The 113,042-nt window shown below is 72.3% G+C and carries 99 protein-coding genes and 1 riboswitch; of the genes, 53 read left to right on the top strand and 46 right to left on the bottom strand.

The window, feature by feature from the left end; genetic code table 11:
- The first annotated feature begins 117 nt into the window (after positions 1–117).
- Both ACZ5ON_RS21155 and ACZ5ON_RS21150 read left to right on the top strand, forming a co-directional pair.
- Positions 118–621 (top strand): hypothetical protein, encoded by a 504-nt coding sequence (locus ACZ5ON_RS21155; protein ID WP_465594679.1) that lies wholly within the window; start codon positions 118–120, stop codon positions 619–621.
- Positions 622–997: 376 nt separating this feature from the next.
- Positions 998–1,504 (top strand): hypothetical protein, encoded by a 507-nt coding sequence (locus tag ACZ5ON_RS21150; protein ID WP_465594676.1) that lies wholly within the window; start codon positions 998–1,000, stop codon positions 1,502–1,504.
- Positions 1,505–1,894: 390 nt separating this feature from the next.
- On the opposite strand, the gene ACZ5ON_RS21145 is transcribed toward ACZ5ON_RS21150, so the two are convergent.
- A complete protein-coding gene (locus tag ACZ5ON_RS21145) occupies positions 1,895–2,056 on the bottom strand; it encodes a hypothetical protein (protein ID WP_465594673.1) in 162 nt (53 codons plus the stop codon).
- A 150-nt stretch (positions 2,057–2,206) separates the two neighbouring features.
- Here ACZ5ON_RS21145 and ACZ5ON_RS21140 point away from each other — a divergent pair, with 150 nt between their 5' ends.
- The 7 genes from ACZ5ON_RS21140 (at position 2,207) to ACZ5ON_RS21110 (ending at position 10,374) form a co-directional block, all read left to right on the top strand.
- Positions 2,207–3,520, top strand: a complete 1,314-nt coding sequence (locus tag ACZ5ON_RS21140) for a hypothetical protein (RefSeq protein ID WP_465594671.1) — start codon at positions 2,207–2,209, stop codon at positions 3,518–3,520.
- 295 nt (positions 3,521–3,815) lie between these two features.
- Positions 3,816–5,780: an AfsR/SARP family transcriptional regulator gene (locus ACZ5ON_RS21135; RefSeq protein WP_465594668.1), complete on the top strand. Its 1,965-nt coding sequence runs from the start codon at positions 3,816–3,818 to the stop codon at positions 5,778–5,780.
- A gap of 132 nt (positions 5,781–5,912) precedes the next feature.
- Positions 5,913–6,380, top strand: a complete 468-nt coding sequence (locus tag ACZ5ON_RS21130; protein ID WP_465594665.1) for a hypothetical protein — start codon at positions 5,913–5,915, stop codon at positions 6,378–6,380.
- Between the two features lie 281 nt (positions 6,381–6,661).
- Positions 6,662–7,135, top strand: a complete 474-nt coding sequence (locus ACZ5ON_RS21125) for a hypothetical protein (protein WP_465594662.1) — start codon at positions 6,662–6,664, stop codon at positions 7,133–7,135.
- A 201-nt stretch (positions 7,136–7,336) separates the two neighbouring features.
- Positions 7,337–8,359 (top strand): glutamine synthetase, encoded by a 1,023-nt coding sequence (glnII, locus tag ACZ5ON_RS21120; protein WP_465594659.1) that lies wholly within the window; start codon positions 7,337–7,339, stop codon positions 8,357–8,359.
- 134 nt (positions 8,360–8,493) lie between these two features.
- Positions 8,494–9,144, top strand: coding sequence for an HAD family hydrolase (locus ACZ5ON_RS21115; RefSeq protein WP_465594657.1), 651 nt, complete (start codon positions 8,494–8,496; stop codon positions 9,142–9,144).
- A 96-nt stretch (positions 9,145–9,240) separates the two neighbouring features.
- A complete protein-coding gene (locus ACZ5ON_RS21110) occupies positions 9,241–10,374 on the top strand; it encodes a M48 family metallopeptidase (protein ID WP_465594654.1) in 1,134 nt (377 codons plus the stop codon).
- A 100-nt stretch (positions 10,375–10,474) separates the two neighbouring features.
- On the opposite strand, the gene cobC is transcribed toward ACZ5ON_RS21110, so the two are convergent.
- The 3 genes from cobC to ACZ5ON_RS21095 form a co-directional block, all read right to left on the bottom strand.
- Complete coding sequence (gene cobC, locus ACZ5ON_RS21105; RefSeq protein WP_465594651.1) at positions 10,475–11,941, bottom strand: Rv2231c family pyridoxal phosphate-dependent protein CobC; 1,467 nt, start codon at positions 11,939–11,941, stop codon at positions 10,475–10,477.
- Positions 11,942–12,126: 185 nt separating this feature from the next.
- A complete protein-coding gene (locus tag ACZ5ON_RS21100) occupies positions 12,127–12,339 on the bottom strand; it encodes a hypothetical protein (protein WP_465594648.1) in 213 nt (70 codons plus the stop codon).
- A 111-nt stretch (positions 12,340–12,450) separates the two neighbouring features.
- Positions 12,451–13,674, bottom strand: coding sequence for a serine hydrolase domain-containing protein (locus ACZ5ON_RS21095; RefSeq protein ID WP_465594645.1), 1,224 nt, complete (start codon positions 13,672–13,674; stop codon positions 12,451–12,453).
- 113 nt (positions 13,675–13,787) lie between these two features.
- Between ACZ5ON_RS21095 and ACZ5ON_RS21090 the strand changes: the two genes are divergently transcribed.
- A complete protein-coding gene (locus tag ACZ5ON_RS21090) occupies positions 13,788–14,942 on the top strand; it encodes a sensor histidine kinase (RefSeq protein WP_465594642.1) in 1,155 nt (384 codons plus the stop codon).
- Positions 14,930–15,574, top strand: a complete 645-nt coding sequence (locus ACZ5ON_RS21085) for a LuxR C-terminal-related transcriptional regulator (RefSeq protein WP_465594639.1) — start codon at positions 14,930–14,932, stop codon at positions 15,572–15,574. Before ACZ5ON_RS21090 ends, ACZ5ON_RS21085 begins: the two co-directional genes overlap by 13 nt.
- A gap of 443 nt (positions 15,575–16,017) precedes the next feature.
- On the opposite strand, the gene ACZ5ON_RS21080 is transcribed toward ACZ5ON_RS21085, so the two are convergent.
- Complete coding sequence (locus tag ACZ5ON_RS21080) at positions 16,018–16,506, bottom strand: hypothetical protein (protein WP_465594636.1); 489 nt, start codon at positions 16,504–16,506, stop codon at positions 16,018–16,020.
- A 140-nt stretch (positions 16,507–16,646) separates the two neighbouring features.
- Here ACZ5ON_RS21080 and ACZ5ON_RS21075 point away from each other — a divergent pair, with 140 nt between their 5' ends.
- Complete coding sequence (locus ACZ5ON_RS21075) at positions 16,647–17,729, top strand: Scr1 family TA system antitoxin-like transcriptional regulator (RefSeq protein ID WP_465594633.1); 1,083 nt, start codon at positions 16,647–16,649, stop codon at positions 17,727–17,729.
- 37 nt (positions 17,730–17,766) lie between these two features.
- On the opposite strand, the gene ACZ5ON_RS21070 is transcribed toward ACZ5ON_RS21075, so the two are convergent.
- Together ACZ5ON_RS21070 and ACZ5ON_RS21065 are read right to left on the bottom strand one after the other, a co-directional pair.
- The gene (locus tag ACZ5ON_RS21070) at positions 17,767–17,985 is read right to left on the bottom strand and encodes a hypothetical protein (RefSeq protein WP_465594631.1); all 219 of its coding nucleotides are present in this window, start codon (positions 17,983–17,985) and stop codon (positions 17,767–17,769) included.
- Between the two features lie 49 nt (positions 17,986–18,034).
- Positions 18,035–18,754: a GbsR/MarR family transcriptional regulator gene (locus tag ACZ5ON_RS21065; RefSeq protein ID WP_465594628.1), complete on the bottom strand. Its 720-nt coding sequence runs from the start codon at positions 18,752–18,754 to the stop codon at positions 18,035–18,037.
- 221 nt (positions 18,755–18,975) lie between these two features.
- On the opposite strand from ACZ5ON_RS21065, the gene ACZ5ON_RS21060 reads away from it, so the two are divergent.
- Entirely contained in the window at positions 18,976–20,160 is a 1,185-nt protein-coding gene (locus ACZ5ON_RS21060; protein ID WP_465594625.1) for a serine hydrolase domain-containing protein, read from the top strand.
- Positions 20,161–20,245: 85 nt separating this feature from the next.
- Here ACZ5ON_RS21060 and ACZ5ON_RS21055 read toward each other — a convergent pair whose 3' ends face one another.
- The 8 genes from ACZ5ON_RS21055 to ACZ5ON_RS21020 form a co-directional block, all read right to left on the bottom strand.
- Positions 20,246–21,490 carry a hypothetical protein gene (locus tag ACZ5ON_RS21055; RefSeq protein ID WP_465594622.1) on the bottom strand — a complete coding sequence of 415 codons (1,245 nt, stop codon included), beginning with the start codon at positions 21,488–21,490 and terminating at the stop codon, positions 20,246–20,248.
- Between the two features lie 44 nt (positions 21,491–21,534).
- The gene (locus ACZ5ON_RS21050; RefSeq protein ID WP_465594619.1) at positions 21,535–22,023 is read right to left on the bottom strand and encodes a hypothetical protein; all 489 of its coding nucleotides are present in this window, start codon (positions 22,021–22,023) and stop codon (positions 21,535–21,537) included.
- Positions 22,010–22,516 (bottom strand): SigE family RNA polymerase sigma factor, encoded by a 507-nt coding sequence (locus ACZ5ON_RS21045; RefSeq protein WP_465594616.1) that lies wholly within the window; start codon positions 22,514–22,516, stop codon positions 22,010–22,012. The genes ACZ5ON_RS21050 and ACZ5ON_RS21045 overlap by 14 nt, the downstream gene beginning before the upstream one ends.
- Positions 22,517–22,596: 80 nt before the next feature.
- The gene (locus ACZ5ON_RS21040; RefSeq protein ID WP_465594613.1) at positions 22,597–22,875 is read right to left on the bottom strand and encodes a hypothetical protein; all 279 of its coding nucleotides are present in this window, start codon (positions 22,873–22,875) and stop codon (positions 22,597–22,599) included.
- Positions 22,876–23,002: 127 nt separating this feature from the next.
- A complete protein-coding gene (locus tag ACZ5ON_RS21035; protein ID WP_465594610.1) occupies positions 23,003–24,145 on the bottom strand; it encodes a serine hydrolase domain-containing protein in 1,143 nt (380 codons plus the stop codon).
- 170 nt (positions 24,146–24,315) lie between these two features.
- Entirely contained in the window at positions 24,316–25,431 is a 1,116-nt protein-coding gene (locus ACZ5ON_RS21030) for an NlpC/P60 family protein (RefSeq protein WP_465594608.1), read from the bottom strand.
- Positions 25,432–25,475: 44 nt separating this feature from the next.
- Complete coding sequence (locus ACZ5ON_RS21025) at positions 25,476–25,820, bottom strand: WXG100 family type VII secretion target (protein ID WP_465594605.1); 345 nt, start codon at positions 25,818–25,820, stop codon at positions 25,476–25,478.
- 87 nt (positions 25,821–25,907) lie between these two features.
- Positions 25,908–26,669, bottom strand: coding sequence for an MBL fold metallo-hydrolase (locus ACZ5ON_RS21020; protein ID WP_465594602.1), 762 nt, complete (start codon positions 26,667–26,669; stop codon positions 25,908–25,910).
- Between the two features lie 103 nt (positions 26,670–26,772).
- Here ACZ5ON_RS21020 and ACZ5ON_RS21015 point away from each other — a divergent pair, with 103 nt between their 5' ends.
- Together ACZ5ON_RS21015 and ACZ5ON_RS21010 are read left to right on the top strand one after the other, a co-directional pair.
- The gene (locus tag ACZ5ON_RS21015; RefSeq protein ID WP_465594599.1) at positions 26,773–27,222 is read left to right on the top strand and encodes a GNAT family N-acetyltransferase; all 450 of its coding nucleotides are present in this window, start codon (positions 26,773–26,775) and stop codon (positions 27,220–27,222) included.
- A gap of 304 nt (positions 27,223–27,526) precedes the next feature.
- Positions 27,527–29,170: an APC family permease gene (locus ACZ5ON_RS21010; protein WP_465594596.1), complete on the top strand. Its 1,644-nt coding sequence runs from the start codon at positions 27,527–27,529 to the stop codon at positions 29,168–29,170.
- Between the two features lie 125 nt (positions 29,171–29,295).
- Here the strand turns inward: ACZ5ON_RS21010 and ACZ5ON_RS21005 are convergent, their stop codons facing one another.
- Genes ACZ5ON_RS21005 through ACZ5ON_RS20985 form a run of 5 tightly spaced genes read right to left on the bottom strand, consistent with a single transcriptional unit; the run spans position 29,296 to position 35,891 of the window.
- Positions 29,296–30,660: a cobyrinate a,c-diamide synthase gene (locus ACZ5ON_RS21005; RefSeq protein WP_465594594.1), complete on the bottom strand. Its 1,365-nt coding sequence runs from the start codon at positions 30,658–30,660 to the stop codon at positions 29,296–29,298.
- 10 nt (positions 30,661–30,670) lie between these two features.
- Positions 30,671–31,276 (bottom strand): cob(I)yrinic acid a,c-diamide adenosyltransferase, encoded by a 606-nt coding sequence (gene cobO / locus ACZ5ON_RS21000; protein WP_465594591.1) that lies wholly within the window; start codon positions 31,274–31,276, stop codon positions 30,671–30,673.
- Between the two features lie 3 nt (positions 31,277–31,279).
- Positions 31,280–33,337, bottom strand: a complete 2,058-nt coding sequence (locus ACZ5ON_RS20995; protein WP_465594588.1) for a putative cobaltochelatase — start codon at positions 33,335–33,337, stop codon at positions 31,280–31,282.
- A 6-nt stretch (positions 33,338–33,343) separates the two neighbouring features.
- Positions 33,344–34,879, bottom strand: coding sequence for a cobyric acid synthase (locus ACZ5ON_RS20990; protein WP_465594585.1), 1,536 nt, complete (start codon positions 34,877–34,879; stop codon positions 33,344–33,346).
- Positions 34,880–34,934: 55 nt separating this feature from the next.
- Entirely contained in the window at positions 34,935–35,891 is a 957-nt protein-coding gene (locus ACZ5ON_RS20985) for a cobalamin biosynthesis protein (RefSeq protein WP_465594582.1), read from the bottom strand.
- A gap of 120 nt (positions 35,892–36,011) precedes the next feature.
- A riboswitch (cobalamin riboswitch) is annotated at positions 36,012–36,211 on the bottom strand.
- Between the two features lie 229 nt (positions 36,212–36,440).
- On the opposite strand from ACZ5ON_RS20985, the gene ACZ5ON_RS20980 reads away from it, so the two are divergent.
- Together ACZ5ON_RS20980 and ACZ5ON_RS20975 are read left to right on the top strand one after the other, a co-directional pair.
- Positions 36,441–37,556 carry an alpha/beta hydrolase family protein gene (locus ACZ5ON_RS20980; protein ID WP_465594579.1) on the top strand — a complete coding sequence of 372 codons (1,116 nt, stop codon included), beginning with the start codon at positions 36,441–36,443 and terminating at the stop codon, positions 37,554–37,556.
- Between the two features lie 249 nt (positions 37,557–37,805).
- Positions 37,806–39,311, top strand: a complete 1,506-nt coding sequence (locus ACZ5ON_RS20975; protein WP_465594576.1) for a hypothetical protein — start codon at positions 37,806–37,808, stop codon at positions 39,309–39,311.
- A gap of 175 nt (positions 39,312–39,486) precedes the next feature.
- On the opposite strand, the gene ACZ5ON_RS20970 is transcribed toward ACZ5ON_RS20975, so the two are convergent.
- From ACZ5ON_RS20970 to ACZ5ON_RS20920, 11 genes are all read right to left on the bottom strand, one after another.
- On the bottom strand, positions 39,487–40,365 hold the full coding sequence (locus ACZ5ON_RS20970; protein WP_425557550.1) for a CDP-alcohol phosphatidyltransferase family protein: 879 nt from the start codon (positions 40,363–40,365) through the stop codon (positions 39,487–39,489).
- A complete protein-coding gene (locus ACZ5ON_RS20965; RefSeq protein WP_465594573.1) occupies positions 40,352–41,041 on the bottom strand; it encodes a phosphatidylserine decarboxylase in 690 nt (229 codons plus the stop codon). The genes ACZ5ON_RS20970 and ACZ5ON_RS20965 overlap by 14 nt, the downstream gene beginning before the upstream one ends.
- 613 nt (positions 41,042–41,654) lie before the next feature.
- Positions 41,655–42,857, bottom strand: a complete 1,203-nt coding sequence (locus ACZ5ON_RS20960; RefSeq protein WP_465594570.1) for an acyl-CoA dehydrogenase family protein — start codon at positions 42,855–42,857, stop codon at positions 41,655–41,657.
- 202 nt (positions 42,858–43,059) lie between these two features.
- Positions 43,060–43,563, bottom strand: coding sequence for a MaoC family dehydratase (locus ACZ5ON_RS20955; protein WP_465594567.1), 504 nt, complete (start codon positions 43,561–43,563; stop codon positions 43,060–43,062).
- 147 nt (positions 43,564–43,710) lie between these two features.
- Complete coding sequence (locus ACZ5ON_RS20950) at positions 43,711–44,691, bottom strand: HpcH/HpaI aldolase/citrate lyase family protein (RefSeq protein WP_465594564.1); 981 nt, start codon at positions 44,689–44,691, stop codon at positions 43,711–43,713.
- A 22-nt stretch (positions 44,692–44,713) separates the two neighbouring features.
- Complete coding sequence (locus ACZ5ON_RS20945; RefSeq protein WP_465594561.1) at positions 44,714–46,792, bottom strand: protein meaA; 2,079 nt, start codon at positions 46,790–46,792, stop codon at positions 44,714–44,716.
- Positions 46,792–48,162, bottom strand: a complete 1,371-nt coding sequence (gene ccrA / locus ACZ5ON_RS20940; protein ID WP_465594558.1) for a crotonyl-CoA carboxylase/reductase — start codon at positions 48,160–48,162, stop codon at positions 46,792–46,794. Before ccrA ends, ACZ5ON_RS20945 begins: the two co-directional genes overlap by 1 nt.
- Before the next feature lie 328 nt (positions 48,163–48,490).
- On the bottom strand, positions 48,491–49,417 hold the full coding sequence (locus ACZ5ON_RS20935) for a TetR family transcriptional regulator (protein ID WP_465594555.1): 927 nt from the start codon (positions 49,415–49,417) through the stop codon (positions 48,491–48,493).
- Between the two features lie 185 nt (positions 49,418–49,602).
- Entirely contained in the window at positions 49,603–51,381 is a 1,779-nt protein-coding gene (locus ACZ5ON_RS20930; protein ID WP_465594552.1) for a 3-hydroxyacyl-CoA dehydrogenase family protein, read from the bottom strand.
- A 468-nt stretch (positions 51,382–51,849) separates the two neighbouring features.
- Complete coding sequence (locus ACZ5ON_RS20925) at positions 51,850–53,340, bottom strand: MFS transporter (protein WP_465594549.1); 1,491 nt, start codon at positions 53,338–53,340, stop codon at positions 51,850–51,852.
- A 67-nt stretch (positions 53,341–53,407) separates the two neighbouring features.
- Positions 53,408–54,052: a TetR/AcrR family transcriptional regulator gene (locus ACZ5ON_RS20920; RefSeq protein ID WP_465594546.1), complete on the bottom strand. Its 645-nt coding sequence runs from the start codon at positions 54,050–54,052 to the stop codon at positions 53,408–53,410.
- 373 nt (positions 54,053–54,425) lie between these two features.
- Between ACZ5ON_RS20920 and ACZ5ON_RS20915 the strand changes: the two genes are divergently transcribed.
- From ACZ5ON_RS20915 to ACZ5ON_RS20905, 3 genes are all read left to right on the top strand, one after another.
- The gene (locus ACZ5ON_RS20915) at positions 54,426–55,766 is read left to right on the top strand and encodes a type I glutamate--ammonia ligase (protein WP_465594543.1); all 1,341 of its coding nucleotides are present in this window, start codon (positions 54,426–54,428) and stop codon (positions 55,764–55,766) included.
- Positions 55,754–56,869: an amidohydrolase family protein gene (locus tag ACZ5ON_RS20910; protein WP_465594540.1), complete on the top strand. Its 1,116-nt coding sequence runs from the start codon at positions 55,754–55,756 to the stop codon at positions 56,867–56,869. Before ACZ5ON_RS20915 ends, ACZ5ON_RS20910 begins: the two co-directional genes overlap by 13 nt.
- A 198-nt stretch (positions 56,870–57,067) precedes the next feature.
- On the top strand, positions 57,068–58,570 hold the full coding sequence (locus tag ACZ5ON_RS20905) for a S8 family peptidase (protein WP_465594537.1): 1,503 nt from the start codon (positions 57,068–57,070) through the stop codon (positions 58,568–58,570).
- 40 nt (positions 58,571–58,610) lie between these two features.
- Here the strand turns inward: ACZ5ON_RS20905 and ACZ5ON_RS20900 are convergent, their stop codons facing one another.
- Positions 58,611–59,528, bottom strand: coding sequence for a HipA family kinase (locus tag ACZ5ON_RS20900; protein ID WP_465594534.1), 918 nt, complete (start codon positions 59,526–59,528; stop codon positions 58,611–58,613).
- A 131-nt stretch (positions 59,529–59,659) separates the two neighbouring features.
- On the opposite strand from ACZ5ON_RS20900, the gene ACZ5ON_RS20895 reads away from it, so the two are divergent.
- The 9 genes from ACZ5ON_RS20895 (at position 59,660) to ACZ5ON_RS20855 (ending at position 70,785) form a co-directional block, all read left to right on the top strand.
- Positions 59,660–60,100 (top strand): SRPBCC family protein, encoded by a 441-nt coding sequence (locus ACZ5ON_RS20895; RefSeq protein ID WP_344635366.1) that lies wholly within the window; start codon positions 59,660–59,662, stop codon positions 60,098–60,100.
- A 208-nt stretch (positions 60,101–60,308) separates the two neighbouring features.
- Positions 60,309–61,493 (top strand): glycosyltransferase, encoded by a 1,185-nt coding sequence (locus tag ACZ5ON_RS20890; protein ID WP_465594531.1) that lies wholly within the window; start codon positions 60,309–60,311, stop codon positions 61,491–61,493.
- Positions 61,494–61,862: 369 nt separating this feature from the next.
- Positions 61,863–63,356 carry a sugar transferase gene (locus tag ACZ5ON_RS20885; RefSeq protein ID WP_465594528.1) on the top strand — a complete coding sequence of 498 codons (1,494 nt, stop codon included), beginning with the start codon at positions 61,863–61,865 and terminating at the stop codon, positions 63,354–63,356.
- 2 nt (positions 63,357–63,358) lie between these two features.
- Positions 63,359–64,810, top strand: coding sequence for an O-antigen ligase family protein (locus ACZ5ON_RS20880; protein WP_465594525.1), 1,452 nt, complete (start codon positions 63,359–63,361; stop codon positions 64,808–64,810).
- Positions 64,807–66,771: a lipid II flippase MurJ gene (locus tag ACZ5ON_RS20875; RefSeq protein WP_465594522.1), complete on the top strand. Its 1,965-nt coding sequence runs from the start codon at positions 64,807–64,809 to the stop codon at positions 66,769–66,771. Before ACZ5ON_RS20880 ends, ACZ5ON_RS20875 begins: the two co-directional genes overlap by 4 nt.
- Positions 66,761–67,558 carry a polysaccharide deacetylase family protein gene (locus ACZ5ON_RS20870; protein WP_465594519.1) on the top strand — a complete coding sequence of 266 codons (798 nt, stop codon included), beginning with the start codon at positions 66,761–66,763 and terminating at the stop codon, positions 67,556–67,558. The genes ACZ5ON_RS20875 and ACZ5ON_RS20870 overlap by 11 nt, the downstream gene beginning before the upstream one ends.
- Complete coding sequence (locus tag ACZ5ON_RS20865) at positions 67,555–68,745, top strand: glycosyltransferase (RefSeq protein ID WP_465594516.1); 1,191 nt, start codon at positions 67,555–67,557, stop codon at positions 68,743–68,745. The genes ACZ5ON_RS20870 and ACZ5ON_RS20865 overlap by 4 nt, the downstream gene beginning before the upstream one ends.
- A 125-nt stretch (positions 68,746–68,870) precedes the next feature.
- Positions 68,871–69,578, top strand: coding sequence for a YveK family protein (locus ACZ5ON_RS20860; protein WP_465594513.1), 708 nt, complete (start codon positions 68,871–68,873; stop codon positions 69,576–69,578).
- A gap of 46 nt (positions 69,579–69,624) precedes the next feature.
- Positions 69,625–70,785, top strand: a complete 1,161-nt coding sequence (locus ACZ5ON_RS20855) for a GNAT family N-acetyltransferase (RefSeq protein ID WP_465594510.1) — start codon at positions 69,625–69,627, stop codon at positions 70,783–70,785.
- Positions 70,786–70,908: 123 nt separating this feature from the next.
- Here ACZ5ON_RS20855 and ACZ5ON_RS20850 read toward each other — a convergent pair whose 3' ends face one another.
- Complete coding sequence (locus tag ACZ5ON_RS20850; RefSeq protein WP_465594507.1) at positions 70,909–72,027, bottom strand: glycoside hydrolase family 26 protein; 1,119 nt, start codon at positions 72,025–72,027, stop codon at positions 70,909–70,911.
- A gap of 434 nt (positions 72,028–72,461) precedes the next feature.
- Here ACZ5ON_RS20850 and ACZ5ON_RS20845 point away from each other — a divergent pair, with 434 nt between their 5' ends.
- The 4 genes from ACZ5ON_RS20845 to ACZ5ON_RS20830 all read left to right on the top strand — a co-directional run bounded on the left by ACZ5ON_RS20845 (position 72,462) and on the right by ACZ5ON_RS20830 (position 76,937).
- Entirely contained in the window at positions 72,462–73,379 is a 918-nt protein-coding gene (locus ACZ5ON_RS20845; RefSeq protein ID WP_465594504.1) for a hypothetical protein, read from the top strand.
- Between the two features lie 324 nt (positions 73,380–73,703).
- A complete protein-coding gene (locus ACZ5ON_RS20840) occupies positions 73,704–75,302 on the top strand; it encodes an ABC-F family ATP-binding cassette domain-containing protein (protein WP_465594502.1) in 1,599 nt (532 codons plus the stop codon).
- Between the two features lie 329 nt (positions 75,303–75,631).
- Positions 75,632–75,865: a helix-turn-helix domain-containing protein gene (locus tag ACZ5ON_RS20835; protein ID WP_465594818.1), complete on the top strand. Its 234-nt coding sequence runs from the start codon at positions 75,632–75,634 to the stop codon at positions 75,863–75,865.
- A gap of 268 nt (positions 75,866–76,133) precedes the next feature.
- On the top strand, positions 76,134–76,937 hold the full coding sequence (locus ACZ5ON_RS20830) for an enoyl-CoA hydratase/isomerase family protein (protein ID WP_465594499.1): 804 nt from the start codon (positions 76,134–76,136) through the stop codon (positions 76,935–76,937).
- A 180-nt stretch (positions 76,938–77,117) separates the two neighbouring features.
- Here the strand turns inward: ACZ5ON_RS20830 and ACZ5ON_RS20825 are convergent, their stop codons facing one another.
- Positions 77,118–77,879: an SDR family oxidoreductase gene (locus ACZ5ON_RS20825; RefSeq protein ID WP_465594496.1), complete on the bottom strand. Its 762-nt coding sequence runs from the start codon at positions 77,877–77,879 to the stop codon at positions 77,118–77,120.
- 104 nt (positions 77,880–77,983) lie between these two features.
- On the opposite strand from ACZ5ON_RS20825, the gene ACZ5ON_RS20820 reads away from it, so the two are divergent.
- On the top strand, positions 77,984–78,940 hold the full coding sequence (locus tag ACZ5ON_RS20820; protein WP_465594492.1) for an alpha/beta fold hydrolase: 957 nt from the start codon (positions 77,984–77,986) through the stop codon (positions 78,938–78,940).
- A 48-nt stretch (positions 78,941–78,988) separates the two neighbouring features.
- Here ACZ5ON_RS20820 and ACZ5ON_RS20815 read toward each other — a convergent pair whose 3' ends face one another.
- Together ACZ5ON_RS20815 and ACZ5ON_RS20810 are read right to left on the bottom strand one after the other, a co-directional pair.
- Entirely contained in the window at positions 78,989–79,795 is an 807-nt protein-coding gene (locus ACZ5ON_RS20815) for an SURF1 family cytochrome oxidase biogenesis protein (RefSeq protein ID WP_465594489.1), read from the bottom strand.
- 31 nt (positions 79,796–79,826) lie between these two features.
- Positions 79,827–80,831, bottom strand: coding sequence for a DEDDh family exonuclease (locus ACZ5ON_RS20810; RefSeq protein WP_465594486.1), 1,005 nt, complete (start codon positions 80,829–80,831; stop codon positions 79,827–79,829).
- 186 nt (positions 80,832–81,017) lie between these two features.
- Here ACZ5ON_RS20810 and ACZ5ON_RS20805 point away from each other — a divergent pair, with 186 nt between their 5' ends.
- The 4 genes from ACZ5ON_RS20805 (at position 81,018) to moaA (ending at position 85,393) form a co-directional block, all read left to right on the top strand.
- Positions 81,018–82,061 carry a zinc-dependent alcohol dehydrogenase family protein gene (locus ACZ5ON_RS20805; protein WP_465594483.1) on the top strand — a complete coding sequence of 348 codons (1,044 nt, stop codon included), beginning with the start codon at positions 81,018–81,020 and terminating at the stop codon, positions 82,059–82,061.
- A 216-nt stretch (positions 82,062–82,277) separates the two neighbouring features.
- Entirely contained in the window at positions 82,278–82,658 is a 381-nt protein-coding gene (locus ACZ5ON_RS20800; protein ID WP_465594480.1) for a DUF485 domain-containing protein, read from the top strand.
- On the top strand, positions 82,655–84,283 hold the full coding sequence (locus ACZ5ON_RS20795) for a solute symporter family protein (RefSeq protein WP_465594477.1): 1,629 nt from the start codon (positions 82,655–82,657) through the stop codon (positions 84,281–84,283). The genes ACZ5ON_RS20800 and ACZ5ON_RS20795 overlap by 4 nt, the downstream gene beginning before the upstream one ends.
- 120 nt (positions 84,284–84,403) lie before the next feature.
- Positions 84,404–85,393, top strand: a complete 990-nt coding sequence (moaA, locus tag ACZ5ON_RS20790; RefSeq protein ID WP_465594474.1) for a GTP 3',8-cyclase MoaA — start codon at positions 84,404–84,406, stop codon at positions 85,391–85,393.
- 306 nt (positions 85,394–85,699) lie between these two features.
- Here moaA and ACZ5ON_RS20785 read toward each other — a convergent pair whose 3' ends face one another.
- From ACZ5ON_RS20785 to ACZ5ON_RS20760, 6 genes are all read right to left on the bottom strand, one after another.
- Positions 85,700–85,945, bottom strand: a complete 246-nt coding sequence (locus tag ACZ5ON_RS20785) for a hypothetical protein (RefSeq protein WP_344635387.1) — start codon at positions 85,943–85,945, stop codon at positions 85,700–85,702.
- Between the two features lie 282 nt (positions 85,946–86,227).
- On the bottom strand, positions 86,228–86,557 hold the full coding sequence (locus tag ACZ5ON_RS20780; RefSeq protein WP_465594472.1) for a DUF3099 domain-containing protein: 330 nt from the start codon (positions 86,555–86,557) through the stop codon (positions 86,228–86,230).
- A 119-nt stretch (positions 86,558–86,676) separates the two neighbouring features.
- Entirely contained in the window at positions 86,677–87,225 is a 549-nt protein-coding gene (locus ACZ5ON_RS20775) for an RNA 2'-phosphotransferase (RefSeq protein ID WP_465594469.1), read from the bottom strand.
- A gap of 26 nt (positions 87,226–87,251) precedes the next feature.
- On the bottom strand, positions 87,252–88,652 hold the full coding sequence (locus tag ACZ5ON_RS20770; RefSeq protein ID WP_465594466.1) for a metallopeptidase TldD-related protein: 1,401 nt from the start codon (positions 88,650–88,652) through the stop codon (positions 87,252–87,254).
- Positions 88,652–90,244, bottom strand: coding sequence for a TldD/PmbA family protein (locus ACZ5ON_RS20765; protein WP_465594463.1), 1,593 nt, complete (start codon positions 90,242–90,244; stop codon positions 88,652–88,654). Before ACZ5ON_RS20765 ends, ACZ5ON_RS20770 begins: the two co-directional genes overlap by 1 nt.
- Positions 90,245–90,504: 260 nt before the next feature.
- Positions 90,505–91,650 carry an MBL fold metallo-hydrolase gene (locus tag ACZ5ON_RS20760; protein ID WP_465594460.1) on the bottom strand — a complete coding sequence of 382 codons (1,146 nt, stop codon included), beginning with the start codon at positions 91,648–91,650 and terminating at the stop codon, positions 90,505–90,507.
- 498 nt (positions 91,651–92,148) lie between these two features.
- On the opposite strand from ACZ5ON_RS20760, the gene fabG reads away from it, so the two are divergent.
- Together fabG and fabI are read left to right on the top strand one after the other, a co-directional pair.
- Entirely contained in the window at positions 92,149–92,868 is a 720-nt protein-coding gene (fabG, locus tag ACZ5ON_RS20755; protein WP_344635393.1) for a 3-oxoacyl-[acyl-carrier-protein] reductase, read from the top strand.
- A 3-nt stretch (positions 92,869–92,871) separates the two neighbouring features.
- Positions 92,872–93,639 carry an enoyl-ACP reductase FabI gene (gene fabI, locus ACZ5ON_RS20750; RefSeq protein ID WP_344635394.1) on the top strand — a complete coding sequence of 256 codons (768 nt, stop codon included), beginning with the start codon at positions 92,872–92,874 and terminating at the stop codon, positions 93,637–93,639.
- 128 nt (positions 93,640–93,767) lie between these two features.
- Here fabI and ACZ5ON_RS20745 read toward each other — a convergent pair whose 3' ends face one another.
- Complete coding sequence (locus ACZ5ON_RS20745; RefSeq protein ID WP_465594456.1) at positions 93,768–94,442, bottom strand: FadR/GntR family transcriptional regulator; 675 nt, start codon at positions 94,440–94,442, stop codon at positions 93,768–93,770.
- A gap of 147 nt (positions 94,443–94,589) precedes the next feature.
- Here ACZ5ON_RS20745 and ACZ5ON_RS20740 point away from each other — a divergent pair, with 147 nt between their 5' ends.
- The 3 genes from ACZ5ON_RS20740 to ACZ5ON_RS20730 all read left to right on the top strand — a co-directional run bounded on the left by ACZ5ON_RS20740 (position 94,590) and on the right by ACZ5ON_RS20730 (position 96,757).
- Positions 94,590–95,900 carry a CynX/NimT family MFS transporter gene (locus tag ACZ5ON_RS20740; protein ID WP_465594453.1) on the top strand — a complete coding sequence of 437 codons (1,311 nt, stop codon included), beginning with the start codon at positions 94,590–94,592 and terminating at the stop codon, positions 95,898–95,900.
- Between the two features lie 114 nt (positions 95,901–96,014).
- On the top strand, positions 96,015–96,137 hold the full coding sequence (locus ACZ5ON_RS20735) for an SGM_5486 family transporter-associated protein (RefSeq protein WP_344635397.1): 123 nt from the start codon (positions 96,015–96,017) through the stop codon (positions 96,135–96,137).
- Positions 96,138–96,229: 92 nt separating this feature from the next.
- A complete protein-coding gene (locus ACZ5ON_RS20730; protein ID WP_465594449.1) occupies positions 96,230–96,757 on the top strand; it encodes a SixA phosphatase family protein in 528 nt (175 codons plus the stop codon).
- A 124-nt stretch (positions 96,758–96,881) separates the two neighbouring features.
- On the opposite strand, the gene serB is transcribed toward ACZ5ON_RS20730, so the two are convergent.
- Positions 96,882–98,144, bottom strand: a complete 1,263-nt coding sequence (serB, locus tag ACZ5ON_RS20725; RefSeq protein ID WP_465594446.1) for a phosphoserine phosphatase SerB — start codon at positions 98,142–98,144, stop codon at positions 96,882–96,884.
- A 391-nt stretch (positions 98,145–98,535) separates the two neighbouring features.
- On the opposite strand from serB, the gene ACZ5ON_RS20720 reads away from it, so the two are divergent.
- The 3 genes from ACZ5ON_RS20720 (at position 98,536) to ACZ5ON_RS20710 (ending at position 103,146) form a co-directional block, all read left to right on the top strand.
- Positions 98,536–101,178 carry an ABC transporter ATP-binding protein/permease gene (locus ACZ5ON_RS20720; RefSeq protein WP_465594443.1) on the top strand — a complete coding sequence of 881 codons (2,643 nt, stop codon included), beginning with the start codon at positions 98,536–98,538 and terminating at the stop codon, positions 101,176–101,178.
- A 158-nt stretch (positions 101,179–101,336) separates the two neighbouring features.
- Complete coding sequence (locus tag ACZ5ON_RS20715; protein ID WP_465594439.1) at positions 101,337–102,506, top strand: GAF domain-containing sensor histidine kinase; 1,170 nt, start codon at positions 101,337–101,339, stop codon at positions 102,504–102,506.
- On the top strand, positions 102,499–103,146 hold the full coding sequence (locus ACZ5ON_RS20710) for a response regulator (RefSeq protein WP_465594435.1): 648 nt from the start codon (positions 102,499–102,501) through the stop codon (positions 103,144–103,146). Before ACZ5ON_RS20715 ends, ACZ5ON_RS20710 begins: the two co-directional genes overlap by 8 nt.
- Before the next feature lie 56 nt (positions 103,147–103,202).
- On the opposite strand, the gene ACZ5ON_RS20705 is transcribed toward ACZ5ON_RS20710, so the two are convergent.
- On the bottom strand, positions 103,203–104,003 hold the full coding sequence (locus ACZ5ON_RS20705; protein ID WP_465594432.1) for a hypothetical protein: 801 nt from the start codon (positions 104,001–104,003) through the stop codon (positions 103,203–103,205).
- A gap of 202 nt (positions 104,004–104,205) precedes the next feature.
- Here ACZ5ON_RS20705 and ACZ5ON_RS20700 point away from each other — a divergent pair, with 202 nt between their 5' ends.
- The 6 genes from ACZ5ON_RS20700 to ACZ5ON_RS20675 all read left to right on the top strand — a co-directional run bounded on the left by ACZ5ON_RS20700 (position 104,206) and on the right by ACZ5ON_RS20675 (position 110,370).
- Positions 104,206–104,997, top strand: a complete 792-nt coding sequence (locus ACZ5ON_RS20700) for an ABC transporter ATP-binding protein (RefSeq protein ID WP_465594429.1) — start codon at positions 104,206–104,208, stop codon at positions 104,995–104,997.
- Between the two features lie 116 nt (positions 104,998–105,113).
- Entirely contained in the window at positions 105,114–105,536 is a 423-nt protein-coding gene (locus ACZ5ON_RS20695) for an NfeD family protein (protein WP_465594426.1), read from the top strand.
- A gap of 10 nt (positions 105,537–105,546) precedes the next feature.
- Entirely contained in the window at positions 105,547–106,602 is a 1,056-nt protein-coding gene (locus ACZ5ON_RS20690; protein WP_465594423.1) for an SPFH domain-containing protein, read from the top strand.
- A gap of 176 nt (positions 106,603–106,778) precedes the next feature.
- Positions 106,779–107,537 carry a sulfite exporter TauE/SafE family protein gene (locus ACZ5ON_RS20685; protein WP_465594421.1) on the top strand — a complete coding sequence of 253 codons (759 nt, stop codon included), beginning with the start codon at positions 106,779–106,781 and terminating at the stop codon, positions 107,535–107,537.
- Positions 107,538–107,788: 251 nt separating this feature from the next.
- Entirely contained in the window at positions 107,789–108,091 is a 303-nt protein-coding gene (locus tag ACZ5ON_RS20680; RefSeq protein WP_465594417.1) for a 4a-hydroxytetrahydrobiopterin dehydratase, read from the top strand.
- Between the two features lie 98 nt (positions 108,092–108,189).
- Positions 108,190–110,370, top strand: coding sequence for an outer membrane protein assembly factor BamB family protein (locus tag ACZ5ON_RS20675; RefSeq protein WP_465594414.1), 2,181 nt, complete (start codon positions 108,190–108,192; stop codon positions 110,368–110,370).
- A gap of 115 nt (positions 110,371–110,485) precedes the next feature.
- Here the strand turns inward: ACZ5ON_RS20675 and ACZ5ON_RS20670 are convergent, their stop codons facing one another.
- Positions 110,486–110,995, bottom strand: coding sequence for an HNH endonuclease (locus ACZ5ON_RS20670; protein WP_465594411.1), 510 nt, complete (start codon positions 110,993–110,995; stop codon positions 110,486–110,488).
- A 293-nt stretch (positions 110,996–111,288) separates the two neighbouring features.
- On the opposite strand from ACZ5ON_RS20670, the gene tyrS reads away from it, so the two are divergent.
- A complete protein-coding gene (gene tyrS / locus ACZ5ON_RS20665; protein WP_465594815.1) occupies positions 111,289–112,554 on the top strand; it encodes a tyrosine--tRNA ligase in 1,266 nt (421 codons plus the stop codon).
- Positions 112,555–113,042: the final 488 nt, after the last annotated feature.

The following is a 113,042-nucleotide window of genomic DNA, read 5'->3' as shown; positions in this document are numbered from 1 at the left end:
GCACGGTGTCATGCCGTTGATCTGCCCACCGCCTTGGCGGTACAGCGTCCGCCCACCATCCAGCCGTACTGCCGCGGGCCAGCGCGAGCAGCGAAGCGGCATGTCGAAGGGACACTCGTGATACTCAGCAAGCCCGGTAGCTCCAAGGCGCGCAGGCGCCTGGGGCGCGCCGCCCTGGTGTGTGCCGCGGCCGTCGGTGCGCTCGGAATGACCGCCACCACCGCGACCGCCGACACGTCCGTCGCGACCTTCACGCTCGCCCAGCCCGACTGGCAGCTCGGCCAGTCGAGTGGGTACGAGAACATAAGGCGTCTGATGCTTCAGGACGACGGCAATCTGGTTCTCCTCAGCTCCGACGGGGAGAACGAATATCCGATATGGGCCTCGGGCACGAGCGGGAAGGGCGTGACCCACGTGGACTGGTCGCAGTCCGGATATGTCAAACTGCTGAACTCCTCCGGCCACATCGTCTGCACCATGGGAGCCCTGAACCCGGCACCGGGTGGCCACGCGACGCTCCTGGCCAATGGCAACTTCGTGTTCTACGACGTCAACGGCAACGCCACCTGGTCCACCGACACCGCCAACACGCATGGCAACCTCAACTACTGCTACACCTGATCCGTCGGCCGGCCGCAGAAGTCATGCGGTGCGCGACGCGGACGCCGCATCGCGCCGAGTGCCGACGAGATCGGCTGCCATCCTGCCGATAACACCTGGCTGGATTCCGGGAACCGGCTGAGGCCTGCCGCCTGTCGGGCGGCGCCGCCGGTCCCATCAACTCGACCTGCTCCATCCGGACTCCAGTCTTCGGCTGGCGTGCCGCTTCCAGCAGGAAGACTCCGGCGACCGTTCCCTCGAACCGTCCGCGCCGGATCACACACGTGGATGCCCCCGAGGACGTCTTCCATCCGGGGGCATCCCCAGTCGGTGGCGCAACCCGCGCGCTGCCGTTCATCACCACCGCACGATTCTCCAGGGAAGAGGAACACCCATGATGAGCGCGAACCGAACCGCCGGATCGCGGCTTCGCAAGACGCTGACCCGGGCCGCGATGATCTGCACGGCGACCGCCGCCGTGATCGGCCTGACCGGGACCGACGCGATGGCCGCCGGCGACTTCGACTCTACGGCCGCGTACTTCACCGCCAACCAGGGCGACTGGTACGCGGGCTACAACACCAACTCGTCCAGCGTGAACCTGGTCTTCCAGGGCGATGGCAACCTGGTGCTGTACACCAACGACGGCTCCAGGGCGCTGTGGGCCAGCGGCACCTACGGCGTGGGCGTGAACCATGTGGACTGGTCGCAGTCCGGTTACATCGCGCTGAAGCACGACAACGACACCATCTGCACCATCGGCAAGCTGAACCCCGCCCCGGGTGGCCACGCGGTCGTCCAGGCCGACGGCAACCTCGTCTTCTACCGGGCCGACGGCTCTGCCGCCTGGTCCAGCGGCACCAACGGCCTCTCCCAGGGCACCGCGAACTACTGCGCGTCCTGACGGGCCCTCGGGTCCTCTCCTAGGCCCAGGAAGGTGGGACCGCCGCAGCGATGCGGCGGTCCCACCCGATGGTTCAACGTCCGGCAAAGCCCCCACGGGCAACTCTGGCCACTGCCGACTCAAGCCTGCTGACAGGCAGACAGGCACGGCAGTACGGGCACAGCACCGCTGGAACCGCTCCGTCGATCCGTGCGGCCGGTCGTCGCCTCGCGCCGATGCCGGAGGTTACGGCCCGGTCCCCGATGTTCTGTCACAAGCCCTGTGCCCGGAGGTCCCGGAGTGATTGGAGACGGTGGTGTGGCACCCGGCGCGGCCGGACTACGGCGGGCAGCTGGGCAAGCCGCGGTCCCGGCAGAGCATCGGAATGAACTGACGGTTGGTCGGGATGCTCTACGGGCGGATCACCGTCAGGCGGAACGGGCCGCCGTTGGCCGCGGCGAAGGCGATGGCGTCGTTGGCGTCGTCTAGGGCGAACTCGGTGACGTCGAAGGCGCTCAGGTCCCGGGGAGAGGCGGTAAGTGATGAGAAGCTCCCCGGTAACTTATGTAACAATCTGACCGCCCATCATCACACGCGCGAAACAAGCTGTCGTCGGTCGAGGGGGTTGCGGCGGCTTCGGGTAGCCGGCGTTACCGGGGCGGCGGAGTACAGGGGGGCCGGAGATGTTCGGATCGCACATTGTCGGTGGCGGCGAGGTGACCCTTGTCCCGTAGGCCACGACCTCTCGACCCCGGCGATGGCCCGCTGCAGGCGTTCGCGTACGAGCTGAGGTGTCTGCGGCAGAAGGCCGGGAATCCGACCTACCGGGCACTCGCGGCCGTGGCGGGTTTCAGTGCCACGACGCTGAACGACGCTGCCGGTGGCGTGCGCAGGCCCACGCTCGAGGTGACGCTGGCGTACGTCGGCGCCTGCCGCGGCGACGTCGAGCTCTGGGAGAAGCGCTGGTACGCGCTCGACCGCCAGCTCGCCGGCAGCACCGGAGTCGATGCGCGGGTCCAGCCCGGTGCGCCGGTCCGGCCCGGTACGACTGCCGAGCCGGATACGCGGGTCCAGCCGTCGCGGGTCCAGGCCCCCCGGATGGTTTCGGCGGTGATCGCGCCGACCGAGGCGGACGCCGAGGAGTGCGACCCGGTGGCGGACGTGCCGCGCACGCAGGACTTCGGACCCGAACCGGTTGGCAACGAGGGGTCGAGCGCACCTGGCCGGCCCTGGTGGTGGTCACGGGCGCGGCTGCCCGCCGCGGGCGTCGCCCTGGTGTTGGTGTTGACCAGCCTGCTCGTGGTCTGGCAGCGCGTGGCGGGCGAGACGAACACGGCTGCCGAATCGGACTGTCCGGCCATGCCGGCCGACGGGACGATGTTCCATGGCACGACCTACACAGGGTCCACCCGGGTCCGCAGTGGCGCCAGCCGCAACGCGGCGGTGATCGGTGAGATCTCGCCCGGCTGCAAACTCCACTTCGTCGGCTTCTGCGTCGGTGACGTGGTGATGGACTACACGGGCGGAACACCCGACGCGCGCTGGTTCGAACTGAGCGGTGGCGGGATGGTCGCGTCGGCGACAGTGCACGGCAATCCGCCCGCGGAGTCGAAACCGGACCTCTGCCCCGGTGGGCTCCCCGTTCCCTCGTCGATCGCTCTGGCGGTCGCTCAGCACCCGGGCGATCCCGAAGCCGTGGACCTGCACGCCACCGGGTCCTACCTGGGCATCGTGGGGTTCGCCGCGTACTTCTCCGATGTCGGTCAGGCAGTGCCTGTACCGCGCTGGCACCAGCTCGGCCTGACCGATGTCGGCCCTGGCGGCTTCACTGTGCCCTGGCGACTCGCGAGTCCGACGGTCGATCGGAGTCCGATCCGGCTGGTCGCAGTCGCCTGTCTGGGCGGTGACGGTCCGACCGATGTGGTGGACGCGCTGGCACTGCCACCCGCCGCCCCCACGCAGCCGCAACCGGTGACGCTGGGCGAGGGCGAGCGGAGCCTGGCCGCGCGGACCGCCTGCGGCTACCCCGCCAAGTAACGGTGCCGCACGGCGTGGCCGGGTGCGGCCGCGCCACTCTGCCACTCTGCCCAGGGTGTGCCCGTTCGTCCGGTTGTCCGGACGTCGCCGGACAACCGGACGATGTCCGGGAAAGCCGGTAGCGGGCCCAGCTGCCCGCGTGTTCGCGTCGGCCGCTGTCCGGAGTTGACCGCCCATCACCAGAATCTGCGGGACTGACTGCCTCCCGGCGCCTTAGAAAGGGGATTGATCATCATCAGTGCGTCGCGAAGCGCGTCAGCGCCTTCCACCACCCACCGCAGAGGAGAACAGCCGAGTGGAGTTCGGGATCCTGGGGCCCCTGCTGGTCCGCGACGGTGGGCAGGACCGCGTCGTCCCCGGCGGCAGGCAACGTGCGCTTCTCGCGGCACTGCTGGTCCGGCACGGTCAGCCGACATCCGCGCAGTTCCTGGCCGAGGCGATCTGGGACGGACAGCCGCCCAGGAGCTCCGCCGCCGCCCTGCGCAACTACGTGATGCGGCTGCGCAACGCCCTGGGCGGGGCGGGCGAGCGGATCCGAAGCACCCGCGGCGGCTACCTGATCGACCTCGACGAGCGGGAGCTCGACGTCCGGCAGTTCACCCTCCTCCGGGACCAGGGCGTCTCGGCACTGCGGCAGCAGGACTTCGAACGCGCGGCCACCCTGCTGGACGAGGCCCTCGGGTTGTGGCGGGGATCGGCACTCGAGGACATCCCCTCGGACGTCCTGCGCCACAACGTGGCCTGCTGGCTGGCCGAGGCCCGACTGGACGCCATGGAGGCGCTGAGCGAGGCGCGGCTGCGCCTGGGCGGCGACGCCCGTGCCCTCATCGCCGAACTGCGCGCGTGGACCTCGGAGCACCCGGAACGGGAGCGGCTCTGGGGCCAGCTCATGACGGCGCTGTACCGCGGCGGGCGGCAGTCCGAGGCGTTGACCGTCTACCAGCAGATGCGGCAGACGCTGGTCGAGGAGATCGGTGTCGAGCCGGGCCGCGAACTACGCGAGATCCACCAGCGCGTCCTGCGCGGGGAGCCCGATCCGTACGGGCCGGCTCGGGCGCGCCCCGAGCCGATCAGCGCGGGATCCGGGCCTGCGACCGAACCGGCCGGCGGGTCCGCGACCGGGAACCCCACCACCGCGAAGCCCACGGCCGTGCAGCCGAACGCCGACCCGGGAGTGGCTGTCGTGACGCCATGCCAGCTCCCGCCGCCCCCAACCGACTTCACCGGACGCGCCGAGCAGGCATCCCTGCTCATTGACCGGCTGACCACCCCGAACCGCCCGGCACCGTTCGTCGCGGTGATCTCCGGCCAGCCCGGAGTCGGCAAGCGGGCGCTGGCCGGCCACGCCGCGCACGCCGCCCGGTCCGAGTTCCCGGACGGCATCCTCCACGCCGACCTGCGCGCCACGGCCGACCGGCCGGCCGAACCCGCCGCCGTGCTCCGCGCCTTCCTGCTCGCCCTGGGAGTTCCCGCCGAGCGGGTGCCGGCCGGCCTGGACGAGCGCGTCTCGCTCTACCGCTCGCTGCTGACCGGCCGCCGGGTGCTGGTGGTGCTGGACGACGCCCGCGACAGCGCGCAGCTGCGCCCGCTGCTGCCGAGCGAGCCCAGTTGCGCGGCCCTGGCCACCAGTCGTCACCGGCTGCCCGACCTGTTGGAGGCGCTGCCGCTCGAACTGGACGTGCTGACCGTGCCAGAGGCCGAGCTGCTCCTCCGCCGGCTGGTCGGGTCGCCGAGGGTCGCGGCCGAACCACAGGCCGCGGCCCGGGTCGTCGACGCATGCGACCGGCTCCCGCTGGCATTGCGGATCTGCGCCGCCCGGCTCGGCGCGCGGCCCGCGTGGAGCATCGGGTACCTCGCCGACCGGCTGACCGGCGAACTGCTGCTCGATGAACTGCGGGTCGGAAGCCTGGACCTCAGGGCCCGGGTGGCGGCCGGCTACCGGGCACTCGATCCGGCCGCCGCCTGGGCCTTCAGCCTGGTGGCCACGGTCGCCGACCGCCGGTTCTCGAGCGCGCAGGCCGCCCGGGCCATGGACCTGCCGCTGCCGGCCGCCGAGGAACTGCTCGAACGGCTCGTGGACGCCCACCTGCTGGTCACCGACGGACCCGGCAGCTACTCCTGCCCCACCCTGCTGCGCGCCTTCGCCCGTGAGCAGGGCCGTTCGCCGGCGCGGATGCTGCAGATACCCGCACCCAGGCGGGGCCCCGAGCGCCCGGTCGTGGTCGCCGCCGGCCTCGGGCGGGTGTCCTCGGGCCGGTGACGGTCCCTCCGGCCTGGCGGTACCCGCAGACCCGACCGCCGCCGGCCACGGGATGGACCCGTGTCCGGCGGCGACGAAGGAAAGTCAGCTCAGGATGACGACCGCTCAGCTGAACATGCGGACCGCGTAGCCGTGGCTCTCGGGGGCGGACTGACGTTCGCCGCCGCCGCCGCCGCCGGCCCGGCCTCGGCCGGCGGCTGGGGCTGCTCCGGCAGCGAGGTGAGCGGCTCGCCGTACGCGGTGAAGGACGACAACGGCAACGTGTTCAGCTGGGCGCACCTGTACTACGACTCGTCGAGCGGCCAGAACTGCGCCGTCAACGTGAAGGTTCCCGCGCTCTCCGGCACGCCGAGCTGGACCTACGTCCACCTGGACGCCTGCGCCGAGACGTCCCCGGGCGATTGCACGAGGACCCAGTCCGACGACGACCCGACCGACTTCAGCAAGCGCTACAGCCAGTACGCCGGGCCGGTCCGCGTGAACGCCCAGGACCACTGCATCAGGCTGTGGGCGGAGACCTACGACAACGACACCTGCAATCGCATCCACGCCTGGTACTGGAGCGGCCGGTTCGCCCCCGAGGCCTTCCACTGCGGCTGACACCGCCCTCCGGTCGCGTTCGAACCGCAGTGGCCGGCGCCGCCGCCGAGCCGGGCCCGCAGCGGCCTGGCACTGCCGGTGCGTGAGCGTGCCACTGCGGACGGTTGGTTCACATGGGCGTTACACAGGAATAACAACGTGGTGAGACGACGCTGTTGCGCCGGTCCGCCACGCTGACCGGATGATCGGGCGCGCCACGAGGGCGCGGCGCCGCAGACAAACCCGTGAAGGGACGCCAGAAGATGCGTGGCATAGGTGGAACGGTTCGTCGGCTTGCCGTCATGGCGATGACCATGCTCACTCTCGGGGGCGGACTGACGTTCGCCGCCGCCGGCCCGGCCTCGGCCGGCGGCTGGGGCTGCTCCGGCAGCGAGGTGAGCGGCTCGCCGTACGCGGTGAAGGACGACAACGGCAACGTGTTCAGCTGGGCGCACCTGTACTACGACTCGTCGAGCGGCCAGAACTGCGCCGTCAACGTGAAGGTTCCCGCGCTCTCCGGCACGCCGAGCTGGACCTACGTCAACCTGGAGGCCTGCGCCGAGACGTCAACGGCAAGCAACTGCACGAGGACCCAGCTCGACCAGGACCCGACCGACAGCAGGCGCTACAGCCAGTTCGCCGGGCCGGTCCGCGTGAACGCCCAGGGCCACTGCATCAGCCTGTGGGCGGAGACCTTCGACAACGACACCCCCGACCGCAACCACGCCTGGTACTGGAGCGGCCGGTTCGGCCCCGCGGCCTTCCACTGCGGCTGACACCGCCCTCCGGTCGCGTTCGAACCGCAGTGGCCGGCGCCGCCGCCGAGCCGGGTCCGCAGCGGCCTGGCACTGCCGGTGTGTGAGCGTGCCACTGCGGACGGTTGGTTCACATGGGCGTTACATAGGAAAAACAACCGGGAAACGGCGGCTTGCAACAGTACGCAGGCACCCACCACCCAAGCAGTGAGGTACCCCGCGATGGCGATCAAGGCCGAGTACATCTGGATCGACGGCACCAAGCCGACGGCCAAGCTCCGTTCCAAGACTCGTGTTCTGGCCAACGCGGACAAGATCCCCACCTGGGGCTTCGACGGTTCCTCCACCAACCAGGCCGAGGGCCACGCCTCGGACCGCGTGCTGGAGCCGGTCAAGGTCGTCAAGGACCCGATCCGCGGCGGTGACAACATCCTGGTCCTGTGCGAGGTCTTCGAGACCGACGGCACCCCGCACGAGTCCAACACCCGTGCGCTGCTCCGCGAGGTGGCCGAGAAGTTCGCCGCGCAGGAGGCGATCTTCGGCATCGAGCAGGAGTACACCTTCTTCAAGGGCTCCCGCCCGCTCGGCTTCCCGGAGGGCGGTTTCCCGGCCCCGCAGGGCGGTTACTACTGCGGTGTCGGCGCCGAGGAGGTCTTCGGCCGCGAGATCGTCGAGCTGCACCTGGACCGCTGCATCGAGGCCGGCCTGGCCATCTGCGGCATCAACGCCGAGGTCATGCCCGGCCAGTGGGAGTTCCAGATCGGCCCGGTCGACGCGCTGACCGTCTCCGACGACCTGTGGATCGGCCGCTACCTGCTGTACCGCACCGCCGAGGAGTTCGGCATCGACGCCACCCTGGACGCGAAGCCGGCCCGCGGTGACTGGAACGGTGCGGGTGCCCACACCAACTTCTCCACCAAGGCGATGCGCGAGGGCTACGACGCGATCATCACCGCCTGCGAGTCGCTCGGCGAGAGCCAGGAGAAGGTCCTGGAGCACGTCACCCAGTACGGTGCCGACATCGAGTCCCGCCTCACCGGCAAGCACGAGACCGCCCCGTGGAACGTCTACAGCTACGGCGTCTCCGACCGCGGCGCCTCGGTCCGCATCCCGTGGCAGGTCGAGGTCGAGAAGAAGGGCTACATCGAGGACCGCCGTCCGAACGCCAACGTCGACCCGTACGTGGTGACCCGCCTGCTGGTCAACACCTGCTGCTCCGCCCTGGAGAAGGCCGGCCAGGTCTGATCCGGCCCCAGCCGACACCGCCCGCCGGGCGTCTCCCCCACGAGGGAGACGCCCGGCGGGCGCTTTCCTTCCCGGCTTCCCCTCAGCCGGACACGACGGTGACTCCGCAGTCCCAACCCGCTTATCCTGCAAGGATGATCAAGCCGATCGAACTCGTGATCTTCGACTGCGACGGGGTGCTGGTCGACAGCGAGCGCATCGCCGTGCGCGTGCACGTCACCCTGGGCGCGGAGCTGGGCTGGGCGCTGACCGAAGCCGAGGTGATCAGCCGGTTCGTCGGGCGCTCCAGCCGGTCCATCGGCGAGCAGATCGCCGACCGGCTCGGCCGGGAGACGGCCGACACCTGGGAGGAGCGGTTCGCGCAACTGCACCGGGAGGCGGTGGACGCCGGGCTCTCCCCGGTCGAGGGACTGCCCGAGGCGCTCGAGGAGATCACTCTGCCGGTGTGCGTCGCCTCCAGCGGCTCCCACGAGAAGATGCGTCACACCCTCGGCCACACCGGCCTCTACGAGCACTTCGCGGGCCGCGTCTTCAGCGCCACCGAGGTCTCCCGCGGCAAGCCGGCCCCGGACCTGTTCCTGCACGCCGCCCTGCAGTCCGGCGTCGACCCCGAGGCGTGCGTCGTGGTCGAGGACAGCCGGTACGGCGTCGAGGCGGCCCGCGCCGCCGGCATGCGCTCGCTCGGCTACGCCGGAGGGCTCACCCCCGCCGAGTGGCTCGAAGGCCCCGGCACCGTCGTCTTCCACGACATGCGCGAACTCCCGCTGCTCCTCGCCGGGCTGTAACCCGCCACCAGGCCCACCGGACCGCCGCAACGGGCCCGGGGCACCCGGCGGCCTGACGGCCGCCGGTACGGCACCCGGCGCTTCTAGGCTTGCGCCATGGACGACTTCACTCCGGAGCAGGTGGCCCGAGGCCGGGCACTGCGCCGCGCCCAGCTGCCGTGGGCCCTCGGCGGCCGGATCGCCGGGCTGCTCTGCACCCTCGCCCTCGGCCTCACCCCGGCCGGAGCCGGACTGGTCACGGCGGCGGGCGGAGTCCTCGGCGGTTCGCGCACCGCGCGGGTGCTGGCCGGCGCCGCCGCCCTGGTGCTGATCGGGCAGCTGCTGCAACTCCCTTTCGGCGCCGGGGTCCGAGTGGTACGGCGCCGCTACGGCCTGGTCACCCAGGGCTGGGCCGGCTGGGCCGTGGACGCGCTGCGCGGGCTCGGGCTCACCCTGCTGCTCGGACTGCCGGTGGTGTACGGCCTGTACGCGCTCACCGAGCGCTCCCCGCACGGCTGGTGGCTGCCCGCCGCCGGGTTCGCCGCGCTGCTCACCACCGCCCTGTCCTTCCTGTATCCGCTGCTGATCGAACCGGTCTTCAACCGCTTCACCCCGATGCCCGAGGGCCCGCTCCGCACCGCTCTGCTCGACCTGGCCGCACGCGACGAGATCCGGGTCAAGGAGGTGCTGGTCGCCGACGCCTCCCGCCGCACCACCGCCCTCAACGCGTACGTCTCCGGCTTCGGCGCCACCCGGCGGATCGTCGCCTACGACACGCTCCTGTCCACCGCCGAGCCGCGCGAGGTCGAGCTGGTGGTGGCCCATGAGCTGGGGCACGTCAAACACCGGGACGTGCTCACCGGGACGGTCCTGGGCGCGCTCGGCGCGGCCGTCGCGGTCGCCCTGGTGGGGCTGCTCGCCGACCGGTCCGCGCTGCTCACGGCCGCCGGCGCCACAGACGCGGCCGACCCGCGTTCGCTGCCGCTGCTCGCCGCCTGTGCCGCGCTGATCGGTGCCGCAGCCGGGCCGCTGCAGTGCGCGGTGAGCCGCCGGGTCGAGACCCGGGCCGACCGGCACGCGCTCGAACTCACCTCGGATCCCGAGCAGTTCATCGCCATGCAGCGCCGCCTCGCGGTAACCAACGTCTCCGACGTCGACCCGCCCCGGCTGCTGGAACTCCTCTTCGCCACCCACCCCAGCGCCACCCGGCGGATCGCCGCCGCCCGCGCCTGGCGGCCCGCTTCGGCGTGACGCTTCGGCGTGACGTCGCGGCTGCCCGGGGCGCGGCGCCCGCCGAAGTGGCCGAGAGGTGACGGCGGTTGACGTCAGTCGGCGATCCGCTGCACGGCCCTCAGCCCTCGATGGCGGTGGCGAGCGCGGCGAGGAAGCGGTCGGTGGTGGCCTCGTCCCGTACTGCGATCCGCAGCCAGTTGGGACCGAGGCCGGGGAAGGTGTCGCCGCGCCGCACCGCGAAGGAGGCCGCGCGCAGCCGTTCGCGGACCGCCGCCGCGCCGGGCAGCTCGATCAGGACGAAGGAGGCGGCCGGCTCGCCGTGCACCCGGATGCCGGGGAGCGCGGCAAGGCCGCCCAGCAGGTGGGTGCGCTGCTCGGCGGTGGTGCGCGCGGCCTGTTCGGCCTCGGCGAGCGCGGCGGGCGCGCTGCACACCTCGGCGGCGACCAGCGCGGGGGTGGAGACCGGCCAGAGCGGCTGGGCGGCGGCGAGTTCGGCGACCAGGCCGGCCGGACCGAGGACGTAGCCGATCCGCAGCCCCGCCAGCCCCCAGGTCTTGGTCAGACTGCGCAGCACCACCACGCGGCCGGGCAGTTCGCGGAACCGGGGCCCGGCCAGCGACTCGGTCTCACCCGGGACGGTGTCCATGAACGCCTCGTCGACCACCAGCGTCCGTCCGGGCCTGGCGAGCGCGGCGACCGCGTCGGCCGGGTGGAGCACGGACGTCGGATTGGTCGGATTGCCGAGCACCACCAGGTCGGCCTCCTCCGGCACCGCACCCGGCGTGAGCCGGAACCCCTCGGTGGAGGAGAGCACGGCCCGGTGGACGGTGATCCCGGCGTCGCGCAGGGCGGCCTCCGGCTCAGTGAACTGAGGGTGCACGACCACGGCATGGCGCGGCTTCAGAACGCGGGCGAGCAGGACGAAAGCCTCGGCCGCACCCGAGGTCAGCAGCACCTCGTCCACCGGCCGCCGGTGCCGGGCGGCGACGGCGGCCCGGGCGACGCTCTGCTCGGGGTAGGCCGCGAGATCGCCGAGAGTGTCGGCCAGGCGCTCGCGGAGCCAGGACGGCGGCGTGCCGGTACGGACGTTGACGGCCAGGTCGACCAGTCCGGCGCTGCGCACCTCGGCGTCGCCGTGGTGGCGGAGATCGGGCTCGGTGGTCGTCACGTCGTGGCTCCTGGTGGAAGGGGGCGGTGGGGTGGCTCGTGGCGAGCACTGCCGGACGATCGCCGCGGTGGCCCGGGCGGACTTGCGCTTGGGGACGAGCAGTTCGCCGCCGGGCGCGGAGAGCAGGGCGGCCGCCTCCGCGACGCTCGGCGTACCGGCCACGGCCAGCACGGAGGAGGACGGATGCGGAACGGGGACGGCGGCCAGCGCCTCGGCCTCGTGACCGACCAGCGGCACCCGCAACTCCCGGGCCGCCGCCAGCAGACCGGGCTCCTCGGCCTTGCCGCGTACGGTGGCCAGCCGGGCGACCCGGTCGCGTCCGAGCCCGGTCTCGGCCAGGGCGGCGTCGATCAGGCCGAGCACCTCGCCGGCCGCCACCCCCCGGCTCGCCCCCACCCCCACGACCAGGTCCCGCACTCGAACACCCCCGGTGGTCCCGTCCGCTCCATCAGCCCCGGAATCCCACCACGGCCCCGATGAGCAGGTCAATCGTGTGATCGGCGGGCGGGGGTGGCGGGTGGGGGCGGCGGGCCGTCCGCGTGCCCGCCGGATCGGGATGGGAGCTGGGCGCCCCGGCCGCATCGCCGGCTACAGGCCGTCGGTCAGAGGTCGAGTCGGTATCCGAGCGACCGGTGGGTCGGCCGGTGGCCGAGGGCATCGTTGACGGCCCGCATGTGGTGGTTGCTGTCGGCGATGTCCGTCAGCAGACCGGCCAGCCGAGGGTGGCGGTCGACGGTCCGCCGGATCGCCTCCGCCTTCATCCGGCGACCGAGGCCGTGGCCGTGGCCACGGTGCGGCCGGGGGAGCGCGACCATGCCCGGAGGCGGGTGCCACAGGCTTTCCGCACCTTCGCCTGGCGAGTGCCCCGCCCGCGTACGTCGGGACGGCGCACGGACCTCAACTCCGTACGGAGGACCTCAACGCTGCTACTGGTCGGCGTCCGGAGTCGTGCACAGGGCGTCGTCGACCAGCTTGCTCTCGGCCTGTTCCACGCGCAGGACGTCGTCGGCGGAATCGGCGAGGACGCCCGACAGCGAGACCGCGACGCTGCGCCGGCCGTCAGCGGTGACGCCGGCGGCGCTGATCCAGCCGGAATCACCGCCCTCGTGGCCCCAGTACACCCCACCGCAGGACAGCGGGCGCGAGATGAGGCCCAGCCCCTCACGGGCGCCCGGCATGAGCTGTTCGAACTCCTTGCCGACCGGGACGGTCTGCTCCATCTGCGCCAGCTGCGCAGGTGGCAGGAGCCGGCCGCCGAGCAGGGCGCGGAAGAACCGGTCGAGATCGGCGGTGGTGGAGACGAGCCCGGCCTCTCCATTGGTGCCCGAGCCGACCTGCTCGGTGACGTCCACGAGCGGCTCGCCGGACTTGAAGCTCCGGTAGGTCTCGGCATGCGGCTGGGGCAGCGTGGGTGAGGTACCCGGCCAGAAGGTGTGGTCGAGGCCGAGCGGTCGGAGGATCCTATCCCTCACCTCCTCATGCCAGGGGCTCCCGGTGACCCGCTCGATGATCATGCCGAGCAGGACGTAACCGGTGTTGGAGTAACCCCAGTCCGCGCCGGGCTGGAAGTCCGGTCGGTGGCGCATCGCCCGGGCGACGGTCTGCTCGGGTGTGTAGCTGTCGTACCGGTGCTGGTGGAAGTCCTCCGCCGAGGTGTAGTCCGGGTAGTCGTCGTGGATGCCGCTGGTGTGCTGGAGCAGTTGGCGAATGGTGATCGCTCGACCGTCATTGCCGTTTTTGGACACCACGCCGGGCAGCCATCGCTCGACCGGGTCGTCCAGGGAGAGCTTGCGGTCGCCGGCGAGTTGCAGGATCACGGTAGCCGTGAACGTCTTGGTGACGCTGGCTATCCGGAAGTAGCCATTCGGTTGGACCTGCTGTCGACTCGTCAGATCCGCCACGCCGCTGGTGGCGGTCAGGGTCCGGCCGCCGGAGGTGACCAGGCGGGCCTGTGCTCCCGTCACGCGGAGTGCGGTGATCGCATCGACGTCGCGCTGGAGCTGGAGCTGGATTCGGTTGTCGTGCGGTCGGGCGGCCATCGCGCCGGGCACGTGGGTGGAGAGGGTTCCGGCCACGATGGCGGCCAGCGTCAGGGTCCGTCCGACGGAGCGGGCGCGCCGCCGCGGTGAGCGAATCCGTGTAGTCGTCATGGACGTTGACACTAGGTCCGGCCGAGGTGAGCAGTCGGTACCGCTCACTGGTGGGAAGAAGGTGGAGTGGGCTGTAGTGCCGGGTCCGGTCGCCATGGCTCAGACTTGTGCGAATGAACCATCATGGGGCTGAACGGCTTTCTGCGATGTGGCGCGGTCTGGGGTATCTACTGGGAACTCTGTTCACCGCTGCGGTCGCCCTGTTCGCGCTGCCCGTGCTCGTCGTCCCGACGACGGCTCGCGCCTGGGCGTCCTTGCATCGCCGCCGCGCCGACCGGCTGCTGATCTCTCCGCGATCCGGTCCCGTCCGGGTCGGTACCTGGCGTGTTCTCGGGTGGCTGTGCACATCCATCGTGACCGGCCTGGCGTTCGGGCTCGTCGCACTGCTGTGCGCGGGCAACGCGGTCGCCACGGCCGTCACGGTGCCCTTGTGGTGGGCGCTGCCCGCCGGCACCCGCGCGGGCGGCTTCGCCGCAGGCGTCCACCTGTCCGGGTGGGGAACGGCGTTGACCCTGGGGACCGCACAGGTCGTCGTCTTCGCGGCCCTGACCTACTGGCTGGTTCCACCGCTGGCGCAGCTGCACGCCCGGATCTGTGTCGCGTCGCTGTCCTCCTCAGCCGCCGAGCGGCTGGCGCAGCGCGTGGAGACTCTGACCGAGACGCGGGCCGGCGCCATGAACGCGCACGGCGCGGAACTCCGCCGGATCGAACGTGACCTGCACGACGGCACCCAGGCCCGGCTGGTGGCCATCGCGATGCGGCTGGGCGTGGCCCGTGAGTCGCTGAGCGGAGATCCCGAGCTGGTGGCCAGACTCTTGGCGGAAGCGCATGAGAGCACGGAGGAGGCCATGGCGGAGCTTCGTGCGGTGATCCGGACGATCTACCCGCCGATCCTGGCCGATCGCGGCCTGGCCGGCGCACTGGCCGCGCTGGGGACCCGATCGGCGATCGACACCACCCTCGATCTCGGCGACCTCGGCACGATTCCCGCCGCGGTCGAGGCCGTGGCCTACTTCACGATCGCCGAGGCGCTCACCAACGCCGCCAAGCACAGCCGGGCCACCCGGACCACCGTGCGGGTCGCACGCGACGGTGACCGGCTGTCGATCGAGGTCACCGACGACGGAGTCGGCGGCGCCGACGAGACGCTGGGTACCGGCATCGCCGGAATCCGACACCGTGTCCGGGCGCTCGACGGCACCGTCCACGTCCACAGCCCCGGCGGTGGCCCGACCACGATCAGTGTGAGCCTGGCGTGCGGGTCGTGATCGCCGAGGACAACGTCCTGCTGTCCAACGGGCTGGAACTCCTGCTGAACGCCAAGGGCTTCCACATCGCCGCGATCACCCAGGACGCCCCCGGTTTCGCCGCCGCCGTCACCGAACACCGGCCGGACGTCACCATCGTCGACGTACGGCTACCGCCGACCTTCCGCGACGAGGGCATCCACGCCGCCATCCACGCCCGCCGCCGGCACCCCGGCCTGCCCGTGCTCGTCCTCTCCCAGTACGTCGAGCAGCAGTACGCCGGCGAGCTGATCTCCGATGGACGTGGCGGCGTCGGCTACCTTCTCAAGGACCGGGTGAGCCGGGTGAGCGAGTTCATCGACGCGCTGCGGCGGGTCGCCGCCGGCGGTACCGTCATGGATCCCGAGGTGATCGGGCAGCTCCTCACCCGTCACGCCCACGACCCGATTGCCGCCCTCACGCCACGCGAACGCGAAGTTCTCGCCCTGATGGCCGAAGGAGAGGACAACGCCACGATCGCGGCCCGGCTCGTCATCACGGATAACGCCGTCCACAAGCACATCGGCAACATCTTCGCCAAGCTCGGCCTCTCGCCGGCCGACAACGGCCACCGCCGTGTCCTCGCAGTCCTCACCTATCTCAGCCGCCGCTGACCTTCAGGCGGAGGCGGCTCTGAGGAGGGTTTCGGCGGCAGCGGTGTCGACTTACGCACTGCCCACACTGCGATCGCCTGGCTGTGCCGGCTCCCGAACCTGCCGGTGGCCTGGTGGTTCACTCGCCCGCGTCACTATTGAACGCGGGATTCACGCGGCCGGCACTCGGCCTCGGCACCCCGGCGCCGGCCACGAGGGCGACCTTGGCGCTGGTCACCCGGGAAGATGTGCCCCCAACGTAGCCTGACCCCCGCTTTCTGCTTGCCCGTCCAGGTCCGGTTCGCTGTCGGGCTGTTCGTTGTCGGACAGTTCGGTTGCGGGCTCGGCTGGTTCGGGGGGGATCCGACCATGCACCGTAGTCGGTGTTCATGAACGTTGTAGGGCGGTATGGCATGGCAGGGGCTCCGTGGCGGGGTTGCGCGGACAGGTTCGCCGGGGTTGGTTCAACTTCCGTGCGGATACGTTCCTCCGGTCTTTCTCGGGCCGCCGGTGCGCTGCAGAACGGCCTCCTGGGGGTGCGCCGCCGCGTACTCGGACGGGAGTACCCAGCCGTACGATCCGCAGCCGGGGCAGCGCCACTCCAGTGCCCCGCTGCTCGAGTCGGCGGTCAACTCGACCTGGGCGGAGCAGAATTCGTCCGGACAGACGGACAGGACGTCGACCCGGACGCCCCGGCGGATCACCGCCGCCAGCCGTACGGCCACATCGGGCCGTGCCGAACCGAGTTCCACCAGGGCGACCCCGGAGAGCCGGACGGCCTGCCAGTCCACGCCCAACGACGGCAGTACGATCCCCGCGAGGTCCAGCGCGCCCGCCAGATCGTCCAGCGCGCTCGCCGACTCCCGCCGGGCCGGGGCGGTATGACGCTCCAGCGGGGACGGTCGGCGCCGCTTCGGGTGGCTGGCGGGTGGGGGAGTGCTGAAACGCTGCATGGGAGACCTCCGGGCGCGCGGAAGCGCCGTGAGAACAGGGGAACGGCTTGTTTTGTCCGCTCACCTAGTGTCACTCTGTGCCCAGGTGATCACCAACGGTTGTCGAGTGACGGATCGCGGCTGTCATTTGGGGGTGTGTGATGGTGGTGCGCAAGCAGCGGCAGAAGTCGGACGGCGTGCCGACACCGGCGGAACTCTGGGGCCGGGAGCTCCAGCACTGGCGTATGGAGGTCCGGGGGCTCAAGCAGGCTGAGTTGGCCGCGCGGGTGCACTGCGACCCGTCGTTCCTGAGCCAGTTGGAGAACGGCAAGCGCGTGCCGAAAGCGCCGTTTGTCGAGCAGTTGGACAAGGAGTTGGCGACAGGAGGCGTTCTGACGCGTCAGCTTGCCTATTTTCGGCTCGATGTCAGTGACTACCACCCGAACTGGCTTCGGGATTACGTCGAAATCGAGCGCAAGGCGGTGGCCCTGCGGGAGTGGCAGCCCTACTACCTGTCCGGCCTGCTCCAGACCGAGGCGTACGCTCGCTCTCTCTTTACTGAGGCCGGCCACAGTCCTGACAAGATCGACGAGCTGACAGAGGCGCGCCTCAGTCGCCAGGAACGTCTGTACGGAACGGACCCGCTGGGTCTGACGGTCGTGATGGACGAGGGTGTGCTCCATCGCCAGGTCGGCGGCTTGAGCGTTGCTGTCGGCCAGCTGAGGCATCTGCTCGCGGTCTCGCGGCTCCCGAATGTGCGCTTGCACGTGGTGCCGCGTGACGCGGGAGCGATCGGGCCTGGCGCCCTGATGACCTTTCTCGATCTGTCGGGCCCGTCCTGGTGGTTCTATACGGAGAGTATTGATCGGGCATATCTCACCAATGATCAGGCTGAGATCAGGGTGCGCGAAGCTCGTTACGATCGGATTCGGGCCCGTGCCCTGCCAGTTCAGCAGTCCCGCTTGCTGATTCGCCGTGCGATGGAAGAGTTGATCAACGTGCCGCGTCGCCGACCCGTGGACCCGTCGTCCGTCTCCTGGTTCAAGGCCAGCTACTCCGCTGACGAGGATGGCGGCTGCATCGAGGTCAGCACCGATCTCCTCCCTGCCGGACAAATCCCCATCCGCGACAGCAAGGATCCGAACGGCCCGAATCTCCTGTTCTCCCGGGAGGCCTTCGCCGCCTTCCGAAAGGCCGCCGTCGCGGGCGAGTTCGCGTTCGGCGAGCAGTACGTCACTGCCTGACGCCAGCGCTCATTCCGCCGCCTTGATAGGCGGGCCGTCAGCGGGCGGCGATCAGACCGTCCACCAAGGCCCGGAGACCTTCCAGATAGGTGTCCTCGGCGGTTAGCGCGGCCCAGTCGTTCGCGACCTGCGCCAGGCGGGGAAGCTCGTTCGGGTCGAGCTCGGTGAACACCCGCTCCGCGACGGCACCCGCCTCGAGAAGCGCACCGACGCCCGGTGAGCGGAAGGTGGCCCGGCAGACCCGCTGCCGGGCCACCGCAGCCCCGCAAGTTCTCACTCGGCGCCAACCGCCCACTGATTCTCCTTCAGGGCGAGGCCGAGCCGCTCTCCTCGTGCCACTGCCGGACGGCCCGCACGATGTCCTGGCCGATCCGGTCCAGCAACGCGGCCGCGCCGTCCATCCGGGCGCCGGCGGGCGTGGCGGGGCCGAGCAGTTCGGCGCCGTGGCGGGCGATCCCGGCGAGCATCGCGTTCCGTTCGGCGCTGGCCAGCAGCGCGCGGTACCAGACGTCGTCGTCGATGACGTACCGCTCGCGGCGCTGCCGTTCGCCGCGCTCCCGGCGGACCAGCGCCTGGCCCTCCAGGTAGCCGATCGCCTTCGAGACGGAGGCCGGGCTGACCCGCAGCCGTTGCACCAGTTCGCCGGCTGTCAGGCTGCCGTCGTCGGTGACGTGGAGGTAGGCGAGCACCCGAGCCACCATCCGGGGCATGCCGCTGTGCACCAGCAACTCGGCCAGTTGGTCAGCGAATTCGCGTACGGCGGCAGGGTCTCGGTCTGCGGCGCCGGGGGCTGCGGCGGCCGTGCGCGAGGCCGCCGTGGTACGGCTGCGGCGGGAGCGCCGGACGGTCGCACGCTGGGCGTGGTCGGCGCGGTAGCCGGACGGGCCGCCGTTGCGGGCGATCTCGCGGGTGACGGTCGACGTCGGCCGCCCGAGGCCGCGGGCGATCTCGCCGTAGCCGAGTCCCTCGGCCAGGCCGGTGGCGATCCGGCGGCGGTCCTGCTGGGTCAGTCTGGCTCCGGGCATCCGTCCTCGTTTCCTCGCGATCGCCAGGACAGTATCCGTCCGGCATGGAGCTGTTGCAATGGAATGGGCTGGTGTTGCATTCATTGGCAAGCCCATTGCAAGGAAATCTATGCTGCTACCTGCAAATCTGCGGTGCAAGTGGAGAGTTGATGTTGACGGACCTGTGAATCAACGGGACAGTTCTTTCCGGAACGCGAAACACAACCAAGGGGGAACGCGCCATGAGGATCACCACCCGCGCCACCGTCACCGCCCTGCTCGCCGGGGCCGTGCTCACCGCCACCGCCGCCACGCCGGCGTTCGCCGATCAGGCCGAGCAGGGCGGTCACCCGGGCGTGCAGAAGGTGCTCGACCAGGCCGTCACCGAGGGCGGAGTGCCCGGCGTCGTCGCCGAGGTCCGGGACGGCCACCGCCGGTGGTTCGGCGGCGCGGGCGTCGCCGACACCACCACCGGGCGGGCCCGCCACGCACACGACCGGTTCCGGATCGGCAGCACCACCAAGACCTTCGTGGCCACTGTCGTGCTCCAGCTCGCCGCCGAGGGCCGGCTGAGCCTCGACGACAGCGTCGAGCACTGGCTGCCCGGCACCGTCGACGGCCCCGGCTACGAACCGAACCGGATCACCGTCCGGCAGCTGCTCAACCACACCAGCGGCATCTACAACTACGCGATGGACGAGAAGGTCCTCGAAGAGAACGAGGGTACCGCCTTCCTGCAGCACCGCTTCGACCGCTACACCCCCGAGCAGCTCGTCCGGATCGCCATGGCCCACCGGCGCGACTTCGCCCCCGGCACCGGCTGGACGTACTCCGACACCAACTACGTCCTCGCCGGGATGATCGTCGAACGGGCCACCGGCAGCACCCTCGCCGAGCAGATCGAGCAGCGGATCGTCACTCCGCTCGGTCTGACCGGCACCTACACGCCCGCCCCCGACGACGTCACCATCCACGGGCCGCACGGACGCGCGTACTCCCACCTCTGGGACCTCGACCCGAACGCCCCCGCCTACGACGTCACCGAGCTGAGCCCGTCCTGGGGCTGGGCGTCCGGCGACATGATCTCCACCGCCCCCGACCTCACCACCTTCTTCGCCGCCCTGCTGGGCGGACGGTTGTTGCCGCCCGCCCAGCAGGGGGAGATGTTCACGATGATCCCGACGCCCAAGGACAAGTGGATCGACAACACGACCTACGGCCTGGGCGTCAGCTCGATCAAGCTGGACTGCGGCGCCACCGTCTGGGGCATGGGCGGCGCCATCAACGGCTCGTGGAGCTACACCTACGGCACCCGGGACGGCCGGCACCTGCTCGCCACCAGCGTCAACGGCGACTGGGTGAAGGGCACTGGGCCGATCGCGGTGTTCACCTCCGAGCTGGAGGCGGAGTTCTGCCCCGCCTCGTGACGCGCCGGACAGCAGCTACGAGGCGTCCGGACGCGGTCCGCAACACGCGGTCGTACGCCTGCAGCGCGAGGAAGCCCCCGCCCGCTCAGATCGCGTAGTGCCAAGTGGTGAGCATGTAGGCGCCGTACCAGCAGCCGAACAGCGCCGAGGCGGCCAGGACGAGGGTGCGGGTGGCGGGCCGGGCCTTGGCGAGCGCGGTGGCGGCGGGGATGAGGAAGATCAGGGTGGGGGTGAGCAGGCGGAGCTTGCAGTGGTAGTAGTTGCTCTGCCCGAGGGTGAGCACGATGATCATCGCGCCGTGGACGAGCAGGGGCGGCCAGGTGGTGCGCCGGCAGGCGAGCAGTGCGGCGAGGAGATGGGCGAGCAGGAGCACGGCGACGCTGACCGGTACCCAGCCGTCGCCGGCGCGCAGGGTCTCGGTGAGGAACTGCCACAGTGAGCTGCCCCGGTCCCAGTGGGTTCCCCAGCCGGCTTCCTGGACGGTGAACCAGGCGTCGATCGGGCCGACGCGCTCCGCGACCCACCACAGATAGCCCGGGGTGCTGGTGCAGGCCAGTAGGGTGGCGGCGATGGGGCGCCAGGCGAGCCGCCGCTCGCGGCGCAGCTGGATGAGGGCGGCCAGGGCGAGGGCGGCGATGACGGCGACGCCGACGGGCCGGGTCAGGCCGGTCAGGAAGGCGCAGCAGCCGGCGGTGAGCCAGGCCCGCCGGTGGGCGGCGAGGAGGGTGGCCGCGGCGAGGGCGAGGAACAGGGACTCGCTGTAGGCCATGAAGAACGTGATCGACATGGGCTGGGCGGCGGCGAGCAGAACGATGCCCGCGGTGGCGGTGCGCCGGGTGTACAGCCGGGTCAGGAGTCGGTGCACGATCAACAGTGCGGCGATGGTGGCCAGTTGGGCGGCGACGATCGCCGCGGTGCCCCAGCCGAGGCCGGTCACGGCGTGAACGGCGCGGATCGCCAGCGGGTAGAGCGGGAAGAACGCCAGGTTGTTGCCGGTGAGTTCGCCGTCCGGGGTGTAGGTGAAGCCGTGCGGATAACCCTCGGTGGCTATCTGGGTGTAGAGCCGTCCGTCCCACGCCTGGAGCCGGTCGCTGACCGCGGGCCCGTCCGCGGGGATCATGGCGGACAGCAGTACCAGGTGGAGCACGAGCGCACCCGTGTACACGGTGAGGGCGGGCCAGGCCGCGTACCAGGCCCGCCGCAGCGCGGCGGGTCCCAACGGGGTACGGGCCGGGTCGGCCCTGCGCGGTGCGGCTGGCGGTGCGGCGATGGTCGGTGCCGGGAACCGGCCGGTCAGGCGGACACGGTCGTGCAGGGCCGGACTGGGCATGAACGTCCTGGTTCGTCGGAGGGGTTCGGGGTTGCCGGGGCGGGTCAGCGCGGTGGGATGCCGGCGGTGGGGCTGGTGGTCGGGGGCGGGACGGAGATCGGGGGCAGGCTGGCGGTCGGGGGCGGGCTGGTGGTCGGGGGCGGGATGGAGATCGAGGGCTCATGGGAGGGCGTCGATCCGCCCGGCTGCGTCGGTGTGGCGGAGTGGGACGGAGCGGGAGGACTCGGGCGGGCGCTTGCCTGTGCCGTCGGGGTGGGGCTGGGGAAGGCGGTCCCGGTGGAGGGGGAAGTCCCGGCCGGAGCAGCGGGGTTGACGGTGCGGACGGGATTGCCGCTGGGGGCGAGGGGGAGCGCCAGGGCCGCGGCGGCGGTGCACAGGCAGGCCGCGCCGGCCATGGCGGCGGCCACCCGCCGCCGGTGACGCCTTCTGCCGAAGGCGGCGATCCGCGCCGCGGGGGCGACCTCGGTCCGCGCCGCGGCCTCCGCCGCGGCAGCGCGCAGCAGGGCGGCGACGTGCTCATCACTGGGAGTCATCGGCGTTCTCCTCGGTGTGGGAGGGTTCGCCCAGGTGCTGGGCCAGGGCGGCCCGTGCTCGGGACAGGTGGGCCTTGACGGTGCCGGCGGCCATCCCGGTCTCGGTGGCGATCTGCGCCACGGGCAGGTCGCAGACGTAGAACAGGGCGGCGCACAGGCGTTGCCTTGGCGGGAGCCGCTGCAGGGCGGCGGTCAGGTCGACGGTGTCCGGGGCGGGGCCGGTGACCTGCGGGGCGTCGCCGTGGCGCAGCCAGGCCTGGGCCGCGGTCCGCGCGCGCCGCCAGCGACTGACCGCCAGTCGCCAGGCCACCGTACGGACCCAGGCCTCCGGTGCCGCCTCGCGGTCCAGCCGCCCGCGCCGGCTCCACGCCCGCATGAACGCTTCCTGCACGACGTCCTGGGCCTCGTGCAGGTCACCGGTCATCAGGTACAGCTGGCCGGTGAGCCGGCGGACCGAGTGCGTGTAGAACTCGGTGAACTCCTCCTCGGTCAACGGTCGGCTCCTTGAAAGATCGGCTACTCGAACTCCCTACGTTCGGCAGCGCGGGCCTGGTTGACATGGAGAGACGCAGATCACACCGGGCACGGTGGATGCGGTCGGCTGGGCGCCGCGCGGACCGTCTGAACAGCGGTTGTGTGGCTGCCGTCGAGAGCGGCGACCGGCAGTGGCGGCCGGCGGCTCAGGCCAGGAGGGTGGTCGTGGGTGACCGCGTCGGGCAGGACGGTGGCCATCGGTGTGCACTGGACGGTCTCGGTGAGGGCCTGGATGGAGTTGGCCTCGACGGCGATACGGGGGTTGGGCCGGTGCCGGTCGAAGTGGGCGTCGATGTGGCCGCCGGTGAACGAAGTCACCGTTCAATAAGGAAAGTTGATGGCAAGTCAGCGTGTTCTGGCTCGGGCCCGTCCGGGACGTATCGGATCGACAGGCTCAACAGGCGGTCCCTCGCCGGTCCTCGGGGTCCGGCGAGGGTCGTACGCCTCAGCCCAGGCACTCCCGTACGGCCGCGACGAGCTGCTTTGCCCGGGCGTCACCGTAGCCGATCATCCGGTTGGCGACGTAGCCGAAGCCCACCCCGAACTCGTCGTCCCCGAAGGCGAACTGGCCGCCCGCGCCGTCGTTGCCGAAGCTGCGCGGGCCGAGCATGGGCCGGAACCGGGGTGCGTCCAGCAGGAAGCCCGCACCCCAGCGGGCACCCAGGTCGGGGAAGCCCGACCAGGAGGGGCCGGCCGACAGTTCCCGCAACGCGCCCGTGACGGTGTCCTCCGTGAGCAGCCGGGCCGAGCCGTCGACTCCGGTCGCGGCGGCGGCGTAGAGCGCGGCCAGGCCGTTCGCGGAGGAGACCGCGCCCGCCCCGGGGAACTCGGCGGTGAGCAGCGCGGGGTCGTTCCAGCCGTGGGGCTGGTCGAGGCCGGGGAAGGCGAGTGCGCCGTTCATGGTCACGATGCGCATGACCAGCGTCTCGGGGCCGGGCATCGGTGGACGCCCCTCGGCCTCGGCCAGCCGGGCCAGCCGTCCGAGTTCGTCCTGCGGCAGGCCGATCCAGCTCCGCAGCCCCAGCTCGTCACCGACGGCCTTGCGGAAGTAGGCACCCGGGGTGAGTCCGGTGATCCGCCGGATGAGCTCGCCGATCAGGAAGCCGAAGACGTGCCCGTGGTACTCGTGGGCGGCACCCGGCTCCCACAGCGGCTGCTGCTCCTCTATCGCGTGGACCACCGGGGTCCACTCGGTGATCTCCTCGAAGCTCAGCACGCGGTCCAGTGCGGGGAGGCCGGCGCGGTGCCCGAGCACCATTCGTGGCGTGATCGCCTCCTTGCCGCTCTGCGCGAACTCGGGCCAGTAGCGGGCCACCGGGGCGTCGAGGTCCAGCCGCCCCTGCTGCGCGAGCAGGTGGGCGCAGATGCTGACGAGGCCCTTGGCGCAGGAGAAGACCGGCACGACCGTGTCCTCGGTCCAGGGCCGGCCGTCGCGCTCGTCCGCGATCCCGCCCCACAGGTCGACGACCTTGCGTCCACCGGCGAACACGGTTACGGCCGCGCCGAGTTCACCTTGCTCGGCGAAGTTCCGGGCGAACGCGTCCGCGACCGCCCCGAACCGCTCGTCGGCCCATCCGCTGTACTCCACTGTTCTCTTCCCTCTCCATCGCGCGGTCGCCCGCGCGGGCGACCGCGCGTCAGCTGTGGACCGGGCCACGGTATGCGGCCCGGTCCGCAGGCTCCAGCGAATTTGCGCAGGCAGGGCCCCTCGCGGAACACCGCGAGGGGCCCTGTGTCCGGCTGGGGCCGGTCCGGCGATCAGGACACGCCGTTGCGGCGGTAGGGCAGGTACCGCTGGTCGTTGTGGTAGTAGGGGTACGGGATCACGTGCGAGACGCAGCCCTGGCTGCCGCTGTCCTCGATCGCGATGTACTGGGTGTGGGACGCGTCGGCCCAGCCGCCGAAGATGACGGTGTGGTCGCCCATGATCATCGCGTCGCCCGGCTGCAGGTCGTCCTTGCCGATGCGGTGCGAGATGCTTGACGACATCAGGCCGTAGGTGTCCAGGCCGGGACCGGGCAGGCCCCAGGCACAGGAGACCAGACCCGAGCAGTCCACCCGGTAGCCGTTGGTCTCGGCGCCCTGGCTGTAGCCGAGCTTGTGCTCGGCGCGCTCCAGAGCGCGCTCCACGATGCCGCGGCGGTCGGCGGACAGACCGTCGAGGTTGGGCCGGTCGACGACGCCGGCGCCCTCGCCGTTCTTCGGGTGCAGGTGCGAGTGGCTGTTCGCCGGCCAGTCCTCCCAGCTGCTGGAGCCGTTGATGAAGTGGGTGCTCCAGTCGCCGCGGCTGTGGTCCTTGATCTCACCGCCGTCGTGCAGGCCGCCGGGGCCGCCCGCGTCGCCGGTGCCGCCACCACCGTCGCCGATGTGGCCGCCACCGCCACCGCCACCGCCACCGCCGCCACCGGTGTGGCCGCCACCGCCACCGCCACCGCCGCCACCGGTGTGGCCGCCACCGCCGCCACCGACCCCGTCGGTCCCGGTGTGCGGGGACTTCGGCTTCTCGTGGCTCTCCTGCTTCTTCTTCAGCTCATCCGCGATCTTCTGCTCGGCCTGCTGGTACTGGGAGATCACCTGCTTGATCTTCTGCTCGTCCTCGGCGAGGTCCGAGGTGAGCTTCTTCTTGGCCGCCTCCAGCTGCTCGGCCTTGTCGCTGATGGCCTTGACGCGGTGTGCGACGTCGGCCGCGACCACGATGAAGTTGCCGACGCCGAACGGCGCGCCGGCTGCGACGTCCATCGAGGCCGCCTTCTCGACGGCCGCCTTGATGGCCGCGACCTGCTGGCTCATCTCGGTCATCCGCTGGGTGATCTTCTGGAAGTCACTCTGGATCTTGGCCAGCTCCTGCAGCTGGTATCCGAACTGGTCGCCCACGGGGCGGTACTCCTTCGTGCGGTGTGGATGTGGACGCGGGCGGATCAGAACGCGTCGGCGAGGCCCTTGATCTCCTTGCCCAGATCTCCGAGTTCGTCGGCGACGGTGTTCAGCTCCTTGACCCGACCCTGGGCGTGCGCGACGAAGGCGTCAGCCGCCGCTCCGTGCCAGGTGAGGTGGCCCAGCGCGGTGTTGATCTCCTTGCCGAGCGCCTCCACCTCGTGGCTCATCTCCTCGAGCTGGGCGGCGTACTTGTTCAGTTCGGCGTCAGGGTCGCCGAACATCTTGGTCAGCACCCAGTGCGCGATCTTGGTGGGGGCCCAGAGGACGTCCTCGGCGACGTGCACCGCCGAGCTGCCCAGATCCTTGACGTCGTCCCACAATCCCACAGCCGCTCCCCCATGAGTTCTTCTTACAGGCTGATAGTCGGTCAAAAGGCTAGCCGACCTGGACCGAGCCGGGGATACCGAGGCCACTCAGTTTCCGTGCTGCCCGGCGCTGCGGCGCAGGTAGCCGCCGGCCAGTTCGCGTAGCCGGGCACGGTCGAAGCTGCGCCCGTGGCCCGGGTGGACGACGGACACGTCCAGCTGCCCGAGGAACTCCATGGTGCGCCGGTAGGAGGGCACGTCGGACTCGGGCAGGTCGTCGATGAGGTGTCCGCTGTACACCACGTCTCCGGAGTACAGCACCCCGGTGCGCTCCTCCAGCAGGGCGATGCAGCCGGGCGTGTGACCGGGCAGGTGGAGCACGGTCAGGGTGCGGCGGCCCAGGTCGATCCGGTCGCCGTGCTGGAGCCTGCGGGTCGGGGCTACCGGCTCGACCCGGTACGTCCGGGGGTCGTAGCCGGGGTGCGGCAGGGTCTTGACCAGCAGCTCGGGGATGGTCTCTCCCGCTGCGTCGATGCCGAGCAGCCGGTAGAGCTCGGCGCCGTACAGGCTCGCCGGGACACCCTCCGCCAGCAACGGGGCCGCCGCGGTGTGCGCGGCCCGCTCGCGGAACTCGTGCGCTCCGCCGACGTGGTCCAGGTGTGCGTGGGTGAGGACCGCCAGCGGATCCCGCTCGAACAGTTGCGGGATCTCCCGGCGCAGGGGGACCACGCCGAGGCCGGTGTCCACGACGATGTCACGGTCCGATCCGCGCAACCACCACAGATTCGCGGACAGCAGCGGGTCGACGTGCGGCTCGGTGATGCGGACGACTCCATCGGCTGTCTCGTACCGCTCGTACCAGTTGTCCATGCCGATCGAGTCTGCCGGACGCCGGGAGCCGGCCGGAGGGCCGGTCCGGGGCCGGCCGGAAGTCGCAGGTCGGGCAGCCGGGCCGGCTGGCATACTCCGCGCCATGAACAGTGATCATGGAAGCGGCCCGACCCTGACCGTCGGCGAGCGCGACACCGACCTCAACCAGCGGCTGAGCGAGGGGCTCGACGCCTTCAACGCGGCGGCCACGGGTGTGGCCGAGCAGGGCACGCTCTCGGTCAAGGTCACCGACGAGGCGGGCGAACTGGTCGGCGGGCTGGCCGCGTGGACCTGGGGCGGCCTGTGCGGGGTCTCGTTGCTCTGGGTTCGCGAGGACAGCCGCAAGGACGGCTGGGGTAGCCGGATCCTGCGGGCCGCCGAGGAGGAGGCGCTGCGGCGCGGCTGCGACCGCATGGTGGTGTCCTCCTTCACCTTCCAGGCGCCCGGGTTCTACCAGCGCCACGGCTATGCGGAGACCGGCCGGACCCTGGGCATCCCGGGCGGGCACGAGGACGTGCACTTCTTCAAGTCGCTGAGCAGCCGGCAGGGTTAGCCGGCCGGCTGCGGGAACCGATCGTGCGCCCGGTACCGGCCCGGCGCACGACGGACTCCGCCGGGAGTCGCCTCCGGGGCTGGGGATGGGGGCCGGGGTGCGGCCCGGAACGTCGCACCAAGCCTGACATACCATCCGACGACTCGGCCGAGGGGCGGCTGTGCCCGCGCGTGTCCGGGCCGCCGGGACTCCTCCGTGCCGGATCTGCGACACCGTCGGCGTCAGCGCACCGCGCGACACCCCGACCCGACACCGCCGCACGGTCCCCGCGCACCCTCCGCCAGAGTCCCGAGAGGCCGAACGCATGGCATCGACCGACCAGATCACTCCGTCCGGCGCGGAGGGGAACGGCAGGCTGCGTCGCGAGGTGGGCCTGATCGGTCTGCTGTGGGCCTCGGTCGGCGCGATCATCGGCTCGGGCTGGCTGTTCGGGGCGAAGAACGCCGTGGTGACCGCCGGACCGGCCGCGCTGCTCTCCTGGGGCATCGGCGCGGTGGCCATCGTGCTGCTCGCCCTGGTGCACGCCGAACTCGGCGGGCTGTTCCCGGTGGCCGGCGGCACCGCCCGCTACCCGCACTACGCCTTCGGCGGCTTCGCCGGGATGTCCTTCGGCTGGTTCTCCTGGCTGCAGGCCGCGACGACCGCGCCGATCGAAGTCCAGGCAATGATCAACTATGCCGGGCACTGGAGCTGGGCCCGCGGTTTCCTGCACCCCGACCACACCCTCACCGGTTCGGGCGTCGCGGTCGCGGCGGGCCTGATGGCCCTCTTCGTCGTGATCAACTTCCTCGGCGTCAGGGTCCTCGCCCACACCAACAGCGCGGCCACCTGGTGGAAGGTGGCGATCCCGCTGCTCACCGTCCTGACGCTGGCGCTGACCGGGTTCCACGGTGGAAACCTCGCCATGAGCGGCTTCGCGCCGTACGGGGCCAAGGGCGTACTGGCGGCGATCAGCACCAGCGGGGTGATCTTCGCACTGCTCGGCTTCGAGCAGGCGATCCAGTGGGCCGGGGAGAGCCTGAACCCCCGGCGCGACATCCCGCGGGCCGTGATCGGTTCGGTCGTCCTCGGGACGGTGATCTACATCCTGCTCCAGGTCGTCTTCATCACCTCGCTGCCGCCCGAGACCTTCGCCGGCGGCTGGGCCGGGCTCAACTACCCCGGTATCGTCGGCCCGTTCGCTGGACTCGCCACCCTGCTCGGTCTCGGCTGGCTGACCGTGCTGCTCTACGCCGACGCGATCATCTCCCCCGGCGGCACCGGCCTGATCTACATCACCTCCAGTTCCCGGATCTCCTACGGGCTGAGCCGCAACGGCTACGCCCCGCGGGCACTCCAGCGGACGGACCGGCGCTCGGTGCCCTGGGTCGGCCTGATCGTCGCCTTCGTGGCGGGGGCGCTCTGCTTCCTGCCGTTCCCGAGCTGGCAGCGGCTGGTCAGCTTCATCACCTCGGCGGTGGTGCTGATGTATGCGGGAGCGCCGCTGGCCTTCGGGGTACTGCGCAGGCGGCTGCCGGAGGTCGAGCGCCCGTACCGCCTGCCGGGCGGCGCGGTCGTCTCGCCGTTCGCCTTCGCGGTCGCCGGCCTGGTGATCTACTGGTCCGGCTGGGACACCCTGTGGCGGCTCGGCGTGGCGATCCTGATCGGTTACCTGCTGATGGGCTCGTACGCCTGGTACGCCAACGCCAAGGGCCTGCCGGACGCCCCGCGGATGGACTTCGCCGCGGGCCGCTGGCTGCCGGTCTACCTGGTCGGGATGGGCCTGATCTCCTGGCAGGGCACCTTCGGCGCCGGGGCCGCCGGCAACCTGCCGCTGTGGTGGGACATCCTGGTGGTGGTCCTCTTCTCGCTGGCCGTCTACTACTGGGCGCTGCGGTGCGCGCTGTCCGCCGAGGCGATCGAGCGCAACATCCACGGCGTCCCGGTGACGGACGAGGGCGGGCGCTGAACCGCCGTCAGCGTGCAGCCGGCTCGGGCCGACGTGGTCGTCACCGCCTACGTCGACGACCCGTGCAGAGCCGACTCGGCTGCCTTCCGGACGAGTTGGGGCACCGGATCCGCACGGCCCGCAGATCAGGCTGGGCGGTACCCGGCCGCCGCGCGGACCAGCCGTTCGGCCAACTCCGGTGCGCCCGCCCAGTGCAGATGCAGGTACGAGGCGTGCACCGAGCCGGCGGTGAAGCCCTCCGTGCGCGGCCCGTCCGGACCGCGCCAGCCCCAGGCGGGCTGCGGGCCCGAGCCGGGCTCGCAGACGGTGCGGTGGAACTCGTGCCCGCGGACCCGCAGGCCCGCCGGGGCGAGCACGCTCTCGCGGACGGCCACCGCCTCGCGGTAGCCGAGGGTGAGCCGTTCGGTCATCCGGGCGGTGGTGTCGAGCACGCCGCACATCGGCTTCCCGTCCAACTCCCGGCCCAGGTACAGCAGTCCGGCGCACTCGGCGGCCACCGGCGCACCGGAGGCGGCCAACGCGGCGATCGAGGTGCGCAGCGCCGCGTTCTCGCTGAGCTCGGTGACATACAGCTCCGGGAACCCGCCGCCGATCACCAGGCCGGCCGTGCCGTCCGGCAGTCCGGCATCGTGCAGCGGGTCGAACGGGACGACCTCCGCCCCGGCGGCCGCCAGCAGCTCCGCGTTCTCCGCGTACGAGAAGGAGAACGCCGCACCCGAGGCGAGCGCGATCCTCGGCCGCCCGGGGACCACCGAGACCTCCTCGGAGGCCGACCACGGGTCGGCGTCCAGCGGCGGCGCGCTGCGCGCGAGCGCCACCAGTGCGTCCAGATCGACCGAGGCGGCGACCAGTTCACCCATGTCGCCGACCGCCCGCAGGGCCTCCGCGGAGCGTTCGACCGCCGGGATCAGGCCCAGGTGCCGTGACGGCGTCGCCACGCCGGCCGTCCGCCGCACCGAGCCCAGCACCGGGACGCCCGAACCCTCCTCCAGAGCCTCGCGGAGCAGCAGTTCGTGCCGGTCGGAGGCGACCCGGTTGAGGATCACCCCGGCCAGCCGGACCTCCGGGTCCCAGGAGGCGAAGCCGTGCACCAGCGCGGCCACCGACCGGGACTGCGAGGAGGCGTCCACCACCAGCACCACCGGAGCCCGCAGCAGCTTGGCCACGTGCGCGGTGGACGCCAGCTCCCCACGGCCGGCCGCCCCGTCGAACAGCCCCATCACGCCCTCGACCACCGCGATGTCCGCCCCGGCCGCGCCGTGCAGGAACAGCGGCGCGATCCGCTCCGGGCCGCACAGGTACGCGTCCAGATTGCGCCCGGGCCGCCCGGCGGCCAGCGAGTGGTACCCGGGGTCGATGTAGTCCGGGCCGACCTTGTGCGGGGAGACCGTGAGCCCCCGGGCGGAGAGCGCGGCCATCAGCCCGGTGGCGACGGTGGTCTTGCCCGCGCCCGAGGACGGCGCGGCGATGACGAGACGGGGGATGTTCACGTGCCTACGACTACCACTCGATCCCGCGCTGGCCCTTGCGGCCGGCGTCCATGGGGTGCTTCACCTTGGTCATCTCGGTCACCAGGTCGGCGAAGGAGGTCAGCTCCTCGGGCGCGTAGCGGCCGGTGATCACCACGTGCTGGCTGCCGGGGCGCTCCCTCAGCGCCTCCAGCACCTCGGCCACGTCGATCCAGCCCCAGTGCATGGGGTAGGTGAACTCGTCCAGCACGTAGAAGCGGTAGCGCTCGGCGGCCAGGTCGCGCTTGACCTGCTCCCAGCCCTCCTTGGCCGCCTCCTCGCTGGACATCGTCATCTCGGTGGACCGCTGCAGCCAGGACCAGCCCTCGCCCATCTTGTGCCAGTCCACCGTGCCGCCCTGGCCGGAGGCGCCGAGCACGCGCAGCGCGTTCTCCTCGCCGACCTTCCACTTGGCGGACTTCACGAACTGGAACACCCCGATGGACCAGCCCTGGTTCCAGGCCCGCAGCGCCATCCCGAAGGCGGCGGTGGACTTGCCCTTGCCGGGGCCGGTGTGCACGGCGGTGATCGGCAGGGTGCGACGCTGACGGGTCGTCAGGCCGTCGTCGGGAACGGACTCGGGAGTGCCCTTCGGCATGGCTCAGGCTGCCTTTCGATCGTAGGAGGCGGTGCGGTGTGCGTGGACCAGTGCGGCGACGCCGTCGGCCCGCAGCTCGTCCAAGGTCACCGCGGAGGCGCACAGTTGGGCGGCGAGGGTACGGGCGAGCCCCAGGCGCACCGGGCCGGACTCGCAGTCCAGCACCACGCTCGCCACGCCCTGCCCGGCCAGCAGTCCGGCCGCCCGCCCGGCCTGGGCCAGCGCGTCCCGCCCGCCGGTGGCCCGGCCGTCGGTGACCACCATCAGCAGCGGACGGCGGTGCGGGTCGCGCATCCGCTCCACCCGCAGCACCTCGTGCGCGCGCAGCAGCCCGGCCGCGAGCGGCGTACGGCCGCCGGTCGGCAGCTGCTCCAGCCGGGCGGCGCCGACCTCCACCGAGGAGGTGGGTGGCAGTGCCAACTCGGCGGCCGAACCCCGGAAGGTGATCATGCCGATCTTGTCGCGGCGCTGGTAGGCGTCCATCAGCAGCGACATCACCGCGCCCTTGACCGCCGTCATCCGCTGCCGCGCGGCCATCGACCCGGAGGCGTCCACCACGAACAGCACCAGGTTGGACTCCCGGCCCTGGCGCACCTGTTCGCGGAAGTCGTCCCGGTGCAGCACCAGGGCGCGCGAGTCGCGGCCCCGCGCCAGCTGGTGCGGGGCGGCGGCGCGCAGCGTGGCGCTCAGGTGCAGCCGGTGCAGCGCGCCCTGCGGGCGGCGCGCCCGGACGGTGTGCCCGCCGTCGGTCTCGGCGGGGGAGCGGCGGCCCTGGGCGCCCTTCCCGGTGCCGGGCACCTTGAACAGCCTGGTCCGGTACGGGTCCCCGGCGGCGGCCACCGGCGCCTTGGCGCCGCCGCCCGTGTCCTGCGGCGGGACGCCCGCCTTCGGGGCGGGTTCGCTCTGCGCGGCGGCGGCGCCGTCGGGGGCGTCACCCGGTGCGGGAGCTCCACCGCCGCCGCCGGGGCCGCCGTCGCCCGGCCCGTCGCCGTCGCCGTCGGGGTCCTGGTCGGAGGCCTGGCCGGGGTCCTCGTCGGGGCCGGACGGCTCCGAGTGCTCCGCGAGCGTCCGGTCCAACTGCTCCTCGTCCAGCCCGGGCGCGTCGAAGGGGTTGCGCCGGCGCCGGTGCGGCAGGGCCAGCCGCGCGGCCCGGCGGACGTCCTCCTCCGCCACCTCGGTGCGCCCGTCCCAGGCCGCCAGTGCGACCGCCGTCCGGGCCATCACGATGTCCGCCCGCAGGCCGTCCACCTCGAACGCCGCGCACACGGCGGTGATTTGACGTAGTGCCAGATCAGTGAGCACCACCTTCGGCAGCAACTCCCGTGCCGCGGTGATCCGTTCGGCCAGCGCCCGCTCGTCGTCCGCGTACCGCGTGGCGAAGCCCGCCGGGTCGGCGTCGTACGCGAGTCGCCGCCGGACCACCTCGGCCCGCTCGTCCGGGTCGCGGGTGGCGGCGATCTCGACCGTGAGGCCGAAGCGGTCGAGCAGCTGTGGACGCAGCTCGCCCTCCTCCGGGTTCATCGTCCCGACCAGCAGGAACCGGGCCGCGTGCCGCACCGATACGCCCTCGCGCTCCACGTAGGAGCGGCCCATCGCGGCGGCGTCCAGCAGCAGGTCGACCACGTGGTCCTGCAGCAGGTTGACCTCGTCGATGTAGAGCACGCCCCGGTGCGCCTTGGCCAGCAGTCCCGGCTCGTACGCCTTGACGCCCTCGGCCAGCGCCCGTTCCAGGTCGAGCGAGCCGACGATCCGGTCCTCGGAGACGCCGACCGGCAGCTCGACGAGGTGCGCCGGGCGCTGCTCGGCGGGCTGCGGGGCGTGCGGGCCGTCCGGGCACTGCGGATCGGCCGCCGCGGGGTCGCAGGCGAACCGGCAGTCGGGCACGGTCGCGATCGACGGCAGCAGGCCGGCCAGCGCGCGCACCATGGTCGACTTGGCGGTCCCCTTCTCGCCGCGCACCAGCACCCCGCCCACCGCCGGGGAGACGGCGTTGAGCAGCAGCCCGAGCCGCAGGTCGGCCATGCCGACGATCGCGGTGAACGGGTACGGGAGGTCACTCATCAGCTCTCAGCTCTCCATCAGTCGCGGTGCACCGGGCGGAAGGAACGGCAGTCCGTCCGGTACCCCGCCCTCGATCAGCTTCCACAGCGCATCGGTGTCGGCGTGCTCCTCGATCAGGTCGCCGAGCCGGTCGAGCCTGGCCTCCCGGGCCGCCGCGAACGAGGTGTCCGGCGCGGGGACGAACTCCCGCCCGGACAACTCGGCGATCCGGTGCAGCAGTCGGCGGCGGAAGGCGTCGTTCTCCAGCACGCCGTGCCAGGTGGTGCCCCAGACCGGGCCGAGGCGGCAGCCGTCCAGGCCGTGTCCGCGGCCGTCGGTGACGAAGGCCTCGCCGCCCTCGACCGACACCACACCGTGGTGGATCTCGTAGCCCTCGACCCGCTCGCCGAGCGCCTCGCCGACCGGCCGGGCCAGCACCTTCTCGGCACCGAAGACCACCCGGGTCGGCAGCAGGCCGAGCCCGGCGACCTCGCCGGCCCTGGACTCCACCCCGTCCACGATCACTTGCCCGAGCATCTGGTAGCCGCCGCAGATCCCGAGCACCGGCAGCCCGGCGGCCACCCGCGCCTTCAGCGCGGGCTCCAGGCCGCGCTCGCGCAGCCAGGCCAGGTCGGCGACGGTGGCCCGGGTGCCGGGCAGCACCACCAGGTCGGCGTCGGCGAGCTCCTCGGGCCGGGTCGCCCAGCGGACCAGCACGCCGGGCTCCTGCGCCAGCGCGTCCACGTCGGTGAAGTTGGAGAGCCTCGGGAAGCGCACCACCGCCACCCGCAGGACGTCCCGGCCGACCGGCCCGCTCGCCTCCGCCCGGTCCACCACCGTGGTCAGGTCGAGCGAGTCCTCGGCGTCCAGCCACAGCCCGGAGAGCATCGGCAGGGTGCCGAGCACCGGGCGGCCCGTCAGCTGGCGCAGCATCTCCAGACCGGGTGCCAGCAGCCGGGCGTCGCCCCGGAACTTGTTGACGAACCAGCCCGCGACATGCCGTTGGTCCTCGGCCGAGAGCAGCGCCAGCGTGCCGTACATCGCGGCGAAGACCCCGCCCCGGTCGATGTCCCCGACCACCACCACCGGCAGTCCGGCGGCCGTGGCCAGCCCCATGTTGGCGATGTCCCGGTCCCGCAGATTGATCTCGGCCGGCGAGCCCGCGCCCTCGCAGACCACCACCTCGTACCGGCTGCGCAGATCGGCCAGGCACTCCAGGGCCCGCTCCAGCAGTACGGGCTTGCGCTCGCGGTAGTCCAGCGCGCCCACCTCGGCGACCGGCCTGCCGAGCAGCACCACCTGACTACGGCCGTCGCCGCCGGGCTTCAGCAGCACGGGGTTCATCGCCGCCTCCGGCTCGATGCGGGCGGCCTGCGCCTGCATCGCCTGGGCGCGGCCGATCTCGGCACCGTCGGCGGTGACGAAGGAGTTGAGCGACATGTTCTGCGCCTTGAACGGCGCCACCCGCACGCCCTGCCGGGCCAGCCAGCGGCAGATGCCCGCCGTGACCACGCTCTTGCCCGCGTCCGAGGTCGTCCCGGCGACCAGCAGTGCCCCGCTCATGCTCCTCCACTCCGCTCAACAGTCTCATCCGGGCCGGTCGTTCCCACTCCGCCGCTCACGACCGACCCCGCCGCCAGGTCCACAGCGCCCGCCCGGTCACGGTGACCGCCAGCGCCAACGCCCCGACCCGTCGGGAGAGCTGACACGCGCGCTCGATGTCCGCCACTTCAACCGGCCGCAACTCCCCACCGAGCACCGGCCGGTGCTCCACCCGCTCGCCGTAGCGCAGCGTCCCGCCCAGCCGCACCCCGAGCGCCCCGGCGAAGGCCGACTCGGCCTGCCCGGCATTGGGGCTCGGGTGCGCGGAGCCGTCCCGGCGCCAGACCCGCCAGGCGGTCCGCGGCTCGGGCGCGGCGGCCACCGCGAGCAGGGCGGTCAGCCGGGCACCGGGCCAGCCGGCCACGTCGTCCAGCCGGGCCGAGGCCCAGCCGAAGCGCAGATGGCGCGGCGAGCGGTGACCGACCATCGCGTCCAGCGTGTTGACGGCCCGGAAGGCGAGCAGCCCCGGCGTACCGGCCAGCGCACCCCAGGCCAGCGCGTTGACCACGGCGTCGGCGGTGTTCTCGGCCACCGACTCGACGACGGCGCGGGCGATCTGCTGCTCGTCCAGCGTGCTGGGGTCGCGGCCGCACAGGTGCGGCAGCCGCTCCCGGGCGGCGGCCAGATCGCCGGCCCGCAGCGAGTGGCCGATGGTCCTGGCCTCCCGGGTGAGCGAGGTACCGCCGAGCACCGTCCAGGTCGCGGCGGCGGCCAGCGCCGCCCGCCCGTACCGGCTGCGCCCGAGCGCCCGCTCGGCGAGGTGCGCCCCGGCCGCGACCGAACCGACGCACACGGCGGTGTACCCGGCGCCCGCCGCCCGCCGGTCGCGCCAGAGCGCGCGCTCCAGCCGCCCGGCGGCGGCACCGAAGACGGCTACCGGATGCCCGCGGCGGGGGTCGGCGAGGACGGCGTCGGCCAGGTAGCCGGCGACACTGCCCAGGGCGAAGGCGGCGGCGCGGTTCAGGCGGGGCACGGTGCGGACACGGCGGCGGAGGCGGACCGGAGGGCGGGCACGGCCCGGTCGAACGGCGGCCGAACAGCGGCCAGGGCAGCCTGCATCGCGTGCGTGTCCTCACTCAGGGTCCGCGCCCTGGATCGACGTACCGGGGGAGAGAGTCTCCTGGCTCCCGGGTCGGACACGCCCTCGGGCCTCCCAGCAGCCGGACGACCGGACCGCCGTGACCATGAGTCGAGCGTGCTCCCCGGTGACAGTGGCGGGACCGCGCCGGATTCGCACCGGCTTCCTCTGCATGCCTCCGTTTGGCTGAAAGATCCCACCACGGTCCGCGACCGGGAGTCAACAGACCGCGCGGAGGGCTTGATCACAGCCGCCTCGGCCGTCCAGCGCCCACCGCGCGGCACGCCGCACGGGGTGGCGTCGGCTCCGCGGAGCGCCCGGCTGCCCGCCCCCGCGAAGGCCCGGCCCGCCGTCCGCACGGACGGACTACGCCCCGGTGGCAGGCCAGCCGTGCGGAGAGTGGACTGGAAGGTACCGTCCACGAAGCTCACACCGGGGAGCGCCATGCGTTGGGGAACCGCCGCCGCCGTGGCGGCCACCGCAGTAGGAGCCGGAGCGGCCGTCATCCTGATCGGCCGAAGGGTGTCCGAGCGCACGGTCCGTCCGCAGCCCGGGAAGCCGGGCCAGGCGGCCACACTGCGGGTGCACGAGATCGCCGCCGGACACGTCACCCTCACCCGGGCCCCTCAGACCGTACGCGCGGGCCGGTACGCGTTGGAGTGGGCCGGCGGCGGCCACGCGGTGGTCGGCGGGGTGCTGCGCACCGACATCCAGACCGTCACCCGCCGGCTGGAGCGTGCCGACAGCGGCACCCTCGACGTCGGCACCGAGGTCGAGCTGACCCCCCGGGTCTACCTCGGTGACCCGGCCACCGCCCTCGGCCTCGACTTCACCGAGACCGCCGCCCAGGGCGACCTCGGAATGCTGCCCGCCTGGTACGTCCACGCCATGCGCGGCACCTGGGTGATCCTGGTGCACGGCCCGGGCGCCGACCGCACCCAGGCGCTCCCGGTGCTCCCGGTGCTGAACTCGCTGAAACTGCCGACGCTGACCGTGACCTACCGGGGCGACGCCGGCACCCCGCACTCACCGGACGGACTCGGCCACTTCGGCGAGACCGAGTGGCGGGACGTCGAGGCGGCCGTAAGGCTCGCCCTGGAGAGCGGCGCGGGACGGGTCGTGCTGTACGGCTGGTCGTTGGGCGCCACGATGTGCCTGCTGACCGCCGCCAGGTCCACCCGGCGGGAGTCGGTCGCCGGGCTGGTGCTGGACTCCCCGATCCTCGACTGGCAGGAGAGCGTCCGCCGGGAGAGCGTCCGCGCCGGCATCCCGGGTGCCCTCGCCGAGCTCGGCGCCCTGGCCGCCGAAGGCCGCACCAAGGTGGATCCGGCGGCCCTCGCCCGCCTCGCGGACGGTACCGACCTGTACCTCCCGACCCTGCTGCTGGGCAGCCAGGTTGACGGCATCGCACCGATCGAGGCCGCCCGCCGGCTGGCGCACCGCCGCCGGGACCTGGTGAGCCTGCACGAGGTGCCGGACGCGGAGCACGCCCAGCTCTGGAACGCCGACTCGGACGGCTACGCCGAGGTGCTGAGGCGCTGGCTCACTCCGCTACTCTGATAATCCGGTGACTCTCCGTAGATATTCAATCACACTGGCTGGAAGTATCGGGGTCCGTTTCCGGCTCGGATCTGACGGATGATCGATCGATTTGTTGGGTGCACGACAGTCAGAACAAGCCAACCATTCGAATGTCAAGCCCGGTTTGCGGGTTGTTGCCCGATCTCTTCCACCTCTTCACACCGGGCGGCCGAAGACGCGCCGAACCCGATGTGACAGAAGGCCGGTGCACGGGGAAGACTGCACGGCGTGACGTCTCGGAACCCGCGCGACCGTGATGCCCCGCTCCAGCCGACGATCGGTGCCGGTGCGACGGTGACCCGTCTGCCCGGTACGGCCCGCCGCGCCGACGGCGCGTTCCCCGGCCACCCCGCCGGAGCTCGCCGCCGCGCCCCGGCACCCAAGCCGGGGCGCGGGAGAGTCCCGGTGCCCGACGGTTTCCCCGCTCCGGCCGAGCTCGCCCCGCTGGCCCGCCGGATGCTCGCGGACGCCGTACGGATCGCGCGCTGGGCCGGTGAGCTCGACAAGGTCGACCGCCGGGGCGAGCTGCTCCCCGAGGACGCCCGGGACGCCGGACGCGCCCTGGCGATGACGGTCGGCGCCGCGGCCAAGGCCTGGGGCCAGGCCCTGCTGGTGGGCCTGGTCGAGCCGCGCGAGGGCGGCGCCGGGCCGGGCTGGCGGCTGCACGCCTGGGAGCACGACGACGAGGCCGTGATCCGGGGCTGGTCCGCACTGTTCGACTCCTGGACGCTGGTCGCGCCCGTTCCGCCCGCCGCGATGCGCGGGGTCTTCGCCGTGCTCGCCGGGCAGGCCGTCGACCACGCGCCGCAGCTGCTGTCCTTCCTGCACCTGGTGGACGGCCCGGTCTCCGACAGCGAGCTGCTGGAGCTGCTCCGCCGGGGCCTGGACGAGCGCCGCCACGGCGCCGGGACGGGCACCCTGGCGCTCTCCCCGGTCCCGCACGCGGCCTCGGCCGTCTCCGCCGTCCGCGGCACCTGCCGCGAGCCGCAGGTGGACTCCCCGCCGGCCGCCCCCTCCGACGTCGCCGCCGTCCTCGACTGGATGCTGGACGGCCTCGCCGCCGTCGGCGCCCTGGTCCGCCGGGACGAGGCCGCGGAGCTCTCGCCGCTCGGGCACTGGGCCGTGCGCGCCAAGCTGGAGGAGATCTGCACGGTCGCCCAGACGGCCGCCGGGCACATCGAGCAGAGCGCCCTGGAGCTGCTGGACGCCTGCGCCAACTACTCCCCGGGCCCGGCCCGCGCCGAGTACCGGGCCTGGGTCGCCGCCCGTCCGGTGGACCGCGCGGTCGCCGAGCTGCTGGACGCCGCCCGGGGCGAGGACGCGCTGCTGCGCGGGCTCGCCTTCGAGGCGCTCCGGGTCGCCGGGGGCACCGCCGAGCAGGGCGTCCGGGCCGCCGTGGACGAGCCGGTGCTGCGGCCCTACGCGCTGCTCTGGCTGGCCGAGCAGTCGGACGAGGGGGTCTCCCCGGCCGATGTGCTCGGGGCGGTGGACGCCGCCTGGCTCTGGGTGGACACGGCCGCCGCCGTACTGGACCACGGGGAGACCGAGCTGCTGGTCGGCCATGTGGAGGGCGCTTCGGCGGGCGAGCCGGTGCGACTGTTCAACCGGGCCCGCCAGTCCGGCCACCCCCGCGCGGCCTCGGTCCTCACGGCCGTCGCGGGTGTCCATCCCGACCCCGCCGTCGTCCGCGCGGCCCGCCGCTCCGCCTTCAGCGTGCACCGCGGCGGCGCCTAGCCGTTCCGGGCGGCAGAGCGCCGGGTCCCGGGGTGGGACGGCCCGGCCCTCCGGGCAGCGGACGCTCGCGCCCCGGATTCCGTGGGAGGGCCCTCTGACCGGTCCCCCGAGAACACCGGAAGGGGCCCGGATCCTGTTCAAGGATCCGGGCCCCTTCCGGTGTTCAGGGTGGGCCTCAGCAGCCCCGCGACTCCGCGCGGCGGGCACGCACGTCGCCCACCTTCTGCCCCACCTTGCGGCGGATGACCAGCAGCGGAGCCATCGCCGCCAGCGTGATCTGCGCGATCGCCCCGATGTGCATCAGCGTGTCACCGCCGGGCAGACCGGCCGCCCAGGCCGCCAGGCAGCCGATGGAGACCACGATCCAGCAGAGCGTCGCGGTGGCGAGCAGCCCCTGCGGCTTCGGGTACTCGATCCGGCTCACCATCAGGTACGCCACACCGAGGATCATCAGCAGCCCGAGCAGCAGCGGCGGCTCAAGCAGCACGATGGCGATCACCGTCATCGCGCCCATCGGGCAGGGCATGCCCTGGAAGATCCCGGGCCGCATCTTGACGGCCGAGAACCGGGCCAGCCGAAGCACCACCGCGAGCAGTACGGTCACCGCGATGAACGCCGAGAGCTGCTGGTTGCTGTCCGGCGAGACGATGCCCCAGACCGCGACGAAGTAGGCCGGCGCGATGCCGAAGCTGATCAGGTCGGCCAGGTTGTCGAGCTCCGCGCCGAGTGCCGAGGAGCGCAGTTTGCGGGCGACCAGGCCGTCGAACAGGTCGCACATCGAGCCGATCAACAGCAGCGTCACCGCGGTGGCGGCGCTGTGCCGGTTCGGCATCGAGTCGCCCATCAGGTGCGGCATCAGCACCCCGGTGGTGATCGAGTAGATCGCCATGAAGCCGCAGACGGCGTTGCCGAGGGTCAGGAAGTCGGCGGTGGAGAGGTGCTGCGGCGAGCGGGGGGCGCGCAGCTCGCGGTCGCGCGCCCAGCGGCGGCGGTGCAGGCTGGTCTCCTCCTCGTCACTCAGGCCGACGAGAGTCTCAGGATCAGTCACGGTCAAGGCGCGTCACCCCGGCAGTGGTCTTCTGGCCGACTTCTACGCCGACCTCGACGCCGGCCGGCAGGTAGGTGTCTACGCGAGAGCCGAAGCGGATCAGGCCGACCCGCTCGCCCTGCTCGACCTTGGTACCGGCGTCCACGTACGGCACGATGCGGCGGGCCACGGCCCCCGCGATCTGCACCATCTCGATGTCGCCGAGCTCGGTGTCGAAGTGCCAGACGACCCGCTCGTTGCGGTCGCTGTCCTTGTTGAACGCCGGGACGAAGCCGCCGGCGACGTGCTCCACCGACGTCACCGTGCCGGGCATCGGGGCGCGGTTGACGTGGACATTGAGCGGGCTCATGAAGATCGCGACCCGGGTGCGGCCGTCCGGCCAGGCGTCGATGCTCTGCACCACACCGTCGGCCGGGGAGATCACTCTGCCGGTGCCGATCTCGCGCTCCGGGTCGCGGAAGAACCACAGCATGCCCGCGCCGAGCGCGCAGGCCGGTACCGCTGCCAGGGCCCACTTGCCGTTCCGCCGGGTGAGGGCGGTGGTGAGGGCGGCAGTGGCCAGGGTCGGGACGAACCAGGGGGTGGCACCGCGCGCGATCGTCACGCAGGGACGCCGACCGTCCGCCGGGGCGTCGAAGGCGCCGGTCGGAGCGGAGGTGTGAGGGGACGGGCTGATGGGCATCGAAGACCTTAGTCGCGGGGGATCATGGCCGCTGGACGGGGGCCACCGCGGGGATCGGTTGAGATGGGGACGGCTACTGTCCCGGTGGATGCTATCGGGACCAGGCGGTAGGTGGGCAAGCCGCCTGCGTGTTCAGGAGTCCGGTGCGGCGCCGATCTGTGCCTGCTATGTGTACGACCGTAGCTCGGTACGACGCGGTTCCCCAAGGGGCTGAACGCGGCGCGTGACCCATGTCTCAGTTCGGGTGAGAGCGGTGGAGCGGGTCCTCGGCTGACTGCCGGTCAGGCCGCGTCCCCGCCCCTCGGGTGGGGCTCGACGGGGCGCTGGGCGCGCCCTGGGAGCCTTCCTGGGTGTCTTGAGGCGTGCAGATGTGCCGTAGGGCGCGCACTTGTGGGTGCGCGCCCTACGGCCTTCCCCGGACCGCCGTACCGCCCCGATGGCTGACCAGGCCCGGGGACCACGCGGTACGGCGGAGCCCGGAGGCGGGCCCGCACGCCCGCCTCCCGGCCTTCGAATGGCTCTGTTGCCCGGTGCTCCCCGTGCCCGGGATCGGCGCGGCCGACTCCGGCGTGGCCGGAAATCGGCCGGTGGGGTCACCGGCGTGCCGCTCGGCTCACTCCGCGATGCGGTACTCCTCGAGCAGGCGGCGCCCCACGATCATCTTCTGGATCTCCGCAGTACCTTCACCGATCAGCAGCATCGGGGCCTCGCGGTAGAGGCGCTCGATCTCGTACTCCTTGGAGAATCCGTAGCCGCCGTGGATCCGGAAGGCGTCCTCGACGACCTCCTTGCAGTACTCGGAGGCGAGGTACTTCGCCATGCCGGCTTCCAGGTCGTTGCGCTCGCCGCTGTCCTTCTTGCGGGCGGCCATCACCATCATCTGGTGCGCGGCCTCGACCTTGGTGGCCATCTCGGCCAGCTTGAACTGGATCGCCTGGTGCTCGGCGATCTTCTTGCCGAAGGTGGAGCGCTGCTGGGCGTAGGAGATGCCCAGCTCGAAGGCGCGGCGGGCGACGCCGCAGCCACGGGCCGCGACGTTGACCCGGCCGACCTCGACGCCGTCCATCATCTGGTAGAAGCCCTTGCCCGGGACCCCGCCGAGGATCCGGTCGGCGGGGATCCGGACGTCCTGGAGCACCAGCTCGGTGGTGTCGACGCCCTTGTAGCCCATCTTCTCGATCTTCCCAGGCACGGTGAGGCCGGGGACCGTCGGGTTGGGCCCGAAGCCGGGCGTCTTCTCGATCAGGAAGGTGGTCATGTTCTTGTACGGCGTCGAGCCGCCCTCGTCCGTCCGGCACAGGACCGCGACCAGGGTGGAGGTGCCGCCGTTGGTCAGCCACATCTTCTGGCCGTTGAGGACGTAGAAGTCTCCGTCCTTGACGCCCTTGGTGGTGATCGCCGCCACGTCGGAGCCGAGGCCGGGCTCGGACATCGAGAAGGCGCCGCGGATCTCGCCGGCCGCCATCCTGGGCAGGAAGTACTCCTTCTGCTCCTGGGTGCCGTGCGCGTTGATCATGTGCGCGACGATGAAGTGCGTGTTGACGATGCCGGAGACCGACATCCAGCCGCGGGCGATCTCCTCGACCACCAGGGCGTAGGTCAGCAGCGACTCGCCGAGGCCGCCGAACTCTTCGGGGATGGTCAGGCCGAACAGGCCGAGCTGCTTCATCCCCTCCACGATCGCGGTCGGGTACTCGTCCTTGTGCTCCAGGTCGGTGGCGACCGGGATGATCTCCTTGTCGACAAAGTCCCGCACGGTGGCGAGGATGTCCCGCTGGATCTCGGTGAGGCCGTCGGTCTGTGCGAGGCGTCCCATCGTGCGACTCCGTATATAGAGAGAGGAAGAGAGAGGTGTCAGAGGTCTCGCCGCGCGCAGTGCGTCCCGAGCGGCGGTGTGGGTGAGGGGGTGTACGGGGACCCTGCCGGCGTGGCTGCGGCAGCAGGGCCCCCGTGTCCGGGTGGGGGTCGGCCGATGACGGCGGCCTCCCCGACCGGGGCCTTGGGAGGTCCGGGGGACCTCAGGAGAGCGGAGTGGGACGGCCGGGCTGCTCCCCGCCGCGCTCCTTGGTGTACGTCTCGGTCGGCACCATCACCTTGCGGCGGAAGATGCAGACGACCGTGCCGTCCTGCTTGTAGCCCTTGGTCTCGACGTGGACGATGCCCCGGTCGTCCTTGGACTTGGACGGCCACTTGTCGAGCACCGTCGTCTCGCCGTAGATCGTGTCGCCGTGGAAGGTCGGCGCGATGTGGCGCAGCGACTCGATCTCCAGGTTGGCGATGGCCTTGCCGGAGACGTCCGGGACGGACATGCCGAGCAGCAGGGAGTAGATGTAGTTGCCCACCACGACGTTCTTGCCGAAGTCCGTCGTCTTCTCCGCATAGTTGGCGTCCATGTGGAGCGGGTGGTGGTTCATGGTGAGCAGGCAGAAGAGGTGGTCGTCGTACTCGGTGACCGTCTTGCCGGGCCAGTGCTTGTAGACCGCGCCGACCTCGAACTCTTCGTAGGTGCGTCCGAACTGCATGAGGTGTGTCCTAGGTGAGATGACGGGGGTTGCGAGCGAGCCGAAGGGCGCGCCGGTGCCGGAGCGGGGCCCCTCGTGCGAGGGTGGGCAAGGAGGGCGAGTGTCGGCGCCGGCTCAGAGCGCCCGGAGGCGAGCCGAGCCTGAAAATCAGGACTGCGGGGGCTCGAACTTGGAGGTGCGCTGGAGCCCGGCGGCGCGGCCCTTGCCCGCGATGACCAGGGCCATCTTGCGGCTGGCCTCGTCGATCATCTCGTCGCCGAGCATCGCGGAGCCCTTGGCGCCGCCGGCCTCCGAGGTGCACCACTCGTAGGCGTCCAGGATCAGCTCGGCGTGGTCGTAGTCCTCCTGGCTGGGGGAGAAGACCTCGTTGGCGATGGCGACCTGGTCCGGGTGGAGCACCCACTTGCCGTCGAAGCCCAGCGCGGCGGCGCGGCCGGCCACCTCGCGGTAGCCGTCGGGGTTGCGGATCTGCAGGAAGGGACCGTCGATGGCCTGCAGGTCGTTGGCGCGGGCGGCCATCAGGATGCGCATCAGGATGTAGTGGTAGGCGTCCGCCGGGTAGCCGGGGGGCTGCTGGCCGACCACCAGGGTCTTCATGTTGATCGAGGCCATGAAGTCGGCCGGGCCGAAGATGATGGTCTCCAGGCGCGGCGAGGCGGCAGCGATCTCGTCGACGTTGACCAGGCCCTTGGCGTTCTCGATCTGCGCCTCGATGCCGATCCGGCCGACCTCGAAGCCCATGGTCTTCTCGATCTGGGTGAGCAGCAGGTCGAGCGCCTTGACCTGGGTGGCGTCCTGGACCTTGGGCAGCATGATGCAGTCGAGGTTCGGGCCGGCGCCCTCGACGACCGTGATGACGTCCCGGTACGTCCAGTGGGTGGTCCAGTCGTTGACCCGGACGACGCGGGTCTTGCCGCCCCAGTCGCCGTTGTTGAGGGCGTCCACGATGTTGTGGCGGGCGCTCTCCTTGACGAGCGGGGCGCAGGCGTCCTCCAGGTCGAGGAAGACCTGGTCGGCGGCCAGACCCTGAGCCTTCTCCAGGAAGCGCGGGTTGCTGCCGGGAACGGCCAGGCAGGAGCGGCGGGGCCGCAGGCGGTTGACGGCGGCGGGCGACGGCTGTGCGGTCATGTGCGGGTGGTTCCTTCCGGGGTCAGCTGGTCGCGGCGTGCTGGTCGGTGGGCAGCGTCGCGGCCCAAGGCTGGAGCCTGTTGGCCAGCCGGATCTCGTCCACGATCCGGCCGATGATGGTGGTGATGCCGAAGTCCTTCGGGGTGAAGACTGCTGCGACCCCCGCGGCCTTGAGGGCCTCGGCGTCCGCAGCCGGGATGATGCCACCCACGACGACGGGCACATCCTCCACCCCTGCCCGGCGCAGCCGCTGCAGCACGTCGGGAACCAGCTCCGGGTGGGCTCCGGAGAGGATCGACAGGCCGACGCAGTGCACGTCCTCGGCGACGGCGGCGGAGACTATCTGCTCGGGCGTCAGCCGGATGCCCTGGTAGACGACCTCGAAACCGGCGTCGCGGGCGCGGACCGCGATCTGCTCGGCGCCGTTGGAGTGGCCGTCCAGACCGGGCTTGCCGACCAGCAGCCGCAGCTTGCCCGCGCCCAGCTCGGCGGCGGTGGCGGCCACCGCCTCGCGTACGGTGGCGAGTTCGCCGCCGGGCTCGGCCGCCACCGCGACCGGTGCACCGCCGACCCCGGTGGGGGCGCGGTACTCGCCGAAGACCTCGCGCAGGGCGAAGGACCACTCGCCGGTGGTGACGCCGGCGCGGGCGCAGGCCAGGGTGGCGGGCATCAGGTTGTCGCTGGTCGCGGCGGTGGCCTTGAGCTGTTCCAGTGCGGCCTGGGCGGCGGCCTCGTCGCGGCCGGCCCGCCACTGCTCGAGCGCGGTGAGGACGGACTGCTCGGAGGCCGGGTCGACCACCATGATGGCGGTGTCCAGGTCGGCGGTGAGCGGGCTCTCCTCGGTGGTGTCGAAGCAGTTGACCCCGACGATCTTGTCCTCGCCGGACTCGATCCTGGCCCGGCGTGCGGCGTGCGAGGCCACCAGGTTGGACTTCAGGTAGCCGGACTCGACGGCCGGGATGATGCCTCGATTGCCGTCCTGGGCACCCATCTCCAGCACCTTGGCGATCTCGGCCTCGGCCCCGGCGAGCAGTTCGGCGGTCTTGGCCTCGACGACCGTGGAGCCGTTGAAGATGTCGCCGTACTCCAGCAGGTCGGACTCGTAGGCGAGCACCTGCTGGATCCGCAGCGACCACTGCTGGTCCCACGGCCGGGGCAGGCCCAACGCCTCGTTCCAGGCGGGAAGTTGGACGGCACGGGCGCGGGCGTCCTTGGACAGCGTGACGGCGAGCATCTCCAGCACGATGCGCTGGACGTTGTTCTCCGGCTGCGCCTCGGTCAGGCCGAGGGAGTTGACCTGGACGCCGTAGCGGAAGCGGCGCTGCTTCGGGTCCTCGATGCCGTACCGCTCGCGGGTCACCTTCTCCCACAGCTGGGCGAAGGCGCGCATCTTGCACATCTCCTCGATGAAGCGGACGCCCGCGTTCACGAAGAAGGAGATCCGGCCGACCACTTCGCCCATCCGCATCTCCGGCACCTGGCCGGAGTCGCGGACGGCGTCCAGGACGGAGATCGCGGTGCACATCGCGTACGCGATCTCCTGGACCGGGGTGGCCCCGGCCTCCTGCAGGTGGTAGCTGCAGATGTTGATCGGGTTCCACTTGGGGATGTTGGCGACCGTGTACGCGATCATGTCGGTGATCAGGCGCACGGACGGGCCGGGCGGGAAGACGTGCGTCCCGCGCGAGAGGTACTCCTTGACGATGTCGTTCTGGGTGGTGCCGGTGAGCTTCGCGATGTCGGCGCCCTGCTCCTCGGCGACCACCTGGTAGAGCGCCAGCAGCCACATCGCGGTGGCGTTGATCGTCATCGAGGTGTTGGTCTGTTCGAGCGGGATGCCGTCGAACAGGGTGCGCATGTCGCCGACATGGCCCACCGGCACGCCGACCCGGCCGACCTCGCCGCGCGCGAGCACGTGGTCGGAGTCGTAACCCGTCTGGGTCGGCAGGTCGAAGGCGACGGACAGACCCGTCTGGCCCTTGGCGAGGTTGCGGCGGTAGAGCGCGTTGGAGTCGCTCGCCGTGGAGTGGCCGGCGTAGGTGCGCATCAGCCAGGGGCGGTCCCTTTTCTCGGGCCCGCTCGCACGCGTCTGACCAGTCATCAGATATCCCCGCCGGGCGTGATGTTCCGCTCGTCAAGCCCGCGGAAGAGGTTGATCGCGTCGATGTGCTTGGCGCGGAACTCCTCGTCGCGCACGCCCAGGCCCTCCTGCGGGGCCAGGCAGAGCACGCCGACCTTGCCCTGGTGTTTGTTGTGGTGGACGTCGAGCGCGGCCTGGCCGGTCTGCTCCAGGGGGTAGACCTTGGAGACCGTCGGGTGGATCTTGCCCTTGGCGATCAGGCGGTTGGCCTCGAACGCCTCGCGGTAGTTGGCGAAGTGCGAGCCCACGATGCGCTTGAGCGACATCCACAGGTAGCGGTTGTCGTACTGGTGCATGTACCCGGAGGTGGAGGCGCAGGTGACGATGGTGCCGCCCTTGCGGGTGACGTACACGGAGGCGCCGAAGGTCTCCCGGCCCGGGTGCTCGAAGACGATGTCCACGTCCTCGCCGCCGGTGAACTCGCGGATCCTGGAGCCGAACCGCTTCCACTCGCGCGGGTCCTGGGTGTGCTCGTCCTTCCAGAACCTGTAGCCCTCGGCGGAGCGGTCGATGATCGCCTCGGCGCCCATGGCGCGGCAGATCTCCGCCTTCTGCTCGCTGGAGACCACGCAGATCGGGGTGGCGCCGCCGGCCAGCGCGTACTGGGTGGCGTACGAGCCGAGCCCGCCGCTGGCGCCCCAGATCAGCACGTTGTCGCCCTGCTTCATCCCCGCGCCGTTGCGCGAGACCAGCTGGCGGTAGGCGGTGGAGTTGACCAGGCCGGGGGAGGCGGCCTCCTCCCAGGTGAGGTGCTTGGGCTTGGGCAGCAGCTGGTTGGTCTTCACCAGCGCCAGCTGGGCCAGGCCGCCGAAGTTGGTCTCGAAGCCCCAGATGCGCTGCTCCGGGTCCATCATCGTGTCGTTGTGGCCGTCCGGGGACTCCAGCTCGACCGAGAGGCAGTGCGCGACCACCTCGTCACCGGGCTTCCAGGCGTTGACCCCGGCGCCGGTGCGCAGCACCACGCCCGCGAGGTCGGAGCCGACGACGTGGTACGGCAGGTCGTGGCGCTTGGTGAGCGGGGAGAGCTTTCCGTACCGCTCGAGGAAGCCGAAGGTGGAGACCGGCTCGAAGATCGAGCTCCAGACGGTGTTGTAGTTCACCGCGCTGGCCATCACGGCCACCAGGGCCTCGCCCGGGCCGAGTTCGGGGAGGGGCACCTCGTCGAGGTGGAGGGACTTGCGCGGATCCTTGTCGCGGCTGTCGAGGCCGGCGAACATCTGCTCCTCGTCCTTGTGGAGCGTCACCGCTCGGTAGGACTCCGGCAGCTTGAGCGCGGCGAAGTCCGCCGGGGTGCTGTCGGGGCTGAGGATCGCGTCGAGGATTTCCTTCATGGCTGCCTCCGAAGGCGTACCTGTGTGAGGGGCTGCACAGGGCGTCTGGGGGAGCCGGGAGCGGACACCGGCTTCACTGTCGGTCTGAGGGTGGGTGGTGCCTGCGACGGGTGGTGGTGTCGCACCGGACGAGGCGCGCCGAGGTGGGGAGCCGCGGCGCCGCGACTGGCGAGTAACAAGGTAGTGGCACCCTGTGCCACTCGTAAAGACACTGGGTGTCATCAATTCAGGTGAATGCGACGGCCGTTCGAAAGCCGTGGAACGGGCATGGGAAGGGCCCGTCCCGCTGCTGCGGAACGGGCCCTGAAAACCCGTCTGACCTGCGTGATCAGCTTGCCGGGGTGCCGTTCAGCGCGGCCCTGATCCGGTCCACCACCAGGTCCAGCGGAGCGTCGGTGCGCGCCACTGTGATGAGCACCTCACCGCCGGGGCTGGCACTCAGTGCGCTCACCGCCGCGCCCCCGAGAGTCGACAGCGTGTCATCACTGGCACCGGGTGCCACAGGAGTGCCACGCCGTCGCATCCGGTGCGGAGCGGTCGCCCAGAACGTCCCCCTGATGACCTCGAAGGAGTGGTCCAGCTGCGCCTCGACGTCGCCGTGGCCGCCCGCGCGCAGCCAGCGCCGCAGCACGTGGTTGTGCGCCGCGACCACGGCCGCCGCCGACACCTCGGCCAGCATCGAGTCGTCGTCCCCGCCGCGCCGCCAGCCGGGTGGGATCTCCTCGGCCGCGTCGAACCGGCCGAGCAGGTACCTGGTGAACAGCCGCTCGTACCGGGAGACCACCGCGATCTCCCGCTCGCGCAGCGCCGGGACCTGACGGATCAGCTGGTACCGGGCCACCGACACCCCGGGCGTGGAGGCGTACATCCGCAGCACCTCCTTGATGCCGCGGCAGACCACGTCCAGCGGGTGCTCCTCGGGCCCGGCGCTGGCCAGCAGGTCGGCCACCCGGACCAGGGTGTCGTCGTGGTCCGGGAAGATCGCCTCCTCCTTGGAGCGGAAGTACCGGAAGAAGGTCCGCCGAGCCACCCCGGCCTCGGCCGCGATCTGATCGACCGTCGTCTCCTCGTACCCCTGCGAGGCGAACAGCTCCATGGCGGCCTTGGCCAGGTCCTGGCGCATCTGCTGCCGTTGGGCCGCCGCCCGCCGGTGACCGGCGGAGGAGACCCCCGCCGCCGACTGCGCCGCCAGCGCCTGTACCGCCAGTGCCTCTTCGAGGGCCGACTGCTCCGCGGATGACTGATCCCGATCCATGTCAGGCACGCTACACGCCCCGGCGGCCGGGCCCGCGGCCTTGGGGCGGCGCACCGGTGCCACCGGCCCGGTCGAGGCCGGCCGGGGCCACCGGGAGGAGACCGTCCCCGGGCCCCAGGCCGGGCGCGGAGGAATCCCGCCGACCGGGCGGGAGCCGGGCGCCGGGCCCGGCGCCGGCCGGCCGGTCACCGGCGTTCGTGGTCGCGGAAACCGCGGCCGGTCTTGCGGCCCAGGCACCCCGCCGCCACCAGGTGCTCCAGCAGCGGCGCCGCCGCCAGACCCGGCTCGCGGAACTCCTGGTGCAGCACCTTCTCGATGGCCAGCGACACGTCCAGCCCGACCACGTCCAGCAGCTCGAACGGGCCCATCGGGTAGCCGCAGCCCAGCTTCATCGCGGTGTCGATGTCGTCCACCGTGGCGTAGTGCTCCTGCAGCATCCGCACCGCGTCGTTGAGGTACGGGAACAGCAGGGCGTTGACGATGAACCCGGCCCGGTCCCCGCACTCCACCGGGTGCTTGCGCACCGCGGTGCACAACTCCATTACCGTCGCGGTGACATCGGCCGAGGTCAGCACGGTGGAGACCACCTCGACCAGCTTCATCGCCGGGGCCGGGTTGAAGAAGTGCATCCCGATCACGTCCTGCGGCCGCGAGGTCGCGGTCGCACAACCGATCACCGGCAGGCTGGAGGTGGTGGTGGCCAGCACCGCGCCCGGCTTGCAGATCTTGTCCAGGGTCGCGAACAGCTCGCGCTTGACCGCCAGATCCTCGGCCACCGCCTCCACCACCAGGTCCACGTCGGCGAGTTCGGCGTACGAACCGGTCGGGACCACCAGCTCCAGCGCCGCCCGGCACTGCTCCTCGGTCAGCCGGCCCTTGGCCACCGACCGCTCCAGCGACCTGGCCAACTGCGCCTGGGCCCGGTCGGCCTTGTCCTGGCTGCGGGCGGCGAGCAGCACCCGGTACCCGGCCTTGGCGAAGACCTCGGCGATCCCGGTCGCCATGGTGCCCGAGCCGCAGACGCCGACGGCGCGCACCTGGCGCCCGGCGGCCGCGGGCGCGCCGGTGCGGGCGGCCCGGTCGGCGACCACCTGCGACGAACCCGGCGCCTCGTAGGTGTAGAAGCCGCGGCCCGACTTGCGGCCGAGCAGCCCGGCCGCGACCAGCTGGCCGAGGATCGGCGCGGGGGCGTGCAGCCGGTCCCTGGACTGCTCGTACATCGCCTCCAGCACGGTCCGGGCGGTGTCCACGCCGATCAGGTCCAGCAGCGCCAGCGGGCCCATCGGCAGGCCGCAGCCGAGCCGCATCGCGGCGTCGATGTCCTCCCGGGTGGCGTACTTGGACTCGTACATCGCGGCGGCCTGGTTGAGGTACGCGAACAGCAGGCCGTTGACCACGAACCCGGCCCGGTCGCCGGCCGCGACCGGCTCCTTGCCCAGCTCGCGGGCGAACTCGGCGGCCTGCTCGGCGGTCTGCGGCGAGGTCAGCACGGTGCGGACCACCTCGACCAGCTTCATGCTGTGCACCGGGTTGAAGAAGTGCAGGCCCAGCACCCGCTCGGGGCGGGCGGTGGCGGCGGCGATCCGGGTGACCGACAGCGCGGTCGTGCCGGTGGCCAGCACGGTCTCCGGCGGGCAGATCCGGTCCAGCTCGGCGAAGACCTCCCGCTTGAGCTCCAGCTGCTCGGGGACCTCCTCGATCACCAGGTCGGCGTCGGCCGCCGCGTCCAGCCGGTCGCCGACCGAGATCAGCGCGAGCAGCGCCGTGCGCTCCTCGGCGGTGAACCGCTCGCGCTGGACGGCGTGCGCGGTGGCCTCCTCGATCCGGGCCAGCGCCCGCGCGGCGGCGTCCGGGCCGGCCTCGATGCCGATCACCCGGCGGCCGCTGCGCGCGACGGCCACGGCGATGCCGGCGCCCATGGTGCCGAGGCCGACCACGGCGACGGTGGGGAAGGGACGCTTCATGAGTCCTGACTCCTTGTCATGGTCCCCGCGCCGCGCTCCGGTACTGCGCCGGGGCAGCACTGCGCCGCGGGCGTACCGGAGGAGGGCACGACGGCGCGGGGGAGTGGTGATGACGGTTGCGGCACCGCAGGACGGGCCGGTCCGCTCCGGCCGTGCTGCGGAAGTGCCGTGGTGCTCAGGCGCGCTGGATGAACTGAAGCGACGCTGACGCTGGTGGAGTGCCGGCCGTCGCCCGAGTCGGGGCTTGGCCGGGAGATGGGCATCCGCGCCGGGCCCGTGGAACGCGCGATGGCACGTCGGGCGCCGGCCCCGCCGGTGCGGCTCCCGAAGCCCGGCGGTGGTGCGTGCGGTCACTGTAGCGAAGTTACCGCCGCGTAGGAAGAGTTGCGGGCGGAGTCCGGGCATGACGAAGCCCCCGCCGCGCCTCCCTTGACAAGGGCGGGCGGCGGGGGCTTCGGGGCCGTAGCGTCAGTGCGCCAGGACCGGAACGGCGTCCTCCTGCTCGACGGCCTGCTCCTGGGTGCTCGGGCGGCCGACGTTGATGAAGACGAAGGCGATCGCCGCCGCCAGCAGCAGGATGCCGAAGGAGCACCAGATCGCGGTCGAGAAGCTGTGCACCATGCCCACCAGCTTGCCCTGCGGGGTCTGGGCCAGGGCCAGGTGCGACTTGATCCACGAGGTCATCGCGCTGGTGGCGATGGTGTTCAGCAGCGCCGTGCCGATCGCGCCGCCGACCTGCTGCGAGGTGTTGACCATGGCGGAGGCGACACCGGCGTCGCGCGGCTCGACCCCGTAGGTGGCCAGGCTCATCGCGGGCATGAACGCGGTACCCATGCCGAGGCCCATCAGGATCAGGCCGGGCAGGATGTGCACCGGGTAGGAGCTGTCCACCTTGATCTGGGTGAGGATCAGCATGCCGAGCGAGGCGACCGTGAAGCCGGGCACGATCAGCAGGCGCGGGGCGACCCTGGTCATCAGCCGGGCGCCGATCTGGGTGGAACCGGTGATCATGCCGGCGACCATCGGCAGGAAGGCCAGGCCGGTGACGACCGGGGAGTACCGCAGCACGACCTGCAGGTAGTAGGTCAGGAACAGGAAGAGCCCGAACATGCCGATCACGGCCAGGCCCAGCGAGAGGTAGACGCCGGCGCGGTTGCGGTTGGTGATCACGCGCAGCGGCAGCAGCGGGGCCTTGACCGAGCGCTCGACCAGCACGAAGGCGAACAGCAGCACCACCGCGGCGGCGAACAGGCCCAGCGTGGTGCCCGCGGTCCAGCCGTCCGACTCGGCCCGGGTGAAGCCGTAGACCAGCGAGACCAGACCGGTGGTCACCAGCAGCACGCCGGGGATGTCCAGCTTGCTGGGGTTGCGGCCCTGGGCGGGCTCGCGGATCACCAGCACGGCGCCGGTGATGGCGACCGCGGCGAACGGGATGTTGACGAAGAAGGTCCAGCGCCAGTTCAGGTACTCGGTGAGCAGACCGCCGAGGGTCAGACCGATGGCGCTGCCGCCACCGGCGATCGCGCCGTAGATGCCGAAGGCCTTGGCCCGCTCCTGGGCCTCGGTGAACATCACCGCGAGCAGCGAGAGCGCGGCGGGGGCGAGCAGCGCGCCGAACATGCCCTGCAGGGCGCGGGCGCCCAGCAGCATGCCGGTGTTGGCGGCGGCGCCGCCGAGCGCGGAGGCGAGCGCGAAGCCGCTCAGGCCGACTATGAAGGTCCGCCGCCGTCCCCACAGGTCGGCGATCCGGCCGCCGAACAGCAGCAGGCCGCCGAAGGCCAGGGCGTAGGCGGTGATCACCCACTGGCGGTTGGCGTCCGAGATGTGGAGGTCGGCCTGGGCGGTCGGGAGGGCGATGTTCACGATGGTCGCGTCGAGCACGACCATCAGCTGGGCGAGGGCGATGAAGGCGAGGGCCTTCCACCGCCGGGGATCCGGCTGCAGAGCGGATTCAGACATGGGGGTACCCATCTACGTACAAGAGAGTGCAGAAGTGCGAGAAGTCGGAGCGCAGATCAGATGCAGGTCAGTTGTGCCGTTTGAGGTCCTCCAGGGTCACGGCGCGGCCGTCCAGGGTGGAGCGGGCCGGGGCCTCCAGGCCGTCCAGGAAGATCTGGAGATGGCGCTGGACGAAGCCGTCCATGGCCAGGCATCCGCTGCCCGGCAGTGGACGGGTGAGCTGGGTGAGCACGACCACGAAGTCGCCGACGGCGACGTCGGGACGGAGCCGGCCGGCCCGCTGGGCGCGGGCCACCAGCTCGGTCACCACCTGTGTCAGCCGCAGGCGGCTGGCCGCGAGTTCGGGGTCGCATCGGTCGACGTGGTCGGAGAGCAGCGGGCACAGGGCGCCGATCCGCTCGTGGGCGGCCGCGAGCGCGAAGCGGCGTACGGCCTGGAAGGCGTCCGCCTCCTCGGCCATGGCCGCCTCGGCGTGCCCGACGACGTTGGTGAGCACCGAGAGCGTCACATGGAGGATCAGCTCGCGCCGGTCCGGGAAGTTGCGGTACAGCGTCGCGTTCCCGACCCCGGCCCGGCGGGCGATCTCGTCCAGCGGCACGTCCGCGCCGAACTCGACGAAGGCCTCGCGGGCGGCGACGATGATCCGCTCCCGGTTGCGGGAGGCGTCGGCCCTGAGTCGGGGGCCGGCCGGCTTGGCGGCGGTCACGGTCATGGTCGGGTGCTCCCTTCGAGGTGGGTCCGTCGGCATGGGTGCATCCGGGGAACACGTCCCCGGATCGTGCGGACAGAGAGGTAAACGGGGAATCTCTCCCCGGATATTTCGGGCCAGCCGGTGACCTGTGTCACAGGCGTCGGGATGTGCCCGCGCGGTCTTCGCCCCCTTCACCGCAGACGACGCCCAGACTGACCACTCTCCGCGATGCCGGCGCCCGCTTCAACCGAATTTCCGTACGGGCGCCGCAGACCTCCGAGACACCCATGGTCGCAGAACCGGCCGGCCCGCGCCGGGCCCGGCCGTCAGCCGGACGGGTGACGGATCCGCCCGGTTGGCCCCCGAACGAGTGCGGGAACGGCAGCATGGACGTATGACCACCATGCAGCCCCGTGCGGAACGCGCAGCCCAGGCCCGGCTGGCCGCCGCCAAGCTCACCGACGAGGCCATCGACGGCGTGGTGCTCGGCTGGGTCGACAACGCCGGGATCGGCCGGGTCAAGGCCATCCCGGTCCGCCAGCTGGTGCACGCCGCCGAGTGGGGCGTCGGCGCCTCGCCGAGCTTCGACGTCTTCCTGCTGGACGACTCGATGACCAGCAGCCCGTTCACCACCGGCCCGGAGGGCGACCTGCGGCTGGTCCCCGACCTGGCCAGGCTCTCCCGGCTGGCCGCGCAGCCCGGCTGGGCCTGGGCCCCGGTCGACCGCTACACCCAGGACGGCACCCCGCACCCCGGCTGCCAGCGGCGCTTCGCACGCAGGATGGTGGACGCCCTCGAACGGCGCGGCCTCTCGCTGCGCGCCGGGTTCGAGGTCGAGTGGGTGGTCACCGACGCCGACGGCAGGCCCGCCACCGAGGGCCCGGCGTACGGGATGAACCGGATGATCGAGCATTCCGACTACCTCCGGGACGTGCTGCGGGCGCTCACCGCACAGGAGCTGACGGTCCTGCAGATCCATCCCGAGTACGCCCCGGGCCAGTTCGAGGTCTCGGTCGCCGCCGAGGGCCCGATCGAGGCGGCCGACACCGCGCTGCTGGTGCGGCACACGGTGCGCGCCGTCTCGCACCGCTACGGGCTGCGCGCCTCGTTCGCGCCCGCGGTCACGGCGGACGGCGTCGGCAACGGCGGCCATCTGCACTTCAGCCTGTGGCGCGGCGAGCAGAGCCTGGGCCACGGCGGCTCGGGGCCCTACGGACTGCACGACGAGGCGGAGACCTTCTTCGCCGGGGTGCTGGCCGAGCTGCCCGCGCTGCTGGCCCTGGGCGCCCCCAGCGTGGCCAGCTACCTGCGGCTGCAGCCCTCCCGCTGGGCCGGGCCGTTCCGCTGCTGGGGCCTGGAGAACCGGGAGGCCGCGCTCCGGCTGATCACCGGCTCCACCGGCTCCCAGGCCAACGCCGAGATCAAGTGCTTCGACGCGGCCGCCAGCCCCTACCTGGTGATCGGGTCGCTGCTCGCCGCCGGGCTCGCCGGGCTGGACGCCGGCCGCTCGCTGCCGCCCGAGGTGCACGGCGACCCGGCCGGACAGAGCGGCGTCGAGCGCCTCCCCGCCGAGCTGTCGGTGGCCGTGGACGCGTACGAGAAGTCCGTCCTGCTGCGCGAGGCGCTCGGTGCCCAGCTGCACGCCGCGGTGCTCGCGGTCCGCCGGGCGGAGGTGGAACTCCTCGGCAGCCTCGGCGCGGAGGAGCTGATCGCCGCGACCCGTTGGCGGTACTGACCGTGCGGCTGGTCGACCAGCACTGTCACAGCGTGGTCCGCGCCGATCTGGACCCGGCCGCCTTCGCTGCCCTGATCACCGAGTCCGACCGGCCGCCCGCGGCCGGGACCACGCCCTTCGACAGTGCGACCGGCCTGGCCGTCCGCCGCTGGTGCCCGCCCGCGCTCGGGCTGCCCGCGTACGCCCCGGCCGCCGACTACCTGGCCCGGCGGCGCGAGCTGGGCCCCACCGAGGCGACCGCCCGACTGCTGGCCGCGGCCGGCCTGGACTGCTGCCTGGTGGACACCGGACTGACCGGCGCCGCCGGGCGGCCCCTGCTCCCGCTGGCCGAGCTGGCCGCCGCCACCGGTGCGGAGGTCCGCGAGGTGGTCCGGATGGAGAGCGTCGCCGAGCGGGTCGACAGCACCGCGGCGGGGTGGTCCCGGGCCGTGCGGGCGGCGCTGGAGAGCGCCTGCGCCGAAGCCGCCGCGCTGAAGTCCATAGTCGGCTACCGGCACGGGCTGGCCGTACCCCCCGAGCCGCCGGAGGAGGCCGAGGTGGTCCGGGCGGCCGGCGCTTGGCTGAGCGGCCCCCGGACCAGGCTGGCCGACCCGGTACTGCTCACCCGGCTGTTGTGGACGGCCGTCGAGGTCTGCGAACCGCTCGGCCTGCCGATCCAGCTGCACACCGGCTTCGGTGACCCCGACCTGCGGCTGCACCTGGCCGACCCGGCGCTGCTGGTCGACTTCGTCCGCGCCGTCGAGCCCAGCGGCGTCCCGCTGGTGCTGCTGCACGGCTACCCGTACCACCGGCAGGCCGCCTGGCTGGCCGCCTCCTTCCCGCACGTGTACGCGGACATCGGCCTCACCGTCACGCACACCGGAGCGCGGGCCGCCGAGGTGCTCGGCGAGGTGCTCGAACTCGCCCCGTTCGGCAAGGTGCTGTTCTCCACCGACGCCTACGGGCTGCCCGAACTCTTCCTGGTCGGCGCCGCCCAGTACCGGCACAGCCTCGGGCGGCTGCTCGCCGGCTGGCAGGCGGACGGCGGTTGTCCGGCGGCCGACGCGGCCGGGATCGAGCGGATGATCTCGGCCGGCAACGCCCGCCGCCTGTACCGCCTCTGAGTAAGACCGACCGGCACGCGACGCCGCGGGCCCTATCCCCGGTCGGTCTACCTCTCGACCGCCATGCGGCGGCTGTCCCGAACCGGCCTCAAGTCATGTCGGCGGTACGGCAGTTCCGTGTGGACCTCTTGCCGATGGCGACGCGTGTTCACTAGCGTCCCCGACATTCATCCGGATGCCTCGGGAGGGTCAAACGCTGTGAAAATTCCTCGGATACGCCGGATCACCTCGTTGGCGGGCGCCTTCGCGCTGGCCGCCGGTGCACTGGCACTGCCGGCCGGCACCGCGTTCGCGGCCGGCGCCGCCGCTTCGGCGGCCCCGTCCGCGGCCACCGGGCCGCTGCTCAGCTATGTGGTCAACACCAAGGCCAGCCACGGCCAGGTCAAGAAGGCCGAACGGGAGATCGCCGCGCTCGGCGGCACCGTGGTCCACTCGTACGAGCAGATCGGCGTGGTCATAGCCCGCTCCGCCGATCCCGGCTTCGCGGCCGCACTGCGGCAGTCGAAGACCGTCGATTCGGTCGGGGCCAGCCGCACCAAGGGCATCGTGCAGAGCGACGTGGAGACCACCGTCGAGGCCGCCGTCCCGGCCTCGGCCCCGGCCGACGGTGCCGAGCCGCTGGAGGCCGACCAGTGGGACCTGCGCCAGATCGGCGCCGACCGGGCCCACCGGACCGAACTCGGCAGCCGTGACGTGGTGGTCGGGGTCCTCGACTCCGGCATAGACGCCACCCACGAGGATCTCGCGCCCAATGTGGACCCCGCGCTCTCGGTCTCCTGCGTCGACGGCGGCAGGCCGAACACCGACTGGAAGGCCTGGCAGCCCACCACCAGCGGCCACGGCACCCACGTCGCGGGCACCATAGCCGCCGCCAAGAACGGCAAGGGCGTCGTCGGAATAGCCCCGAACGTCCGGCTGGCCGCGGTCAAGGTGGTCGACGACAGCGGTTCCATCTACCCCGAGTACGCCATCTGCGGCTTCGTCTGGGCCGGGCAGCACCACTTCCGGGTGACCAACAACAGCTACTTCGTCGACCCCTGGATGTTCAACTGCAAGGCCGACCCGGATCAGGCCGCCATCACCGAGGGCGTCCGGCGCGCGGTGCTCTTCTCGCAGCGCAACGGCGTGCTCAGCGTCGCCTCGGCGGGCAACGCCAACATCGACCTGGCCCACAAGGCCACGGACGCTTCCAGCCCCGACGACACCACCCCGGCACCCCGTCCGATCGACGGCAGCTGCCTCTCGCTGCCCGTCGAACTCCCCGGTGTGGTCGTGGTCGGCGCGGTCGGCAGCAACGCCGACAAGTCCTACTACTCCAGCTACGGCCTGAACAAGGTCACCGTGGCCGCGCCCGGCGGTGACGCCCGCTACCAGATCCCCGACACGCCGGACAGGAACGGCCGGATCCTCTCCACCATCCCGGGCAACAAGTACGGCTACATGCAGGGCACTTCGATGGCCGCCCCGCACGTCACCGGCGTCCTCGCGCTGCTCGCGAGCAGCCACCCGTGGGCCGGTCCCGACGAGCTCCGCCACCTGCTGACCACCCAGGCCGACCCGCGCGCCTGCCCGAGCTCGACCTACGACCCGGGCGGTACCGGCGACTTCAAGGCCACCTGCGAGGGCGACGAGCAGAACAACGGCTTCTACGGCCGCGGGATCGTCAACGCCGCCAGGGCCGCCGACTGGTGGCGCTGGTAGCCGTCCGGGTGGCGCGGGCCCCCGGGGCGCGGCAAGCCCGTCAGTCGATGTGCCGGCTCCAGTCCGGTGCGGCCGACGGCTTGCCGTGCAGGTCGGGCACGTGCCTGAGCCAGGCAGGGCGCCCCGCCCGGGTCGCGGCGGCGCGCTCCGCCTCGGTCCGCCGCAGCTGCTCGGGGGTGGCGAACCCCTCCGGCAGCCAGGCCGCCGACTCCCGGGCCCGCGCGGCCAAATGGCGGACGTAGGCCTCCCTGACCTCGTCGACCGACCCGAACCCCGGCTCGTCGGCCAGCCACTGCCCGGGGACCGACGCGACCACTTCGCGCAGCAGTTCCGGGGTCACCAGCGGGGCGAGCCGGGCGTCGGCGGCGGGTACGTCCGGGGCGAAGCCGGCGAGCGCGTGGTTGCTCAGGTCGTACCGCTTGAGCAGCGAGGCGTGCGCGCCGGACCAGCGGTGATGGAAGATCAGCCCGGCGCCGTTGTCGATCAGCCAGAGCCGGCCGTGCCAGACCATCAGATTGGGGTTGTGGACGCTGCGGTCGACGTTTCCGGTCAGCGCGTCCAGCCAGACCACCTGCCCGGCCTCGACGGGGTGGACGTCCACCATCGGCGGTTTGCCCCCGACGCCGCCCTCCGGATCGAAGTCGCGGGCGCCCGGCAGGTAGTCCATGCCGAGGTTGTAGCCGGCGCTGGCGCGCAGCATGTCCTGGATCTCGGCGTCCGGCTCCTCGGCGGCGACCGCCGGGTCGAAGTCCACCAGGACCAGCTCGGGCACCCGCAGGCCGAGCCGCCTGGCCAGTTCGCCGACGATCACCTCGGCGACCAGGGCCTTGCGGCCCTGCGCGGCACCCGTGAACTTGACCACGTACGTCCCGAGGTCGTCGGCCTCGACGATCCCCGGCACGGAGCCGCCGGCCCGCAGGGGGTTCAGGTAGCGGATCGCGGTCACCTCGGTAAGCACATCGGCCACCCTAACCCGGCGGCCGGCGGACGCGGTCCCGGTTTTGGTGCCGGAGGTGAGCGGTGGTTGGCTTGGGCCCGATATCAAAGCTAGCCGCAGAGCGTTGCCACACAGTCGGAGGAGAGCAGGTCATGGGTCAGGTGTACGCCGCCACCGAGCGGGTCTACCAGGCGTCCCCGGAGCGGGTGTACGAGGCGCTGGCCGACTACGCCGTCACCCGGCCGAAGCTGCTGCCCGCGCAGTACAGCGAGTACGAGGTCAGGGCGGGCGGCCGGGGCGCGGGCACCCAGGTGCACTGGAAGCTCCAGGCCACCGAGAAGCGGGTCCGGGACTGCCTGTTCAACGTCACCGAGCCGGCGCCGCTCAAGCTGGTCGAGTCCGACGCCAACTCCTCGATGGTGACCACCTGGACCGTCACGGCGGCCGGCGCGGGCCAGGCCAAGGTGCTGGTCGAGACGGTTTGGCAGGGCGCGGGCGGCATCGGCGGCTTCTTCGAGCGGACCTTCGCCCCCAAGGGCCTCAACCGCATCCACGACGAGGTCCTCGCCCGCCTCGCCACCGAAGTCGCCTGAACCCGGCGTTTCCCGGGCGCCACGGGCAGGGCTTCGGGCGCCACCGGGTACGCCGCTGCCGGAAGCCCTCGACGGCCGGCCGCGGTGTTTCCGGAGGACGATCGCATGCCCGTACGGCCGCTGAGCCGTACGGGTGATTGCGTTCCCCGTCCCGGGTGATACCGCCCCGAGCGCGGCTTGGTGTCAACCTAGGCTCACCGCCGTGCATATGACGATCCTTCACATCTCCCAGCCGGTGGACGGCGGCGTCGCCCGGGTGGTGGTGGACCTGGTCCGCGGGCAGCGCGAGGCGGGCTGCCGGGTGCTGGTGGCCTGCCCGCGGGTCGGCCGGCTGGCCGCCGAGGCGACGGCGGCGGGGGCGCTGGTGCTGGACTGGCCGGCCACGCGCTCGCCCGGTCCGGGGGTGCCGGCGGAGGCGTGGCGGCTGCGCCGGATCGTCCAGGCCGTGGCACCCGACGTGGTCCATCTGCACAGCGCCAAGGCCGGGCTGGCGGGCCGGCTGGCGATCCGGGGGGCGGTGCCGACGGTCTTCCAGCCGCACGCCTGGTCCTTCGCGGCCGTCGAGGGCGTGCTCGCCGCGGCCACCCTGCGCTGGGAGCGGTACGCGACCCGCTGGGCCGACGCGGTGCTCTGCGTGAGCGAGCGGGAGCGGCTGGACGGCGAGGCGGCCGGGCTGCGGGCGCGCTGGCGGGTGGTCCCGAACGGGGTGGACGTCCGGCACCACGCCTTCGCCGACCGGGCGGCCCGCCGCGCCGCCCGGATGTCGCTCGGCCTGGACCTGGACGCCCCGCTCGCGGTCTGCCTCGGCCGGCTCTGCCGCCAGAAGGGCCAGGACGTGCTGCTGGCGGCCTGGCCGGGCGTGGCCGAGCGGCTGCCGGAGGCGAGGCTGGCCCTGGTCGGCGGCGGCCCGGACGCCACCGCGCTGGCCGACCTGGTCCGCACCCTGCCGGACCCGTCCCGGGTGCGGCTGGCGGGGGACGTGACCGACCCCAGGCCCTGGCTGGCCGCTGCCGATCTGGTGGTGCTGCCGTCGCGCTGGGAGGGCATGGCGCTGGCACCGCTGGAGGCGATGGCGACGGGCCGCCCGGTGCTGCTGACGGACGTGCCGGGGGCCCGGGAGTCGCTGCCGCCGGCGCAGTCGGCGCGCGGACTGGTTCCACCGGAGAATCCGACGGAACTCGCCCGGCGGTTGTCCGAGTCGCTAGATGACCTGATCGAATGCGAACGGCTTGGTGTGGTGGCCAGGGAACATGTGATCGGCCGCCATGACGTGCGATCGGTGGTGGAGCGAGTGGCGGAGCTCTATCGAACAATTTCGGCTGCGGAATTCCCGGATGCGTCCAGCCGGTCGCTCTTGCCGTGCCCAACTGCCCGTGTCCCGGACGGCGCCTGATCGTTTCTCAGGCCGTGGACACTCGCCGTGGCGGTGTCGCCGTGTTCGCTTCTTGACCATGCGAACGAGGGTTCAAATGCGAAAGTCCGATTAATGGGCGGGTGGAATGAAATGGCAAGCCAACCCTCTGCAACCAAGCTGCTGTTCGGCATTGTCTGATTTTGCCTGTCTCATCGCCTTTTTCAGTCGTCGGTCTTCCGGGAGGCAGTCCGGGAATGGGTCGAAATCCACTCTCGGTGGCAGGTGTCATCCAGGCCGAATCCATCGAGCCGGGATGTCCGCGTCGATGCGGCTGCCGGTCCGGCCGTCCTGCCCGAGCGGCCGTACAGCCTGCCAAAGGCGGTCCCACAGCAGGGAGTTCGTGCGCTGATGACCATTGACCACGAGAGCGTGCCGCGACCGGGGCGCCCGCTGCCGAACTCCCGGCGGACCGGCGCCGCCATCCTCGACCGCCCCGCCCGGACCGCCCAGGCCCGCTCCTCCGCGGCGGTCGGACGCCACCGCAGAGCACTCCGCTCCCGGGCCGTGGTGCCCAGTGCGCTGCTGGCCGTCGACACCCTCGCGGTCTGCGCGGCCACCGGCTTCACCGCCGACCGCACCGGCCGCCCCCTGCTCGGCGCGGTCGCCGTGCTGCCCCTGCTGCTTCCGCTCAACCTCGCCGCCGGCCTCTACCGCACCAGGCTCACCCTCTCCGCACTCGACGAACTCCCCGCGCTGGCCGCCCGGGCCACCGTCGCGCTGGCCTTCGCGGTCACCCTCTCCGCCTGCCTGGAGGGCCTGCCCGACGTCGCCGCCGCGCACCCGCTGCGCCTGCTCGCCACCCTGACCGCCCTGGTCCTGTTCGCCTCCGGCGGCCGGGCGCTGGTCTACCGCCAGCTGCGCCGCGCCCGCTGCCGCCGCCCCAGCCCCACCCTGGTACTCGGCGCGGGCCAGCTCGGCCAGCGGGTCGCCGCCGCCCTGATCGAGCGCCGCGAGTACGGACTTCGCCCGGTCGGCTTCCTCGACGCCGCACCCGTCCTGCTCGCCCCGGACGCCAAACTGCCCGTCCTCGGCGGTCGCGAGGTGCTCGAACGCGAGATCCGGCGCCACCGCATCCACCACGTGGTCGCGACCGAGGGCGCCGACGAGGCCGAGACCACCGCCGCGCTCCGCGAGGCCGCCCGGCTCGGCTGCCAGATCTGGCTGGTCCCCGCGCTGCGCGAGTACGGCTCGGTGGCCGGGGCCGACCGCGACCAGCTCTGGGGCTTCCCCTGCCTCAAGCTCGGCCGCCCGGCACTGCGCCGCCGGGGCTGGCCGGTCAAGCGGGGGCTGGACATCCTCGCCGCCGGCCTCGGCCTGATCGCACTCACCCCCGTACTGGCCGCCTGCGCGCTGGCCGTCCGCTTCGACACCGGACCCGGGGTCCTGTTCCGCCAGCAGCGCACCGGACTCGACGGAAGGTCCTTCGCCCTGCTCAAGTTCCGCACCCTGCGCCCCAGCAGTGAGCACGAGTCGGCCACCCGCTGGAACATCTCCCAGGACCACCGGATGGGCACCGTCGGCCGCCTGCTGCGCCGCACCTCGCTGGACGAACTGCCGCAGCTGTGGAACGTGCTGCGCGGCGACATGAGCCTGGTCGGACCGCGCCCCGAACGCCCGTACTTCGTCATGCGGTTCGGCCAGGCCTACCCCGAGTACGCCGACCGCCACCGCGTCCCGGCCGGGCTCACCGGCCTCGCCCAGGTCAACGGCCTGCGCGGGGACACCTCGATCGAGGACCGGGCCCGCTTCGACAACCGGTACATCGAGGGCTGGAGCCTCTGGCAGGACACCAAGATCCTGCTCCGCACCGCGGTCCTGCTGCTCCACCCGGACGGGAGCTGACCATGGCCCTCGCGCTGACCCGGGCGTCCGGGGGGCCGGTGCGGCCGGCCTTACGGACCGCCCGGGGTGCCCTGCTCACCCGGCCCAGCCTGGTGGCCGCCGCCACCGTGCTGCTGGTCTGCGTACCCAGCGGGGAGAAGGACGTCGCCGCCGCCGTCCACGTCACCGCAGCCGATGTGGCCTCGCTCGCCCTGGTCGGCTGGCTCGCCGTCGAGCTGCTGCGCGGCCGCACCCCCGTGCTCAGCCGTACCGCCTGCGCACTGTTCGGCGCGGTGGTCTGCGCGGCCGCCGTCGCCACCGTCGCCTCGATCGACCCGGCCGCCAGCCTCACCGGCTTCGTCCGGCTGGTCCAGGTCTTCGTGCTGGTGCCGGCCTGCGCACTCGGCGCCCTGCGCGACCGCTTCGACCAGCGGCTGATCCTCGGTTCCCTCGTGCTGGCCGCGCTGGTCGAGGGAGCGGTCGGCGCGAACCAGTACCTGACCAGGACCGGCGCCTCCTACACCGGCCTGCCGATCCGTGCGGTCGGCACCTTCGGCGCCCTCGACGTCATGGCGATGTCCACCGTGGTCAGCTTCGGTCTGCTCGCCGCCATCGCCCTGGGCCTCGCCGAACGCGGGCCCGGCGGAAACCGCCCGCTGCGGCTGGCCATGTTCGCCGCCGCCGCCTTCCTCGCCTTCCCGCTGGCCGTCTCCTTCAGCCGGGGCAGCTGGATCGCCTGCGCCGCCGCCACCGCCGTGCTGGTGCTGCGGGCCGACGCCCGACTGGCCGTCCGCACCGCCCTGTTGGGGCTGGCCGCCGGCACCGTCCTGGTCTGCGGGGTCGGCATCGGCTCCGACGGCGTGACCCAGCGGCTCTCCAGCATCGGCTCGGTCTCCGCCGCGCCCGACCAGTCCGTCAGCGACCGCTACGACCTCTGGGCCACCGCCGGGCGGATCTGGCAGGACCGCCCCGTCACCGGCGCCGGGCCCAAGGCCTTCCAGCAACTGCGCGACAGCCACGCCCCGTTGAGGCTGTCATCCGGAAGCGACGCCGCCGACGCCACCATCGGCTTCCAGCGCGAACCCCTGCTCTCCCCGCACAACATGTACCTGCTGGTCCTCAGCGAGCAGGGCCTGATCGGCATGCTCGCGTACGCCGCCCTCTTCCTGGCCCTGCTGATCGGCTGCCTCCGCCACGCCTGCGGCGGCCGGCATCCGGAGCCGGACGGGGGAGCGGGTCTGGCCGCGCTCGCCCTGCTGGTCTGGGTCCTGGTCGACTTCCTGTACGGCGACATCGGCGGGGCGACCACCGTGCTCACCTCGGTCGTCCTCGGTCTCGCCGCCCGGACCGCCCTCCCCGGCCCCGACGAGAGCGGCACGGCGCGGAGCAGCACGCGGCCGCCGCTGCCAAGTCCAGCGCCGCAGCCGGCCATTGACGATGCGCCCGCGGCCGCCTCCTCGGGGGCCCGCCCATGACGAGGGAACAGCCGAGCGCCCTGGCCGCCCCGCCGGCCCCCGCGCTGCCGGCCGCCCGCAAGGGCGGTAGCGCCACCCCGCACCCCCCTGCCCGGGCCGGCTTTCTGGCCCGGGCCTTCGGGGTCACCGCCCTGCTCAGCGCCGCCGGTTCCGCCCTCGGGCTGCTGCGCGACCTGCTGCTGGCCCGCTACTTCGGGGCCAACCAGGGCACTGACGCCTTCCTGGTCGCCTGGACGGTCCCCGAGACGGCGGCGCCGCTGCTGATCGAGGACGCCATGGCCTTCCTGATGGTGCCCGCCTTCAGCCTCGCCCTGGTGCTGCGCGAGGAGCAGCCGGACCAGGCCGACCCGGTCCGCCGGCTGGTCCGGTCCACCCTGCCCTGGCTGCTGCTGGCACTGTGCACCCTGACAGCCGTCATCGCCCTGGGCGCCCCCTGGCTGGTCGAGCTGCTCGCCCCGGGCCTCGCCGACCCGGGCCTCGCCGTCACCTGCACCCGGATCACCGCCTGCACCGTCCTGCCCTTCGGCCTCGCCGGGTACCTGGGCTCCGCCCTGCGCGCCCACCACCGCTTCACCGCACCCGCCGCCATCTACGTCGCGTACAACCTGGGCATCCTCACCGTGCTGCTCACCTGCCACGCGATGCTCGGGGTCCGCTCGGCCGCCGCCGGGGTGGCGCTCGGCAGCCTGCTGATGGCCGCGGTGCTGATCGGGCCGTTCTGCCGCCGGCTGCGCCAGGGCCGCAGGCCGGGGCGCCACCGGGGCCCGGCCCCGCTGGTGCTGATCCCGCTCGCGCTGCTGCCGGTCGCCGCCTTCACGCTCACCCGGCAGGCCCAGGTCTTCATCGAGCGCTACCTCGGCTCCGGCCTGCCGCCGGGCACCATCTCGCACCTCAACTACGCGGCCAAGGTCTCCCAACTCGCCATGACCGCTGCTGTGTTGATCTGCACCGTGACCTTCCCGCTGGTTGCGAGGGCGCTCGCGGCCGGCGACCTGACAGCGGCCAGGGACCGGGTGGAGAAGGACCTGGGCCAGGCCGCCGCGGTCGTTCTGGCCGGCACCGCCTGCCTGATGGCCTGTGCCCCCTCGGTGGTCTCGCTGCTGTTCGAGCGCGGCGCCTTCGACCCGCACGACACCGCCGCCACGGCCGCCGTGATGCGGGTCTACGGCCTCGGACTGCCCGCCCAGGCGCTGGTCGGCGTGATGGTCCGGCCGTACTTCTCGGTGCGTCCGGTGGTCCGGCGCGCCGACGAGCCGTACAGCGGCGACGCCGGGAACCGCCGGTGGCTGCCGCACCGCTCGGCCGTGATGCAGGCGGGCCGGGAGCCCGGCGTCAGGGGCCTCGTCCTTCGGGGCCTGCGGACCCTCGGACCCGGAGCCAACGTTCCTCGGCTCCGGCGCTCGCCCTCCTCGCCCCCCATCGGCCTGGGGTCCCCCCGGCCGAAGGCTGGGGGCGAGGGGCCCTCGTCGCTCGTCGCTCGTCGCTCTCGGCGCCGGCGGACCCTCCCGGCCCCCGGCTCGGTCACCCTGCTCGACTGGTACCCGGTCGCCGCGATGGCCTTCGGACTGCTGGTCACCATCGGCGTCGGACTCGTCGCCACTCCCCGCATCGGCGCCCCGGGCATCGCCGCGGGCAACGCCGCCGGGATCACCGCCACCGCCGTGCTGCTGCTGCGCGGGCTACTGCCGCGCGGTATCGCCCTGCGGCTGCCCAGGGTGCTCGGCGGCCAGGCCAGGCTGCTGGCCGCCGCCGTCGGCGCCGCCGCCGCGGGTACCGCGGCCGGCGCGCTGACCGCCGACCCGCTGCTGTCCACCCTGCTCGGCGGCGGCTGCGTGCTCCTCGTCTTCGCGGTGCTCGGCACCGCGTTCGGCGCCGCCGAGGTCCGCGGCCCCGTCCTCGCCCTCGTCCGGGCGCTCCGCCCGAACCCGGCCGCTGAAGGGAAGCTGCCCCATGGACGCTGACACCCGGCTACCGCATCTCCCGGTGCAGACCGAGAGGCCCAGGGCAGCGCCCTGGATCCTGATGTACCACTCGGTGGCCGACGAGGAGGAGGACCCCTACCGGCTCACCGTCAGCCCCGACCGGTTCGCCGCCCAGATGGAGTGGCTGGCCCGCACCGGCAGGCGGGGCGTCAGCGTCCGGGAACTGTTGCGGGCCCGGGCCGCCGGCCGGGCGGCGCGGCTGGTCGGCCTGACCTTCGACGACGGCTACGCCGACTTCGCCGGGCAGGCCGTCCCCATCCTGCGCGCGCACGGGTTCACCGCGACCGCCTACGTCGTCCCCGACCTGCTCGGCACCGAGAACGGCTGGGACGTGCGGGGCCCCCGCAAACAGCTGCTGACGGTCGATGAGGTCGCCGAACTCGCCGCCGCGGGCTGGGAGATCGGTTCGCACGGCCTCAGCCACCGGGCGCTGCCCGGACTGCCCGCCGACGTACTGGCCGAGCAGACCAGGGAGAGCCGGCGCGCCCTGGAGGGGCTGGTCGGGGGTCCGGTCACCGGGTTCTGCTACCCGTACGGCGCGGTCGACCCGCCCGCCGTCCTGGCCGTCCGCGACGCGGGCTACCACTACGCCTGCGCCATCCAGCACGGCGCGCTCACCAGCCGGTTCGCATTGCCGCGCTCGTACGTCGGGGAACGGGACGGCGCCCTGCGGCTGCTCGCCAAGCAGGGCCGCCACCGGCTGCGCGACGCGGCGTGCGCACTGCGCCGAGGCCCGCTGGGCGGGCCGCGGAGGACCGCCCCATGAGGGTGCTGCACGTCGTCACCGGCCTGGCGTCCGGCGGTGCCGAACGCCAGCTCCTGCTGCTGCTGCGCCACCTGCCCGAGCGGTACCGCTGCGAGGTGGCCACCCTGACCGAGCCCGGGGCCGTCGCCGAGGCGCTGCGCGCCGAGGGCGTGGTGGTGCACGACCTGGCGATGCGCGGCAACCGCGACCTCACCGTGCTGCCCCGGCTCACCCGGTTGATCCGCTCCGGCGACTACCGGCTGGTGCACACCCACCTCTACCGGGCGAGCCTCTACGGACGGCTGGCCGCGCGGCTGGCCGGGGTCCGCACGGTGGTCGCCACCGAGCACTCGCTGCACGCCGGGGTGATCGAGGGTCGCCGGGCCACCCTCGGGGTCAGGGCGCTCTACCTGCTCGCCGAACGGTTCGGCAGCACCACCGTCGCGGTCTCCCGCCAGGTGGCCGGCACGCTCGAGGCCTGGGGTGTCCCGCCGCACCGGGTGCACCTGCTGCCGAACGGTGTCGAGGCCGCCCGCTACAGTCTGCCGACCGCCTCCAGGGCCGCCGTCCGGCAGATCGTCAGGACGGAGCTCGGCCTGCCGCAGCAGGCCTGGGTGGTCGGCGGGGTGGGACGGCTGGTGCCCGGCAAGCGCTTCGAGGTCCTGGTCGACACGCTCGCCGAACTCGTCGCGCTGGCCGGGGAGCACCCGGCACTGCGCGAGCCCTGGCTGCTGCTGGTCGGTGCCGGGCCGGAGCGCGAGGCACTGGTGCGGCGGGCCGAGCGGCTCGGGGTGCGAGGTCGGCTGCTCTGCCCGGGGGAGCGCGACGACGTCCCCGAACTCCTGACCGCCATGGACGTCCTGGCCGCACCCTCGACCGAGGAAACCTTCGGGCTGGCCGTCCTCGAGGGCCTCGCGGCCGGACTGCCCGTCCGCTACAGCGCCTGCCCGGCCCTCGAGGAACTCGACCCCGAGGCCGCCCCCGAGGCCGCCCGCGTCCCCTCGGACGCGGCCGCCTACACCGCCGCCCTGTGCGAACTGTGGAGCCGCCGCAGCATCCCCCTGCCGCAACCCCCGGCCGTCGCGCACTACGACATCGCCCGTGTCGCCGACGGGTTGGGCCGCCTCTACGACAGTCTCACCGCCGACGCGGACCCGGGGGTGCGCCCGGAACTGCCCGAGCGGCCCCCGACCGCCGTCCCGTCATGACACCCGATCAGCCGGGCGGCGGCAGTTCCTCGGGGGCGCGGCGGGCGGTCCGGGGCCGGCCGCCGTCCGGTCCCGCACACCATCCCCGGCTCTTCGGGGCCGCTTCACACCTCACGGAGTCACCGATGTCCGAACTGGGCCGCAACGCACGTGCGCTGACCCGCCGCTGGTGGCCGGTGGTACTCGCCGTACCGCTGGGTGGCCTGGCCGGGGCCGGTTACGGCCTCCTGGCTCACCCCAGCTACGCAGCCAACTCCTATGTGGTGGTGGTCCCGCAGGGTCCGGGGGAGAGCTCCACCGCGGTCAACTTCGCCCAGGCCTACGGGAGGCTGGCCGGACAGCCGCAGGTGCTGGCCGGCGCGGCAGCCCAACTCGACGAGACCATCGCGGAGTTGGCCGAGCAGGTTCGGGGCACCACCTCGCCGGACGCGCCGGTGATCGAGATCACCGGGACCGGCGAGCGCCCGAAGGAGGCCGTCCGGGCCGCCGACGCGGTCGCCAGGTCCCTGGTGGCGTTCGCCGACACGAGCAGCAAGGAGACCGGCGTCCGGCTGGTCCCGCTCGCCCCGGCGGCCGCACCGGAGGGACCGTCCTCGCCCTCCGTTCAGCTGGACACCGCGGTCGGCGCCGCCGCCGGCGTCCTGGTCGGTGCCCTCGTCATGATGACCCGCCGCCGTCCCGCCACCGTTCCGGCCGCCGCGGTCCCCCTCCCCGCCCCGGCCTCCGGGCCCGGCACCAGGGCCGGGGCCGCCGCCGGGGCCGTCGGGGCCGTCGGGGCCGTCGGGGCCGCCGGGGCCGTCGAGGACTCGCGGAAGGCAGGAACCCCGGCGTGATCGAGAACCCCGGCGGCGGCCGTACCCCGCAGGCAGGGGACGGCCGATGAGCACCGAACAGCTGAGCGGGGTGGCGCTCCCCGTACGGAGCGGCGCGCCCACCTGGCGGGCCGAGGTCCTGCGGACCGACGACGCACTCGACCGGGTGGCCGAGGAGTGGGACGACCTGGCCCGGCGGTGCGCCGCCGCGACCTCGTTCCAGGCCGCCGCCTGGCTGCGCTCCTGGTGGCGCCAGTACGGCCGCCCGGGCCGCCTGGTCGTGGTGCTGGTGCGCCGGGACGAACGGCTGGTCGGGGCCGCGGCCCTGCGGCGCCGCGGCCCCTTCGGCGGCCTGACCAACCTCGGCGGCGGCCTGGTCGACTTCACCGACGTGCTGTTGGACGACGCCGTCGCCGACCTGGCGGCCGCCGAACTCGCCCGCGCCCTTCCGCTGCGCCGCCCCTGGCACAGCCTGGAGCTGTGCGAGGTGCACCCCCAGGCGGCCGTCCAGCAGGTCTTCGAGCACTGGCGCGGCCGCCGCCACCGGCTGCCCGACTCGCTCTGCCAGTACCTCCCTGCGGTGCCGATGGAGGAGCTGCTCAAGCGGCTGCCCGGAAAGACCGCCCAGCGCAGCCGGGTCAAGCAGCGCAAGATCGCGGAGGCGGGCGTCGAGGTCGGCTCGGTCACCCCCGACGAGGTGCCGCAGGCGATCGAGGAACTGCTGCGGCTGCACTTCCTGCAGTGGCAGGAGCGCGGGGTCACCCCGGAGCACCGGACCGAGCGCTTCGCCGCCCATCTGGCCGAGTCCACCACCGGACTGGTCGCCACCGGCCGCGCCGCCCTGCACCGCTTCCACCTGGACGGCGAGGTGGTCGCGGTCAACCTGCTGCTGCTCTGCCCGTCCTTCGGCGGCCTGTACATGTACGGTGCCCATCCGAAGCTGCGCGAGCGCCTGGACATCGCCGGACTGCTGTTCGGCGCCGCCCTGGACGAGGTGCGGGCGGCCGAGACCCCGGTGCTGAGCCTGCTGCGCGGCCAGGAGCCGTACAAGCAGCGTTGGCGCCCGGACCAGCTGTCCAACCAGCGGTTGGTGCTCGGGCCCGGGCGCCTCGCGCCGTTCGCAGCGGCCCGTGCGCTGCGGGTGACCGTGCACCGGGCGGTGGTGCGGCAGCTGGGGACCAGGCTGCCCCGGCTGAAGGAGGCGTTAGCGGCCCGACGGCGCAGCTGACGGCCCGGGGCCGCCGAGCCCGGGGGTCGAGCCGCGTCAGGGCACCCCGCGGCCGCTGCCCGGCCAGCCGCTCGGCCAGCCAGGCAGCCACCCGGAGGGGCGCGCCCCCGGCCGCTCGCCGGGCTACGCGGTGGGCTTGGGCGACGGCTCGGGCGCCGCTCGGGCACCGGCGGTCGCGCCGCCGGCGCCGGTCAGCGGGCCCGCGCCCCTCGAGCCCGACATCAGCTGCTTGAAGACCGCGCTGGCGCGCGGGTTGCGGTTGCACTCCCAGAAGCCGTGCGGACAGTAGTCGGTGACGGTCTGGTAGGCGGTGTCATGGGTGCGCATCCACTCCACCATCCGCCGGACGAACTCGGGGTTGTCCCCGTTGCGGAACAGCCCCCACTCCGGGTACGAGACCTGCTTCCCGCGCTCGGCGGCGAACTCGACCTGGTCCTGCAGCCCGTACGGCTCGGAGACGTAGTCGTCGAAGGTGGCGCCGGCGGGCTGGTCGTAGCTGTCCATGCCGATGATGTCGACCACGTCGTCACCGGGGTAGCAGCGGGTCCACGGGATGGCGTCCAGGCCGCGGGTGGGCGCGAAGTCGAACTCGAAGTGCTGGCCCGGGACCGAGCGCATCACGGTGACGATCCGCCGCCAGTACGCCTTCCAGGCGGCCGGGTCGGGCTTGCAGCGGTGGGTGTAGGTGGTGCCGTTCATCTCCCATCCGAGGGTCAGGACGGTGTCACCGCCGCCGAGCGCCACCAGCCGCCTGGCCAGCCGGAGGAAGTGCGCGTCGAACTCGCCCCGGTTCGCCCGCGCGAGCAGTCGGGTCACCTCGCGGTCCGAGAGGTTGCCCTCGCTGGGCGCCAGCATGGGCACGCCGAGGACGAGCTTGCGCTGGGGGTCGGCCTGGCGCCACTGCGTCCAGAGGCCGAGCACCGCCGGCTCACCCTCGACGTCCTCCCAGTTGTTCCCGGCCAGATAGGTGTGGCCGACCTGCATGTCGGCGCCGTTCAGCCAGCGCGCCATCTTGGCGATCCGCGGGATGTAGCTGTCCCAGGAGCCGACGAACGCGCCGAACGGCACCTCGTGCGCGGCCCGCCCGACGTCGGGCCCGGACGCGGTGCGGTGTGGCTGGGCCGAGCCCGAGGAGGGCGCGACGTGCCGCTCGGCCCGGCTCAGCGGCGCGCCGGTGGGAACGCTCGCGGTGGTCGCCAGCAGCAGTGCGGAGGCGGCCAGGGTGAGGCGGCCGAGTCGCATGGGTCTTCTCCTCTGGAACGGCGCCGGTGCGGCAGGTGTAGGGCGGTACCGGCTGCGGTACGGGGATGAGTACCGCGATTCAGAAGTTAAGCCCACGGTCCGTCAGGAGATGCCCATGTCACTCAAAAGTGGCATCCATGGGGATCGCGGTCCGACCGCGCCGCCCCCGACGGCGACCTTCCCGCCGGACGTCCCGCACCGGTCCTGCACCTGCGAGGCGTCCAGCTCCGTCCGGCCATCGGACTGCATCCCGTCTCACCTCTATAACGGTCCGGCCGGCCGCCGCAGTCGCACGACAACGGCCGCCCTGCCCGGCTGCCCGGCGAGATGCGCAGGTCGGCGCGGTGTGTCGGCCCGGCCGGGCCGCGGCCGCCCGCAGGAGTGGAGGGCCGCATTCAGCTGACGGACACGCGCACGGAGGGTACGCTCCGGCCGTGTCCTGGAAGCCGGTTCGTCCCCTCAGCCCTCGATCGGTCCTCCCAGCCCTGGCCGTCCTGCTGGTGCTCGGGGCCGGGGCAGCCGCGCACGCCAACAGGCCGGTGCCCTTCGGGGACCGGGTGGACGCGCCCGGCATCGCCGACGCCAGCCCGGTGAGCGCCCAGTCGCTGGCCACCGGCAGCCTGGAGCTCAAGGTCGGCCCCGGCCTGGAGGCGTACGACCAGACCACCGACGAGCACCTGTGGTCCTACCGCCGGGAGGGCGCCACCGCCCTGCACATGGCGATGGCCGGGGAGAACGCCGTGGTGGTCTGGGACGACGGCATGATCACCTCGGTACGGCCGAGCGACCACTCGGTGCGCTGGCACCGGGCCGTACCCGGTCTCGCCGAGTGGCTGCACGCCGCCGGCGAACCCGGCGCCGAAGCCACGACCGACTCCGAGCGCCGTGACACCGAGGTGGAGCGCGCGGCCGCCGCGCTGCAGACCGTCACCGAGCCCGAGCCCTGGGTCGCCGTGGTGACGCCGACGCTGGCCATGGGCTTCCGGGACCGCGACGGCGACCTGCGGTTCAACTCGCGACCGCAGACCGGGTGCCTCTACGACCCGTTGCGCACCGTGCACACCGACAACGCGGTGCTGGTACCGCGCAGTTGCACCGGCACCGGCGGCGCGGGCCATCCGTTGCCCGGCCTGGTCACCGGGTTCCGCCTGGACGCCCCCAACTGGCAGTTGGACACCGGCCCCGGCGTCCTGCTGCACCGGCTGGACGGGCGCCGTGCCGCCGTCGACGACGGGCCGGTCGTCGGCACCCGGGTCTTCGACACCGTCCAGGGCGCCCTGGAGCCGGTCTGTGGCACCCCGGAGGTCCCCTTCGCCGCGGTCAAGCCCGAGGGCACCTGCTCCAAGCCCTGACCGGGGCTCCGGACACCCGCCGCCGGGCGGTGCGCCGCCGTGCGACCGGACGGTGGCCCGCGCACCTCGCGGGTCCTCGCCGCGGGCCCGCGCGCCCTCGGGCCAGGGCCGGCGCGACGGCGGGCGTGCATTATTCCAGCAAGGCTCTCCGGCGGGCCCGGTAGACTGGCCCGCATGGCTGTTTCCCCCGGGCATTAGCGGGCAGCCGGCGCGCCCCTCCGGGTGGTACGCCGACCTCCGCGCGCCGCCCAGTCCCAAGCGCTCCGGCCCTGTGTCACGTCCAGGTCCAGGTGCCCGCCCACGTCCCAGGAGTTCCTCCCAGCCATGATTTCCGCCAACGCCCTCGAACTGCGCGCCGGTGCCCGGATCCTGATCGAGTCCGCCAACTTCCGGGTCGCCCCGGGTGACCGGATCGGCCTGGTCGGCCGCAACGGCGCGGGCAAGACCACGCTCACCAAGGTGCTGGCCGGCGAGGGCCTCCCGGCCGCCGGTACGGTGACCCGCACCGGCGAGGTCGGTTACCTGCCGCAGGACCCGCGCACCGGTGACCTCGACGTCCTCGCCCGCGACCGCATCCTCTCCGCCCGCGGCCTGGACACCGTGCTGAAGAAGATGCGCGAGAACGAGGAGCGGATGGCCAACGGCAAGGGCGCCACCCGCGACAACGCGATGAAGAAGTACGCGCGCCTGGAGACCGAGTTCCTCACCAAGGGCGGGTACGCCGCCGAGGCCGAGGCCGCCACCATCGCGGCCGCGCTCGGCCTGCCGGACCGCATCCTCGGCCAGCCGCTGCACACCCTCTCCGGTGGTCAGCGCCGCCGCGTCGAGCTGGCCCGGATCCTCTTCTCGGACGCCGACGTCCTGCTGCTGGACGAGCCGACCAACCACCTCGACGCCGACTCGATCGCCTGGCTGCGCGACTTCCTGAAGACCTACAAGGGCGGCTTCATCGTCATCTCGCACGATGTCGACCTGGTCGAGACGGTCGTCAACAAGGTGTTCTACCTGGACGCCAACCGCTCCTGCATCGACGTCTACAACATGGGCTGGAAGCAGTACCAGCAGCAGCGCGAGGACGACGAGAAGCGCCGCAAGCGCGAGCGCGCGAACGCGGAGAAGAAGGCCGCGACCCTCAACGCGCAGGCCGACAAGATGCGCGCCAAGGCCACCAAGACCGTCGCCGCGCAGAACATGGCCCGCCGCGCCGAGAAGCTGCTCGCCGGCCTGGACGAGGTGCGGCAGTCCGACAAGGTCGCCAAGCTGCGCTTCCCGGACCCGGCCCCCTGCGGCAAGACCCCGCTGACGGCCAGCGACCTCTCCAAGTCCTACGGCTCGCTGGAGATCTTCACCGGCGTCGACCTGGCGATCGACCGGGGCTCCCGGGTGGTCGTGCTCGGTCTCAACGGTGCCGGCAAGACCACGCTGCTGCGGATGCTCGCGGGCGTCGAGGAGCCGGACACCGGCGAGGTGCTCCCGGGACACGGTCTGAAGATCGGCTACTACGCCCAGGAGCACGAGACCCTGGACCCGGACCGTACGGTGCTGGAGAACATGCGCTCCGCCGCGCCGGACACCGACCTGGTGCAGATCCGTAAGATCCTCGGTTCCTTCCTGTTCTCCGGGGACGACGTGGACAAGCCGGCCGGGGTGCTCTCCGGCGGTGAGAAGACCAGGCTCGCGCTGGCTTCGCTGGTGGTCTCCAGCGCCAACGTCCTGCTGCTGGACGAGCCCACCAACAACCTGGATCCGGCCAGCCGCGAGGAGATCCTGGGCGCACTGCGCTCCTTCACCGGCGCGGTCGTCCTGGTCACCCACGACGAGGGCGCGGTCGACGCGCTCCAGCCGGAGCGGATCATCCTGCTTCCGGACGGCGTCGAAGACCTGTGGAGCCCCGCCTATGCGGATCTGGTCTCGCTGGCCTGACCCTGGAGTAGACGCCTAATCAGCGATCCGACGTAGAAGCTCTCGTCCTTCGGCAACTCGGGGAATGAGAGAGCGGAGGATTCCGTTTACCTTTGCCACCATCGGCCCGCCGCTGCTCAAGCGGCGGGCCGATGGTGCTGATCAGCTCTTTCGCCCCGGATGGCTGGATCTGATGGGGGCGCGTGCACCCACGGTGAGCGCCCTTGTGCGCTGTGAGCACCACCGGCAGACTGCGCTTTCCCGGTATCGACCTTGTCGAATGGGTGGCCAGGAGCCTGGCTATGGGTGATCATGGGAATCTGACCGAGCACAGCTACGAGGAGGCACGGGTGGCCGAGACTCTGAAAAAGGGCAGCCGGGTGACCGGTGCCGCGCGTGAGAAGCTCGCGGCCGATCTTAAGAAGAAATACGACTCCGGGGCGAGCATTCGCGCCCTGGCGGAGGAGACCGGTCGCTCCTACGGCTTCGTGCACCGCATGTTGAGCGAATCCGGAGTGATCCTCCGGGGCCGCGGCGGTGCGACGCGCGGCAAGAACAAGGCTGCTGCGGCAGCGGGTTCCTGACGCTCCATCACCGAGTGAGCCGGTGCCGCACGCTCACCCTTACGGCGCGCCGAGGCGGCAGGGCGCGCGAGTGCGCAGCATCAGATCCGACAGCTTCAGACGATTCGGCGGCCGGTGCCATCCGGACCGCCGATCGTCATTTCCGCGTGGTATTTCCCGGTTGCGTGAACAAGGCCCTGTCCGGTGGGGGCTTTGATTTGTTACTCTCCAGTAGCTCTGCTGTTCGTCCGCATGTTCATGCACTTGTACGTCTGCTGGAGGTATCGCCATGACCGCTCCCGCCATCGAGTCGGATCCGCAGTGGGAAGAAGCCGGAGTCCGGCTGGAAATCGACGGCGAGACCGCCGTGGTGACTCTCTGCAACCCCAAGCGGCTGAACGCCCAGTCGCCCGCGATGTGGCGGGCGCTCGCCGCCGTCGGCCGTGCGCTGCCGGGGACCGTCCGGGTGGTGGTGCTCAGGGCCGAGGGAACGTCCTTCTCGGCCGGTCTGGACCGGGCGATGTTCACCCCGGAGGGCATCCCCGGTGAGCCCAGCTTCCTCCAGCTGGCGGCCGCCGAGGACAAGGAGCTGGACGCGGCCATCGCCGGGTACCAGGAGGCCTTCACCTGGTGGCGCCGTCCCGACCTGATCAGCATCGCCGCCGTCCAGGGCCATGCGATCGGGGCCGGGTTCCAGCTCGCGCTCGGCTGCGACCTTCGGGTGGTCGCCGAGGACGTCAAGTTCGCCATGAAGGAGACCTCGCTCGGCCTGGTCCCCGACCTGGCCGGCACCAAGCCACTGACCGAACTGGTCGGTTACGCAAGGGCTTTGGAGATCTGTGCGACCGGGCGCCAGGTCGGCGCCGAGGAGGCCGTGGCCACCGGCCTGGCCAGCCTCGCCGTACCGGCCGCGGAGCTGGATGACGCGGTGAAGGACCTGGCCGCCGCGCTGTTGGCCGCCCCGCGCAGTGCGGTGATCGAGACCAAGGCCCTGCTGCAGGGTGCCGCCGGACGTTCGTACGAGGAGCAGCGTGCGGCCGAACGGGCGGCCCAGGCCCGTCGACTGCGCGACCTGGCCGGTATCGGCGACTAGGACCGACCGGCAGTAGGGCCCGCGGCGAGCGGCCTGGGCCGGGAGCGGGTCTCCCGGGCCGGGCCGCTCGGCTTCTCCCGTCCGTGGCGCGGCGGTTCGGGGCGGGACCGTCCGGGGTCGGGGGAAAGCGGATCCGGCGGTGCCGGGCCGCTCCCGCGGTTCCCCGCACCCCGGCGGCCGTCACAGGTTCCGCAGGGCGCCGCCGTCGACGGCGATCATCGAGCCGGTGAGGTAGGAGGCGGCGGGGGAGAGCAGGAAGGCGGCGACCTTGCCGAACTCCTCGGGCGTGCCGTAGCGGCCGAGCGGGATCGCGGCCTCGAACCGCCTGCGGTCGCCTTCCGGGTCGCCGCCGGCGGCGTCGAGTTCGCGGACCCGGTCGGTGTCGATCCGGGCGGGCAGCAGGCCCAGCACCCGGATGCCGCGCGGCCCCAGCTCGTCGGCGAGTGACTTGGCGGCCATCGCCAGACCGGGCCGCAGGCCGTTGGAGATGCCGAGGCCCGGGATCGGCTGGCGCACCGAGCTGGAGAGGACGAACCCGATCACGCCGCCGGCATCCAGCTCGCCGGCCGCGGTCCGGGCGATCCGCAGCGCGCCGAGGAAGACCGACTCGAAGGCGTCGCGCCAGGACTCGTCCTCGGCGGTCAGGACGGGCCCGGCGGCCGGGCCGCCGACGCTGATCAGTACACCGTCGAACCGTCCGAAGCGCTCCTTGGCCGCCGCGATCAGCCGTCCGGGGGCGGTGGGATCGGCGTTGTCGGCGACCACGCCGTGCGCGTGCCCGGGGCCGCCCAGTCCGGCGACCGCGGCGTCCAGCGTCTCCTTGCTCCGGCCGCCGAGCACCACCCGGGCGCCGTCGGCGACCAGTTCCCGTGCGGCGGCCAGGCCGAGCCCCCGACTGGCACCGGTCAGTACGTACACCCTCTGCTGAAGTCCGAGATCCATGGGGGACATCCTGCCTGGTCGGGGCACCGGGTGGGGAGAGAGCTTGACCGGGCGCGGACGAGAGCTGACAGTGAGTCAGTTGAGGTGAACCGGAGGGATCCCGAATGACCGAGATTTCGCACCGCTTCGTGGAGTCCGCCAGCGGTCTTCGAATGCACGTCGCCGAGGCGGGCACCGGCCCGCTGGTCCTGCTGCTGCACGGCTTCCCGGAGAGCTGGTACTCCTGGCGGCACCAGCTCACCGCCCTCGCCGAGGCCGGGTACCACGCGGTCGCGCCGGACCAGCGCGGGTACGGGCGCACCGGCGGGCCCGAGGAGGTCGAGAAGTACACCATCCCGCACCTGGTCGGGGACGCGCTCGGGCTGATCCCGGCGCTCGGCGCGGAGAACGCGGTGGTGGTGGGCCATGACTGGGGCGCGCCGGTCGCCTGGACCTCGGCGCAGTTCCGTCCCGACCTGGTGCGGGGTGTGGTCGGGCTCTCCGTGCCGCCCGGTCCACGCAGTACCGCCGCGCCGACGGCCGTGCTGCGGCACCTGTTCGGGGAGGCGTACTACATGCTGTACTTCCAGCAACGGGGCGTTCCCGAGGCGGAGTTGCGGCGTGATGTGCGGGCCGGCCTGCGCAGACTCCTGGGCGGTAGGGGCGAATTCGGTGCGGCGGGTGTGCCGTTGGTGCCGGAGGGCGGCGGGTTCCTGGACATCTTCCGGGATCCGGAGGTGCTGCCGCACTGGCTCACCGAGGAGGACCTCGACTTCTACGCGGCCGAGTTCGAGGAGCACGGATTCGCCGGGCCGCTGAACTGGTACCGCAACCTGGACCGTTCCTGGGAGCTCACCGCGGCATGGCAGGGGGCCCGGATCACGCCGCCCGCCCTGCTCGTCGCGGGGGAGCGGGACGTCGTGGTCGCCAACCAGGCGGCCCAGGACGGAATCGGCAGGCTCGCCGAGTTCGTGCCCGACCTGCGGGACGTCGTCTGGCTGCCGGACACCGGGCACTGGACCCAGCAGGAGCGTCCCAAGGAGGTCAACGAGGCGCTGATCGCCTTCCTGGCCGGCCTCTGACCGTAGCGCGGGCGCCGGTTCCCGTGCCCCCGGGGACCGGCGGCGGGCTCAGGCTCCCGCGGTGACGGGCTCGGCGGGCGTCTCGGCGGCCTGGCGTTCCTGGCGCTCCTTGGCCTCGCGGCGGGCGAGGACGACCAGGCCGACCGGGATCAGGGTGGTGAAGAGCCACCACTGGATCGCGTAGGCCATGTGCGGGCCGATGTCCGAGTGCTCGGGGTCGGGCAGCAGCTCGGGGGCGCCGCCGCCGGGGGCGGGTACGGTGGAGATCAGCTCCAGGTAGCCGCCGAGGACGGTGGTGCCGTTCTCCTTGGCCTGCTGGGCGCTGTTGATCAGCTTGAACTGCCGCGGCGGCAGCCCGCCGCGGTCCTTGATCCCGCTGCTCGCGGTGGTCTCGTCGGCCCGCAGCCGGCCGGTCACCGTGACCTCGCCGGCCGGCGGCTTCGGCACGGTGGGGTAGCTGGTGGCGTCGCCGGGGGAGTCCACCCAGCCTCGGTTCACCAGGACCTCGCCCTTGCCGTCGGCCAGCTTCAGCGGGGTGATCACGAAGAAGCCGACGCTGGTCCCGCCGGGTTCCAACCGGTTGCGGATGACGAACTCGTGCTCGGCGTCGTACTGACCCCTGGCCGTGACAGCCCGCCAGGTCTCGTCCGTCGGCACGTTGAAGCCGGGGGCGGTCGAGATCGAGTCGAAGGCGACGGGCTCGTCCTTGAGGTTCGTCGCGATGAGCTCGTTGCGGGCCACCCGGGCCTCGTGGCGGTGCAACTGCCAGAAACCCAGCCGGATCATGGTGGGGATCAGCAGCAGGGCGACCAGGAAAATGATCGCCCAACGCCGGGAGAGCAGGAATCGGTACACAATGGCACGCTACGCCCACTTATCCGTCCGGTCAGACACCGGGGTGCGGGGCCACCTCCCGCAGCAGGTGCAGGAAGGCGTCCTCGCCGACCACCGGTGTGCCGTATTCACGGGCCTTGCGGGCCTTCCCGCTCCAGCTGTCCGGCTCGTTGGTGACCAGCAGGCTGGTGAGGCGACTCACAGAGGCGGCGATGTGCAGGCCGGCCTCGACGGCGCGGTCCTCCAGCAGTTCGCGGTCGGTGGCGGTGTCGCCGGTGATGGCGACCCGCATGCCCTGCATCAGCGGGCTGCCGTCCTGCCAGCGTCCGGGGTTCGGGTAGGGGCACGGCGGCCGCTTCCGGCTCGCCCGGTACGAGGAGGACCAGGAACCCCGGGTGGGGGCCGGGCTGTCCTCGCCGAGGTCGGTGACGGCGACGCAGGTGGTCAGCGGCAGGGGGATGCCGGCCTGCCGGGCGAGGTGCAGGCTGGGCCGGAACGCCTCGGCGAGCACCCGGGCGTCGTCCAGCGCGTTGTGCGCCTGGCGCTGCTGCACCCCGAAGTACTGGGCCAGGGTGGCGAGCTTGCCGTTGGGCAGCGGCAGACCGAGGTCGCGGGAGAGCACCATGGTGCACAGCCGCTGCTCGACGGGGGCGCGCAACCCGGCGCGCGAGTACTCGCGCGAGATCATGTTCCAGTCGAAGAGCGCGTTGTGCGCCACCATCACGCGCCCGCACAGCCGGTCGGCCAGCTCGTCCGCGATCTCCCGGAAGACGGGTGCGTCGGCGAGCATCTCGTGGGTCAGGCCGTGGATCCAGATCGGCCCCGGGTCGCGCTCGGGGTTGACCAGGGTGTACCAGCTGTCGGTCACCTCACCGAAGGCGTCCAGCTGGTACACACCGGCGGAGATGATCCGGTCCGAGCGGCCGAGCCCGGTGGTCTCGACGTCGACCACGGCGAAGCCCTGGCCGCTCTCACCGGTGCGCTGCGCCGGGAGCGGCGCGGTGCGGGTGGAGTCCGCCTGGGCGGAGTCGTCGCCGGGTGACTGGATCGTATGCATGGTCAACCACTCTAAGGGGGCCCGCCCACAGGGAAGAGCGACCCGATCGGGTCCGGAGGGGCAGGAGTGGCGTACGTGACACTGCGGAATAGAGTGGGCGGCGGGGGAGTCGTACATCCGGGCGAGGTAGCCCAGGCCGTCCGAGCAGGTGACGGCAGTACGTCCAACCGCGAAGGAAGACTCCTCATGCGTGCCACCGTGATCCACGGTCCGAACGACATACGAATCGAGGAAGTGCCGGACCCGAGGGTCCAGCGGCCCACCGACGCGGTGGTCCGCGTGGTCAACGCCTGTATCTGCGGCAGCGACCTCTGGGCGTACCGCGGTGTGGCCGCCCGTGAGGCCGGGCAACGGATCGGTCACGAGTTCCTCGGCATCGTCGAGGAGGTCGGCTCCGAGGTCTCCGACTTCAAGCCCGGTGACTTCGTGGTCGCCCCGTTCGTCTGGTCCGACGGGACGTGTGACTTCTGCCGCGAGGGCCTGCACACCTCCTGCCCCGAGGGCGGCTTCTGGGGCCAGGTCGGCTACGACGGCGGCCAGGGCGAGGCGGTGCGCGTCCCGTACGCCGACGGCACCCTGGTCCGGCTGCCCAAGGAGGCGGCGGGCGACGAGAAGCTGCTGCCGGGGCTGCTGGCGCTCTCCGACGTGATGAGCACCGGCCACCACGCGGCCGTCTCCGCCGGGGTCAAGCCGGGCGCCACGGTGGCCGTGGTCGGTGACGGCGCGGTCGGCCTGTGCGGCGTGCTGGCCGCGCACCGGCTCGGCGCGGGCCGGATCATCGCGCTCGGCCGCCACCAGGTGCGCACCGACATCGCCCGCAGGTTCGGTGCCACCGACGTGGTGGCCGAGCGCGGCGAGGCCGCGATCGAGGCGGTGAAGGAGCTGACGAAGGGCCAGGGCGCGCACGCCGTGCTGGAGGCCGTGGGTACCGAGGAGTCGATGCGCACCGCGATCTCCGTCGCCCGCGACGGCGGTGCGGTCGGCTACGTCGGCGTTCCGCACGGCGGCAGCGCCGGTGTGGACATCGGCCAGATGTTCGGCCGCAACGTCTCGCTGAACGGCGGCGTGGCCCCGGCCCGCGCGTACATCCCCGAGCTGCTCCCCGACGTGCTCTCCGGAGCCATCGAGCCCGGCCTGGTCTTCGACCGCACCGTCGACCTGGCCGGGGTGCCGGCCGGGTACCGCGCGATGGACGAGCGCACCGCACTCAAGGTGCGGATCGGCTTCTGAGAAAGGGTTCCTGACGGAACATCAGGAGAGGCGGCGCTCGATCGGGCGCCGCCTCTCCGGCGTGTTGCGATCGATTTTCGGCCAGATGTCGCCCGCCGTGCCCGGTGGCCTGTGCGCGACCCTCCTGCGGATCTAGCATGCAGCGGCACGCATGAGTGTGACATCCATCACGTCGTATTTGTTCCGTAGTGCACCTCGGACGTCAGGAGGCACCGCATGGACACTCCGCCGAACGAAGAACCGGCCCCGCCAGACGGCCGGCGAATCGCCCAGTCACAGGAGTTCCGCGAACTGCGCGGATCCTTCCGGGGCTTCGCCTTTCCCGTGACCGCAGGTTTCATCCTCTGGTACCTGCTGTACGTCCTGCTCTCCAGCTACGCCCCCGGTTTCATGGCCACCAGGGTCGTCGGCCACGTCAACGTCGCCCTGGTGCTCGGCCTGCTGCAGTTCGCCAGCACCTTCGCCATCGCCGCGTGCTACGCCCGCTTCGCCGACCGCAGGCTCGATCCTTCGGCCGCAGCCATCCGTGAGAGCCACCGGACCGGCGCCGCGGGCCGCCGGGACACCGTCCGCCTGCCCCAGGAGGCCGCCGAATGACCACCGTCCTGACCGTGTCCCGGACGGCCACCGCGGCGAGCAGCCACCGCGGCCTCACCATGACGCTGTTCGGCGCCTTCGTCCTGGTCACCCTGGTCATCACCGTCTGGGCCGGGCGCCGGACCAAGGGCGCCGCCGACTTCTACGCCGGCGGCCGGGGCTTCAGCGGCCTCCAGAACGGTCTGGCGATCTCCGGCGACTACATGTCCGCCGCGTCCTTCCTCGGCATCGCCGGCGCCATCGCGCTCTTCGGCTACGACGGCTTCCTCTACTCGATCGGGTTCCTGGTCGCCTGGCTGGTCGCGCTGCTGCTGATCGCCGAGCCGCTGCGCAACTCCGGCCGCTACACCATGGCCGACGTCCTCGCCTTCCGGATGCGCCAGCGCCCGGTCCGCACCGCCGCCGGGATCTCCACCATCGTGGTGTCGATCTTCTACCTGCTGGCCCAGATGGTCGGCGCGGGCTCGCTGGTGGCCCTGCTGCTCGGCGTCAGCGGCGAGAGCGCCAAACGCTGGACCGTCGTCGCGGTCGGCGCGCTGATGGTGCTCTACGTCGTCGTCGGCGGCATGAAGGGCACCACCTGGGTGCAGATCGTCAAGGCGGTGCTGCTGATCGCCGGGGCCGCGCTGATGACCGTCCTGGTCCTGGCCAGATACCACTTCAACATCTCGAGCCTGCTCGGCGCCGCCGCCGACGCCAGCGGCAAGGCCTCCGCCTTCCTGGAGCCCGGGCTCAAGTACGGCACCACCGGCACCACCAAGCTGGACTTCATCAGCCTGGGCCTGGCCCTGGTCCTCGGTACCGCGGGCCTGCCGCACATCCTGGTCCGCTTCTACACCGTGCCCACCGCCAGGGCAGCCCGGAAGTCGGTGCTCTGGGCGATCGGGATCATCGGGGTGTTCTACCTGATGACGCTGGCGCTCGGGTTCGGCGCGGCCGCCCTGGTCGGACCCAAGGTGATCAAGGCGTCCAACGCAGCCGGGAACACCGCCGCCCCGCTGCTCGCCCAGGAGCTCGGCGGCGGCGCGGGCTCCGGCGGCGGTGCGGTCCTGCTCGCGGTGATCTCCGCGGTGGCCTTCGCCACCATCCTCGCCGTGGTCGCCGGGCTCACCCTGGCGTCCTCGGCCTCCTTCGCCCACGACCTCTACGCCAACGTGATCCGGCGCGGGCGGGCGGGCGAACAGGAGGAGGTCGGCGCCGCCAAGCTGGCCGCCGTGGCGATCGGCGCGATCGCCATCCTGTTGAGCATCTTCGCCGACCAGCTCAACACGGCCGCGCTGGTCGCCCTGGCCTTCGCGGTGGCGGCCTCGGCCAACCTGCCGACCCTGCTGTACTCGCTGTTCTGGAAGCGCTTCAACACCGCGGGCGCAGTCAGCTCGGTCTACGCGGGCCTGGTCTCCTCGGTGGTCCTGGTGGTCTTCTCGCCGGTGGTCTCGGGAACCAAGACCTCGCTCCTGCCGCACCAGGACTTCCACTGGTTCCCGCTGGAGAATCCCGGTCTGATCTCCATCCCGATCGGCTTCCTGGCCGGGTGGATCGGTACCCTGCTGGCCAAGGACACCGCCGATCCGGCGAAGTACGCCGAACTGGAGGTCCGCTCGCTCACCGGACTGGGCGCGCACTGATCCGCCGGACGCGCCTTTCGCATGGCGGACGCCTCGAAAAGGTGTCCGATCACCCGGATAAGCTGGCCCGGCCCGCCGTAAGCGGCGGCAGGGTCGGCTTTTCTAGGGAAGGGGGCCGCGATGCTCCTCGACACCTTCGGCCGGCAGGCGGTCGATCTACGGGTCTCCCTCACGGACCGGTGCAACCTCCGCTGCACCTACTGCATGCCCGAGCAGGGACTCCAGTGGCTCGCCAAGCCCGAGCTGCTGACCGACGAGGAGATCGTCCGGCTGGTCACCCTCGCCGTCCGCGACCTGGGCGTACGCGAGGTCCGCTTCACCGGCGGCGAGCCGCTGCTGCGCCCGGGCCTGGTCGACATCGTGGCCGCCTGCGCCGGGCTCGAACCGCGCCCCGAGCTCTCGCTCACCACCAACGGGATCGGGCTGGCCCGTACCGCGGCCGCGCTCAGGGCCGCGGGCCTGGACCGGGTCAACGTCTCCCTCGACACCCTGGACGCCGAGACCTTCCGCACCCTGACCCGGCGCCACCGCCACCAGGACGTGCTGGACGGGCTCGCCGCCGCCGAAGCCGCCGGGCTCACCCCGGTCAAGGTCAACGCCGTGCTGATGCGCGGGAGCAACGACCACGAGGCCGCCGACCTGCTCGCCTGGTGCCTGGAGCGCGGGTACGAGCTGCGCTTCATCGAGCAGATGCCGCTGGATGCCCAACACGGCTGGGACCGTTCGAGGATGGTCACCGCCGAGGAGATCCTGGACCGGCTGCGGGCGCGCTTCCCGCTCACCCCCGAGCCGTCCGACGACCGGGGCGCGGCGCCCGCCGAGCGCTGGCTGGTGGACGGCGGGCCGGCCCGGGTCGGTGTGATCGCCAGTGTCACCCGGCCGTTCTGCCGCGCCTGCGACCGTACCCGGCTCACCGCTGACGGCCAGGTCCGCAACTGCCTGTTCGCGACCGGCGAGACGGACCTGCGCGCTGCGCTGCGCTCCGGTGCGAGCAACGCCGAACTCGGCGAGCTGTGGCGGCGGGCGATGTGGGGCAAGAAGGCCGGCGCGGGCATCGACAACCCCGACTTCCTCCAGCCCGCCCGCCCGATGTCCGCCATCGGCGGGTAGCCCGGCCACCCCGGGGACGGCGCGGTGCGGGGTTCCACGCGCGGTTCCCGGTGCCCACGGCGGCCACCCGGCTCCCTACCGGCGGCGGTGGGCGTCCGGGATGTCCTGGCGGAGCAGGTGGCCGAAGCCGGCGGTGTCCGGGCGGCTGCCCGACCGGGCTTCGGCGATGCCGAGTTCGGTGGCGGCCCGGGGCGGCGAATCACTGCGGTGGACGTTCCGGAAGTCGCACCGGAGTCCCGCAGCGGGCCGGACGACGGTGACGGAACGCCCGGAGGGGGATCGCGCCGGTTCCGCCGCCCGGGGCGGTCAGCCCTGGAAGCCGGCGAGCGGAACGACCTCCTTGAGGAAGCCGCGTACGCCCAGGAACTGGGAGAGGTGCTCACGGTGCTCGTCGCAGGCGAGCCAGGTCTTGCGGCGGTCCGGCGTGTGCAGCTTGGGGTTGTTCCACACCAGCACCCACTCGGCGGGCTTGCGGCAGCCCTTCCCGGAGCAGACCGGTGGGCCCTCGGGGCCGTCCGGCGCGCCGAAGAGCGGATGCGTGGGGGATTCCATGGGAGCCGTCCTGTCGGTCGCGGTGGCGCTGTGTACCGCCAGTCTCGCACTCGCCGCCGGGAGGCCCGACAAGAGGGCATGACGACGCCGGGCAGCCACGGGGGGAGCCGCCCGGCGTCGGTCTGTCGCTCCGACGGGGGATGCGGAGCGCGTACGCAGTATGTCACGGCTCGACCCCCGAATGGCTAGCTCTTTCATGATTAATCTGAGCTGTATCTGAGCTTTCTGGGGTTCAAATAGTGGTAAACGCCAGCAAAACGGACAGCAGTTCTTGAGGCTCTGTCAGTTCTCCTTCGAGGCGCCGCCCCCGCCGGTGCCCCCGGGGCCCAGCATCAGCGGGGTCTCCGGCGGGACCGCGAAGGTGCTCGGGAGGCCGGGAGCCCGCTCCCGGCCGGCGTTGGCGATCAGGACGGCGAAGTACGGCAGCAGCACGGCGCCCACCAGCGCTCCGTAGGCCACCAGCCGCTGCACGTCCCACATCACCACGGCGAGCAGCACGCACACCGTGCGCAGCGACATCGAGATCACGTACCGGCGCTGACGGCTGCGTACGTCGTCGGAGAGGCTGGTGCGTGCTCCGGTGATCCGGAACACGTCGTTGCTCTTGTTCATGGTCCACCGCTCTCGTCTGCACCCGCACCCATCGCCGGGTGCGGCCACCTCACCGTACGCCGCACCCCCTCGCCCCAGCAGAGCGGGGGAGGACGAAGACGCGTGCGCCGGAGTGCTCCCTACCCAAGGGCCTGCAGGTAGCGGGTGGGGACGGCGTCGGTGAGCCAGACGCCGTTGGCACTGACCCGGAAGAGGTGGCCGTCGGCCGACATCGCGGCGGCGTCGACCGCCAGCACGACCGGGCGGCCGTGCCGGGAGCCCACCCTGACGGCCGTCCCGGTGTCCGGGGAGAGATGGACGTCCTGCCGGGACATCGGGCGCAGGCCCTCCCGGAAGATGGCGTCCAGACAGCGCCCGGTGGTGCCGTGGTAGAGCACCGGGGGCGGCTCGGTGGCGGGGAGCTGGAGGTCCACCGCCACCGAGTGGCCCTGGTTGGCGCGGATGGACGCGCCGTCCTCGGAGTAGGCGAAGCGCTTCTTGTTGTTGGTCTCGACCACGAGGTCCAGCTCGGCCCGGCTGAGCCGCCTGCCGTGCCGGGCGAGGGCGGCGAGCAGGGTGTCGACCCGCACCCAGCCGTGCTCGTCCATGACGACCCCGACCGCGCCCGGGTCGTGCCGCAGCACCCGGGACAGCAGTTTCGAGGTCTTGACCAGCCGTCTGTCGTCCACTCCGGGGTCCTTTCCGTGAACGGGGGCTACGAAGCCTGGCTGACCGAGCTCATGTTGAACCCGTCGACCCGGAGCGGCGGCATCGCGGCGCGGTTGAAGTAGTCGCCCCACTCCCTCGGCAGGCACGGCTCGGTGCGGCCGGCCTCGGTGATCCGGCCGAGCAGGTCCACCGGGGACTCGTTGAACCGGAAGTTGTTCACCGCGCCGACCACCTCGCCGTTCTCGATCAGGTAGACGCCGTCCCGGGTGAGGCCGGTGAGCAGCAGGGAGGCCGGATCGACCTCGCGGATGTACCAGAGGCAGGTGAGCAGCAGGCCGCGCTCGGTGCGCGCGATCATCTCGTCCAGGGTGGGGGCGGCCGACTGGTCGGCCGTCTCCAGGACGAGGTTGTCGACCGGCGGGGTGAGCGGCAGGCCGGTGAGCCGGGCCGAGTGGCGGGTGGTGATCAGGTTGGTCAGCTCGCCGTCGCGGATCCAGTCGGTGGCGGTCAGCGGCAGGCCGTTGTCGAAGACCGAGTGGGTGTCGCCGGAGCTGTGCGCGATGACGAACGGCGCCGCCTCCAGGCCCGGCTCGGCCGGGGCGGAGCGCAGGGTCAGCGACAGCTCCGTGAGCTTCTCGCCGATCCGGGTGGCGCCGCCGGGCTTGCTGAACACCGTCCGGCCCTCGGCGGCGTCCCGGCCCTCGGCGGACCAGTACAGGTAGATCAGCAGGTCGGCGACGGCAGAGGGCGGCAGCAGGGTCTCGTACCGGCCCGCGGGCAGGTCGAGCTTCTTCTGGCCCCAGGCGAGCCTACGGGTGAGCTGCTCGTGCAGCTCGGCCACGTCCACGTCGCGGAAGTCCCGGGTGGCGGCGCCGGCCCAGGCGGAGGTGGTGAGATCGGCGGTCTTGGCGTTGATCTCGACCGAGCCGGTCGGCTGGACATGGCGCAGCCGCAGGCCGGTGGAGGTGCCGAGGTAGCTGGTGGTCAGCTCGTGGTTGGCGAAGCCGTACAGCAGCTGGCCGGCCGCGCGGGCGCGGGCGAAGGCCTCGCCGAGGGCCGGGGCGAACTCGGTGAAGACCTCGATCGTGGTGACCTCGGGCGCCTTGGTGAAGTCCGGCGAACAGGGGCGGTCCTCGACCAGCGGCCGGGCGTCCTCGGCCTCCTCGGCGGCGTGCGCGGCCTCCTCGGCGGCCCGGACCAGGCCTTCCACCTCGTCCAGGGTCACCGCCTCGCGGGAGACCACGCCCGAGGAGGTGCCCTGCTCGCCCTTGTCCACGGTGGCGATGACGGTCAGCCGGCGGCCCCGGGTGACGCCGTTGGTGGTGAGCGCGTTGCCCGCCCAGCGCAGGTTGGCGGTGGACTGCTCGTCCGCGATCACCACGCAGCCGTCGGTGCGGGAGAGCCCGAGGGCGTGCTCGACCAGCTCGTGGGGATGGGTTGCGTTCATCAGTGACCCGCCTCCTGCTGGGTGTTGAGCACGTTGACGTTGCGGAAGAGCGCGGAGGGGCAGCCGTGGCTGACCGCCGCGATCTGGCCCGGCTGGGCCTTGCCGCAGTTGAAGGCACCGCCGAGCACATAGGTCTGCGGGCCGCCGACGGCGCTCATCGAGCCCCAGAAGTCGGTGGTGGTGGCCTGGTAGGCGAAGTCCCTGACCTGGCCGGCGAGTTCGCCGTTCCTGATGGCGAAGGCGCGCTGGCCGGTGAACTGGAAGTTGTAGCGCTGCATGTCGATCGACCAGGAGCGGTCGCCGACGATGTACAGGCCGTTCTCCACGTCCGCGATCAGGCCCGCGGTGTCGGGGCCGCCGACGGCCGGCTGGAGCGAGACGTTGGCCATCCGCTGCACCGGGACGTGCGCGGGGGAGTCGGCAAAGGCGCAGCCGTTGGAGCGGCCCAGGCCCTGCTGCCTGGCCATCGCCCGGTCCAGCTGGTAGCCGACCAGGACGCCGTCCTTGACCAGGTCCCAGGCCTGGGTGGCCACGCCCTCGTCGTCGTAGCCGATGGTGGACAGGCCGTGCTCGGCGGTGCGGTCGCCGGTGACGTGCATCAGCTCGGAGCCGTACCTGAGCGAGCCCAACTTGTCGATGGTGGCGAAGGAGGTGCCGGCGTAGGCGGCCTCGTAGCCGAGGGCGCGGTCCAGCTCGGTGGCGTGGCCGATCGACTCGTGGATGGTCAGCCAGAGGTTGGACGGGTCGATCACCAGGTCGTAGCGGCCGGCCGCCACGCTCGGCGCCTTCATCTTCTCGGCCAGCAGCTCGGGCAGCTCGGCCAGTTCGGCGTCCCAGTCCCAGCCAGTGCCCGTCAGGCGGCGTCCATCGGGGGACGCCCCCCGAACCCCCGCGAGATATTCCCAACCCCGGCCCACCGGCGGGGCGATGGTGCGCATCGAGTCGAAGGCGCCGCTCTGCTCGTCCACCGAGGTGGCCTCCAGCCACGGGTGGAGCCGGATGCGCTGCTGGGTGGTGACGGTGCCCGCGGTGTCGGCGTAGAACTTGTTCTCCTGCACCGTCAGCAGGTTGGCCAGGACGTGCGAGACGCCCTTCGCGGCGAGCAGCCGGCCGCTCCACTCGGCGAGCAGCGCGGTCTTCTCGGCCTCCGGCACGTCGAACGGGTTGATCTCGTACGCGGAGACCCAGGTGGCGTCCGCGTGCACCGGCTCATCGGCCAGATCCACCAGGTCCTTCGCCCCGGCGGCGCGGCTGATCCCGCCGGAGAGCCGGGCCACCGCCACGGCCTGCTCGGCGACCCTGGCGGCGGCGTCCGCGGTGAGGTCGACCCCCGCGGCGAAGCCCCAGGAGCCGTCCAGCAGTACCCGGACGGCGAAGCCGAGCTGGACGCTGTCGGCGGAGCCCGCCTGGCGGGCGTCGCGCAGCCGTACGGACGCGCTGCGCACCCGCTCCAGGCGGAAGTCCGCGTGGCTGACGCCGAGTTGACGGGCCCGACCGAGGGCGGCGTCGGCGAGCGTACGCAGCGGGTAGGCGAGGAACTGGGGGTCGACGGCGCGGCTGTGCGGCGTGCCGGCGCTGGCTGTGGGCGGCATCTGGCTCCCTGGATCGGGTCGATGGTCGGAGTACGGGTAACTCGGTACGGAGTTACCCGCATCGCATCATGTCCGTTCCAACGGGATATCAGCCAGGCAATTTCGGCCACCGCTGGGCACGGGGCCGTGGACGGAGCGCCGGAGCCGCGCGCAGACCCCGGGCGAAGTCGCGGGCCCGGTGGGCGGTCGACCGGGCGGAGCCCCTGGAGGAGCCGCCCGGCGCGCACCCGAGGTGTCCGTCCGCCCCGGAAGGCCGGGACTCAGGCGATGCCCTCCCACCAGTGGTCCAACTCCGGCGGGTTGTCGACGTCGACGCGCTCGCCGGGGCGGGGGACGGCCAGCGGTACGCCCTGCTCCTTGGTCTCGGCGATCAGGCGCTCGATCGGTTCGGCCCACGGGTGCAGCCCCAGGGTGAAGGTGCACCAGTGCACGGGGACGAGCAGCCCGGCCCGCAGGTCGAGGTGGGCCCGGACGGCGTCCTCGGGGGTCATGTGGATGTCGGCCCAGGCCTGGTCGTACGCGCCGACCTGGACCAGGGCGGCGTCGAACGGTCCGTGCCGCTCACCGATCTCCGCGTAGCCCTCGAAGTAGCCGGAGTCGCCGGTGTAGTAGACCTTGCGGCTCGGCCCTGCGATCACCCAGGAGCCCCAGAGGGTGGTGTTGCGGGTGGTGCCCCGGCCGGAGAAGTGATGGGCGGAGGTCAGGGTGAGGGTGAGCTCGCCGAGGGTGCAGGTCTCGTCCCAGTCCAGCTCGATGATCCGGTGCTCGGGCACGCCCCAGCGCCGCAGGTGGCCGCCGATGCCCAGCGGTACCGCGAACGGCGCGGACTGCCCGGCCACCAGCCGCTTCACGGTCGCCATGTCCAGGTGGTCGTAGTGGTCGTGCGAGATCAGCACCGCGTCGACCTGCGGCAGGTCCTCCAGCTCGACCGGGACCGGGTGCACCCGCTTCGGGCCGATCTGGGACACGGGGGAGCAGCGCTCGCTCCAGACCGGGTCCAGGAGGACCCGCTGGCCCTCGATCTCCACCAGCGCGGAGGCGTGCCCGTACCAGGTGATCTCGATGCCCTCGGCGGCGGGACGACGGGCACCGCCCTCGGGCACGACCACCGGAACCGGCCGGACGGGCTGCCGGCCCTCGCGCTCCAGGATCAGCCGGCGCAGGGTGGAACGGTCGGTCGGCGGGCCGGGCGGCGTCGCGGAGGCCAGCGCGGAGGGAGCATTGTGGAAGACACCGTCGCGGAACTGCGGGGAGTTGCGGATCCGCTCGTCGCGCGCGTCCGGGCGGCGCCCGAAGGCGGCGGGCACTTCGCGCAGCGCCCAGGCGGTGGCACCGGCCGCCAGGGCCAGGGCGGTGATGGCCGGAAGCCGCGGGCGACGGCCGTTGCTCGGGTGTGCCTTGCTCATCCGCTCTCTTCGCTTTCCTTGTCGCCGGTGGTGGGCGGTGACAGCTCGTCGGCCCGCTCGCGGGCGGTCCTACCGCAGACGGCAACCATGCCCGGCCGCGGGGGTGTGAGCAACCCTGTGACCGCGAAACCGGACGCGGACGCGGTAACTTCACCGCGCCCGCGCACACGTGTACGGCGGGCAGCTGCCCGGGACCCGCTGGACCACCCCGGTGTGCAACGGGCCCGGTGGGGCCGGTGTTCCCGCCTCGTACCGGTTCTCCGTACCGGTTCCCCGAAGCGACCGGCGGGCTCTTCGCCGCGGATCCGCTCCGTGCACGCATTGTCGGAACACCACAGATCACGGTGGGCGGACCTGTCGGAGCCCGATTCGCCGCAGTCTGGGCGGGACCGATAGCGTCACACTGCGTACGCGTTCACTGCGAGCGTTCGCGACCAGGGCGGCACCCCACGTGCCGACCCGCAGAGGTCGCCGACAACTACGGAGAGAGGTGGATCGTTGAGCCGCTCGGTTCTGGTCACCGGAGGTAACCGGGGCATCGGCCTCGCGATCGCCCTTGCCTTCGCCGAGGCGGGGGACAAGGTTGCCATCACCAGCCGCTCGGGAGAGGTCCCCGAGGAGCTGGCGAAGCACGGTGTGATCGCCGCCCGCTGCGACATCAACGACGCCGAGCAGGTCGACGCGGCCTTCACCGAGGTCGAGGCCCAGAACGGCCCGGTCGAGGTGCTGGTCGCCAATGCCGGCATCACCAAGGACACCCTGCTGCTGCGGATGTCCGAGGAGGACTTCACCTCGGTCCTGGACACCAACCTCACCGGGACCTTCCGGGTGGTCAAGCGGGCCGCGGCGAAGATGCTGCGGGCGCGCAAGGGCCGTATCGTGCTGATCTCCTCGGTGGTCGGCCTGACCGGCTCGCCGGGCCAGGTCAACTACGCGGCCTCCAAGGCCGGCCTGGTCGGCTTCGCCCGTTCCCTGGCGCGCGAGCTCGGTTCCCGCAACATCACCGTGAACGTGGTCGCCCCCGGCTTCGTGGACACCGACATGACCGCGGTGCTCACCGAGGAGCGGCGCAAGGAGATCGTCTCCGGGGTGCCGCTGGGACGTTACGCCGCACCGGCCGAGATCGCGTCGGCGGTGCGTTTCCTCTCCTCGGACGAGGCCGCATACATCACCGGAGCCGTCATTCCCGTGGACGGCGGATTGGGCATGGGTCACTGAAACATGAGCGGAATCCTTGAGGGCAAGCGCATCCTGATCACGGGTGTGCTGATGGAGTCCTCCATCGCCTTCCACACCGCCAAGCTTGCCCAGGAGCAGGGCGCCGAGATCATCCTGACGGCGTTCCCCCGGCCCAGCCTGACCGAGCGGATCGCCAAGAAGCTCCCCAAGCCGGTGAAGGTGCTGGAGCTCGACGTCTCCAGCGAGGAGCAGCTGGCGGGCATCGCGGACAAGGTGCGCGAGCACCTGCCGTCCCTGGACGGCATCGTCCACTCGATCGGCTTCGCCCCGCAGGACGCGCTCGGTGGCAACTTCCTGAACACCCCGTGGGAGTCCGTGGCCACCGCGATGCAGGTCTCGGCGTTCTCGCTGAAGTCGCTGACCATGGCGCTGCTCCCGCTGATGCAGGACGGCGGTTCGGTGGTCGGCCTGACCTTCGACGCGCAGTTCGCCTGGCCGAAGTACGACTGGATGGGCCCGGCCAAGGCCGCGCTGGAGGCCACCTCCCGCTACATGGCCCGCGACCTGGGCGAGCGCAACATCCGGGTGAACCTGGTCTCGGCCGGCCCGATCGGCTCGATGGCCGCCAAGTCCATCCCGGGCTTCTCCGACCTGGCCGCCACCTGGGACAGCCGCTCCCCGCTGAAGTGGGACCTCTCCGACCCGGAGCCGGCCGGCCGCGGTGTGGTCGCGCTGCTCTCGGACTGGTTCCCGAAGACCACCGGTGAGATCGTCCACGTGGACGGCGGTCTGCACGCCATCGGCGCCTGACCGACCCACCAGCACCAGCACCAGCCCCGGACCCCCGCGGTCCGGGGCTGACGTGTTCTGCGGAGCCGGCCCGGGGCGTCCCCGGCGGCGGGCCGGTGCGGTGGTCGGACCTCGGCGGTGCCGGAGGGTCAGGCCTCGGCGGTGCGGCAGGCGCCGATCGCCCGGCCCGCCTCGGCGGCGGCCCGCTGGGCGTCCCCGTCCCGGATCGCCTCCAGGATCCCGTCGTGGCCGAGGTACTTCTCCGGGACCAGCTCCGGTCCGACGTCGTGCCGCAGATGGGCCCGCAGCACCTCGCCGAGGTCGGCGTAGATCGCCGAGATCACGTCGTTGTGGGCCGCCGCCACCACCGCGTGGTGGAAGGCCGCGTCCGCCTGCACGAAGTCCTCCGGATCGCCCGAGGACCAGGCCGCCTCCCGGCGGGCCAGCGTGGTCCCCATCAGCGCCAGGTCGCGCTCGGTACGCCGGTCGGCGGCCAGTCCCGCGGCCGAGCTCTCCAGCATCGACCGCAGTTCGGCGACCTGGTCCTGGTCGGCGTCCGCGAACCGGCGGTGCATCACACCGGCCAGCTCGCTGGTGGCCAGCACGTAGGTGCCCGAGCCCTGGCGGATGTCCAGCAGCCCGTTGTGCGCGAGCGCCCGTACGGCCTCCCGGACGGTGTTGCGCGCCACCCCGAGCTGCTCGACCAGCTCCGCCTCGGTGGGGATCCGCGAGCCTACCGGCCATTCGCCCGAGGTGATCTGGGCGCGGAGCTGCGCGATCACCTGGTCGGACAGCGGTGTTCGCCGGGTGGCTGACAGCACCATGGACTCTGTCTCCTGCTGTGTGAGGGGCTGCTGCTGGGTGGAGGGCTGCTGTTGAGGGGCCGCGCGGCCCTGGACGGTGATGAAGACCTGATGAAGCTCAGGATACCGGCGTGCGGTAATTCATCCCATGATTCTATGATGGGCGGCATGCCCACCGCCGCAGACACCACCACCGACCCGCGCGCCACCGCGCGATCCGCCGAGAACCACCCGGCCGGGGCCACCGGCGCCGACACCGGAGCCGACCGGCGCGGCCGCCTGCCGGCCGTAATGCTGGCCGTCGCGATCGCCGCCGCCGCGCTCAACCTCAGACCGGTGGTCACCAGCCTCGGGCCCCTGCTCGACAAGGTCCGGTCCGACCTCGGGATGAACGCCACCGTCGCCGGGCTGCTCACCGCGGTACCCGCGCTCTGTTTCGCGGTCTTCGGCGTCGCGGCTCCGGCACTGGCCCGGAAGGCCGGCCCGATCGCGGTGGTCACGGCCGGGATGGGTGCGATCGCGCTGGGCGTGGTCACCCGCTCCTTCGCCGGGGGCACGGCGCTCTTCCTGCTGCTCACCGCCGTCGCCCTGGCGGGGGTGGCGGTCTCCAACGTGCTGCTGCCGGTGGTCATCAAGCGCTACTTCCCCGACCGGGTCGGTCCGATGATCGGCCTCTACTCGATGTCGCTGTCGGTCGGCACCTCGCTGGCCGCCGCGGTCACCGTCCCGGTGACGACCGCCCTGGGCGGCGACTGGCGGGCCGGTCTGGGCGTCTGGGGCCTGCTCGGGCTGGCCGCCCTGGTGCTCTGCCTGGTGACGCTCCTGCTGTGGCGGGAGACGGGCGCCGGCGGTCGGGCCGAGCAGGGTGCCGCCAGGCTGCCGATCCGGCGCAGCCGTACCGCCTGGGCGCTGGCCGCCTTCTTCGGCCTGCAGTCCACCAGCGCGTACGCCGCCATGGGCTGGCTGCCCAAGATCTATCAGGACGCCGGGGTGTCGGAGAGCGCCTCCGGGGTGCTGCTGGCGTTGGTGATGGCGATCGGCGTCCCGGCCTCCTTCGTGCTGCCCAGCCTGGCCGCCCGCCGCGGCGACCAGCGGTTGTTCGTGGTGGTGCTCGGCCTGTGCGGGATCCTCGGCTACGTCGGCCTGGCCTTCGCCGCGGGTACCGCCTCCTGGCTCTGGGCCGTCCTGGTCGGACTGTCGATGTGCGCCTTCCCGCTCGCGCTGACCATGATCGGTCTGCGTGCCAGGACCCCGGGCGGGGTGGCCCAGCTCTCGGCCTTCGCGCAGAGCCTCGGGTACCTGATCTCCATCCCCGGCCCGATCCTGGTCGGCGGCATCTACGGGGCCACCGGGTCCTGGTACCTGCCGCTGACCTTCCTGGCGGCGCTGCTGGTCCCGCAGATCCTGGTCGGCATGCGCGCGGCCCGGGCCAGGCACATCGAGGACGAGGTCCCTGCCGAGGCGCCGGCCGCCGGCTGAGCCGGGGCCTGTCCGGTGCACCGGCGGCAGGAGCCGGTGCACCGGCACCAAGCGCAGGTCAAGAGCCGCACCCCGGTTTCCGCCCGGCGGGTTCCGGATGCGAGACTCGGCACCATGCCCGTTCTCGAACCGAATCCGCCGAATGGCCAGAAGAAGCTGCTGGCGCTGCTCGGCGTGATCGCAGCGATCGTCGTCGTGGTGTCGATCATCGCCAGCGTCGCCCAGAGCATGGGCTGACCCGAGGCCGCTCCCGGGTACTCCACTCCTGCGGGTGGTGCCGGTCGGGGGCACCGCGCCCGACGGCGGATTTTCTGCGAAGCTCTGGGAGTATGAGCGCCGACATGCCCCGCAGGATCATCGTTCTCCGCCACGCCAAGGCCGACTGGCCCAACCAGGTGGACGACCACGAGCGGCCGCTTGCCGACCGTGGCCAGACCCAGGCGAAGGAAGCCGGCGAGTGGCTCGCCGACTCCGGCATCCACCCCGATCTCGTGCTCTGCTCCTCCTCGGTGCGGACCAGGGAGACCTGGAAGCTGGCCGTCCACGGGCTGCCCAAGCGGCCCCGGCGGACGATCTACGAGGAGCGGCTGTACGAGGCCAGCGCCGGTGAGATCATCACGGTGCTGCAGGAGACCCCCGACGAGATCACCGACGTGCTGCTGGTCGGCCACAATCCCGGGGTGCTCGGGCTGACCCAGGTCCTGGCGGGCGAGGAAGGCGATCCGGACGCGCTCAACCGCCTGCGCCTGGGCGGCTTCCCGACGGCGGCGGTCGCGGTGCTGAGCTTCACCGGTTCCTGGAAGGACGTCGAACCGGGCGTGGCGAAGCTGGACACCTTCCACACCCCGCAGGACTGAGCAGCGCTCCTGCGAGAGCGGCCCCGGGGCGCGAGGCAGTGCGTGCGCGGCCGGCCCCACGGGAGCGGGGACGGACCCGCGGGGCCGGCCGGTCGCCCGGCTCCCCGCGCCCCCGGAGTGCCGCTCAGTCCACCAGGTCGGCGGCCTCCACCTCCTCGCGGGTGATCCCGAGCAGGTAGAGGACGGTGTCCAGGAAGGGCACGTTGACCGCGGTGTCGGCGGCCTCCCGGACCACCGGCTTGGCGTTGAACGCGACCCCGAGGCCGGCTGCGTTGAGCATGTCGAGGTCGTTGGCCCCGTCCCCGATCGCCACCGTCTGCTCCAGCGGCACCCGGGCCTGCTCGGCGAACCGCGTCAGCCAGCGCGCCTTGCCCGCCCGGTCCACGATCTCCCCGGTGACCCGGCCGGTGAACTTCCCGTCCTCGACCTCCAGGGTGTTGGCCGCGGCGAAGTCCAGCCCCAGCAGCTCCACCAGGTGGTCGGTGACCTGGGTGAACCCGCCGGAGACGATCCCCACCTGGTAGCCGAGCCGCTGGAGCGTACGGATCAGGGTGCGGGCGCCCGGCGTCAGCCGCACCTCGGCGCGGACCTTGTCCGTCACGCTCGCGTCCAGCCCCGCCAGCAGGGCGACCCGGGCCCGCAGCGACTCCGCGAAGTCCAGCTCGCCGCGCATCGCGGCGGCGGTCACCTCGGCGACCCGCGTCTCGCAGCCGGCGTGCGCGGCGAAGAGCTCGATCACCTCGTCCTGGATCAGGGTGGAGTCCACGTCCATCACGACCAGGCGCTTGGCCCGGCGCTGCAGCCCGGCCTGGATCACGGCGATGTCCACCCGCTGCGCGGCAGCCTCGACGGCCAGTTCGGCGCGCAGCCGCTCGGTGGCGACGCCGGAGACGGCCAGTTCGACCGCGGTCACCGGGTACTTGGCCAGCCGGAAGACGCGGTCGATGTTGCCGCCGGCCTCGGAGACCCGGTTGGCCAGCGCCGCGACGGCGGTGGCGGTCAGCGGGTGCCCCAGCACGGTCACGTGCGAGCGGCCCTCGCGGCGGGGGCGGTTGTCGCCGGTGCCCGAGATGATCTCGGCCTGGAGCCGGAGGCCCTCGGCCCAGCGGTGCACGGTGACCCGGAGCGTGCCCTCGGCACTCTGGGTGGCCGGGGGAGTGATCAGGGCGCACAGCGTTATCCGGCCACGGGTGACCACCTGTTCGATGTCGATCACGTCGACACCGAACTCGCCGAGGGTGGCGAACAGACCCGCGGTGATACCCGGGCGGTCCTTGCCGAACACCTTGACCAGCAGGGTTCGCTCGTCGTCGGCGCCGCGCTGCACGAGCGGGGCGGGGGGCTGCGGGGCGGGGAGGGGCTCAGCGGCCGGAGGCGTTGCGTTCATGGTGATTCCCACGCTACCGGGCCCCCGCGTCCGCGCACCGCGCGCGTCCGGAGCTTGGACTTCCCCGCGCAGCCACCCGGGCCGGCCGCCAGGGACGCGGGGAAGGCGCAGCGGTCCTTCGGCGCGTGCGGGGCGGCGTTGGACCGGGGGCTTCGGGGTGCGACCGGCCCACCGGGTGCGGGGCCTCCCCGCCCCCGCCCGCGCGGCCGGTGCCGCCGAAGGTTCACCCGGGTCCGGGAAGGTTCACCCTTTGTGCCGAGGTTCCTCACGACTCGTCCCCGGGTCCGCGCCGGTGGCGGACCGATTTTCGAGGCACGGCGGACGGCTGGAATGATTCGCCCTGTCAGAAGCAGGAAACACCGGGGGAACCGGAGAGCGGGGCGGGCGGACAGTGCCGCAACTCGTACTAGACATCAGCGGGCAGCAGCGGGTCCTGGAGCCCGAACGGTCGTACACCATCGGGCGTGACCCGAACTCGGACTTCAGGTTCGAGGACGCCAGGGTCTCCTGGCGGCACGCCACCATCTCCTTCGACGGCGCGAGCTGGCAGTTGGAGGACCACGGCAGCACCAACGGCACGTACGCCTCCGGCGCCCGCACGCTGCACGCGCAGCTGCTGCCGGGCACGGTGCTGCACCTCGGCAACGCCGAGAACGGGCCCAGGCTGGCCTTCTCGGCCCCGGTCGGGGTGCCGTCCCAGCAGCAGGCCCAGCAGCCGCAGGCGCCCGCGTGGTACGAGGCCACCACGGCGCCGAGGCCGGGCCCGAACGCGGCCCAACCCCAGCCCCAGCAGTACCAGCCCCCGCAACCGGTGCAGCAGCAGCCGGTACACCCCCCGGTGCAGCAGCAGCCGTACGTGCCGCAGCAGCAGCCCTGGCCCGCCCAGCCGCAGGTCCAGCAGCCCCCGGTGCAGCCGCAGCAGCACCAGCCGCAGCAGCAGTGGCCCACTCCGCAGCCGCCCGCCTTCCCGCAGCAGTCCTCGGGCGGCGCGCAACAGCCCTCGGGCGGCGCGCAGCCGCAGCCCGGTCTCGGCAGCCCGACCATGGTGCGCAGCCTCAGCACCGGGGCGCGGACCATCCGGATCGGCCGTGCGCTGGACAACGACATCGTGGTCTCCGACCTACAGGTCTCCCGCCACCACGCCGAACTGCGCCAACTGCCCGACGGCCGCTGGGAGATCGTCGACCTCGGCAGCCACAACGGAATCTTCCTCAACGGCCAGCCGGCGCAGCGCCAGTTGATGGGGCAGCAGGACCGGCTCACCGTCGGCCACTCCACGTTCACCCTGGTCGGCGACCAACTGCAGGAGTTCCTCAACACCGGCGCGGTCTCCTTCTCCGCCCGTCACCTGACCGTCGAGGTCGAGCACAAGGGCGCCAAGAAGATCCTGCTGAACGACGTCAGCTTCTCCCTCCCGGAGAAGTCCTTCGTCGCCGTCATCGGCCCCTCGGGCTCCGGCAAGTCGACGCTGCTGCGGGCCCTCACCGGCTACCGCCCCGCCGATCGCGGTGACGTCCTCTACGACGGCCGCAACCTCTACAAGCAGTTCGCCGAACTCCGCTCCCGGATCGGCCTGGTGCCGCAGTCGGAGATCCTGCACAAGGAACTCACCGTCCGCACCGGCCTCAAGTACGCGGCCCGGCTGCGCTTCCCCGGCGACACCGAGCCCGCCGAGCGCGAGCGCCGGATCGACGAGGTGCTGTACGAGCTGCGCCTGGACAAGCGCGCCGACAACCGGATCACCGCGCTCTCCGGCGGCCAGCAGAAGCGCGTCTCGGTCGCCCTGGAGCTGCTCACCAAGCCCTCGCTGATCTTCCTGGACGAGCCCACCTCGGGCCTCGACCCGGGCATGGACCGCGAGGTCATGCAGACCCTGCGCGGGCTCGCCGACGACGGCCGCACCGTCCTGGTGGTCACCCACTCGGTCGCCGAACTCGCGCTCTGCGACCGGCTGCTGGTGATGGCGCCGGGCGGTTCGGTGGCGTACTTCGGGCCGCCGGAGGAGGCGCTGCACTTCTTCGGCTACGAGAGCTGGGCGGACGTCTTCCAGGCGTTCGAGAACTACCCGGACCACGACTGGGCCGGCCGCTACCGGGGTTCGGTGCACCACCAGCAGTACTCGGCGGACGTGGACTCGGGCGCCGCCCAGCCGGCCGCCGTCGCCCAGGAGCAGCTCCGCCCGCCCAAGCCGCAGAGTTGGCTCTCCCAGTGGTGGACGCTGGTCCGCCGCTACCTCTCGGTGATCGGCTCCGACTGGGGCTACATCGGGTTGTCCCTGCTGATGCCGCTGCTGCTCGGCACGCTGAGCACGCTGATCCCGGACGACCTGGGCCTGCGCCCCGGTCCCCGTGGCACCAACGGCATCGCCGGGATGATCCTGATGGTCATCGCGTTCGGCGCGTGTCTGTCCGGATCGGCCAACTCGGTCCGTGAGCTGATCAAGGAACGGGCGATCTACGAACGGGAACGTGCCTCCGGGCTCTCCCGCTCGGCGTACCTGATGTCGAAGATCACCGTGCTCAGCGGGGTCAGCGTGGTGCAGGGCGCGATCATCTCGGCGATCGGCTTCGGCGCGCGCAAACTGCCCACCGGGGGGCTGGTGTTCAAGCACGCGCCGATCATCGAGATGGGCATCGGCATCGTCCTGCTCAGCATCACCTCGATGATGGTCGGCCTGGTGATCTCCGCCCTGGTCAAGACGGCCGAGAAGACCATGCCGCTGCTGGTGATGTTCGCCCTCGTGCAGATGGTCTTCACCGGTACGGTCTTCCAGCTCTTCCACAAGCCCGGCCTGGAGCAACTGGCCTGGCTGATGCCCGCCCGCTGGGGCGTCGCCGCCCCGGGCACCACCCTGGACCTGGCACACCTCGACCCGATGGGCAGCAAGGACACCGACATCGACGCGCTCTGGTCCCACTCGGTGGGCCACTGGGTCGTCAACTGCCTGGTCCTGGTGGCCATGTCGGTCGCCCTGGCGTTCCTGGTGCAGCGGCTGCAGCGCCGCCACGAGCCCGAGGTCATGCAGAAGGGCTGACCCGGACGCTCGGGTACGGGCGGTCCCGGTCGAATCGCGGATTCGGCCGGGACCGCCCGTCGCCGTCTCCGGGACCGACGGCCCCGCCCCGCTACGCCGCAGGTCCTACACCCGGCGCCCCATGCCGGGCCCGCCCCGCCGGCGGTAGCGTTGGGGACATGACCGCCGACGAACCCCTCCCCGCCTGCGACCCCAGCTTCGGCGGGATCGAAGCGGTCAGCACCGCCGTCCTCGCGATGAGCCGGCACCTGGAGGTCCGCGAGGTGCTGCGCCGGATCACCGCCTCCGCCCGGCAACTGCTGGACGCCGAGTACGCGGCCCTCGGCGTGCCCGACGACCACGGTGGCTTCGCCCAGTTCGTGGTGGACGGGGTCACCGACGAGCAGTGGAAGGCCATCGGCCCGCTGCCCCGCCAGCACGGCGTGCTCGCCTCGATGCTGCACCGGCTCGACCCGACCCGGCTGGCCGACGTCCGCCTCGCCCCCGACTTCGGCGGCTGGCCCGACGCGCACCCCGACCTGAAGGACTTCCTCGGGATGCCGATCACCGACGACGGCGAGGTCCTCGGCGCGGTCTTCCTCGCCAACAAGCGCGGCACCAAGGGCCGGACCTGCGGCTTCACCGAACGGGACGAGGAACTGCTGCGCATCCTCGCCGCGCACGCCGCCATCGCCCTCGGCAACGCCCGCCTCTACGAGCGCAGCCGCGAGCTCACCCTGACCGACGAACGCGCCCGGATCGCCCACGATCTGCACGACGCGGTCTCGCAGAAGCTCTTCTCGCTGCGCCTCACCGTCAAGGCCGCCGCCACCCTGGTCGACCGCGACCCCGCCAGGGCCCGCGCCGAACTCGCCGAAGTGGCCCGGCTCGCCGCCGAGGCCGCCGACGAACTGCGCACCGTGGTGGTCGAGTTGCGCCCGGCCGCACTGGACGAGGACGGCCTGGCGGCCACCCTCGCCTCACAGGTCCAACTGCTCGACCGGGCGCACTCCGCGGCGGTCCGCTTCACCAGCCGCGGGGTGCGGGCGCTGCCCCCGGCCCAGGAGGCGGCCCTGCTGCGGGTCGCCCAGGAGGCCCTGCACAACGCGCTGCGGCACGCCGGTGCGCGGCACGTCGACGTCACCCTGGCCGGTACCGCCGGTCGCGGCGCGGTGCTGCGGGTGGTCGACGACGGACGCGGCTTCGACCCGGACTCGGTCCGGCGGGCCGGACGCCACCTCGGACTGGTGTCGATGCGCGACCGGGCGTCCGCGGTCGGCGGCACCCTGGTACTGGATTCCGCCCCCGGCAAGGGAACGGTCGTGGAGATGGAGGTGCCCGGTGCCTGACACGTCGTCGGCGATCCGCGTCCTGCTGGTGGACGACCACCAGGTGGTCCGGCGCGGCCTGCGCACCTTCCTGGAGGTGCAGGAGGACATCGAGGTGGTCGGTGAGGCCGCGGACGGCGCGGAGGCCGTCGAACGCGCCCGGGAGCTGCTGCCGGACGTCGTCCTGATGGACCTGAAGATGCCCGGGACGGACGGGATCGAGGCGCTCAGGCTGCTCAAGGAGCAGGGCAACCCGGCCCGGGTCCTGATCGTCACCAGCTTCACCGAACACCGGACCATGGTCCCCGCGCTGCGGGCCGGCGCGGCCGGCTACGTGTACAAGGACGTCGACCCGGAGGCGCTGGCCGGGGCGATCCGGTCCGTGCACGCCGGGCACGTCCTGCTCCAGCCGGAACTCGCCGAGGCCCTGCTCTCCGACGACGGCCCCCGGGCCCCGCAGGGCCGGGGCGGCACCCTCACCGAACGCGAACGCGAGGTCCTGGGCCACATCGCCGACGGGCGGTCCAACCGGGAGATCGCCCGGACGCTCCACCTGTCGGAGAAGACGGTCAAGACCCACGTCTCCAACATCCTTATGAAACTCGACCTCGCCGACCGCACCCAGGCCGCCCTCTGGGCCGTCCGCAACGGCGAGGCGTAGCCGCCCTCGCGACGCCCCGGGGGCCGCCCGGCGCCGCCGGGGAGCCCCCCGTGTCCTCAGACGCGCGGCTCGTCGGCGAGCGAGTCGTAGGCGGCGATCTGGGCGCGCCGGGCGGTCCGGGCCAGCGGTGCCAGCACCTCGCGGCGGGCCGCCATCTCGGAGGCGCTGACCGCGGCCCCGTGCCCGCCCAGCGCGATGGCGAGCAGTGCCGAGATCCGCCGGGCCGACTCCAGGACGCGCACCGCCCGCGGCGAGTACCCGGGCGCGAGCAGCTCGGCGTGCCCGCGCCGCCGGTAGTCCTCCAGCGCCCGCAGCGCCTCGGGCCCGGCCCCCGCGACGTCCAGCCCGGCGAGCAGTGCGGTCGCCTCCCGCAGCCCCTCCGCGAGCTCCCGCTCGGCCTCGTGCAGCGAGGGGACCCCGGCCGGCGGGCCGTCGTTGACGGCGCCGCAGCGCCACAGCACCCGCACCGCCTGGTCGCCGGCCGGTCCGTAGACCTCGACCTCGGGGACCAGCCCGATCGGCACACCGACCGCCAGCACCGCTTCACCGGCCGCCAAGGCCTCCGCGTTGAACGCCGGGGGACCGGTCAGCCCCAGCGGGTGCCCGGCGTCGGGCAGGGCCAGCCGGAGCCCGGTCACGCCGAGGACGCGCAGCCGTCCGAGCGCCCAGGTGAGCCCGTGCTCGTCCCCGGCGGCGTCGCCCGGCAGCCCGGTGACCCGGTGCGTCTCGTCCGGGCCGAGCACCGCCGCGGCGGCGTCGTCGGGCGGAACCAGCCCGGCGAGCAGGGCGTTGCCCCAGGCGGTGAGCCGCCCGGAGCGGGGTTCTTCGTACGGATTGTCGGCAGGAGTGACGAGCATCCGGCCAGCCTACGGAAAACTCGGCCATCCGCGTGGCGTAGGTTTGGGAGAGTGCTGCGCGCGGCGCACCCCTCCGAGCCCCATCCCGGCCGTCGGAGTGGTCTGTCCGTTCGCACCGACTGACGAGACGAGTGGACCGCACCCCGAGGACCTTTCGCCCAGGTCCCACGGACGGCCGAATCTGCATTGGGGAAGGCTAGGCATGAGCGACGTGCTGGAGCTGGTGGACGTATCCGTGGTCCGGGAGGGGCACGCGCTCATCGATCAGGTCTCCTGGTCGATCTCGGAGGGCGAGCGCTGGGTGATCCTCGGACCGAACGGCGCGGGCAAGACGACCCTGCTGCAGGTCGCCTCCACCTACCTCTTCCCGAGTGCCGGCACCGCCGCGATCCTCGGCGAGAAGCTCGGTTCCGTGGACGTCTTCGAGCTGCGCCAGCGGATCGGCCTGGCCGGCGCCTCGATGATGGACCGGCTGCCCGCCGACCAGACCGTGCTCCAGGTGGTGCTCACCGCCGCGTACGGCATGACGGTCAGCTGGCGGGAGCAGTACGAGACCACCGACGAGCAGCGGGCACTCGCCCTGCTCGACCGGCTCGGCATGGCGAACCTGGTCGAGCGCAAGTTCGGCACCCTCTCCGAGGGCGAGCGCAAGCGCACCCTGATCGCCCGCGGTCTGATGACCGACCCCGAGCTACTGCTGCTCGACGAGCCCGCCGCCGGCCTGGACCTGGGCGGCCGCGAGGACCTGGTCCGCCGCCTCGGCGCGCTGGCCCAGGACGAGAACGCTCCCGCGATGGCGATGGTCACCCACCACGTCGAGGAGATCGCGCCCGGCTTCACCCACGTGCTGATGATCCGCCAGGGCAAGGTGCTGACCGCCGGTCCGATCGACACCGAACTGACCGCCCGCAACCTCTCGCGCTGCTTCGGCCTGCCGCTCACCCTGGAGCGCCGCGGCGACCGCTGGGCCGCCCAGGGACTGCCGCTCGGCTGAGGCCGGTCGACAACCGAACGGGGCCGCTGGGAGACCGGTCGCACGTGCGACCGGTTTCCGCCCATCCACCTGCGGGAACCAACGCCGGAAGAGTCTTCCGTACCTAGGATGGATCTGTGGAGAGCTGGATCTGGTGGCTGCTGGCCGCCGTCGGCCTGGGCATACCGCTGGTGCTCACCGCGCTGCCGGAGTTCGCGATGTTCGCGATCGGCGCCGGTGCCGCCGCGCTGGCCGCCGGGCTCGGGGCCGGCGTGGTACTTCAGTTCCTGGTCTTCGTGGGGGTGTCCGTCGCGCTGCTGGTGTTCGTCCGGCCGATCGCCTACCGGCAGCTGCGCCAGGCGCCGGAGTTCCGGACGGGGACGGCGGCGCTGATCGGGGCCACCGCGACCGTCCAGGAACAGGTCGACGGGGAGGGCGGTCGGATCAAACTCAACGGTGAGATCTGGTCGGCTCGCGCGCTTCATCCCGGCACGGTCTACCAACCGGGGCAGCAGGTCGATGTCGTCGAAATCCAGGGCGCGACCGCCCTGGTCGTCTAGGGGAGAGCCCGTGGAACCCGTCCTTATCGTGCTGGTCGTCCTGGTCGTGGTGGCGTTCATCGCACTGATCAAGACGATCCAGGTGATCCCGCAGGCCAGCGCGGCCATCGTGGAGCGCTTCGGCCGTTACACCCGGACTCTGAACGCGGGACTGAACATCGTGGTCCCGTTCATCGACACCGTCCGCAACCGGATCGACCTGCGCGAACAGGTGGTCCCGTTCCCGCCGCAGCCGGTGATCACCCAGGACAACCTGGTGGTCAACATCGACACCGTCATCTACTACCAGGTGACCGACCCGCGCGCCGCCACCTACGAGGTCGCCAGCTACATCCAGGCGATCGAACAGCTCACGGTCACCACGCTGCGCAACATCATCGGCTCGATGGACCTGGAGTCCACCCTGACGTCCCGTGAGGTGATCAACGCGGGTCTGCGCGGCGTGCTCGACGAGGCCACCGGCAAGTGGGGCATCCGGGTCAACCGGGTCGAACTGAAGGCGATCGAGCCGCCGAACTCCATCCAGGACTCGATGGAGAAGCAGATGCGCGCCGACCGTGACAAGCGCGCCGCGATCCTCGCCGCCGAGGGTGCCCGCCAGGCCCAGATCCTGCGCGCCGAGGGCGAGAAGCAGGCCGAGGTGCTCAAGGCCGAGGGTGAGGCCCAGGCCGCGGTGCTGCGCGCCGACGGTGAGGCGGCCGCCATCCGTACGGTCTTCGAGGCCATCCACGACGGCGACGCCGACCAGAAGCTGCTCGCCTACCAGTACCTGCAGACCCTGCCCGAGCTGGCCAAGGGTGACTCCAACAAGCTCTGGATCATCCCGAGCGAGGTCGGCGACGCGCTCAAGGGCCTCGGCGGCGCCTTCACCGGGCTGACCGGCGGCAACGGGGTCGGCCCCGCCGCCGCGCCCGCCGCCCCGACGGCCACTCAGGTCCCGCTCGACCCGGCCGTCCGCCCGTCCGCCACCCCGCCCGCGGGGCCGGGGCCGGTGGACATCGACAAGGGCGCCGCCCGCCCCCGGGTCGAGCCGACCCGTGAGTACCCCAAGATCGACCCGGAGTGACCGACCGGATCCGGCCATGCTGATCCGCCCGTGACGCCTCGGCCCGCCCCCGGAACCGTCCGGGGGCGGGCCGTCCGCCGTCTCCGGCCTTCCGTTCCGGATGGTGGATACCCCCTGGCCCGGGTACCGCCACTGCCGGAGGATCAGCGTGACAGGGGCGAGCGAAGGGTTCGGACATGACGTGGTGGGAGGCGCTGCTCGTCCTCGCCGCCGGGATCGGTGCCGGGACGATCAACACGGTGGTCGGCTCGGGGACCCTGATCACCTTCCCGGTGCTGCTCGCCTTCGGCCTGCCGCCGGTCACCGCCAACGTCTCCAACACCATCGGCCTGGTCCCCGGATCGCTCAGCGGAGCCATCGGCTACCGCCGCGAGCTCGCCGGACAGGGCGAGCGGCTGCGCCGGCTCGGCACCGCCTCCCTGCTCGGCGGGCTGCTCGGCGCCTGGCTGCTGATCAGGCTGCCGGGTAGCGCGTTCAAGGCGATCGTCCCGGTCCTGATCCTGCTCGCCGTGGTGCTGGTGGTCCTGCAACCCCGGGTGGCCCGTGCGATGGCCGCCCGGCGGAGAGACGGCGCGGCGACCGGCACCGGCCCGGTACTGCTGCTCGGAGTGTTCCTCGCCGGCATCTACGGCGGGTACTTCGGCGCGGCCCAGGGCGTGCTGCTGATCGCCCTCCTGGGAATGCTGCTGGACGACGGGATGCAGCGCCTCAACGCCGCCAAGAACGTGCTCGCGCTGATCGTCAACGGCGTCGCCGCCGTCTTCTTCCTCTTCTCCTCGCACATCGACTGGACGGCGGTGCTGCTGATCGCGGCCGGTTCGGTGCTGGGCGGCCAGATCGGGGCCAAGGTCGGCCGACGGCTGGCGCCACCCGTGCTGCGCGGCGTCATCGTGGCGATCGGCCTGGTCGCGGTGGTTCGGCTGCTGATCGCCTGAAGGGCTGCTGGCGTGTTGGCTTGCCGGTCCGTCGGCCCGCTGTTCTGTCGGCCCGCTGTTCTGTCGGTCCGCTGGTACGGGCTTGCCGGTCTGTTGGCTCGACGGTCCGCCCGACGGCCCGTCAGCGGCGGGAGGCGGCCGATCCGCGGGCGGTGCGCGGTGTCGCCGGGCCCGCCGGCGGTCGCCTCCCTATGCTCCTGTGAGCGCACCAGGCACCGGTGAGCGCACCCCGAGGGAGAGGCAGCAACACCATGAGCGGACGCCCGGCCCTGCTGACCGAGGACGAGATCACGGCGGCACTCACCGCCCGGCCCGACTGGACCCGCGAGGGAGACTCGATCACCCGTACCGTCGAGGCGTCCAGCTTCCCGGCCGCCATCCGGATCGTGGACTCGATCGCCGTGACCTCCGAGCGGATGGACCACCACCCCGACATCGACATCCGTTGGCGGACCCTGCGCTTCGTCCTTCTCACCCACAGCGAAGGCGGTCTGACCAGCCTTGACTTCACCCTCGCGGGCAAGATCGACGAGGCCGTGCGCGCCGAGTCCTGAGCCCCGATCAGCGGCCGAAGCCCAGGGTTTGGGAGGGCCCGCGTCCGCCGACGTGAGATGCTGGCGCCTCGTAGCACGCAGTCGGACGGACGGGACGCATGGCTCAGGACCACTCCGGGACCGCCGGGCAGGAGCCCATCGGGTACGACTACCAGCAGCAGCCCTGGTACCCAGCGCAGCAGCCGGCTGCGGCCGGTGACCCCTGGCAGGGTGGCGCGCAGCAGCAGTACCCGAGCGGCGACCACGGCTACCACGAGCAGCCGGGCTTCGTCGGGCAGCCCGGCGGGTTCGGTACCCCCGCCCAGGCCGGCTTCCCCGAGCAGCACGGGCTGCCGGGCCAGCCGGGCTGGGACGGCCAGAACACCGGCCCGTGGCAGAACGGAGTCCCCGGGCAGGGCGGCCTTCCGGGGCAGCAGGAGGCCGGCGGGCACGGCGACGGCTTCTACGCGCCCCAGGCGCCCGGCGTCGGTGGCCAGGAATTCGGGGCCACCCCCGGCTACGACCCGTTCGGGACCAGCACGGCCGCCACCGCCGCCGATTCCGTGTACGGCCAGTACCCGGCCCCGGAGCAGCAGCTCTACGCGCCGCCTGGCGCCGACAACGGCTACTACGGCTTCGACCAGCAGTACCACGCAGGTCCCACCGGCCCCACCGGTCCCGCCGCCCAGGGCGCCCAGCCACCGGCCGGCCCGGTGTCCCCCGCCGGTGCCGAGCCGGACCAGGGCCCGCCCACCGCCGCCTTCCCTCCGTTCGACCAGGCCGCGACCACCACGATGCCCCCCGTCTCCGGGGACTCGGCAGCCGTCCCGCTCTCGCCCTTCGTGGTCGCTTCCCCGGCGGAGCAGCCGGACGACGCCAGCCGGAACGGCGGCTCGAACGATGGTGAGGGCAAGGGCAAGGGCTCGCTCGTCGACCGGGCCAAGGCCGCCGTCTCCGCAGTGGTCTCGGCCGAGCACGGCCCCGACCGGCGCACCATGGCGATCCGTGCCGGCGCGGGTGCCGCCGCCGTCCTCGTCCTGATCACGGCGGCCGTGCTGGCCACCGACGACAGCGGCAGCGGCAGTAGTCGCAGCAGCGGCGGAGGTGCCGAGGATCCGGCCGCGGCCAAGGCCTTCGCGGTCGCCCACGCCAAGGCCTGGACCGCCCAGCCCGCGGCCGCCGGTGCAGCCGGCTCCGACGACACCCTGGTCGGCAGCTGGCTGCTCGCCGACACGGCCGTCCGCGCCGACAGCACCGGTGTGCACGCGTACGCGCTGACCGACGGCAAGCCCGCCTGGACCGTCACCCCGCCGGCCGACAACGCCGCCGCCTGCGGCCTCTCGCCCACCGTGAACACCAACGGTCTTGGCGTCGCCCTGTTCCGGCCGCAGGCCGATCCGAAGAGCCCCTGCACGATGCTCGCCGCGATCGATACCAAGACCGGCAAGACGGCCTGGACCAAGACCCTCTCCGACACCAAGGACCCGTACTCCGCGCACGTCGCGGTCAGCGGCGACAAGGTGATCGCGATCGGCGACGACAAGGCCTGGGCCTGGGCGGCGGCCGACGGCAGCGACGCCTGGCAGTACACCGGCCAGGGCAAGTTCTGCACCCTGTCCGGCGGTGCGGGCGGCGACACCGTGCTGCTCAGCAGCAGCTGCGCGGACAGCGACCCGAACGTCCAGGCCGTCGCGCTCAACACCGCCGACGGCAAGGTCAAGTGGTGGCGCGGGCTCAACAACAGCCCGAAGACCGTCACCGTGCTCTCGGCCGAACCCGCCACGATCCTCACCACCGGCCAGAGCCCCGCCGACGACCGGGTCCTGTCCTGGGGACCCAACGGCGACCCGGCCACCGAGATCCCGGTCTCCGGCAACGGCGGTCGCCTCGACGTGGCCCGGGGCACCTTCAGCCCGACGCCCACCGTGTTCTTCCAGGGCCACACCATGGTCACCACGCTGACGCCGGCCGAAGGCAGTCCGGTCGCCGTGACCGCGTACGACCTGACCACCGGCAAACCGCTCTGGAAGTCCGCCGCCACGGAGAAGGGTAAGGCCCGCGCGGTCGGCATCGACAACGGCGCACTGATGCTCGCCGTCGACGAGCGGCTCGACCAGCCGGCCCACCTCAGCCGCTTCGCCCTCACCGGCGGCCAGGAGTCCACCGGCGGCGCCTACCCGCAGGGGACCGGCTCGCTGCTCACCGCGGGCCGGGTCCTGATCGGCGGCGACAAGGTGGTGGCCGTCCCCGAGCACTCCACCAACTTCGGTACCGCCACCGCCTTCCAGGCCAAGGGCTAGACAACCCGTACCGGTACCCGGCCGTCCGGCGGCCGAGGCCTGCTGCCGTCGGCCCGGTGGGCCGATCCGTCCCCCCACGAGATCGGATCGGTCCACCGGGAGCCAGGTGAGCCGGTCAGGCCGCGGCCGGCAGCCACGGTGCGAACTCGCCCGCCTCGCTGCCGCGCAGGCCGAGCGCCATCATCAGCGAGGCCTCCGGCGTGGGTTCGAACGGTCTGCGGAGCAGCTTCATCCCGGCCTGCTCCGGGGTCCGGTCGGCCTTGCGCTGGTTGTCCTCCGCACAGGCCGCCACGGTGTTCAGCCAACTGTCGGTGCCACCCCGGGACTTCGGCACCAGATGGTCGACCGTCCCGGCCCGCCGCCCGCAGTACGCGCACACGTGCTGGTCCCGGATCAGCACCCCGCGCCGGGACCACGGGGCCCGTTGTCGGAACGGCACTCTGACGTACCGCTGCAGCCGGATCACCCGGGGCACCGGTACGGACACGCCGGTCGCGCGAACCACGCCCAGCGGACGGGCGTGCTCGACCACGGCCTTGTCCTGGAGGACGAGCACCACGGCGCGCTTGAGCGACACCGTCGTCAGGGGTTCATAGCTCGCGTTGAGTACCAGCGTGTTGCGCACCGGGGGCCACCCTCCCTGTTCCGACCGTGCCCCGACGGCCCGGCCGTCCTGATCCCATGCCTGTCGGCCGCACCGTCGCTCGTCGCCCGGTGGCGGTGCAAACACTCTGGACGGGCCCGGGCGCCCGAACAACGGAATTTCGCCTGCCCGGCCACAGCGGTGGCACGCCCGAGCTGAAATCCGCTGGCCAGGAACGCGTACCCTCTAGAACGCTGGAGTCGTCCAGACGCGGGGCCCGACGGAACGGCCCACCGACACGCGCCTGGGTGCCCGATCGAAGGAGAAGCGTGACCGTGACGGACATCGTCGACGAGCTGCGGTGGCGCGGGCTGATCGCCCTGTCCACCGACGAGGACGCACTGCGCAAGGCGTTCGCGGACGGCCCGGTCACGTTCTATTGCGGCTTCGACCCGACGGCCCCGAGCCTGCACCTGGGCAACCTGGTGCAGATCCTCACCATGCGCCGCATCCAGCAGGCCGGCAACCTCCCGCTCGGCCTGGTCGGCGGCGCCACCGGCCTGATCGGTGACCCCAAGCCGACCGCGGAGCGGGTCCTCAACGACCCCGGGGTGGTGGCCGGCTGGGTCGACCGCCTGCGTGGCCAGATCTCCCGCTTCCTCGACTTCGAGGGCGAGTACGCGGCCAGGATGGTCAACAACCTGGACTGGACCTCCGGGATGTCGGCGATCAGCCTGCTGCGCGACGTGGGCAAGTACTTCCGCGTCAACAACATGATCGCCAAGGAGGCGGTCGCCCGGCGGCTGAACTCCGACGCGGGGATCAGCTACACCGAGTTCAGCTACCAGATCCTCCAGGGCATGGACTTCCTGGAGCTGAACCGCCGCTACGGCTGCACCCTGCAGACGGGCGGCAGCGACCAGTGGGGCAACCTCACCGCCGGAACCGACCTGATCCGCAAGGCCGAGGGCAAGTCCGTGCACGCCCTCGCCACGCCGCTGATCGTCAAGGCGGACGGCACCAAGTTCGGCAAGACCGAGTCCGGCACCGTGTGGCTGGACCCGGAGCTCACCACCCCGTACGCCTTCTACCAGTTCTGGTTGAACGCGGACGACCGGGACGTCTCCAACTTCCTGCGAATCTTCTCCTTCCGTTCGAGGGAGGAGATCGAAGAGCTGGAGCGCGAGACCGCCGAGCGCCCCGCCGCCCGGCTCGCCCAGCGTGCCCTCGCCGAGGAGCTCACCACCCTCGTGCACGGGGCGGAGCAGTACGAGCGCGCCGTCGCGGCCTCCAAGGCGCTCTTCGGCCAGGGCGACCTCGCCGACCTGGAGCCCTCGACCCTCGCCGCCGCCCTGGCCGAGGTACCCAAGGCCACGGTCAGCGAGCTGCTCCCAATGGTCGACCTCCTGGTCGAGGCCGGCCTGGCCCCGAGCCGCAAGGGCGCCCGTCGCACCATCAACGAGGGCGGCGCCTACCTCAACAACACCAAGGTCACCGACGAGGAGGCCACCCCCACCACCGCCGACCTGCTGCACGGCCGCTGGCTGGTGCTGCGCCGGGGCAAGCGCAACCTCGCCGCGATCGAACTGAAGACCGCCTGACACCCGAGCGACAGCGGCAGCCTGCAGAACACGGGTTGGCGCAAACCGATTCGTGTTGAGCTGCACCGTCGGGTGGGAGGGGCCGGATCAAGCCAGATCCGGCCCCTCCAGGTTTGACTACCGTTGTCCGGTGTCCTAACGTAGGTCGAGTCGCCTGATTCGGGTGGACCCCCCTTCGACCAGTGATGGTCAGTCGCGCGCTCTTTCGATTTCGATCGATCGGGAAATGCGACGGGAAAACTCTGGTAGAGTTCGGGGGCGCCGAAAGGCGAAAGATGAAAGCGAGTCCGATGGAATTCGGTCCGGTAAACGGAGCGGAAAACATCTGATAAGCTGGAAACACGAAAGAACGAAGCGCCCGGAGGGTCCGCTGGAAGGCGGCCTGAAGGAAGCGTCCGTTCCTTGAGAACTCAACAGCGTGCCAAAAGTCAACGCCAGATATGTTGACATCCCCGGCCTCGGATCCTTGTGGTTCGTGGTTGGAGATT

This window comes from Kitasatospora sp. NPDC032150 (assembly GCF_055579945.1).
Note: the sequence above shows the minus strand (reverse complement) of the source record. Positions and strands in the feature narration are given on the sequence as shown.

What these genes read in the sequence shown, in the direction of transcription:
- ACZ5ON_RS21150 (WP_465594676.1), top strand. Translation starts at nt 998, where the DNA reads ATGAGCGCGAACCGAACCGCCGGATCGCGGCTTCGCAAGACGCTGACC.
- ACZ5ON_RS21125 (WP_465594662.1), top strand. Translation starts at nt 6,662, where the DNA reads ATGGCGATGACCATGCTCACTCTCGGGGGCGGACTGACGTTCGCCGCC.
- glnII (WP_465594659.1), top strand. Translation starts at nt 7,337, where the DNA reads ATGGCGATCAAGGCCGAGTACATCTGGATCGACGGCACCAAGCCGACG.
- ACZ5ON_RS21115 (WP_465594657.1), top strand. Translation starts at nt 8,494, where the DNA reads ATGATCAAGCCGATCGAACTCGTGATCTTCGACTGCGACGGGGTGCTG.
- ACZ5ON_RS21110 (WP_465594654.1), top strand. Translation starts at nt 9,241, where the DNA reads ATGGACGACTTCACTCCGGAGCAGGTGGCCCGAGGCCGGGCACTGCGC.
- ACZ5ON_RS21100 (WP_465594648.1), bottom strand. Translation starts at nt 12,339, where the DNA reads ATGGTCGCGCTCCCCCGGCCGCACCGTGGCCACGGCCACGGCCTCGGT.
- ACZ5ON_RS21095 (WP_465594645.1), bottom strand. Translation starts at nt 13,674, where the DNA reads ATGACGACTACACGGATTCGCTCACCGCGGCGGCGCGCCCGCTCCGTC.
- ACZ5ON_RS21090 (WP_465594642.1), top strand. Translation starts at nt 13,788, where the DNA reads ATGAACCATCATGGGGCTGAACGGCTTTCTGCGATGTGGCGCGGTCTG.
- ACZ5ON_RS21080 (WP_465594636.1), bottom strand. Translation starts at nt 16,506, where the DNA reads ATGCAGCGTTTCAGCACTCCCCCACCCGCCAGCCACCCGAAGCGGCGC.
- ACZ5ON_RS21075 (WP_465594633.1), top strand. Translation starts at nt 16,647, where the DNA reads ATGGTGGTGCGCAAGCAGCGGCAGAAGTCGGACGGCGTGCCGACACCG.
- ACZ5ON_RS21065 (WP_465594628.1), bottom strand. Translation starts at nt 18,754, where the DNA reads ATGCCCGGAGCCAGACTGACCCAGCAGGACCGCCGCCGGATCGCCACC.
- ACZ5ON_RS21060 (WP_465594625.1), top strand. Translation starts at nt 18,976, where the DNA reads ATGAGGATCACCACCCGCGCCACCGTCACCGCCCTGCTCGCCGGGGCC.
- ACZ5ON_RS21055 (WP_465594622.1), bottom strand. Translation starts at nt 21,490, where the DNA reads ATGCCCAGTCCGGCCCTGCACGACCGTGTCCGCCTGACCGGCCGGTTC.
- ACZ5ON_RS21050 (WP_465594619.1), bottom strand. Translation starts at nt 22,023, where the DNA reads ATGACTCCCAGTGATGAGCACGTCGCCGCCCTGCTGCGCGCTGCCGCG.
- ACZ5ON_RS21020 (WP_465594602.1), bottom strand. Translation starts at nt 26,669, where the DNA reads ATGGACAACTGGTACGAGCGGTACGAGACAGCCGATGGAGTCGTCCGC.
- ACZ5ON_RS21015 (WP_465594599.1), top strand. Translation starts at nt 26,773, where the DNA reads ATGAACAGTGATCATGGAAGCGGCCCGACCCTGACCGTCGGCGAGCGC.
- ACZ5ON_RS21010 (WP_465594596.1), top strand. Translation starts at nt 27,527, where the DNA reads ATGGCATCGACCGACCAGATCACTCCGTCCGGCGCGGAGGGGAACGGC.
- cobO (WP_465594591.1), bottom strand. Translation starts at nt 31,276, where the DNA reads ATGCCGAAGGGCACTCCCGAGTCCGTTCCCGACGACGGCCTGACGACC.
- ACZ5ON_RS20995 (WP_465594588.1), bottom strand. Translation starts at nt 33,337, where the DNA reads ATGAGTGACCTCCCGTACCCGTTCACCGCGATCGTCGGCATGGCCGAC.
- ACZ5ON_RS20990 (WP_465594585.1), bottom strand. Translation starts at nt 34,879, where the DNA reads ATGAGCGGGGCACTGCTGGTCGCCGGGACGACCTCGGACGCGGGCAAG.
- ACZ5ON_RS20980 (WP_465594579.1), top strand. Translation starts at nt 36,441, where the DNA reads ATGCGTTGGGGAACCGCCGCCGCCGTGGCGGCCACCGCAGTAGGAGCC.
- ACZ5ON_RS20965 (WP_465594573.1), bottom strand. Translation starts at nt 41,041, where the DNA reads ATGCCCATCAGCCCGTCCCCTCACACCTCCGCTCCGACCGGCGCCTTC.
- ACZ5ON_RS20960 (WP_465594570.1), bottom strand. Translation starts at nt 42,857, where the DNA reads ATGGGACGCCTCGCACAGACCGACGGCCTCACCGAGATCCAGCGGGAC.
- ACZ5ON_RS20955 (WP_465594567.1), bottom strand. Translation starts at nt 43,563, where the DNA reads ATGCAGTTCGGACGCACCTACGAAGAGTTCGAGGTCGGCGCGGTCTAC.
- ACZ5ON_RS20950 (WP_465594564.1), bottom strand. Translation starts at nt 44,691, where the DNA reads ATGACCGCACAGCCGTCGCCCGCCGCCGTCAACCGCCTGCGGCCCCGC.
- ACZ5ON_RS20945 (WP_465594561.1), bottom strand. Translation starts at nt 46,792, where the DNA reads ATGACTGGTCAGACGCGTGCGAGCGGGCCCGAGAAAAGGGACCGCCCC.
- ccrA (WP_465594558.1), bottom strand. Translation starts at nt 48,162, where the DNA reads ATGAAGGAAATCCTCGACGCGATCCTCAGCCCCGACAGCACCCCGGCG.
- ACZ5ON_RS20935 (WP_465594555.1), bottom strand. Translation starts at nt 49,417, where the DNA reads ATGGATCGGGATCAGTCATCCGCGGAGCAGTCGGCCCTCGAAGAGGCA.
- ACZ5ON_RS20930 (WP_465594552.1), bottom strand. Translation starts at nt 51,381, where the DNA reads ATGAAGCGTCCCTTCCCCACCGTCGCCGTGGTCGGCCTCGGCACCATG.
- ACZ5ON_RS20925 (WP_465594549.1), bottom strand. Translation starts at nt 53,340, where the DNA reads ATGTCTGAATCCGCTCTGCAGCCGGATCCCCGGCGGTGGAAGGCCCTC.
- ACZ5ON_RS20920 (WP_465594546.1), bottom strand. Translation starts at nt 54,052, where the DNA reads ATGACCGTGACCGCCGCCAAGCCGGCCGGCCCCCGACTCAGGGCCGAC.
- ACZ5ON_RS20915 (WP_465594543.1), top strand. Translation starts at nt 54,426, where the DNA reads ATGACCACCATGCAGCCCCGTGCGGAACGCGCAGCCCAGGCCCGGCTG.
- ACZ5ON_RS20895 (WP_344635366.1), top strand. Translation starts at nt 59,660, where the DNA reads ATGGGTCAGGTGTACGCCGCCACCGAGCGGGTCTACCAGGCGTCCCCG.
- ACZ5ON_RS20890 (WP_465594531.1), top strand. Translation starts at nt 60,309, where the DNA reads ATGACGATCCTTCACATCTCCCAGCCGGTGGACGGCGGCGTCGCCCGG.
- ACZ5ON_RS20885 (WP_465594528.1), top strand. Translation starts at nt 61,863, where the DNA reads ATGACCATTGACCACGAGAGCGTGCCGCGACCGGGGCGCCCGCTGCCG.
- ACZ5ON_RS20880 (WP_465594525.1), top strand. Translation starts at nt 63,359, where the DNA reads ATGGCCCTCGCGCTGACCCGGGCGTCCGGGGGGCCGGTGCGGCCGGCC.
- ACZ5ON_RS20875 (WP_465594522.1), top strand. Translation starts at nt 64,807, where the DNA reads ATGACGAGGGAACAGCCGAGCGCCCTGGCCGCCCCGCCGGCCCCCGCG.
- ACZ5ON_RS20870 (WP_465594519.1), top strand. Translation starts at nt 66,761, where the DNA reads ATGGACGCTGACACCCGGCTACCGCATCTCCCGGTGCAGACCGAGAGG.
- ACZ5ON_RS20865 (WP_465594516.1), top strand. Translation starts at nt 67,555, where the DNA reads ATGAGGGTGCTGCACGTCGTCACCGGCCTGGCGTCCGGCGGTGCCGAA.
- ACZ5ON_RS20860 (WP_465594513.1), top strand. Translation starts at nt 68,871, where the DNA reads ATGTCCGAACTGGGCCGCAACGCACGTGCGCTGACCCGCCGCTGGTGG.
- ACZ5ON_RS20855 (WP_465594510.1), top strand. Translation starts at nt 69,625, where the DNA reads ATGAGCACCGAACAGCTGAGCGGGGTGGCGCTCCCCGTACGGAGCGGC.
- ACZ5ON_RS20850 (WP_465594507.1), bottom strand. Translation starts at nt 72,027, where the DNA reads ATGCGACTCGGCCGCCTCACCCTGGCCGCCTCCGCACTGCTGCTGGCG.
- ACZ5ON_RS20840 (WP_465594502.1), top strand. Translation starts at nt 73,704, where the DNA reads ATGATTTCCGCCAACGCCCTCGAACTGCGCGCCGGTGCCCGGATCCTG.
- ACZ5ON_RS20830 (WP_465594499.1), top strand. Translation starts at nt 76,134, where the DNA reads ATGACCGCTCCCGCCATCGAGTCGGATCCGCAGTGGGAAGAAGCCGGA.
- ACZ5ON_RS20825 (WP_465594496.1), bottom strand. Translation starts at nt 77,879, where the DNA reads ATGGATCTCGGACTTCAGCAGAGGGTGTACGTACTGACCGGTGCCAGT.
- ACZ5ON_RS20820 (WP_465594492.1), top strand. Translation starts at nt 77,984, where the DNA reads ATGACCGAGATTTCGCACCGCTTCGTGGAGTCCGCCAGCGGTCTTCGA.
- ACZ5ON_RS20810 (WP_465594486.1), bottom strand. Translation starts at nt 80,831, where the DNA reads ATGCATACGATCCAGTCACCCGGCGACGACTCCGCCCAGGCGGACTCC.
- ACZ5ON_RS20805 (WP_465594483.1), top strand. Translation starts at nt 81,018, where the DNA reads ATGCGTGCCACCGTGATCCACGGTCCGAACGACATACGAATCGAGGAA.
- ACZ5ON_RS20800 (WP_465594480.1), top strand. Translation starts at nt 82,278, where the DNA reads ATGGACACTCCGCCGAACGAAGAACCGGCCCCGCCAGACGGCCGGCGA.
- ACZ5ON_RS20795 (WP_465594477.1), top strand. Translation starts at nt 82,655, where the DNA reads ATGACCACCGTCCTGACCGTGTCCCGGACGGCCACCGCGGCGAGCAGC.
- moaA (WP_465594474.1), top strand. Translation starts at nt 84,404, where the DNA reads ATGCTCCTCGACACCTTCGGCCGGCAGGCGGTCGATCTACGGGTCTCC.
- ACZ5ON_RS20785 (WP_344635387.1), bottom strand. Translation starts at nt 85,945, where the DNA reads ATGGAATCCCCCACGCATCCGCTCTTCGGCGCGCCGGACGGCCCCGAG.
- ACZ5ON_RS20780 (WP_465594472.1), bottom strand. Translation starts at nt 86,557, where the DNA reads ATGAACAAGAGCAACGACGTGTTCCGGATCACCGGAGCACGCACCAGC.
- ACZ5ON_RS20770 (WP_465594466.1), bottom strand. Translation starts at nt 88,652, where the DNA reads ATGAACGCAACCCATCCCCACGAGCTGGTCGAGCACGCCCTCGGGCTC.
- ACZ5ON_RS20765 (WP_465594463.1), bottom strand. Translation starts at nt 90,244, where the DNA reads ATGCCGCCCACAGCCAGCGCCGGCACGCCGCACAGCCGCGCCGTCGAC.
- ACZ5ON_RS20760 (WP_465594460.1), bottom strand. Translation starts at nt 91,650, where the DNA reads ATGAGCAAGGCACACCCGAGCAACGGCCGTCGCCCGCGGCTTCCGGCC.
- fabI (WP_344635394.1), top strand. Translation starts at nt 92,872, where the DNA reads ATGAGCGGAATCCTTGAGGGCAAGCGCATCCTGATCACGGGTGTGCTG.
- ACZ5ON_RS20745 (WP_465594456.1), bottom strand. Translation starts at nt 94,442, where the DNA reads ATGGTGCTGTCAGCCACCCGGCGAACACCGCTGTCCGACCAGGTGATC.
- ACZ5ON_RS20740 (WP_465594453.1), top strand. Translation starts at nt 94,590, where the DNA reads ATGCCCACCGCCGCAGACACCACCACCGACCCGCGCGCCACCGCGCGA.
- ACZ5ON_RS20735 (WP_344635397.1), top strand. Translation starts at nt 96,015, where the DNA reads ATGCCCGTTCTCGAACCGAATCCGCCGAATGGCCAGAAGAAGCTGCTG.
- ACZ5ON_RS20730 (WP_465594449.1), top strand. Translation starts at nt 96,230, where the DNA reads ATGAGCGCCGACATGCCCCGCAGGATCATCGTTCTCCGCCACGCCAAG.
- serB (WP_465594446.1), bottom strand. Translation starts at nt 98,144, where the DNA reads ATGAACGCAACGCCTCCGGCCGCTGAGCCCCTCCCCGCCCCGCAGCCC.
- ACZ5ON_RS20715 (WP_465594439.1), top strand. Translation starts at nt 101,337, where the DNA reads ATGACCGCCGACGAACCCCTCCCCGCCTGCGACCCCAGCTTCGGCGGG.
- ACZ5ON_RS20705 (WP_465594432.1), bottom strand. Translation starts at nt 104,003, where the DNA reads ATGCTCGTCACTCCTGCCGACAATCCGTACGAAGAACCCCGCTCCGGG.
- ACZ5ON_RS20700 (WP_465594429.1), top strand. Translation starts at nt 104,206, where the DNA reads ATGAGCGACGTGCTGGAGCTGGTGGACGTATCCGTGGTCCGGGAGGGG.
- ACZ5ON_RS20685 (WP_465594421.1), top strand. Translation starts at nt 106,779, where the DNA reads ATGACGTGGTGGGAGGCGCTGCTCGTCCTCGCCGCCGGGATCGGTGCC.
- ACZ5ON_RS20680 (WP_465594417.1), top strand. Translation starts at nt 107,789, where the DNA reads ATGAGCGGACGCCCGGCCCTGCTGACCGAGGACGAGATCACGGCGGCA.
- ACZ5ON_RS20675 (WP_465594414.1), top strand. Translation starts at nt 108,190, where the DNA reads ATGGCTCAGGACCACTCCGGGACCGCCGGGCAGGAGCCCATCGGGTAC.